The following is a 113984-nucleotide window of genomic DNA, read 5'->3' as shown; positions in this document are numbered from 1 at the left end:
CCGGGGTTCGGTGTCGTCATGCTGCTGTTGCCGTAGTCCCACACGAAGACCAGCCGCTCCTCCGGATAAATCGCCAGGTGCCAACCCGGCTCGTTTCCGGCAGCCCAGAAATTGGCCCCGTCCGCTTTGGCCTGCGCTGTGTTGGTAGCCGGCTTTGCCTGGGCATCCGAAGCGACGCGCTCCAGCATGATGGTGACATTCTGATTAGCTTCCTTCTCACCCAGTTCCACCGTATGACGCTGAGTGGTCGTCCATAGCAAGCGCCCCTCACCATCGCGGACTTCCGCACGCACGGCGTAAGCCATCGGGTGACTGTTCTGCGCAAAAGACTTGTCATAGCGTAACGCAAAAGGCACTGGGACATTCCCTGGGTTATCAATCTGCTGCTCGGCAATCAATTGCGCCGGCGCATCTGCCCGAGACACATCCGCCAAGGTCACCGTCACCGTTGCCTCAGGCGGCATAGCCATCCGCTCGCGGTACATCACCTTCCCGGCAAGCACGCGCTGCTGAGCGTTTTCCTGCTTCGCCCTCTCATCCGGTAACCGTTGCGCATCCTGTTCTGGCTGGTCACAACCGGCAAAGGACAAAGCTGCCCCCAGCAGTAATGAAGATAAAAGAGCGTTGCTATTGCGCATCATGGCAGGTCCTCGTTTTGGTCATTGTGATCAGACTCATCGGTGGAAAAGCAGTTCCACCGCGCTCCCACACCAGTAAAACGAAGACAGAGCAAAAAAGCAGCCCGCAGGCTGCTTCTTTTACGCTTTATTGAGAAGCAGCCACATGAAGGCTGGCTTGATGACCGGAAAGCTATACCGTCACCACCAATTCCACGTCGATGTTGCCGCGAGTGGCGTTGGAATACGGACAAACCTGGTGCGCCTTTTCCACCAGCGCTTGCGCTTCATCCTGCTTCAAGCCCGGAATATGCACGTTCAAGGTTGCCTGAATGCCAAAACCGCCACCTAAAGGACCAATCCCTACCTGCCCGGTAATCGCCGTTTCATCAGGTAATGCCACCTTCGTTTTGCCAGCAACCAACTTCAATGCTCCGAGAAAACATGCAGAATACCCCGCCGCGAACAGCTGTTCCGGGTTTGTACCTTCACCCCCTGAGCCGCCCAGGGCCTTTGGTGTCGCTAACTTGACGCTTAGCTGGCCATCATCACTGGCAGCCTTGCCGTCCCGGCCGCCTGTCGCCGTCGCTTTCGCTTCGTACAGTACTTTTTCCAGACTCATCATCATTCTCCTTTCCATTATGCTCACTATTAAATAGTGCGCTATTTAGAAGTGTTTAAAAAAAGAGGCCTCGCCCCTTTAATACTTCCGTTGCCGATGTTTTCAAGCCGATAAATCGCTATCCGCCAATCTGCCGCGCAGCGCATGCAGATCATCGCGCAATTGCCGCAGATGCTCCGGTTCACACTGCGTGGAACACAATATGGCTTCAGGCACCGACTGCGCGGATTCCCTCAATGCCTTGCCCTGGCTGGTCAGGCAAATTTCCACCTGTCGTTCATCCGCACGAGAACGAGCACGTTTCACCAGCTCGGCAGTTTCAAGTCGCTTCAGCAACGGCGTTAACGTGGCAGAATCCAGATACAACCGCTCACCAATTTCCGACACCGACTGCGCATCCTGCTCCCACAACACCATCATCACCAGATATTGGGGGTACGTCAGCCCGAGCGCTTTGAGCAACTTGCGGTAGACCTTGTTCATCGCCAGCTGGGCGGAGTACAGGGCAAAACAGACCTGCATATCCAGATCCAGCGATCCGTTGTTTGGTTTAATTGATTGGTTCATAGCTCAATATTAAATAGCGCACTATTAAATCTCAATACCTTTCCTTCTTCTATCAACCCTTGCGGGTTTGTGCTGCCCTCCAATATAAAAAAGCCCGCCAAAAGGCGGGCAACTGTTACTTGCGTCGAGGAAAGCTGGCTCAGGCAATCTATGTTGCCTGAGCTTTTTTATTTAGAACTTGTGTTCCATACCGATACCGAAGATGGTTTCTTCTGTGTCGGCCAGATCGAATTCAAGCTGTGTACCGTAGGCGTAGACTTTGCTGGCTTTGGCCAGTTTGTAATCTGCACCCAGGCTTACCTGAGTCGCTTCTTCGTCGGAAAGTTCACCTTCGCTCATGCCGTACTGGGCTTTCAGCTTCACGCGATCAATCTTGAAAGCACCGCTCAGGATGTAGGAGGTTTCTTCGCCGTCTGCTTCTGTTTCTTCGGCAGTCTGGAACAGTGCGCCGATTTCGAAGTTGCCCGGCTTCAGGCCAAGAGCCACACGAGTGATATCGATAGTGGGGCTGGTGGTGGTTTCGTCAGTGATCAGCTCGTCGACCATATCTGCATCGTGAGAGATAGCACCGAAGAACATGTCTTTTTCAACGACCAGCGACACGGAGATGGTATCAGCCAGGCCGGTTTCCGGATCACCGTCGCCGTTGATGTCGTTGTTTTCTGCAGGGATGAATGCAGCATTCAACGTTACGATGTCGCCCAGCTTAGGAGTGCTGTACTGGACGATGTTGGAAACACGGTTCTCACCAGACAGAACGTTCTTGATATCGCCGCCGATATCGTTGAACTGGTCGATTTTGCCTTGGGCTTTCTTGGTCGGGGTATCGAATTTACCCGCTTTCAGAGTACCAAAGCCGCCTTTCAAACCACCGTAGATGTTACGCTGAGTGAAGGTCTGACCGCTTTTGTCGCCATCATCAACACTGATTTCGAACTCAGCTTGGTAGATAGCTTTCAGGCCGGCCACGTCCAGGTCGAAATCCCCTTTAACGCCCAGACGTGACGCATTGCTGTTCAGCTCCCAAGCATCGTCGCTGGGGTTTACGCCATCGTCGAACTCAGCGTTTTCCAGGGAAACGTTTACTTTACCGTATACAGTCGGGCCATCGGCCAGGGCCAGACCAGGCATGGCTACAGCGGCCCCCACAGCGATCGCAAGCAAATTCTTCTTCATTCCAACACTCCTTCAATCAGGCAATATTTTGTATGCAACGTAACAGCGTGACTGAAACCCCAACCAAGCGAGGTAACGTTGACTGCTTGGTGGCGCAGTATGGGGAGAGTGGATGACTGAAAAGTTTCTCTTATGTGAAGTTTTTATTTCACAGGAACAAGAAGGGATTATTGGGGGTCAATCTGCAGATTTTTTCGCTTGCTGCCAAGCAGCTTCCAACGCATTTTCATCTAATGATTTCAAAGACTTGGACTGCTCCCGCTCCATGGTGCGGAAGCGCCGTTCAAACTTGTTGGTTGCGCGGCGAAGTGCCTGCTCCGGGTCGATCTTCAGATGACGGGACAGGTTTACGAGGGTAAAAAGGACGTCGCCGAACTCATCTTCGATGGCATCTTTGTGACCACTGGCCAGCGCTTCGTCCAGCTCTGCCAGCTCCCGATCAACCTGATTGCGGACGGGCGCAGGCGCAGGCCAGTCGAAACCCACCTTGCCTGCTTTCTTTTGTATCTTGCCAGCGCGCTGCAGTGCTGGCAGGCCTGCCGGCACACCATCGATGGCGCTACTATGCTCACGCCCCTTGCGAGCGCGCTCCTGCTGTTTGATCTGTTCCCAATTGGCTTTCACTGCCTGTTCGTCATCTGCTTCGGCATCACCAAAGACGTGCGGATGACGGCGGACCATCTTGTCGTTGAGGACATCGACAACGGCATCAAAATCGAACAGGCCGCGTTCACTGGCGATCTGGGAATGGAAAACCACCTGCAGCAACAGATCGCCCAGCTCCTCTTTCAGTTCCGGGTAATCGCGTTGGGCAATCGCCTCTGCCACCTCAAAAGCCTCTTCGATGGTGTACGGCGCAATGGAATCGAAATCCTGCTTTACGTCCCAGGGACAGCCGGTTTCCGGGTCACGGAGTTTGGCCATGATGGATAGCAGCAGATCGGTGTTAGACATGCTTTCCTCTATTGGTAGCGGCCGTGCTTACGAAAAGATGAGTTCAACGTTTAAAGTTGAGAAGCAAGGCTATAACCGTGACGTTCACGAAAGCTTTGCCTGCTTACTAGGGACGGTGAAACGCGAGCGATACGGAGCCGTACACGGCACGTCATCCCTCACGTTTCAACTTTGAACTCTCAACTTGCAACTATTTTTTATAACGCCGCACTTCAAGCACGCCTTTGAGTTGATCCATCTTGGCCAACACTTTGCCCAGGTTCCCCAAGGTGGCAATTTCCAGGGTGAGCAGCATGGTTGCTGTATTGTCATCCTGATCAGACTGGGTGTGCACAGCAGTTACGTTGACTTTTTCGTTGGCCAGAACGGCAATAACATCTTTGAGCAGACCCTGGCGATCCCACGCGCGCAGGAACACGTCCACCGGGTAAGTAATCCGGTTTGCCTCACCCCAGGTCACTTCAATGACACGGTTGGGCTCATCACCCTGCATGGCCAGCAGCTTCTCGCAGTCTGCACGATGAACAGTGACACCGCGCCCCTGGGTAATAAAGCCCATGACCTGATCGCCAGGCACCGGTTGGCAGCAGCCGGCCATATGGGTGAGCAAATTGCCCACGCCATGGATGGTGATATCACCACTGGTGGAGGCTTTCGGTTTGGCCGGGACAAACTCCATTTCCTGCTGGTTATGGTCCGGCTGCAGTGCCTGCACCTGATTAACCACATGCCCCGGGCGCAGATCGCCGGCACCCAGCGACGCCAATACGTCGTCACCCGTTTTCAGGTTCAGGTGCGGTGCCAAAATATCCAAATCCACTTTTTCCAGTGCCAGGCGCGACATTTCCTTTTCCAGAATGGTGCGGCCCTGGACGATATGCACATCGCGGTCCTGGCGTTTGAACCATTGCTGGATGCGCGCCCGAGCGGATGACGTGGCCACATACCCCAGTGAGGGCGTCAGCCAATCACGGCTGGGGCCACCTTCTTTGGTGGTGAGAATAGTGACCTGCTCGCCGGTATTCAGGCTGTAGTTCAACGGTACGATGTGGCCGTTGACCTTGGCACCCCGGCAGCGGTGCCCCACTTCGGTATGGATGTGGTAGGCAAAATCCACCGGCGTGGCACCGGACTCCAAGTCGACCACATGGCCTTCCGGGGTGAAGACATACACCCTGTCGCTGACCAAGCCGTGGCGCAGCTCGTCCACCATGGCATCCGGGCTGTCGTCTCCCAGCTCTTCGTGCCATTCAAGTACCTGACGCAGCCAGGTAATCCGTTGCTCGTAATCGGTAACCCCGCTTTTGCCCTTCTTGGCGCCTTCCTTGTAGCGCCAGTGAGCACAGACACCCAGCTCGGCTTCTTCGTGCATGTCGAAGGTACGAATTTGCACCTCCAGCATTTTGCGTTCCGGGCCCACCACCGCCGTATGCAGGCTTTGATAACCATTGCCCTTGGGGCTGGCGATGTAGTCGTCGAACTCTTTGGGCACGTGCTTCCAGAGCGAATGAACAACGCCCAGAGCGGCATAGCAGTCGCGCACTTGCGGCACCAGGATTCGCACCGCGCGCACGTCATACACCTCACCGAAATCCAGATGTTTTTTCTGCATCTTCCGCCAGATGCTGTAAATGTGCTTGGCCCGGCCATTCACCTCAGCACCGCTGATCTCATTTTTTTCCAGATAGCCGCGTAACTGCTCCAGCACATTGTCGATGTACTGTTCGCGGGCAAGCCGCTTTTCATCCAGCAGCTTGGCAATTTTCTTGTAGGCCCCCGGCTGCAGGTAACGGAACGACAAGTCCTCCAGTTCCCATTTCAACTGGCCAACGCCCAGGCGATGGGCCAGCGGCGCGTAGATATCGAAGATTTCCTGGGCCACCTTGCGCTGGCGCTCCGGGTCCGCTTCCTTGACCGCACGGATAATCACGGTCCGTTCGGCCAGTTTGACCAGGGCCACGCGCACGTCGTCGACCATGGCCACCAGCATCTTGCGCATGTTGTCGAGCTGGCCATCCTGCTGGCCAAGTACTGCCTTGCGAGTGGGGTTGAGCGAGGTACTGATCGCCGCCATGCGCAGCACGCCTTCGATCAGGTTGGCCACATCCGGGCCGAATTCCTTTTCCACTTCCAGCAGGGTGATCTGCCCTTCGCGCACTGCCCGGTAAAGAATAGCAGCGGGAAGAATTTCACTGTCGGCCCCCAGATCCACCAACACTTCGCCCATTTCCAGGCCGATATCCAGGCACCCTTTACCATAAGGCCATACCCGGCCCACAGCTTCACCGGCCAGCTGACATTGCTCAGCGCGTTCGCAGGCCTGCTCCAACAAGGCTCGCTCACGGACAGGCGCGCGGTTTTCCAACTGCGTTATCCACTCGCGCCAGTGAGCTATGGGACCTTCTGAGGGCTGTCGCCGTACCGTTACCATGGCATAACCTGCTACTTCTTCTTCGCTTTTTCGAATACAGCGATGGACTCAACGTGGGTGGTGTGGGGGAACATGTCCATCACACCTGCCGCTTTAAGACGGTAGCCCAGCGCCATCAGTTCCCCGGCATCACGGGCCAATGTGGCGGGGTTGCATGACACATAAACAATCTTCGATGCACCAAGCCTGGGCATTAACTTCACCATCTCCAGCGCACCGGTGCGCGGCGGGTCGATCAAGATACGATCATACGTCTGTCTGGCCCAGGCCTGGCCACTAACATCCTGGCTCAAATCCCAGGCGTGAAACTCCAGGTTTTCCAGGCCGTTACGGCGGGCATTCTCATAACCGCGCTCGACCATGGCCTGGCTGACCTCCACGCCCACCACCTTGCCGGCCCGCTTGGCGGCGGGAATGGTGAAATTTCCCAGGCCGCAGAACAGATCCAGCACCGTGTGTTCTGGTGAGAGTTCCAGCAAGTCCAATGCCAACGGCACCATCTTACGGTTAATGTCCGCATTCACCTGGGTGAAGTCGGTGGGGTGAAAGGCCAATTCCACCCCGGCAGACGGGTGCTTGTAGTACAGGCGCTGCTCGCCTTCTTCCGGCCAGATGCGGTGCACGGTGCTTTCGTTGCCCGGTTGCAGGTAACAATGCCAGCCAAGATTCTGGCAAAAGCCCAACAAAGCCTGTTGATCCGGCTCAGGCAATGGGTCCAGGTGGCGGATAATCAGGGCCACATCGTCATCGCCGGCGGCCAATTCAATCTGTGGGATGCGGCTGCGACTTTCCAGGCCGTGCATCAAGGTGCGCAGCTCATCCAGACGATGGCCCACGTCCGGAATCAGCACTTCGCAGGTGCGCAGCTGAGCGATGAAACTGTTGCGCTTTTCCCGGAAGCCCACCAGCGTTTCGCCTTTGGCTTCCACGTACTTCACCCCCAAGCGAGCCTTGCTACGGTACCCCGTCACCGGGCCGGTCAGCGGCGCCAGCCACTCCTCCGGCGCCAGGCCACCAAAATGCTGCAGTTGCTCACGCAATACCGCTTCCTTGCGTGATACCTGCACTTCCGGGCTCATATGCTGCAGGCTACAGCCGCCGCACAGATTGCTGTGTTCACAGGGCGGAGTTACCCGGTCCGGGGACGCGGTCACGATTTCCACGGCTTTGCCTTCATCAAACTTGCGGCGCATGTAGGTGAATTTGAACATCACCTCTTCACCGGGCAGCGCATTATCAATGAAGGTGGTCTTGCCATCGCGACGGGCGATGCCCCGGCCATCGTGGCTCAGGGTTTCAATGCTGGCGGGTTCCGGGGTTTCCGGTAGCGGCTTGCGACGTCGTGCCATGGAAAATCTCAGTACTCTGGGGATAGATCTGGGGTGGGCAGCCATGCTGCCGGCTGCCAATGTGGTGCGGATTGTAGCGTTTCAGGCCGCTGGCGTCAGATTTGTGACGCCCTTGCGGCATCAACTCAGCTGGCCGACGCCTTCTGCCAGGTCTCCAGAAACGCCAGGAAGTGCGGGTGCCCCTCCTCCTTCAGGTAGTCCTGCAGCAACGCCAGCTCCTGATCGTAACCGGTGGCGTCCAGCTCACCGCGCATCAACTGAAAACGCAGATAGACCAGCCAAGTGTTGAGCACGTCGGTTTCGCAGTAGTCCCGAATCCCCTTGAGATCACCATCCTGAAAGGCATCGAAGACCTTGCCACCGCTCATGCCCATCTTGCCCGGAAAACCCAACAAGGTGGCAATTTGGTCCAGCGGCGCATTGGCGCGGCCGTTATACATGGCCAGCACGTCCATCAGGTCCAGGTGGCGTTGGTGGTAACGGCTCAGGTAGTTGTTCCATTTGAAGCTGGTATCTTCGTTGCCGGTTTCCCAGTAACGATGGGCAGGCACGCCATGTTTGAGCGCGCGGTAGTGCAACACCGGCAGGTCGAAACCGCCGCCATTCCAGCTCACCAGGTTCGGGGTGAAACGGTCGATGCCGTCGTAGAAGCGCTCGATCAGCTCCTTTTCGGTGCTGTTCTCATCGCCCAGGGACCAGACCTTCACGCCTTGTGCAGAACGCAGCACCACGGAAATAGCCACAATGCGATGCAGGTGCAGGCGCAGAAACTCGGTGCCATTCTCCTGACGGCGCAGGTTCAGCAACGCGCTGGCGGTGTCCTTGTCACTCAGGCCGTCCAAATCATAAATACGGCGACCACCATCCAGATCCGGAATGGTTTCAATATCGAATACCAGTACGTTCATCCCTGAGACTCTCCTTGCTGAGCTTGCTGAAACACGCCGGTGGACAGGTAACGGTCGCCCCGGTCGCAAATAATGGCCACGATCACGGCATTGTCCAGCTCTTCGCTCAACCGTAGCGCCCCGGCCACTGCCCCGCCGGATGACACGCCGCAGCTAATGCCTTCCTCGCGGGCCAACCGGCGCATCGTGCGCTCGGCCAGGTCCTGGTCCATATCCATCACACGGTCGACCCGGGAATCATCATAAATGGTGGGCAGATATTCCTTCGGCCAGCGGCGAATACCAGGAATGGAGGCACCGTCGGTAGGCTGCAGGCCGACAATTTGAATAGCCGGGTTCTGCTCCTTCAGATACATGCTGCACCCCATGATCGTGCCGGTGGTGCCCATGGAACTGACAAAGTGGGTAACGCTGCCGTCGGTATCGTGCCAAATTTCCGGGCCGGTGCTTTCGTAGTGAGCCAGCGGATTATCCGGATTGGCAAACTGATCCAAAACCGTCCCTTCACCACGGGCCTGCATGGCCTGAGCCAAGTCGCGGGCACCTTCCATGCCCTCTTCCTTGCTAACCGAAATTAGCTCGGCGCCATAGGCAGCCATGGCATCACGGCGCTCCTGACTCTGGTTAGCCGGCATGATCAGCTTCATGCGGTAACCGCGCATGGCGGCAGCCATGGCCAGCGCGATCCCGGTATTGCCGCTGGTGGCTTCAATCAGGGTATCACCGGGCTGAATGTCCCCGCGCTGTTCAGCTTTGAGGATCATGTTTAATGCCGGGCGGTCTTTCACCGAGCCGGCGGGGTTATTGCCCTCCAGCTTGACCAGAATGGTATTGCTGGTCTTGCCTGGCATGCGCTGCAGACGCACCAAGGGGGTATTCCCCACGGTCTGTTCAATGGTTTTATGATTCATGGCGCGTATTGTACCTAAAAAGCCGCTTTATGCCGCACGCTTCACGCAACAATAGGGTTGCGTGAAGCGTGCTGTATGTTGCTATCCTTCAGGCATAATGGGGAAAAATAACAGCAATCGGGGATTCATGGTCAACCAAAGCCTTCGCTCACGCCTGATGTTCATGGCCGCCCTGCCCGCCCTGCTGGCGGCGCTGGTCATTGGTGGCTATTCCATGGTCAACCGGATCGTGGATGTCCGCGAGACCAATGCTCAGCGTCAGCAACTGGTCACCGATAGTTATGCCGCGCAACTGGAAACCCTGCCTCATAATAGCCAGCGCAAACAGCAGAACCTGTTACGCCAATTGCTCGAGGAACAGGACGTTCGCGCAGCCACCCTGGTGTTCAACGATGGCCGGCCGACCCTGCACGCAGGTCCGAGGCTGCGCCCCGCTCCTGTTGCCGCAGCAGCCAATAGCCAGGAGCGGATCACCACCGATACCAGCTGGCAGCTACAGCGAGACCTGAGCGGTGTATTGCCCGCCCAGCTCACTGTGGAGTTTTCCCAGCAGGGGCAGTATCTGTCTACGCTGGAAAACCTGCTCACCCTGTTTCTGGTCATGCTGGCGCTGATCATGATCGCCATGGTTCCCGCTCTGCGCTTTTCCCGCCAGCTGACTCTGCCCATCGGCGACATGGTCAGTGCGGTTCAGCGCATCCGCGATGGCGACCTGAGTATGGCAATCCATACTCGCGCCAAGGGGGAATTGTCCGAGCTGGAAACCGCCCTGCGGCAAATGGTCGCAGCACTGGCCGACGCCCAGACTGAGCTACAGCAAAACGTCGATCAGGCTACCCAGGATCTTCGCGAGACCCTGGAAACCATTGAGATCCAGAACATCGAACTGGACATGGCGCGCAAGGAAGCCCTGAAAGCCAGCCATATCAAATCCGAGTTCCTGGCCAATATGAGCCATGAAATTCGCACCCCGCTCAACGGTATTCTCGGCTTCACCAAACTGTTGGATCGCTCGCCCCTGAGTCCGCGTCAGGAGGACTACCTCTCCACCATTCACAAGAGCGCAGAATCCCTGCTGGCGATCATCAACGACGTACTCGATTTCTCCAAGATCGAAGCCGGCAAGCTGTCCCTGGACCACACCCCTCTTAACCTCCACGACCTGATCGAGGATGTGCAGACCCTGCTCGCCCCCATGGCGCAAGAGCGCGGGCTGGAGCAGGCGGCGATTATCTATTCCGATGTGCCGGTGGCCCTACTGGGCGACCCGCTACGTATTCGCCAGGTGCTCACCAATCTGGTCAGCAACGCCATCAAGTTTACCGACCTGGGCTCCGTGGTGGTGCGCGCCATGCTGGAGGAAGACCGGGGCGCGGAGGCAATCATCAAGATCACCGTCACCGATACCGGCCCGGGGCTAAACCCGGAAGCCCAGAAGGATCTGTTCAGCGCCTTTACCCAGGCCGACCAAAGTGCCCGCCGACAGGAAGGCGGAACCGGGCTGGGACTGGCCATCAGCAAACGCCTGGTGGAAGGCATGGGTGGCGAAATCGGCATCGACAGCAGTGAAGGCAGCGGCTCCACCTTCTGGTTTACCTTGCGCACAGAGCGCGACCCGAAACAACCGGCCCAGCAACCGCCCCATGCTCTGGTGGGCTGCACCGCCACTCTGATCGAAAACGATGAATACGGCCGGTTGGGCCTGTACCACATGCTCAGCCATTTGCAGCTTCGCATCCATAAGCAACACAGCCTCAACGATCTCATGGCCAGCCTGGATCAGGGCGCTCTGTCGCAAAGTGATTTTCTGGTAATCGGCCTACCCAGCCGGGCACCGGGCATCGACCTGCAACGTCTGCTTGATGACCTTGCTGCCCTGGGCACGCCGGTTCTGGTGCTGTGCAATAACCCGGAAAGTGTGTCCCGCTGGCTGGAGGATTACCCGCATTGCCAGGTTCAGGGCAAACCCGCCACTCGCCAGCGCCTGCACAGCGCCCTGCTCACATTAAGCGGCCAGGATTCTCCCGCGCCCCGCCGGCAATCGGTCAGCCGCCCATTTCCCCGGCCGGTTTCCGTTCTACTGGTGGATGATCACCCGGGCAACCTGAAACTGGCACGGGTCTTCCTGGAAGAATTGGGTGTCACCGTCACCGCCTGTGATAACGGTCAAAGCGCCCTTGAAGCCTTCCGCGAACAGCCATTCGATCTAGTCTTCATGGACATCCAGATGCCCGGGATGGATGGCAAGGAAACCACCCAGCGCATGCGCGACAGCGAACCGGATGGTACCCACACGCCGATTGTCGCGCTAACCGCCCACGCGCTGGAAAGCGAGCGGCGGGAACTGCTGGATCGGGGTCTGGACGACTACCTGAGTAAACCGATAACAGAAGGGCAACTGCGCCATACGCTAGAAAAGTGGGTACTGGGAAGCACCGATGATGACCTGCCGGATGCACCTGATAGCAACGATAACAGCGACCAGGTCTTCGACCCTGAGTTGGCCCGCCGTCGTGCCGGCGGGCGAGATCACCTTGCTGACGAAATGCTGAAGATGTTGCTCGATAGCCTGGAAACGGATCGACCGGCTATCTCAGCGGCCTTTGACCGGGACGATAACGACGACTTGCTGGAACGGGTGCACAAACTCCACGGCGCCACCCGCTACTGTGGCACGCCGCGACTGGAGCAGAGCGCCCGGCAGCTGGAAGAAGCCCTGAAAACGGGCAGTGACCGAGCCAGCCTGGGGCCTCTGGTCTCTGCCCTGTGTGATGAGATCTGCGCACTGGAACAACTCTGGCAAGATCAGAGTGAAGCCATGACTCTGGGCTAGCCGGGTGCTGAGTCCACGCAGCAAAGCCGGGCTAGACCTTGTCGAGCAAGGCCCGCATGCTGCGCACCGCTTCATCCAGCCCGGTGATCGCCGCCCGGGCGATAATGCTGTGCCCAATATTCAGCTCGTTGATGCCCGGAATTTCCGCAATCGGCAGGGTATTGTGGTAATGCAGGCCGTGCCCGGCGTTAACCACTAACCCCTGCTCCAGCGCAAACGCCACGCCTTCACGGATGCGAGCCAGCTCCTGCTGCTGTTCGCCCACCGTTTCTGCATCGGCGTATCCACCGGTATGAATTTCGATTGCCGGGGCGCCGCATTCGCGGGCAGCAGCAATCTGCACTTTATCCGCATCAATAAACAACGACACTTCAATACCTGCCTGCCCCAGTCGCTGGCAACATTGAGCAATCCAGGCCTTGTTGCCCGCCACATCCAGCCCACCTTCGGTGGTCAGCTCTTCACGTTTTTCCGGTACCAGGCAGCAATGCGGCGGTTGAATCCGACAGGCAATGCCCACCATTTCTTCAGTGGCCGCCATTTCCAGATTCATGCGAGTCTGCAGCGTCTGCGCCAGCAGCTCCACATCCCGGTCGTTGATATGCCGACGGTCTTCGCGCAGGTGTACGGTAATGCCATCCGCACCCGCCTGCTCCGCAACTAATGCCGCCTGTACCGGCTCGGGATAACGGGTACCACGGGCCTGACGCAAAGTGGCGATGTGATCGATGTTGACGCCCAGAAGGACGCGGGAAGAATTCGACATTTTCAAAACCCGGTTGAAAGTTCAAAGTTCAAAGTTGAAAACCCCGACAAAATGACGACCAACAGGAACCAACAGCGCCGTGTTTAATTGCCGCGGGCGATTCCCCGGTATGGCAATACCGTATCTGTCAGACTGACGCGCACTTTCAACTTTGAACTTTAAACTTGTAACTCATTTCTCCCGAAACAGCTCCCGGCTTTTCAGTGGCCGGTTGCCCAGATGCGGGGCCAGTAAATGTCGACACAGACTTAATGCTGCCTTGCGCGCGGCGGGATGCCAATCCCCCTGTGCAATCGCTAACAAATCCGCACCCGCATAGCCTGCACCGGTTTCTGTCTGCGCCAGCCCCTGTTCAGGGTTTAACTGATAGAACGCCTGCGGGGCCAGCCCGTGCCCGTGAATATCCTGATCCAGGGGAATGCCGTAACCGATTTGCTCCAACGCCGCCAATTCAAATTGACGCAGGGTAATATCGAAAGGTGTCTGCGTCTGCAAGTCAGACAACGCCTGTTCGTATAATGGCCACACCGACGGATTGGGGTCATCCCGGTGCAACAGCCGCGTAAGCAGTTCGTTCAGGTAAAAACCGCAGTACAACGCCTTGCCCGTCAGCGTGAGTCGATTACCCCGCGGCTCGCACGCGCGCAGTGAATACATCTCGCCGGAGGGCTTTAACTCTACCCACAAGGGCGTAAACGGTGCCAATAACGGATCTTTGCGACCGCCACGCACCACGGCGCCAACGCGGCCGAGCGCAGGGAGAAACAGGTCTACCGTCAGGCTGGTATTACGAAAAGGCCGCCGGTGAATCAGCCAGGCGGCTTGCAGGGACGTCTCAGCGCGGCTCATCGTAGCCGAGTGAGCGCAGCGCGCGGGCATCATCGGACCAACCCGCCTTGATCTTCACCCACAGATTGAGCATCACCTTGCGCTCGATCAGGCGTTCAATATCTTCACGGGCCTGAATGCCGATTTGCTTGATGCGCTCGCCCTTGTCACCAATAAGGATTTTCTTCTGGCCGCGGCGCTCCACCAGAATCGCCGCGGAAATTTCGGTGACACGGGGGCCATCTTCCCACATCTCCACTTCCACACTCACCTGATGGGGTACTTCCTGCCCGAGCTGGCGAACCACTTTTTCACGAATAATTTCCGCCACCATAAAACGTAGGCTGCGATCGGTAAGCTGGTCTTCCTCATACCAGAAGTCCCCTTCCGGCAAGCGCTGAACCAGTGCCTTTTCCAGCTCCACCAGATTTTGTTCGCGCAAAGCGGATACCGGAATCACCGCATCGAAGGGGTAACGCTCACTCAAGGTCTGGATATGCGGCAACAAGGCGGCCTTGTCATCCACGTTATCCACCTTGTTAATGATCAGCAGCACCGGCACCTGATCTTTTTCCGGCAACAGAGACAGCACGTGCTCGTCCGCCGGCGTCCATTTCATGGCATCGACCATCATGCAGATCACGTCCACACCGAACAGGGTGGATACCGCCGCTTCATTCATGGCGCGATTAAGAGCCTTCTCCTGGCCAGTGTGAATGCCAGGGGTATCGGCAAAGATAATCTGGTAATTATCCCGGCTGAGGATACCGTGAATACGATGACGGGTAGTCTGTGGTTTGCGCGAGGTGATGCTGACTTTCTGGCCGATCAAGTGGTTCATCAACGTGGATTTGCCCACGTTGGGGCGCCCGACGATAGACACCATGCCACAACGGGTAGCTTGGGAATTGTCCGGTTGGGACGTTGGGGTATCAGTCATACTGCTGCTCCAGCCATTCAAGCGCCAGGCTTGCGGCCTCTTGCTCAGCCTTGCGGCGGCTCGCACCCTGGGCGGTAAATATCTGCTGCACCTGATCCAGTGAGCACTGCACATCGAAGGTCTGTTTCGGGGCCAATCCTTCCACCTGGGTCACTTCGTAGGTTGGCAATTCAAATTTTCGTCCCTGCAGCCATTCCTGCAGACGGGTCTTGGCATCTTTCTGAGCGCTTTGCGGCGAGATAGCCTCAAGACGTGGCGCAAACCAGGACAACACTACCTCACGGCAACGGGGCTCGCCGCCATCCAGCAACATGGCACCAATAATCGATTCCAGCGCATCTGCGAGAATAGATTCGCGACGAAACCCCCCACTTTTCAACTCGCCGCCGCCCAGCACCAGGTACTCGCCCAGCCCCAACTCGCGTGCCACCAGTGCCAGCGTCTGACCACGCACCAAAGAAGCCCGCATCCGGGTCAACTGTCCTTCGGCCGCTTCAGGAAACTGTTCAAACAGGGCAACGGAAATAATCTGCCCAAGCTGGGCATCACCGAGGAACTCCAGTCGTTCGTAGTTACGGTGACGGCTAACGCTGCGATGTGTCAGCGCCAACTCGAGAAGAGAAATATCCTGGAACTGATAGCCCAGACGGGCCATCAGTCGGTTAAGGTCACCGTTCACTTGCGAATGTCTTTTTTGAACTCGTCTTTGAAGGTCATCACGATGCTCACGTTGTAAAACATCGGCTCGCGCACTTCATAGTCCGTGGACACGGTCAGAACACCGCCTTCTTTAGCGATAGCCAGATCATCCACACGAATCACATTGACCTGGTTAATAGTGAACCGCTTGCTGAGCCCGTCGCGAATTTCCCGCGGGGACATCAGTGCTGTTTTGCTGTCCTGCAGCAATGAACGGATGGTTGTCGCAATCGTGTTGTGCTCCATGTACGCCGGAACCATACGAAATGCGGCCGTTCCCAGAATAGCCACAACAATCAGCACGACAGCCCAGCTGATCATGGACATCCCACGTTGCTGTGAGGGCCTTGTTGTCATCATTTTAGTTTGCCTCCACCTTATCAATGGCGCCATTACGAGAAAAACTGGGCAGAGAGAAAACCGGTTTCCAGTGCATCCAGATCATGAACGCTTCCCCCACGACCAGCCCCTCAGGGACTATACCCCAGAATCGGCTGTCGTTACTGTTATCACGGTTGTCGCCCATCACAAAGTAAGCATCTTCCGGCACGGTCCATTCGCCCTGAGTGCGTGCCTGCGGCACCTGGCGACCGGTATAGGGATTGGTTTTGCCTTCCTGCCAGATCAAATGGCTGGCATCACCCAGTTGTTCCACGTATTGCTTACGCCATACTCCCGTGCCGGCCCATTCATTCACCAGATCACGATCGATAACCTCACCATTGACGGTCAGTACATTATCTTTCACCTGAACCGTATCACCGGGTAACCCCACCACGCGTTTGATGAAGTTCTGCTTCCGGTTTTCCGGGAACTTGAACACCATCACATCACCACGTGATGGCTCGTTGGTTTCGATGATTTTGGTATTGGTCACCGGCAATCGCAAACCATAGGCAAATTTGTTAACCAGAATAAAGTCATTCACCTCTAGCGTTGGCAACATGGAACCGGAGGGAATGGTAAACGGTTCCACGATAAACGACCGGATCACCAGCACCACGAAGAACACTGAAATGAGCGAGTTGGACGTCTCCACCACACTGCCCACCGGGCCGCCCTTGCTCTTCAGTTTTAGCGCTTTGTCGATTAGCCAAACAACAACCGTAATAGTCAGCGCCAAGGTCAACCAAAAGCCGATATCAATATCCAATAGAAATCTCCATTAAAGAGTCGCGACAGGCTGCACGCATCACGCAACATGCCAAAAGCGAAAAACTAAACGCAAGAATCTCAGACACAAATGAAGACCCGAAGAACAGGTCTTTCCTCGCGTGTTGCGTGAAGCGTGCGGCATGCTGCGGCTCCTTAATCATCCACCTTGAGCACGGCCAGGAACGCTTCCTGGGGGATTTCCACGTTCCCCACTTGCTTCATGCGTTTTTTGCCTTCTTTCTGCTTCTGCAGCAGTTTCTTTTTACGGGACACGTCACCGCCATAACATTTGGCGGTCACGTTCTTGCGCAGGGCCTTTACGGTCTGGCGGGCAATGATTTTGCTGCCGATGGCAGCCTGAATCGCCACATCAAACATCTGGCGCGGCACCAGCTCTTTCATTTTTTCACACAGGGCACGGCCCCGGTAGGCGGACTGATCCAGGTGACAGATCATTGCCAGCGCATCCACCTTATCGCCATTGATCAGCACATCGACCCGCACCAGCTTGGTAGCTTCGAACCGTTCGAAGGCATAATCCATGGAGGCAAAGCCCCGGCTCACGGACTTGATGCGATCGAAGAAATCCAGCACCACTTCCGCCATGGGAATGTCATAGGTCAGAGCGACCTGTTTACCCAAGTACTGCATATTGATCTGTGAACCACGGCGCTCTACGCAAAGGGTGATCACATTGCCCACGAATTCCTGCGGCACCAGGATATTCACCCTTGCGATGGGTTCGCGGAACTCCTCGATTTTGCTGCCTTCGGGCAGTTTGGAGGGGTTATCTACGTGCAGAATGTCACCGGACACCAGCGCCAGCTCATACACCACCGTGGGCGCCGTAGTGATCAGATCCAGGTCGTATTCACGCTCCAGCCGTTCCTGGATGATTTCCATGTGCAGCATGCCCAGGAAGCCTACCCGGAAACCGAACCCCAATGCGTCAGAGGTTTCCGGTTCATAGAACAGGGAGGCGTCATTCAGGGTCAGTTTGGCCAGTGCATCGCGAAAATCTTCATAGTCATCGGCGCTCACCGGGAACATGCCTGCGTAGACTTGTGGCTTCACATTTTTGAAGCCGGGTAACGCCACCACATTGGGGGTTTTCGCCAGGGTCAGGGTATCGCCCACCGGCGCACCGTGAATATCCTTGATGCTGCCGCTCACCCAGCCCACTTCGCCGGCTTCCAGCAATTTGGTCTCGGTGCGCTTGGGGGTGAAGATACCCAGGCTATCGACCACATGGGTCTGCCCGGTGGATTTCACCAGAATCTTGTCGCCCTTTTTCAGGCGGCCTTCTTTCACTCGCACCAGCGAGATCACGCCCATGTAGTTATCGAACCAAGAGTCGATAATCAGCGCCTGCAGGTCAGACTCGCGCGAACCTTCCGGGGAGGGAATGCGCTCGACCAATTGCTCCAGCAAGTCATCCACGCCAACGCCCGTCTTTGCCGACACCCGGCAGGCGTCGTGAGCATCCAGACCGATGATTTCCTCGATCTCGTTGATCACCATTTCCGGCTCGGCCTGGGGCAGGTCGATTTTGTTCAGGACCGGCAGTACTTCCAGGTCCTGTTCAATAGCGGTGTAACAGTTGGCCACGGACTGGGCTTCCACGCCCTGGGCGGCATCCACCACCAGCAGCGCCCCTTCACAGGCGGACAAGGAGCGGGACACCTCGTAGGAGAAATCCACGTGGCCGGGAGTATCAATAAAGTTCAACTGGTAGGTTTCGCCATTACGAGCCGTGTAGTGCAGGGTCACACTCTGGGCCTTGATGGTAATGCCCCTTTCCCGCTCCAGCTCCATGGAATCCAGCACCTGAGATTTAAGCTCTCGGTCGCTGAGGCCGCCGCAAACCTGAATAAAGCGGTCTGCCAACGTGGATTTACCATGGTCGATATGGGCGATAATGGAAAAGTTGCGAATATTCTTGATGTCAGTCATAAGGCCTGTTGAACAAAAAGTCGTTGTCGCACCGGCCTTCTTCGTCCCGTGGTCACAAACCGGGGATCAAAAAGAACCGTACTGCTGCCCAACCCTGCGCCGGGCAGCACACCGTGATACTCAAAACGACAAACAATGGGCCGCGATTCTAGCGGATATCGGGGGGGAGTTGCACGGCGCACCGTCCGGTGCGCCGAAAAACCCGCTGCCAGACCCTGAAAAAGGGGTTATGGCAGCTTCAAGGCCAGAAAACGGGGGGTGCCATCACGGTTGACCAGAGCCGCCACCGTGCCCTCTTCCGGCAAGGCCGCCGCCGCATCGGCCAAATCCGCCGCGCTGTTGATCGGGGTATTGTGCAGGGTCACCAGAATATCCCCCGCCTGAATACCCGCCTGGCGGGCCGGGCCGTCGCTCACCTGGGTGACTACCACCCCGGCTTTGAGGTCCAACCGGCTCAATTCCGACGCAGACGCTTCGCGAACGGACAGGCCCAGCTTCACCGCGGGCGACGCCTTATCGGATTCCTCCCCCCCTTTGAGGGCCATTTCCGGGTTATCCGGCAGCAGGCCGATGGTCACCGACAAGGTCTTTTTCTCGCCATTGCGGATCACCACCATATTCACATCCGACTCGGGCTTTACCAGGCCAACCCAACGCGGCAGCTCCGAGGAGCGATAGATGGTTTCATCGTTGAAGCGGGTAATCACATCACCCGGCTCCACCCCGGCCGCCTCGGCCGGCGAGCCCGCCAGCACCTGGGAAACCAGCGCACCGCGAGGCGAATCCAGCCCGAATGATTCCGCCAGATCCCGGTCCACTTCCTGAATCAGCACACCCAGCCAGCCACGGCTAACCTTGCCGCCATCCTTGAGCTGGCTGACCACGTCCATGGCCATATCCATGGGGATGGCAAAACTCACGCCCATATAACCGCCCGAGCGGCTGAAAATCTGCGAGTTAATCCCCACCACTTCACCACTCAGGTTGAACAACGGCCCACCGCTGTTACCCGGGTTGATCGCCACATCGGTCTGAATAAAGGGCACATAACTGTCGCTGGGCAAGCTACGCCCCTTAGCGCTAACGATCCCGGCCGTCACGCTGCTGTCGAACCCGAATGGCGCGCCAATGGCCAACACCCATTCACCGACCTTCAAATCCGCAGAGGAGCCGATATCTACCACCGGCAAATCCCCTTCATCCACTTTCAGCAGGGCCAGGTCGCTCTGCTCATCGGCGCCTATCAGCTCAGCCGGCAATTCCCGGCGATCCTGCAGGCGCACCATAATTTCGTCCGCTTCAGCCACCACATGATTGTTGGTCAGCACATAACCATCGGCGGAAATGATGAAGCCTGAACCCAATGAACGAGTATCTTCCTGCTCCGGCAACGACGGCATGTCACCTTCACCGCCGAACTGTTCAAAAAAATGCTGGAAAAACTTCGGCAACTGCTTGAGCTGATCCGCAGCGGAGGATTCATCCCGATGCGTCACCGTACTGATATTCACCACTGCCGGACCTTCTTTTTCGACCAGGCGGGTAAAATCAGGCAACCCGGTTACCAGAGGCTCACCGCGTTGGGCAGAGGGTTCAGGGGAAGGGTCGGAGCATGCCGCCAGTACGGCACTCAAGATTACAAGCCACACGGCTGCGAAACGATATCCTCGTCGCATTGAAGTCTCCTTTGTCAGGCCTTTTCGCGGCCTTTTATTGCGATGCAGGCTTAATTACCACCGCCTGACAACTATCGTCCCCGGATGCCATCAGGCGTGGCTGATAAGCCAGAGTATGCCCCGCGCGGCGACTCATGACACGGTTGATCGCAAAACCGAGAAACAGCCCCGCCATACCGAATATGGCAGACGCATCAACGGTTTCGATGGCAAGAGCCGAGCCCAGCAAGGCACCAATAAACAACAATACCAGTGGCAACCCATACACCCACAGGGCACCACGCATCAGCGCGCCCTCGGGCAGTTCCACATTCACGGTATCGCCAACTTGGTGAGAATCTTGAGAAGGAACTCGCAGGCGGGCACGCTGCCCGGACTGCTGTTCATTGATAAGGTGATGCCCGCAACCGGCTTTCGCCTTGCAGGCACCACAGGTGGACGCACGCACGGTTTCGACCCAGATAGCCCCGGGCTCTACCGCCACGACGACTCCCTGTTCTTGCAGCATCAGGGCTGGCTGTCTCGCACGCTGATGCCTTCAATCACCCGCTCTGCGGTGTTTTGCGGCACCTCACCCACCAGCGTCACCAAATAGGCTCCACTGGGAGCAGTGAGTCTGCGACTAACGGCGACCGTAGGACCAACGCGACTCACACCCTCTTCTACCGTGCTGTCAGCCACCGCTTCCACAAACACGGTAAAGGCTGCCAAGCCATCACTGTAGCCTTGTGCTGCCACCGGCTCGCGATCGGAGCCACCCTGGCGCCAGTCTTTATCCACGGAGGTAAACCCCGCGGGCATCCATTGCGCATCCACCAACAACTGTTGAGACGGGTGAGAATCCGCCAGTTGCTTCAGATCGCTTTCTTTCACGGTTTCCGGGATGGCGAAGTCCTGCTCGGTGAGCGGCGGCGCCAACGTCAGAGTAACAAACTCCACCCGCTCCAAGGCCACACCACTGCCATCAACCACTTCCGATTTCAGCAATAGATTACTGTCGTTATCCAGCCACAGGCGGTAACCGTAACGGTGGTTATCCAAGGGCGCTACGCGCATACGCGTAGCCGCACGACCGGCAACGCGGCCATCACCATCCACCAGAATGTTGTACTGCTCCGGCACATCACTGGCGATCCGGTCGCCTAGCGCCAAGGGGCCACCCTTCTCACGGTTAATACGGGTAAGGGTGCCATTCGGGTGTAGGCAGACCACCTCATCTCCCCGGCTCAGCACCTCTACCAGACGGCCATCCAGGTGGGTCAGCCGCTGGAATTCGCGACCACCGATCACTGCATGGCTCACTTCCATGGTGCTGACTTCGGCACCGAACTGATAAAGGAAACGACCAGTGTAATCGAGGGATCGATTGGCCTGTGCCATGGATTGCAGCTGGTTCTGCGCTGGCGATGTATTCGCCAGCGCCACTTCAGACAGCGCCACCATCGGCGAGCAGAGGGTCAGAGAGAAGGCAAGGGCTCGAAGCATCATCCGTTAGCGGGCCCCGTGGCGGGCATCCATGCTCACCAAGCGCGCAAAGGGCATCATTCCCTGGCCGCTATGGCGCGCTGCGAAATCGCTATGACGCAGCAGCATGTTGTTGACACGGGGCTGGGAGACTGGCACCGCAGCAGCCGGTGTCGCCGTCACGTTGCTGGTCTTGAACGCCTGGGAAACCAGGGACGTTTCACCAAACGGGCGGTTGATGCGGTTATCCGGGGCAGCAGCAGCCAAGGCCGGTGCGGCCGAACCATTTACCGCTTGGCTACCTTCCCAGGTCTGCCAGCCGACGACCGTTGCCGCTGCCACAGAGGCCGCCACGGCCAGACGCGCCATACCGCCCAGCCAAGCTGGACGACGGGCCGGCAGGGCTTCTTGCGACAAAGCGGCAGACAGGCTGGCATTAAAGCCTGCCGGTACCGCCATGGAAGCCTGACCATGCATAACATCGCTGGCCAGTTGCCAGCGCGCCAACGTATCCAGCTCGCTATCATCGATATCACGCATCACCCGGCGGGTTTCCAGCTCGCTGGTTTCACCGTCAAGGAACGCGGATAACGTTTCCAAATCCCTGTTCATACTCTCACCCTTTATCGCCGCGCTGTGAGCCCAATAGCGGGCGAACAGCTGTGTCAATTGCTTCCCTGGCCCGAAAAATCCGGGACCGAACTGTGCCCACTGGGCATTCCATGACGACCGCAATGTCTTCATAGCTGAAACCTTCGAATTCACGAAGGGTCACAGCGGTCTTCAGTTCCTGAGGCAGCTCGTTAATCGCTGCGTGGATTACCGCCTCCAGTTCCTCTGACAACACAAGGGACTCCGGGGTTCCAATCTCGTGCAGCATTTCTGCGCCAGCGTATTGCTCGGCCTCAGCAGCATCCAGATCAGAGCCCGGTGGCCGCCGGCTGGCAGACACCAGATGATTCTTGGCAGTATTGACCGCGATACGGTAAAGCCAGGTATAAAAGGCGCTGTCTCCACGGAATCGGGGCAGCGCGCGCCAGGCTTTGATAAAGGCTTCCTGGGCAACATCCTGGACCTCGTCCTGGTCACGCACATAGCGGCTAATCAACGCAAAAAGGCGCTGTTGGTACTTGTGCACCAACACCTCAAAGGCACGCTGATCGCCGGTTTTGGCTTTCTTGACCAACTCTTCGTCTGACACCGATCCCCCGGATCTATCGCGAAACGCGTGAAGTAACCATGGCCGTATTATGACGACCCGCTAAAACGCGCCATTGTAGCAGTTGCCGGCGTGGCGGCTACACCATGAGCGCGATTTCGCCACCTTTTCACATTGCTTGAACATTTCTGTGGCGGCGCTGTACCGGCGTTACAACCTGTTATAGGACAGAATCGGACACACGCAAGACCCGATGGTTCCGGAAAATATGAAAACCAGACGCATTCTCAAGACTAGAGTAAGAACTGGTGCAACAACATAGGCGCTCTCACGAGCCCAGGCAGGCCCGTGAGGCAATCGAACGCGGGGCGGATCAGAAAATAGAACAGCCCGAGCCGCCGAATTTTTTCTTCACCTGGGCCATGCAGCCTCGCATCAACAGGCCGAAAGGGTCACCGGGCATGGTTTCACAGACTTTCTTGGCCGCATACGCCTTGGAGCATTCCGTGGCCGTGGCTTCCAGGGTATTGCTTGCTACCGGTTGCGCCCCGGCCTGCCCACCCGGCGCAACACCCGCCACCAAGTTCACAGGCACGGCGTTTGGTGCCGCCTTTGGCTCACTGGCCTCTATCATGGCGGCCACCACATCGGCCGGCAGCCCTTCGCGGGTCAGCCAACTGGACTCTTCCGGCGTGAACAGCGCATAAGGCTGACCCGCCGCCTTAATGCTGGCCGACATGGCAGGAGCGGAACGCTTACGGTAGGTCTGCTTGAGCACATCCAGCACCCGCAGATCCGCCGGCCCCACAAACAACAGCCTCTCATTGCCCTGAATGTCACCAGCGAATTCCGGGTGTTTCTCGATGATAGCGGCATAGGCTTTGAGGCGTTCGTTGCGTTTCTGCCCCGCCAGCACCTCCGCCAAACGGGCAGAAACCAGGGGGCGATAGAACTTCAGTTGCGGGTTATCCAGCGCTGCCGCCAGCTTATCCGTATCTTTTGATTTCTTGAGTGAATCGTACAGTGGTTCTTCCGCAACGATATTACGTGTCAGCTTCTCTTCATGGGAAAAGAAGGTGGCATACCAGGCCGCATCCGTGATTTTCTGAGTTCCGCGCAACTTGCCTAGCGGAAACCAGCTCATGAAAACTGTTCCTCGATAATGCGCCTTCGCGCTGTAGACCAGCTCGCCTTCTGATCGCATTTCAATCGTTGTATCAAATTGCTGCGGCGCGACCATGGGGACCAGACAAAGGCTGAACGTACACCCCAGGGTTGTCACCACCACCGTTGCAATGGTGCCAACGCTACTCTTGGGTGTCTGGCGCGTCACCGTAATATCCAACGGCGGCATCCCGCCATCATGCAGCCAGTAATTCGCTGCCAACGCCATTTCGTCGTTGGCGTTCCTTTTCGGCTGCTCACTCAACCATTGCTGGTGTTTTTCACTGGCCCACGGGTAGGCGTTATAGGTAGCCTTCCCCTTGCTGTAAGGGATAATCGGGTTATTCGGATTCGTGTTAAAAAGATCAATCGTGTCCTGCGTGATCAGCGTCCCCTGCTCGGTATAGTAATTCGCCGACATGCAGCCACTAAGCCCCGCCACAAGCACCACGGCCCCAGCCAGGTGCATCAATATTCTTTTCATTGCCTTCCCCAGACAGTCGTATCAATCGCTTCGCTGGCTTACAGGCATTCCCCACCGCCTACCAACGGCTATCCGGCAGCACCAACAAAGATGAGATGAAAATCACATTGCAATCTAGCAGCAAGTCACACGGCAGACATCACCCAAATGAGGGATGCCCCGATAAAAACGTCATTAGCAGGGGCGTCAATCGTCGCTATACTGACGGCCTTTCCGAGCCATTCACTAACAGGATCGCCCATGGCCACCTACCGACACGATGTACTCATTATCGGCTCCGGCGCTGCAGGCCTTACCGCCGCATTGCGCCTGCCGGATGAGTGTCAGGTTGCCCTGCTCTCCAAAGGGGAGCTCACCAGTGCCAGCACCTACTACGCCCAAGGTGGTGTGGCCGCGGTGCTGGACCAGGAAGATTCGCTGGAAAGCCACGTGGCCGATACTCACGTAGCCGGCGCCGGGCTGTGCCATGACGATGCAGTGCGGTTCACCGTGGAAAATGGTCCGGACGCCATCCGCTGGTTGATTGATCTGGGGGTGGATTTCACCCGTTTTGACAGCGGCGATGGCAGCAAATTGCCCTACCACCTGACCCGCGAAGGCGGCCATAGCCACCGGCGCATCATTCATGCCGCCGACGCTACCGGCAAAGCCATTTCCGGCACCCTGATCGAGCAGGTCTGCCGGAAGAGCAACGTAACCCGCTTTGAACACCGGGTGGCCGTGGACCTGATCGTGCAGGAGCACGACGCCCCAAACGGGGGACAAGGCAAAGAAAAACGCTGTTGCGGCGCCTACGTACACAACATTCAAACCGGCGAAACCGACGTCATCCTGGCCCGTTCCGTGGTGCTGGCCACCGGCGGCGCGTCCAAGGTGTATCTCTATACCTCCAACCCGGACGTGGCCACTGGCGACGGCATCGCCATAGCTTGGCGCGCAGGCTGCCGGGTGGCGAACATGGAGTTTATGCAGTTCCACCCCACCTGCCTTTACCACCCCAAGGCGAAGAGCTTCCTGGTCACCGAAGCCATTCGCGGCGAAGGCGGGCACCTACTGCTTCCCAATGGCGAACGCTTCATGAACCGCTTTGATGAGCGTGGCGAGCTGGCCCCGCGCGACGTAGTGGCGCGCGCTATTGACCATGAAATGAAACGCCTCGGCGCGGACTGCCTGTATCTGGACATCAGCCACAAGCCAGCGGATTTCATCATCGAGCACTTCCCCACTGTGTACGCCAAGTGCCTGCAACTGGGGCTGGATATCACCCGCGATCCGATCCCCGTGGTGCCTGCCGCCCACTACACCTGTGGCGGCGTAATGATCAACGAACACGGACAAACCGATGTGCCCGGCCTCTACGCCATCGGCGAAACCAGCTTCACCGGCCTGCACGGCGCCAACCGCATGGCCAGCAACTCCCTGCTGGAATGCTTCGTCTACGGCAAAGCCGCCGCCGATCATATCCGCACCCATCTGGAAGGCATCCCTACACCCCGCGACGACAACGAGTGGGACGACTCCCAGGTCACCGATTCCGACGAGGACGTGGTCATCAGCCACAACTGGGATGAACTGCGCCGTTTCATGTGGGATTACGTGGGCATTGTGAGAACGGAAAAACGCCTGGAGCGCGCCCTGCACCGGGCCGAGCTGCTGAAAAGCGAAATCGCCGAGTATTACAGCAACTACCACATCAGCAACGACCTGCTGGAGCTGCGCAACCTGGTGGTGATCGCCGAGCTGATCATCCGCTCCGCCATGCAACGCAAGGAAAGCCGTGGCCTGCACTTCATGCGGGACTTCCCGGGAATCAATGAGGAAACCGGGGATACGGTGCTGGTGCCGGGGACGTTCTGATTGAAATAGCGGCAAGGCACAAGTTTCAAGCTGCAACGCGGGTTGGAGGTGCTGCCACACGTTGGCCACTCTGCCCGCGAAAGATGAGTTGAAAGTTCAAAGTGAAAAGTTGAAAAGGAAAACCGGGGGAACTTTTCTCGCTTCCCCACCCAAGCTTGTAGCTTGTAGCTTGTAGCTTGTAGCTTGTAGCTTGTAGCTTGTAGCTTGTAGCTTGTAGCTTGTAGCTACCCTCTCTTGCGCTTCACCCAGAGCCACTGATAAAACGGCTGCAACTCCGCCACCGGTGCCTGGTCCTCAAACACATGCAGCCAGCCCTTCGGCGTTTGCATTGCCAGCCAGGGGCCATGACGAATAACCCGCAGGGGCCTCTCCATCACCTGGGTGTGCTTGCCCGCTACTGTCAACGTCTGCGCGTGCAACTCCAGCGTCTCCGGCTGCGGCAGGCGCCAACCGAGAACCAGCCACGGTAGCGCCACGAGCAATAGCAAGGTAGCCGAGCCCGGCAATGGCGACAGCACAACAACCAGTGCCGCCAACCCTATCGCCAGCCAGCGCAGACGCGCCGGATAGCGGGAGGAGGCCAACTTAACCTTTCTTCGCGGAGACCAGGCCGAGGACATGGCTCACATACTCTTGCAACTTCGGGTCAGTGGGCTCACTGCGGTAGGTGAACCACTCGAACATATCCGCATCCTCGCACGCGAGCAAAGTGGCGAACTGCGCCTGGCGCTCCGCCGGCTCTACATCAAAATGGTTATCCAGATAACCGTACAGCACCACCTCCACTTCCGAGGCGCCCCGGCGGCACTGCCAGCGATATTTACGTTTCAGGTCTTCATTACTCATTTCTGCGCTATCCTGATCAGACACTCCGGCGTCTTGCGCCAATTACCAGCCATGGCTTTCAGGCTGTGCGCGCATTATCTATCATGCCTGATGATTTCTCGACTCCCCCGGGGTCGCACAGCAAGACACACCACAAGACAACAGGAGCCCCATGAGCTGGTCTCAGTTTATCGCCGCCCAACCCCTCGTCGAACATGCCGAGGCAAGCACCGCACCGGCATTAAGCCATTGCGATCATCTGGCCGTCATTCGTGCCCACGGCGAGGAAGCGGGCCATTACCTGCAAGGGCAGCTTTCCTGCGACCTGCATGACGTAGATACCGGCGGTCACCTCACCGGTATGCATCTGAGCCTGAAAGGCCGGGGCCTGGTCAGCGTGCGCACCGTCCGTGACGGCGACGATTACCTGATGCTTTGTCCCACAGGACAATCCGAGGCGGTGATTAAATCACTGATGAAATACCGCCTGCGCGCCAAAGTGGACTTTCAGGTAGACGAGCAAGCCGTCATCATCGGCCTGACCGGCCAATTGCCAACCACTCTGCCAGAGCCGGGGCAAACCGGCCGTAACGGGCAAGGCCTGTGGTTACGCTACCCCAATACGGATCATGCCCTGTTGATTAGCGACAAAGAACGGGCCGAATCCGTCTGGACCGTATTAGCCCAGGACCGTACAGCCACCAATGCCAACGGCTGGCGGCAAGCCGACATCGATGCAGGCGAAGGCATGGTCTACCCGGGTGCGGAAGACCTGTTCCTGCCCCAAGTACTCAACTATGACGTCACTGCCGGCGTGAATTTCAAGAAAGGCTGCTACACCGGCCAGGAAGTGGTCGCGCGCATGCACTTCAAGGGCAAACTCAAGCAACGCATGCAACGCATCGATTACACCGCCGACGTTGAGCTGCTACCAGGCGAGCCCCTGCGCAACAGCAACGGCAAAGCCGCCGGCGAAGTGGTCAGCAGCGCCCGCACCGCCAACGGCTACAGCGCCCTGGTAGTGCTCCGCCGGGATACCGACGGCGTACTGTTCAAGGACGACGAGCCACTAAACAGCACGCTCGGCACCCTGCCCTATACACTGCCCTGGAAGGACTGATCCCTACACAGCCCGCACGCGCCAGTAGGTCGAATTAGGCCGAAGGCCGTAATCCGACAACCTAAGGTGCCGCCACGACCACCTCCTGTGTCGGATTACGCCTTTCAGGCTAATTCGACCTACGCCAACTGCCCCCTTTCCACACAAAAAAGGCGCCGAAGCGCCTTTTTTGCATTGCCGGGATTACTGGGTCTTACCCAAATCCGCCAGTGGGTGCTTCGGTGCCGGACAGCGGAAGAAGCTGTCGATGTAATCTTTGGGCACCGACGCCACATCGCGATGCCGGAAACCGGGCTTGCCATCCTTGTCGATCAACAAGGCGCGCACCCCTTCCCGGAAGTCGCCGTGCAGTGAACATTGCACCGCCAGGCACCACTCCATGCGGAACACCTCAGCCAGATCGTAATAGGTAGAGCGGTCCAACTGCTCCCAGACCAGGTGGGCGGTTTGCGGGCAGCCCCGTTCCAGGTTGCCCAGTGCCTTGTCCAACCAGCGATCACGCTCTTTCACATTCAGCAGCTGATCGGTGACCACCTCAATACTTTCGCCATCACACAAACGATTGATCAACGGCAAGTGGTCAATCAGAGGATGAGGCAGATCCTTCATGTCTGCCGCGTGCTGCTTGAACAAGCGGTACATTACCGCGCGGTTGCCCGCTTCATCATCCACAAAGTTTTGCTCGGCCAGAGCGCTCAACAAGCTGTCTGCATCAGCGTCCACCATACGGTCTGCCATACCCACTTCTACCGCTTCGCGGCCGTTGATATGCACACCGGTCAAACCGAGAAACAAACCAACACGGCCAGGCAAACGATTCAGGAACCAGCTGCCGCCCACATCAGGAAACAGGCCGATGGTAATTTCCGGCATAGCCATGCGCGAGCGAGGCGTGACCAGACGAAAATCTGCACCCTGCAGCAGGCCCATGCCGCCGCCCATGACAATGCCATCACCGTAAACAATTACCGGAATCGCACTGGTGTGCAGCCGATAATCCAGCACATATTCCGCCGCAAAATATTCTTCGGTAAACGGGTTACGGCCTTCGCCCGCATGTTTCACCATGGACTTGTGCATCTGCACGATATCGCCGCCCGCACAGAGCGCCTTGCCACCCGCACCATCCAACCAGATCGCCACCACATCGGAACGTTGCTCCCAGGCATCCAGCTTTTCACTCAGCAACTGGATCATTTCCAGGCTAAGCGCGTTCAGGGATTTGGGGGCATTCAGGGTGGCGCGGGCGATCACACGGCCGCAGCGGGTTTCAATTTCAGAAAACAGCACGCAGTCAGACACAACAACTCCTTGGTCTCAATTCGGCAAAGATGGTACCGCGGGCTGGGGCAAGCTCCAAGCCACAAGCTGTAACACGGGGAAAGGCCATGCAGATCTTATTTCCCTTACTCCGCGCTGTCGTTGTGTCGCATGGATTTAGGCAAGCGGCGCGGCGCCATCGCTTATCGTGCGGCACCAAAGCCTGATTCGCGTCGCAGCTAGGAGCTAGCAGCTCGTAGCGGGTTCACTCCGGCACCGACCAGTCGATGGCCTGTTTTCCCTGCTGAAGCAGGTATTGATTGGCGCGGGAGAAGTGGCCACAGCCGAGGAAACCGCGATAGGCAGACAATGGAGAGGGATGTGGAGCGGTGAGCACGCAGTGTTTGTCGCGATCAATCAGCCGACCCTTCTTCTGGGCATGGCTTCCCCACAGCAGGAATACCAGGCCGTCACGCTCACGATTCAGGTGCTCGATAGCCTCGTCGGTAAACCTTTCCCAGCCCTGCTTCTGATGAGACGCGGCCTGCCCGGCTTCCACAGTAAGCACCGCATTGAGCAGCAACACACCTTGCTCAGCCCAATGGGTCAGGTTTCCATGGGAAGGAATCGCAAAACCCAGATCCCGATGAATTTCCTTGTAGATATTCACCAGAGACGGCGGCATCTTCACACCATGCTGAACAGAAAAACACAGGCCATGGGCCTGGTCGGGGCCGTGGTAAGGGTCCTGACCCAAAATCACCACCTTCACCTGCTCGAACGGCGTCAGGTTGAAAGCATTGAAAATATCCGGTCCGGGAGGAAAGACCGTTTTACCCGCACACTTTTGTTCAGCCAAAAAAGCGCGCAGTTGCGCCATGTAATCCTGCTCGAACTCGCCCGCCAGATGCCGCTTCCAACCCGGCTCTAACTGCACAGCCTTACTATCCAGGTTGTTCACGGCATCAGGACTAACCATGGGGCAACACTTTCTCCATCAAGTTGTACATCCGTTTTTCCGCATACTCCTGGGAAATTTTTTCCGGGTGCACTAACAAACGCTGCTCAATGGATAAAAAGGTCGAGAAAATCAACTCTGCGTCCAGCTTGGGCTCTTTGCAGCCAAACAGCTCGCAGGCCATTGCCAAGGTTTCCACATGCTGAGCCAGATACATATCGGCCATTTCCCGCAGGCGGGCATCCAGCACAGCTTCTTGAATAAAGGCCTGCTCAGCAACCACATGGCCACGACGGTTCTGCAACTCATCAACGATGAAAGCCCCCATCATCTGGGCAAGCAGCCTTACCAACCGGGCTCGCTCATCGGGCTGTCTCAGGCTATCGCGGGAAAACTGCGACATCAGCCCGAACGCCTGCTCCTTGAAGGGTTCGATCACTTCCTTGATTGCTCGCTCAGCGAACAATGCGAAAGTGTCAGCGATCAAATCAGAGATGTCTTTGAAATAATAGGTGGTCGCCGAAAGAGGGACTTCCGCTTCCCGCGCAACAGCACGGTGACGAACGGCACGGATGCCTTCACGCACGATAATGCTAAGCGAGGCCTCAAGAATGGCCTGTCGGCGCTGCTCGCTACCAGTGCGGCGCGCTTTTCTTCCCTGGTACTGAATTGCACTTGTCATGGACGCAGCCAGCCTTTGTTGTAAGCCCTGAATTTGTGTGTCGTTCTCCCGACCTCAAACTCGCAAGCAGCGGGCGCAACATGCGCCCGAAAAACCGCCATTACCGCCCGTGAGGCCGCATATGCGGAAAAAGAATCACGTCCCGAATGGACGGTGCATCTGTGAACAACATTACCAGACGATCGATGCCGATGCCTTCACCAGCCGTCGGCGGCAGGCCATGCTCCAGCGCAACCACATAATCTTCGTCATAGAACATGGCTTCATCGTCACCCGCCGCCTTCTCTTCCACCTGCTGCCGGAAGCGCTCGGCCTGATCTTCCGCGTCGTTCAGCTCGGAGAAGCCATTGGCGATTTCGCGGCCACCCACGAAGAACTCGAACCGCTCTGTCACGAAGGGGTTATCGTCCATGCGGCGCGCCAACGGCGACACCTCGGTAGGGTACTCGGTAATAAAGGTCGGATCTTTCAGGCGGTGTTCAACCGTCTTCTCGAAGATCTCGATCTGCACCTTGCCCAGCCCGTAACCGTCCTTGAGCGGAATGCCCAGCCCGGTGGCGATCTCGCGGGCCCCGTCCGGGTCCGCCAATTTGGCAGCATCCATATCGGGATTAAAATGCAGAATGGAATCGAAAACCGTCATGCGGGTAAAGGGTTTACCAAAATCGTATACATCACCCTGATAAGCCACATCCGTGGTACCCAGCACGGTTTCAGCCAAGGTACGCAACATTTCCTCGGTCAGGTTCATCAGGTCGTGGAAGTCCCCGTATGCCTGGTAGAACTCCAGCATGGTGAATTCCGGGTTGTGCCGGGTGGAAAGGCCTTCATTACGGAAGTTGCGGTTGATCTCGAACACCTTCTCGAAGCCGCCCACGACTAATCGTTTCAGGTACAGTTCCGGCGCAATGCGCAGGTACATGTCCATATCCAGGCTGTTGTGATGGGTAATAAAGGGCCGCGCCGTGGCGCCACCAGGAATCACCTGCAACATAGGCGTTTCCGCTTCCACGAAATCTTTCTGCACCAGGAAATTGCGAATCCCGGCAACGATTTTGGCGCGGATCTGGAACGCCTTGCGGGTGTCCTCGTTGACGATCAAGTCCACATAGCGCTGGCGGTATTTGGCTTCGGTGTCAGTCAGCCCCTTGTGCTTCTCAGGTAGCGGACGCAGAGACTTGGTGAGCAGCAGATACTCATCCATCATCACGTAAAGGTCGCCCTTGCCGGATTTGCACAGCGTGCCGCGCACCCCAATGATGTCGCCCAGATCCCAGCTCTTGGTCTCTTTGCGCACATCGCGGGTTTCATCCTTGGGCGCAAAAATCTGGATGCGCCCGGACATGTCCTGCAGCACCTTGAAGGCTTTGCGGTCCAGCATCATGCGGCCAGCCACTGCCACCTGAATGTTTTTCTCTTCCAGCTCTTCCTTGGTGAACTCGCCGTACTGCGCTTGCAGATCGGCGGCCAGCGAATCCCGACGGAAATGGTTCGGGAACGGATTACCGTGTTCGCGCAGTTCGGTCAGCTTGGCACGGCGCTCGGCAATCAGGCGGTTCTCGGTGGCCGCCTGTTGAGAGGCGTCAGCATTCTGTGTGGTTTCGTCTTGGCTCATAACTCAGTGCTTCCGGTAAAGCGCCAAACGCAGGATGCCTAACACCAGACGCTTTGGGATTAGCGTCAGGCGTTAGGCCTCAAGCCTCAGGCGTATCAATCACAATCCCGCTTTCAGGGAGGCTTCGATAAACTGATCCAGCGCGCCGTCCAATACCTGCTGGGTATTGTGGCTCTCTACGCCTGTGCGCAGATCCTTAATGCGGCCATCATCCAGTACATAAGAGCGAATCTGGCTGCCCCAGCCAATATCCGACTTGTTGCTTTCCTGGACCTGCTTTTCGGCGTTGCGGCGCTGCATCTCCACTTCGTAGACCTTGGCCTGCATCATCTTCAGTGCCTGATCCTTGTTCTGGTGCTGACTACGTCCGCTCTGACACTGAGTCACCAAGGTGTGCTTCTCGCCACCATCATCGGTGTATTCATAGGTCAGCCGCACCGCCGAATCGGTCCGGTTAACGTGCTGACCACCTGCACCGGAGGCACGATAGGTATCGACCCGCATGCTGCCCACGTCGATGTCCACATCGATATCGTCGTCCACTTCCGGGGACACGAATACCGAACTGAACGAGGTATGGCGGCGGCCGCCGGAATCGAACGGGCTCTTGCGCACCAGCCGGTGCACCCCGGTTTCGGTACGCAACCAGCCGTAGGCGTACTCGCCTTCGAAACGCACAGTGGCAGACTTGATGCCAGCCACATCACCGGCGGAGGCTTCCACCAGCTCGGTCTTGAAGCCGTGGGCTTCACCCCAACGCAGGTACATGCGCAGCATCATCTCGCCCCAGTCCTGGGCCTCGGTGCCACCGGAACCGGCCTGGATATCCAGATAGGCACTGCTGGCATCCATCTGCCCGGAGAACATGCGCCGGAATTCCAGATCCGCCACCATTTTTTCCAGATCACGCAGGTCGCTTTCCACTTCCGAGAGGGTGTTTTCGTCTCCCTCCTCCACCACCAGATCCAACAGGGCAGAGGTGTCTTCCGCTCCCTGGGAGGCGACGTTGATGGTGTTCACGACCATTTCCAGCTGGGCCCGCTCCTTGCCCAGAGCCCGGGCGTAATCCGGATCGCTCCAGACATCCGGGTTTTCGAGCTCGCGCTCGACTTCGGTCAGACGTTCGCTCTTGTGAGCGTAGTCAAAGATACCCCCTAAGCGCTTCGACGCGCCCGGCGAGGTCGGAAAGGTGGGTTCGCAGCGGATTGACTTCCATTACGTCTCTCTGAAATGACTGAAATTGGTGCCTGGCTAAATGGCCGCTCGGCAAGCGGCGCAGTTTACCGGTTTGCAGGTTAACTGACGAGGGGGCGACGCTGCTCCGCCCGGCAGAAGCGTCACCGGCGGCGCGATAGAGCCCGTCATGAGTTTCGAGTCACGAGAAGCGATCATCAAGCTTGCCCGCATTCCAGGGTTTGCCTTTCGAAACTCGCTTCTCGCAACTCAAGACTGTGGTGAGCGCGCCGCCAGCGACGCTCCTACGGTAGCGCCGATCAGTCTTTCAGCTCGTAGACGTGATAGGCCGCGGCTTTCATATTATCGATGGTGGTGCCGATGTAGCTCGCATTATTGGGAATGCCGGAACCGGTGTTGAACACCTTGAAGCGACGCACTTCCTTGGGGGTGTCGATCACCGTATCCGCGTCCACTTCCACCCACATAAAAATCACCGCTTCCTGCAGAACGTAATCTACCCGCAGCACCTTGCCTTCTGCCGGCAGCCGGATGTCCTGCACGTCACTGTTGGTATTGAGCCGATGTTTATGAATCGTCTTCATTTGAGTCCCCTCCGTTAAGGACACACCACGGCGGTGGCGATAGCCACGCCGCAAAGTCATTGCAGGTACGGCCTTTTGGGCCGTACACCAAAGAAATAAAGGCGCCCGGTGGCGAGCGCGATGGGCAATGCTAGCAAAAACCACGCCCCCCGACAGCCATTGTCGACAATTTTGCAGGAGTCGATGGGGGTGGGAACATAAAGCGGTTTCGATTCGAGGCCCAATGTTGGATTACGCCTTTCAGGCTAATTCAACCTACATAGTCACGGGGGCTGGCGGGTTATGTAGGTCGGATTAGGCGTAGCCGTAATCCGACACCCCACCGGATCCAACCCACTAAACCGGAATCAAATGCTCGAACAACAGCTGGGGATTGCGCTGGCCACGGAATTCGTTGACCTCCAGACGGTACACCCCGCGCACCTTGCTGATGCGGCTGGGCAACGCCTCCACGGCCACGTTGAAATGGATGGCATCAATCACCCCGCTGATCCCGGGCAGGCCCAGGGTCAGCTTTAGGTGCCGCTCGCCAACGATGCGATGCTTCAGCACCTCGAACTCGCCATCGAAACTCGGTGCCGGGAAGCCCTGACCCCAGGGGAAGCGGTGGCTGAGTAATTCCGCATTGGTCAGAGACAATTCCTGATCGGTTAGCTCACCGTCGGTTTCGACGATACGCTCCAGCGCTTTCTGTGGCAGCAACTCACCCACCGCTTTTTCAAAGGCCACCTTGAACGTGTCCAGCTTATCCAGTTCCAGCGACAGACCCGCCGCCATGGCATGGCCGCCGAACTTGTTCAGTAGCCCGGGGTTGGCCGTGGCCACTGCATCCAGGGCATCGCGCAGATGCAAACCGGGAATGGACCGGCCAGAGCCTTTCAACTGTCCACGCTGCTGGGCAGGCGCAAAGGCAATCACCGGGCGGTGAATGGCTTCTTTCACCCGTGAAGCAAGAATCCCCACCACCCCTTCGTGCCACTCCTTGCCGTACAGGCACAGTCCGGCGGGCAGGTTGTCCGCATCCAGCCGAGCCACCTCTTCCATGGCCGCATCGCGCATGCCGTGTTCGATAGAGCGACGCTCGCGGTTAATGGTGTCCAGGTCCTGTGCCATCTCGGTGGCCTCGGCGTCGGTTTCCGCCAGCAGGCAAGCGATACCCTGGGTCATATCGGTAAGGCGCCCCGCCGCATTCAGCCGTGGCCCCACCGCAAAGCCCATGTCCGCCGCCAGCACGCGGTTGGGATCACGCCCGGCGACTTGTAACAACGCGCGAATGCCTGGGCAGCCTTTACCGGCGCGAATCCGCCGCAGGCCCTGTTCCACCAAGACCCGGTTGGCATCATCCAGCACCACCACATCGGCCACCGTGCCCAGCGCCACCAAATCCAGCAAATCCGTAATCGGCGCGCTGGCGGCGACACCCTGCTCACGCAGTGCACGCTGCAGGTCCATCAACAGATAAAACGCCACCCCGACCCCGGCCAGATTGGTGGCCGGAAAATCTTCGCAACCGGGCAAGCGCGGGTTCACCAGCGCATCCGCTTCCGGCAGGGTATCGCCGGGCAGGTGATGGTCAGTAATCAGCACCCGCATGCCCTGTGCCCGAGCAGCAGCCACGCCATCCACACTGGCAATGCCGTTATCCACGGTGATGATCAGGTCCGGGTTGTACAGCTCTTTGGCCAGGTCCACGATGGCGGGCGACAGGCCATAGCCGTATTCAAAGCGGTCCGGCACCAGAAAGTCCGGGCGTGGATACCCCAGCCGCTCCAGGCCTCGCACCATCAAAGTGGTGGCGGTGGCGCCGTCCGCATCGTAGTCACCCACAATACAAATGCGCCAATGGTCAGCCCGCCCTTGTAAAAGCAGCTCCACAGCCCCACGCAAACCAGTGAACTGCTCGGGATGGGGCAGGCGTTTCAAGCCCAGGTTCAGCTGGGCCGGATCGGTGACCCCTCGCCCGGCCAAAATCCGCGCCAGCATGGGCGGCACATCCGGCCAGTCCGGCGTGTGCTGCGGCCGGCGGGTGATCTTGGGCAAGCTGGGTTTGTCGATGGGCATGGCAGTGCTCGGTGACCTAGGGGCGCGACTTTTTTGTAGGAGCGCCACTGGAGGTGCGAACCGCGATAACGCGGAATCGTTCAAAGAACGATCCCGATCCTCGCTGCGCTCGGTTCGCGGCTCAAGCGCCGCTCCTACAGTGGAAGCTCAAGCCCGGCAGTCTGCCACGGCGTCGCTCGAACAGCACGAACACAAGGAGTAAGTGATGAAATTTTCACCATACGGCGCCCCACAATCACCACTACGACCAGATAGTCACAAATTAGGGCTAAAAAAGTCATCCCGCTTCCCTATACTTGCGGGCCTACGAGTTTCGTTGTTTATGTAAGCAAACACTCACATGAATGCTATATAAACGGCGCGCCCACCCCGGAATTCGGGGCCTGGGGCACACCAAAGCGGTCATTAAAGCCGCGTACTTTGGGACTGGAGAGCAGAAGCTATGATCTATCAAGGCAACGCCGTAAGCGTACAACTGCTTGACGACGGCATCGCCGAACTGAAGTTTGACCTTCAGGGCGAGTCCGTTAACAAGTTCAATCAGGAAACCGTGGAAGACCTCGGTAAGGCTGTGGAAGCTGTTAAAGGTAACAGCGACATCAAAGGCCTGATCGTGACTTCCGGCAAAGGGGTTTTCATTGTTGGCGCCGACATCACCGAATTCACAGACATGTTCAAGCTGCCGGAAGATGAAATCGCCGGCTGGTGTCTGAAATCCAACGAAGTCTTCAACGCTTTTGAAGACCTCGACATTCCCAAAGTGGCGGCCGTTAACGGCATCGCTCTGGGTGGCGGCCTGGAAATGTGCCTGGCCGCAGATTTCCGCGTACTGAGCGAAAAAGCCCAGGTCGGTCTGCCGGAAGTGAAGCTGGGCCTGTACCCGGGCTTCGGCGGCACCGTGCGTCTGCCCCGCCTGATCGGTGTGGACAACGCTGTTGAATGGATCGCCGCTGCTGGCCAACACAAGGCCGACAAAGCGCTGAAAGACGGCGTCGCTGACGCAGTCGTCGCCCCTGACGAACTGCAGAACGCTGCCATCGACCTGGTGAAGCAGTGTCTGGCCGGCAAAATCGACTTCCGCGCCAAGCGCGCCGAGAAGCTCGAGCCGCTGAAACTGCCGCCCATGGAAAACATGATGGCCTTCCAGACCTGCACCGCCATGGTGATGGGTCAGGCCGGCAAGAACTACCCGGCACCGGTTGCAGCCGTGAACACCATGCAAAAGCACGGTGGCATGAACCGCGACAAGGCCCTGGAAGTGGAAGCCAAAGGCTTCGCCAAAGTGGCCAAGTCTTCACAGGCGACCTGCCTGGTCGGCCTGTTCCTGGCAGACCAGCAAGTGAAAAAAGTTAACGGCAAAACCGCCAAGGCCTCCAAAGACATCAACCAGGCTGCGGTACTGGGCGCGGGCATCATGGGCGGCGGCATCGCCTTCCAGTCTGCCTCCAAAGGCACCCCGATCATCATGAAGGACATTGCCGACAAGGCGCTGGACCTGGGCATGAGCGAAGCCAGCAAACTGCTGACCAAGCGCGTTGATCGCAAGAAAATGAAGCCGGCCAAAATGGCCGAAGTGCTGTCCTCCATCCGTCCGACCCTGAACTACGGCGACTTCGCCAATGTGAACGTGGTGGTTGAAGCGGTTGTTGAGAACCAAAAAGTGAAGCAGTCCGTGCTGGCTGAAGTGGAAGGCGAAGTGACCGAGGGCACCGTGCTAGCCTCCAACACCTCCACCATCTCCATCACCAAACTGGCTGAAGCCCTGAAGCGTCCGGAAGACTTCGCCGGCATGCACTTCTTCAACCCGGTACACATGATGCCGCTGGTGGAAGTGATCCGTGGCGAGAAGACCTCCGACGAAACCGTTGGCACCCTGGTGGCCTACGCTCAGAAAATGGGCAAAACCCCCATCGTGGTTAACGACTGCCCCGGCTTCCTGGTTAACCGTGTACTGTTCCCCTACTTCGGCGGCTTCGGCATGCTGATGCGTGACGGTGCCGATTTCCAGGCGGTCGATAAAGTCATGCAGAAGTTCGGCTGGCCCATGGGCCCGGCGTACCTGATGGACGTGGTTGGCATCGACACCGGTGTTCACGCGGCCCAGGTTATGGCTGAAGGCTTCCCCGAGCGCATGCAGTACGACTTCAAAGATGTGTCTACCGTCATGTTCGAAAACGATCGTTACGGTCAGAAGAACGGCATCGGCTTCTACAAGTACGAGCTGGACAAGAAAGGCAAAACCAAAAAGGTTGTCGACGAGTCCACCTACGAACTGATCAAGCCGCACGTTGCGGACACCCAGGAATTTGATGCGGAAGAAATCATCGCCCGCATGATGATCCCCATGTGCACCGAAACCGTTCGCTGCCTGGAAGACAACATCGTTGGTTCCGCTGCCGAGGCCGACATGGCCATGATCTACGGCATCGGCTTCCCTCCCTTCCGTGGCGGTCCGCTGCGTTACATCGACAGTGTTGGCGTTAAAGAATTCGTCGCACTGTGTGACAAGTACGCGCACCTGGGTGGCATCTACGAAGCACCGCAGATGCTCAAAGACATGGCCGCCAAGGGCGAGTCTTTCTTCGCCTAAGCCACGGACAAGCAGGAGTAAGAGATATGAGTTTGAATCCTAAAGACGTCGTCATCGTCGATGCGGTCCGTACCCCCATGGGCAAGAGCCGTAATGGCCAGTTCCGTCACGTGCGTGCCGAGAAACTGTCAGCCCAGCTGATCCAGGCACTGATGGCCCGTAACCCGAACTGGGACACCCAGCTCACTGAAGATGTAATTTGGGGCTGTGTAAACCAGACCAAAGAACAGGGCATGAACATCGCCCGTAACATCTCCATGCTGGCCGGCCTGCCGCGCACCAGCGCTGCACAAACCGTGAACCGTCTGTGTGGTTCTTCCATGCAGGCACTGCACTCCGCCTCACAAAGCATCATGACCGGCAACGGCGATGTGTTTGTTATCGGTGGTGTAGAGCACATGGGCCACGTGGCCATGGATCACGGCATCGACCTGAACCCGGAAATGTCCAAAGTGGCCGCCAAGGCGTCCAACATGATGGGCCTGACCGCAGAAATGCTGGGCAAGATGCATGGCATCACCCGTGAACAGCAAGACGCCTTCGGCGTTCGTTCACACCGCCTGGCTTGGGAAGCAACCCAGCAAGGTCGTTGGGACAACGAAATCGTTCCCATCGAAGGTCACGACCAGAATGGCCACAAAGTGCTGTGCGAAATCGACGAAGTGATCCGTCCTGGCGCCAGCATCGAAGACATGCAGAAACTGCGTCCGGTATTCGATCCGGCCAATGGTACCGTCACTGCCGGTACCTCCTCTGCCCTGTCTGACGGCGCCTCCGCCATGCTGGTAATGAGCGCCGAGCGTGCCCAGGCCATGGGCCTGAGGCCTCGCGCCAAGATCCGCTCCATGGCCGTTGCCGGTTGTGACGCTGCCATCATGGGTTACGGTCCCGTACCAGCGACCCAGAAAGCACTGGCCCGTGCAGGCCTGACCATCGACGACATCGACTATGTAGAACTGAACGAAGCGTTCGCTGCACAGTCCCTGCCGGTGGCCAAGGACCTGAAGCTGATCGACAAGATGGAAGAGAAAGTGAACCTGAACGGCGGCGCCATCGCCCTGGGTCACCCTCTCGGATGTTCTGGTGCACGTATTACCGGCACCCTGCTGAACGTCATGGAATGGAAAGACGGCCAAATCGGTCTTGCCACCATGTGTATCGGCCTGGGTCAGGGTATCGCTACCGTGATCGAGCGTGTATAAGTTGGGCATCGAAAACGCCTGATGCCCGAGACCTGACGTCGGATGCGATCCGGTGTCAGGCTCGGCACCCCATTTCCGGCCTGCCTCACAAGGGCAGGACTGGAAACAAAAAACCCCGGCTTACCCGCCGGGGTTTTTCTTTATTTAACAAAGCAACGCCCATTCTTGGACACAGCGCAAACCCCCTCCCTCGAACTCCCACCACCGTCTCCGGTACAGTAGTCAATTCGCCATCAACAAAGGCTGGAATGCGTCCGGCAAACGGAAACCATTCAGCTTGGGCTTTCTGGTTGCGAGCAGAGACACCGTTTTCTCTGCACAAAAGCGCAACACGGCCACGCGTTATCGACCGACATCATGGAGGATGGATGCATGCTTGACTGGATTGCACAACACGAAAAAAGCCTCTCCGTTATCGCGAGCTTCAGCTCTGTGCTTATCTGGCTGGTCTACGCGCAACTGCTCTACCTGGGTTTTCGCCGGCAACGCAGCTCTCGGTTAATCATTAACCGTGGCCGCAACAAAGACATCAGTGCGCTTTGCCTCATCAGTAACATGAGCGCCGAATCCGTTTTCGTCCAATACATCATTGCCGAGCTGCACACCTCACAAGGTGTCATCACCATGGATGTGACGGACTTCGAGCAGGAGTACAACAAGGGCGATGAAGACGAGGAACAACGCAATAACGACACGTCAGGCGTTATCGATGTCACCGAAAACACCCGCCAGGGGCCCATCAGACCGGGGGGCTTCTCGCACATCGGCACCTTCAGGGAATTGGTGGAACGCATCGCCCGCTGTGAAGACATCAACATGGATGGGCACGTGCCACAGGGTGATATTGAGTTCACCCACATTAAAATTCGCCTAATCGGTATCTATGGGCCAGAGAATAAGCCCATTGGCGCGGAGCGCGGCTTCGACCTCACCTACAACGAAGACCAGTTCTCGCTGCGACCCTCTTCCTGGGATACCAAGCAATTGTCCTCAATGCGTCAGCGGCGCAACCTGCACAAGATCGTGGACAGCCTGAATGCCACGAACTTTTCGTCGTCTTCGTCGTTTAGTCGAGAAGAAGGTGAGCAAGCCAGCTGAAGATTTTTTCCGAGACTTGTTTAGAGAACCCGATTGGCTGAACAGAATTGTTCAGCCCTGGGTCTAGCCTCTGTGGCGAAACGCACGGGGCAAGACCTGACCCCGGATCCCGTTCTTTGTGTTTATTGAACTAGTGCAGCCTGGTTGGTTAGTGCTTTTTGACGGGGGCATACGCTCTTATCGTACCCTGCACCCCAAGCATTAGATCGATATGACTTTCCAGCCATTTTTGCAGTCCACCCTGCAGCCCCTTCGCTAGCTCCATCATGAATCATGCCATCGTAATTGATGTTATACATTACCTTAAAAACGTCCACAGACCCTGATTCCGTCATTGCTCCCCTTGCCAGGCTGAAGGTGTCATACCCCTCAGGAGGCGGATGACCATTAACTCGGGTATAAAAATCCACCAATCCGGGTTTTGAAAAAATCTCTTCGGTACTCAGCGACGTATCAACTCGATATCCACACTCATCGGAAATTTTCTGTGTCGAAGCACACCCCGACAGAAACAAAACCATAATCACTATCCACTTCTTCATTTTTCCCCCTTGTTGTTTTGAATAACTACGGCCAGCAGCGGAAAGCGGCCTTTGAACAATGCGACTGAAATCGCAACCAGTTTAGATATGCTGGATCTTGAAACCAAAATGTACATTCTTATCTTAGACCAAGTGCGCACGGATCAAGGCATTGGAGCCAAGTCTTGCATCGTGCACCAAGAAAAGTTCAAAACACTATGCACGATGAAAGACCTGACCCTAGCTTCACGCTTGCTAATCTATGACCCCAACATACTGACTATACGAACATGACTCTATCGGACAACACCCACCCGGTCTGTGAGAGATCTAACAATTGATGGGTGTCCTGTTGTTTTTCCGCATTGCAATTTTTGGGGGCCGCTTCTTGTGTGCCTGAATAAAACGCACGGGACAAGACCTGCCCCCCGATCCCGCGCGACTGTTCGGCATGGCGGGCAAGGGCCGAATTGCCGTGGGATACGATGCAGACCTGACCCTCGTAGACATGCAACGCAAACAAGCGGTAGATGATCGCAAACTGGCTTCGCCGTCTGGCTGGAGCGCCTACGACGGCATGATGCTCCAGGGCTGGCCTTCGGCAACGATCATCGGTGGAAACATTGTTATGACTGACGGAGAAGTCCTTGGGAACCCCTCCGGAAAACCGATTCAGTTTCTATAAATTGTTCAGGCGGCAAAACCGAAACCCCGGTGCCTGATAGCCTCTAGCATATCCAGTCACGGATAATCCTGTGATGGGCGGCGGCAGTGGCCGTGTTGACTACTGCCCCAGAGCATAAAAACAACAAGACCAACCCGCCCGCTAGGCCCGCGCCTCGATCTGCCAGCAGGCGGCGTTGAATTTCACAGTATCGCCGAACACAAAGGGCTCAAAGGCGTCTCTGACTACAGTAATGATCTGGGCTTGAGTCTTTTCATCCAGGTCGGGGAGAATGCGCCCGAGAGGGCCCAGGCGCGTGAAATAGCTAACCAGCTCTGACTCCGGGAAAGTGCATTCGAAGTCCAAGGGTTCGATGTGAATGCTGTGCCAGCCCGCAGCGTCAAGAATGCCCTCTACCCGCTTGGCACCCGCAAAGGCGAACTGACCGGGTGCGTCCGGATCTTGAGCTGGCAAGCTGACGAGGGTCTTGGCTGCCCGGCCAGCGGTGGTCATGAACGGGTTTTCTTGTGGCGACCGCCAGGTAAAGAACAGCCCCTTGGCGTCTTTCGAGGCGACACGCCTGAGGTTTTGGAAAGCCTGGACGGAATCCTCGAAGAACATGATGCCGAAACGCGAGACCAGCATGTCAAACACGTCGCCCTCGAAATCATGGTGGGCGGCATCCGCGCAGAGGAACTCTGCAGCCGATTCGCCCTGCCCCGCACTATCTTGCTCAACACCCTGCTGGGCCGCCTCAATCATTACCTCGGACACGTCCACCCCGGTAGCATAGCCGCCGCTCTGGGTATGGCGATGGATAGCTCGGGTGGTGCCGCCCGTGCCGCAGCCAATATCGAGCACACGGCGCGGCGATTGCACTTTCACCGCCTCGGCCAGCAACACTTCAATAGGTTTAAACAAATGATCAATCAGCTGCTGCGATGCCACCCAGTTGCGACCTCCCACGGTTTTCCACAACGTTGACGGGTGTTCGCGGGGGATGTCAGGTGTACTCATGCTCAGTCTCCGGGGCTTTGCCTTGGGGTGTATTGGCCAGTATTCCACTTCAAGTCGTCTTTAGGTCAAGCAGAGCTTTGAACTAACCGTTTAGGTGCTCGCCCCTCAAGTGAGGCTCCCACAGAAAGAGGAGCCAGGTATCGCTTGCAGCAAGTTGGCATGGTTCCCGCAGTAACTTGCTCAGTGGCCGGTGTAAGCGCTGGCCTATCCCTTTGTGGTCCCTGACTAGAGCAAGAGGTAAGCCCCATGGATTCAGCATGCCTTAAAGACCTGATGTGCACCCGCTTTGCGGCTATTCACCCGGATATGCCGGTGGTGGAAGCCTCCAGCCACCTGATCAAGCTGGAAATGCTGGGCAGCCCGGTTGTCGATGATACCGGCACCCTGGTGGGCTGGATCAGTGAGCGCGAATGCCTGCAGGCCGCGCTACAGGTGGTGTATCACAACCAGCGCGTTGCCACGGTTAAAGACTTGATGCAGAGCGAGGTGCTGACGGTATCGCTGGAGGACGATGTGTTGAGCTTGGCCCAGCAGATGCTGGCCGCCAAGCCCAAGATCTACCCGGTGGTGGATGCGTCAAACAAGGTGCTGGGGGTAATCAGCCGCCGCCATATTCTGCACATGCTGGACCAGAAGCTGGCTGAGCTGTGCCAAAAAGCAGGCTAGATTAGTGGTCATGGGGGTGCGGCATGCACTCTTTGGGGGCAAAACAACCACTTAAACGTGCACTATTGAGAAGCCAAAATCTATTTTCCAGGATCAAGACAGGTTCGTGTCTCGAGAGGCGCTCGAACAAAACAGGGGCCCGGCGAATCTTTAAACGCTGCCAGCCCTCCCCTGTTTTCTTGCCTTCTTGGACGCAAAGATCTTACTGATTGCCCTTGCTCTGTTGAGCGGCTTCCAGGGCGACGATTTTTTCGTGCATGTTGCGCATGAGATCGAGCATTTCCTGGCGCTCATCGTGGGCCACCAGGTTGTTGGCTTCCCGCTCGGCGCGCTGTTCACTTTCATGCACTTCCTGTGTCGCGCTGACGATGATAGCGATGAACAGGTTAAGCACCATAAAGCTGGAAATGAGGATAAATGGCACAAAGAAGATCCACGCCATGGGATAGACTTCCATCACTGGCCGGGCAATCCCCATGGACCAGCTTTCCAGGGTCATAATCTGGAACAGGCTATAGATGCTGGCGCCCAAAGTGCCAAACCACTGCGGAAACGCTTCACCGAACAGCTCGGTGCCCATGACGGCAAAGATGTAGAACATCATCAGCAACAGCGCCGCCGTCCAGCCAATGCCGGGCAACGCCTGCATCAACGACTCCACCAACATGCGCAGCCGTTTCACTGACGACAGCAGGCGCAGCACCCGCAGGATGCGTAGACTCCGCAAAATAGCCAGTGGGCCGGAGGCCGGGGTTAAGGAAATGGCGACGATCAGGAAATCAAACACATTCCAGCCGGAGCGGAAAAAGCGCGGGCCGAAGGCCACCAGCTTGAGGACAATTTCCAGCGTAAAGGCGAACAGAATCACTTGGTTGACCAGCGTCAGCCATTGCCCTGCCCGCTCCTGCGCTACGGCGGAGGTTTCCACCCCAAGAATGATGGCGTTGAGGAGAATCAGCGCGGTAATGCTGTTACCGAATAACGAGGAGTTCAGCCAAACGGTCAGGCGCTGGCGCCAGCCATTCGCGGGGACGGAAGAAGACGTGGCCTGCATGAAACATCACCCAATGAGACAAAAGCCGCGAGTATACCTGATCCCCCCATGGGTATTGATAACCCAGGGGCGAGAAAGCAGGCCGATTAATGGGTGGCCTGCTCTTTTCAACGCACGCGCTATTGCGCTAACGGCAACGTAACCACCTGGGTGATCTTGGCGACAGCAGCTCTCTGTCCGGGAGCGCCCTCGGTTTCCCAGTTATCCACGGCCACAGCCACCCCTCGTACCGGGCGGGTGGATTGCGGGTTTTGTGGGTTTTGTGGGTTTTGTGGAGAGTGCAGCAGAGTCATACAAACCCACAGGGAGGCAGTCTGACCGCCTGCCTGGCGAATCTGTTGCAGCTCGTCCGGGGTGCAAGCCTGTAGATCACGAAGCCTGCTGTTGCGAAGCAGCGGAAGAAGCGCAGGGGTATCAGGATGGGCGATCAGCGAGTCGCTCATCACCTCTTGCAGGCATTGCGTCCGCACGTTGGGCTCTCGCCCGGCACAATTTTGCGCCACATTAACCCGGAAGGCCGCCGGGTACAGCAGATTGCTGTCCTGGGGCCAATCGCCGCAGGCCAGCGCCAGCACGGGCAGACTACACAGTATCCACGCACCCCATCGGTTGATCATGCAGTTCTCCTTGTGGGCACCGGCCCGCGGGTGTCTGCCGCCCTCTCCTGCCAAGAGAGAGCGGCAAGCAAGCAGTTAACGCCGACGCACCAAACCATCTTCTAACACCTGCTCGAAATGATCCTTCAAGGTATCGTCCACTGACCGATAGTTCACGCCAAGATTTTTACTGCGGCTGTTATCGAAGCGCAATGGATAGCCCACGTTGCGGCTAATGAACTTGCGGGTGATCGGGCCCATAAACGGGCCGACTGCCCATACCACGGGCTTGGGCACTTTCATCATTGGGAAGGGATATTTGCGACCGAACTGTTTGCGCAGGATGCCCGCGATATCCAGCATGGAAACGGAATCGCTGACCAGGATATAGCGGCCTTCAGCTTCCTGAGTAAACGCACCCAGCAAATGCGCTTCAGCCACTTCGCGCACGTCCACCATGCCGTATTCAAGCGCTGGCACACCGGTTTTCAGCTTGCCACGGCCCATGTCCAACAGGGTGCCAATGCTGGCAGAGTTGCTGGCGTTGGTCAGTGACGGGCCATACACCATTCCCGGGTTGATCGTGACCAGATCCCAGCGGTTTTCGGCATTGGTCTCCTGGTTATCATGGATTCTCCAGGCTTCCCGCTCGGCGGCCACCTTGGAGTACTGGTACGGATTGTGATTAACGCTGCTGGTGGTATTCCAGTCCGCTTCGGTGAACGCCTTTTTGCCTTTCATGTCGGTCGCGTCACCGTAGACTGAGGCCACGCTGCTGGTCAGCACCACACGCTTGAGCGTGTCGCAGCGCAGTGCGGCATTCAGCACATTGCGGGTGCCTTCCACCGCCGGGCGCACCAGCGCTTCGTTGGCATCGGTAAAGCCATCCAACACAAACGGCGAAGCGGTGTGCATGAGGATGTCGCAGCCCTGCATGGCGGCGTCAAAGCTGTCGGCGTCGAGCAAATCGGCCTTGAATAGTTTCAAGGTACCGGGGGCTTTCTCGGCAATGGCATTCAAGTGCGCCACGCTGGCGGCTTTGTTCGGGTCCCTGACCGTAGCATGCACGGTGTGGCCCGCTTCCAGCAGGAGTTTGACGATCCACCCGGCAATGTAGCCTGACGCGCCGGTGATCATCACGGTATGGGTATTACTGGGCATGCTTGGCTCCCGCCGTTTTTAAAGAGCGCTAACGCTACCACGATGGGGTGGCGGATTGGCTAGGGCTGTTCGAGCCATTTATTCACCACCACGGGACAACGACTTCACCCGACGGTGGTGGCAGCCAGGTGTCAGCTCAGCCCTCGTTCAACGCGATCCGCTATTCCACCGCGACCGGTTGAGTTGCATCCAGATGGCCAACCCCAAACCCCAGGCCGCGTTAACGATCAGCCCGCCGACGACCTTGGTTGCATTCACGTCCAATCCTTTCATGGGAAAGACCAGCAACATGGCCACCAGGGTGGGACCGATGGCGCCCAACACCACGGCCCCGACCCAATAACGGGCGCCCTGCCAACGGCGAATCAACCACCAAATCGGCAGCCCCCAAACGCCGCCCCAGAACGCCAGCGACAACACCTGAGGAATGGCAAGCGGTGGTGCCGGCGTCATGTTCCAGGGCGCCGCCGGAACCAGGCCTGCCAGCCAAAACAACGCCAATACACCTTGATGAAACAGCAAGGTGGCGATGAATCCGCCCGTGAACGCTTGCAGCCATTGTTGTTTGGTGTGGGTCATGGGGTCTTCCTGTGGTTGAGGTGTCGAACGAGAGTCCACGAAATCTAGCAAAAAAAGCGGGCTTCGACATGCTTGGCGCAATATGGGTATTGCAGAAAACGAGGACATACTTGCAACCTGCACTTTACAGCAGGCAAGAAAAAACCCCGGCAGGACCGGGGCAAACGAGGAACCAGCAGCAGCATTGGATTTCACGGTGTTGCGTTTCAGGCAAGGAGCAAATGCGCCCTTTGATTACTTTCGGTGAACACCTGCCGGGACAGATCAGAATCAATGCCTAGCAGTTAGATCGGTAATTCTGCGTAGCAGATGATCAAATTATCACCAGATCAACACCCTGAGTCTGTAAGCATTCTCTTACTTTTGTATAGGAAGTTAGCTCTTTCGTCCCCCATCCAGCGCACTCAGCCCGGAGCTGTCTGGCACTAGCTCAACGAAATTCAACCTCTCTCATCAGAAGCAACCGGCGCAGCACGGCCCTGCCTGGCCCGGTGCGCCCAACTGTCTGCACCGGACCTGTGCTTTTCCGGTATGCTCCTCCATGACGCAGCCGGATACCCCTTACATGACAACGACCCAAGCGACCCTCAACGACATCGCCCACATGTTCAGCCGGGCCTTTTTCCGCGACCCGCTGTTTGTCCACTTCTTCCCGAACCCGTCGCAGCGTGAAGCGCGGGCGTACTACACTTTCCGTTTTCTGGTTGCCCATGCCGGCAAGAAGGGCCAGATACACACCACCGCGCAACCGCAGGATGGTGCCGCTGTCTGGCTGCCATCGTCAGCCCTGCGGCACAGTGTGGCCGATATGCTGCGCTTCGGCGCGGTGCACGCCATGCTCAAACAAGGCCCCGGCGCGATAAGGCGCCAGATGCAGGCGGGCGATGCCATGCAGGCGGTACACCACCGTGTCCTCAGCGCGCCTCATGCATACCTGCTTCTGCTCGGCATCGATCCGTCGCAACAGGGCCGCGGGCTATCGACGCCGTTGCTGCAACCTTCACTGGATCGGCTGGATGAGCAAGGCCTGCCCTGCTACCTGGATACCCATAACCCGAACAATGTGTCCTTGTATCAACGGTTCGGCTTTGAGATCGCGCATGAAGATGAGATCCCCGGAACCTCGGTACGACATTGGGCCATGTTACGGCAGTGCAAATAGCCTCACTACTTGGCGTAAAGAGCCTGATACACATTAAAAAACCACCGCCCCCTTTCAGGAACGGTGGTTTTCTTTAGGGCGCCTCTGAGAAACGCCCTTGGTCAATCTATGGGTCTTTATTCCATTTCGGCAACAGGCCGCCAGATACCATCCTGAACCTGAGACAGAATAATCCCGCTACCCGCGCGGTGATTGCTCTCGCTCATTTCCGTCTCCACGCCGGTTACCTTGTCACTGAATTTCAGTGATTCCAAGGCATCCAGGAAAGATTCCGTGGTCAGGTCCGGGCCGGCTTCGCGCAGAGCATTGATGGTGAGCATAGCACCAACACGCCCGAGCACGGCGCCACCACTGGGCAGTTCACCGTATTGCTCCTTGTAGGCTTTACCCCACTCCTCAGCTTCCGGCACATGGGTCATGCGGCTGACGATGTCTTCCCAGGAAGCAACACCGTACAACCCTTCGGTAACCCCACCCGGAGCCGCCGCAACGGCAGAATGGAAGCCCGCCTGGGATACGATGAACTTGGCATCATCCCAACCCATCTGTTTGGCTGTCGCGACGACGGTGATAATGGGGCGCACAGGCAGGGCTACCGCCACCAGCTCGCAGTTGGCATCGCGAAGGCGCGCCAGCGTACCGCTGAAATCACTTTCATCCGGACGATGAGAAGAGCTCTCAGCCAGAGTGAGTGCATCGTTGGCGTCGGCTGCATCGTTAACCGCCTGATTCACCTCTTCACCAAAGTCAGAGGGAATATACATCACACAAATTTTCTCAATGCCCTCGTCTTCGACCAACCGGTTCACGCCCTGTAATACGCCATCGTAATAGCTGGGGCCGAGCACGTAGCGGTAGCGAAAGTCCCCTTCTTCTTCCATCTGCCGGGAAAGCGATAACGGCAGAATGCTGGGAACATTGTTGCGGTCCATGATCGGAAACGCCGCCAGGTTATGGGGAGTCCCCAGACTCATCAGCATGGCAAAGACTTCATCCCGGCTAACCAGTTTGTTCACCGCTTGCGTTGCCTTGGGAACCTGATAGGCATGGTCTTCGACGATATAACGAATCTTGCGGCCATGAATGCCGCCCTGCTCGTTCACTTCTTCGAACATGTCGTTGGCCACTTGTACGGCCGGAGAAGAGAACGCTGCGAATACCCCGGACAGGTCGTGCATGCCGCCAATTCTGATTTCAGTGTCGGTCACGCCACGCACCGATTCGGCTGCGGCTTTGTCGTCTTCCTTATTATTGTTGTCACTACAGCCCACCAGGGCCACGGCGGTTACAGCCGCCAGACAGAGCTTCTTCATGATGCACTCTCCTCTCGTACCATTAATACATGGAATCAATCAGGTGCTTGTGTTTTTTCTCCACAAAGGAACGCTTCAGCTTCATGGTTGCGGTCAACTCCTCATCCTCAGCGGTGAGCAGCACATCGATCAGGCGGAAATACTTGATCTGTTCCACCTGGGCGAATTGTTTATTCACGTCCTGAATAACACTGTCGATGAGGTCCAGCACTTCTTTGGCCCGACACAGTGACGCAAAATTGGAGAACGGTACCTGGCGATCCTGGGCGTATTTTTCCACGTTTTCCTGATCAATCATGATCAAACAAGTGAGGTACTTACGCTTGTCGCCAATTACCACGGCATCAGAAATATAAGGCGAGAATTTCATCCGGCTTTCAATTTCTGCCGGCGTAATGTTCTTGCCCCCTGCGGTGATAATGATGTCCTTGAGGCGGCCGGTAATGGTGAGCATGCCGTCTTCCAGGCGCCCCACATCGCCGGTATGCAACCAGCCATCGCGGATGTCTTCAGCGGTTTTTTCCGGTTTCCGCCAGTAACCGGCAAAGACATGATCACCGCGCACCAGTACTTCGCCGTTGTCGGCAATCCGTACATCGGTTCCGGGGAGCGCTTCACCCACGGTGCCCACCTTCTCGCGTTTGGCACTGTTAAGCGAAGCCACACCGGTGGTCTCGGTCATGCCGTAGCCTTCAAACAACGGCACGCCCAGTGACTGGAACCAGCGAATCTGCTCCGGCGCAATGGGAGCCGCGCCCGTGGTGCCACGACGCAAGCGGTTCATGCCGATCAAGTCACGAACATTGCGTAACACCAGCAGGTTCCAGAACTGGTATTGCAGGGCCGACAACGGATTACGTTTACGATCACAATGCCAAGCCTCGCCGGCGGCCACCGCCCGATCGAAACACCAGCGGCCGAACCCGGTGGCTTCGTCACGCAGGGTCATCATGGAGCTATAGATTTTTTCCCACAGACGCGGCACGGCGGCAAAAGTATGGGGAGACACTTCGCGCAGGTTTTCAAATACGGTTTCCGGGCTTTCTGCAAAATTCACCGTGCAGCCTTTGTAGATAGGCAGCTCCACGGACACCAGCCGTTCCAGAATATGGCACAGGGGCAGGAAGCACAGCTGATCATCGTCCTCATGGGCATCAAGTACCTGCTCGCCAGCGGCCAGCTGGAACAGCACATTGCGATGACTGATCATGGCCCCTTTAGGCGCTCCGGTGGTACCAGAAGTGTAGATCAGCATCCGGATGTCATCGGGCTGGCTTTGGGCAATGCAGGTGCTGAATTGCTCTTCTGCATCCGGGATCTGTTCCCCCAGCGCGTAAAGCTCGTCCAGGAACATGATCATGGGATCGTCAAAATCTCGCAGCCCCTTGCGGTCATAAACAATAACTTTTTTCAGGGACGGCACCTGATCGCGCACGGTCAGATATTTATCCAGCTGTTCATCGTTTTCCACAAACAGGAAGACCGATTCGCTGTCGTTGATCAGATAGGCCAGCTGCTCGGGGCTGTCGGTGGTGTACACGCCGTTACTGATACCGCCCGCGCCGGCAATACCCAGATCGCAGTACAGCCATTCCTTGTTATCTTCGCTGAGAATCGATACCGGCTGGCCACGTTCCAGCCCCAGAGACAAGAGCCCAACGCCAATGGCGCGAGCCTTTTCGTAATAATCCAGCCAACTATGGCTTTGCCAGATGCCCAGATCCTTTTCACGGTGAGCAATATTATTGCCCCGCTCCAGGCATTGCTTTCGCCAGAGTTTGACCACGGTATCGCAACCGTGGAGCTGAGTCGGTGTGGTGTTATTTTTAGTCATCATCAGCGCCAGGTCTTCTTTCGTTTCCAGCGTTTTTCCGGTCGGTCATCCCCCGCCGACTGGCCCAGATAAAATTCGCGAATATCATCGCTAGCGAGTAAATCGTCGGCACTGCCATCCATGACAATGCGCCCGGTTTCCAGTACGTAGCCGTGATCAGCCGTATTCAGTGCTACCTGGGCATTCTGCTCTACCAGCAATAACGTTACGCCCTGCTCTTTGTTGAGCCGGCGGATAATCTCGAAGATTTCCTGCACCAACAGTGGCGACAGACCCAGCGAAGGCTCATCCAGCAGCATCAATGAAGGGCGCGACATCAGCCCACGGCCAATGGCCAGCATTTGCTGCTGGCCGCCGGACAAGGTGCCTGCCGCCTGGCTACGGCGCTCCTTGAGGATAGGGAAATAGTCATAAACCATTTCGATATCCTGGCGGACTGCAGCCTTGTCACGGCGAATATAGGCGCCCATGACCAGGTTTTCTTCCACGCTCAGGAAAGGGAATACCTCTCGCCCTTCGGGTACATGGGCAATGCCTTTGCGTACCAGTTTGTCCGGTTCGCTGCCGGCAATGATCTCCCCGGCCAGAGTCACGCTGCCTTTACGCGGTGCCAACGCACCGGAAATGGTTTTCATCAGGGTAGTTTTGCCGGCACCGTTGGCACCCAGGATGGTGACCACCGAGCCTTCATGAACATCGATGGAGACCCCGCGCAGGGCCATCACCGGGCCATAAAATGCTTCCAGGTTTTTCACCTGCAACAGGGGCTGGGCGCTCAGGGCTTTCTCTGCCGCGTCACTCATGATGTGGCCTCCGTGCCCAGATAAGCTTCAATGACTTTCGGATTCGCCTGCACTTCGGCAGCGGTTCCCATGGCCAACGGGTGGCCTTCTGCCACCGCCAGCACCCGGTCGGAGACACGTGACACCAGACTCATATCGTGCTCCACCATCAGTACGGTAAGCCCCAGGTCTTTCTGCATGTCCTCGATCCACCAGGCCATGTTCTGGGTTTCTTCCACACTGAGGCCGGAAGCCGGCTCATCTAACAGAATCAATTTCGGCTCACTGGCTAGTGCGCGGGCAATCTCCACCACCTTGCGTACCCCGTAAGGCAAGCCTGCGATTAATTTGTCCCGATACGGCGCCAGATCGAGAAAGTCGATGACTTCCTCCACCAGCAAGCGCTGTTCACGTTCGCTGCGCCGCACCTTGGGTAAGAACAACAGCTCCTCGAACCAGCGTGTTTTACGACGGCAATGCCGGCCGATCAACAGGTTCTGCAAGACGGAGGAGTGATCGAACAACTCAATATTCTGGAAGGTACGGGCGATACCCAGGCCTGCCACATCGTGAGCGGGCAAGCGGGTAATATCCTGACCATCGAATATGATCTGCCCCGTACTCGGTTCATAAAGGCGGCTAATCAGATTGAAGATGGTGGATTTACCGGCCCCGTTGGGGCCCACCAAGGTAAAGACTTCGCCGGCTTCCACATCGAAGCTGACCCCGTCCACCGCTTTAACACCCCCGAAGGAGATGGAAAGGTCCTTAACCTGTAACAGACTCATCGTTGGCGCTCCGTTTTCAGGTAAGTTCGGGTACGTCGGAACATGCCCTTGCGATACAGAGGAAACAGCTGCAGCCAGGTACGTACTTTGAACCAGACGCCGTACAACCCTCGGGGTTCATAAATCACCATGAGCAGGATTAACAGCGCGAACAGGGCAGTATCGAGGCCAGGATAAGCGGCGATCTGGATACCGGCAGTGTTATCCAGGTAATCGCTGGTAATGGCAATAATTTGCGGCAACAGCACCACCACGATGGCACCGAAGAAAGCGCCGTGCACCGAGCCGAGCCCACCGATCACCACTTGCAACAACAATGTGATGGAAATCAACACCAGGAAACTTTCGTAGTTCACGGCCTGAGCCAGGTGGGCATAAAGCGCACCGGCCAGACCGGTAATGGCACAGGACAAGCTGAATGCCAGGGTTTTAGCACGGGCCACATTAACGCCGAGCGCACGGGCAGAAACCTCACTGTCACGCACCGCCAGAAAGGATCGTCCCGACGCACTGCGCAGCAGATTCAGGTAGCCCAGCGTCACCAGCACCAGCACTCCCAGGCAGAGATAATAGAAAGCCTCTGGCGTGGCGTAACGGTCGATCTCCATGCCAAACAAATTAATTGGCGGCGCAAACACACCGGCGACCCCGCCGGTAACAGGCTCCGCGATGATCGACACATCTTCCACAATGATGCTCAGTGCCAGGGTGGCGATGCCCAGATAGATGCCGCTCATGCGCAGTATCGGCCGGGCAATGACGGCGCCGGCCACCCCGGAGGTCACCGCACTGGCCAGCAGCGCGGGCAGGAAATGCCAGCCACGCTGCATCAGTGCCAGATTGGTAAAGGCACCGATAGCCATAAACGCTGCATGGCCAAGGCTAACCTGCCCGGTGTGGCCACTGATCAGCATCAGCCCCAACCCCGCCAGCGACCAAACTAATACAGCGGTCAGTTCTCCCAAATAATAATTACCGAGCACCCAGGGCGCCGCCAGCAACAGCGCTGCCAGCAATACGTATTGGGCCAGGTGCCAGCGGCCTTCAAACAAATTGATATCGTCGTCGTAACGGCTTTTAAAACGGTTGCTCATGGCCTACACCTTCTTCTGGCTGATCTGTGCAAACAGGCCGCCGGGGCGCAGAATTAGCACCAGCAACATAAGCACATAAGGAGCGATCTGACCGACGCCAGAAGGCAGGTAACGGCCCGCGAATGGCTCCACGATGCCCACCAACAACCCCCCCAGCAACGCACCGGGCAAGGACCCCAGCCCACCGATTACCGCAGCGGCAAAAGCCTTGATGCCAAACAGCAGCCCCACCGATGGTTCCACCGCCCCCTTCGCGGCAAACATGACCCCGGCAATAGCAGCCACCACCCCGGACAGGGCCCAGACAATCGCGTTGATCCGTTTCACCGGAATGCCCATGTAGTAGGCCGCCATCTGATTTTGGCTGCTGGCCTGCATGGCCACGCCCAGGCGTGTGCGGGCAAAGAAGAAATAGAGGATCGAGGTAAGGGCCACAGTGGTAATGATGATAACGGCATCCACTACCGGGATAATTAACTCACCGAATTCCCAGACTCGCCCGACAAAAGGTGTTTGCAACGACGCAGGATCATGCCCCCAGATCACCCCTGCGGCGAAGCGCAAAAGGAAACCCAATGCAATGGTGAGAATAACCATGGCGAACTGCGGCTGGCCAAAAATGGCGCGTAGAACAAAACGATCCAGCAGGTAGCCAAAGACCCCTAAAGTAATAGCTGCGAAGGTAATGCCTATTAAGAATGGCAGGTCAGCATACTCGGCATTGATGAAGGTAATGCCTAAAAAGGCCCCCAGCATCATCATGTCACCCTGAGCAAAGTTAACGGCTTCTGATGCTTTGTAGATTAGTACGAAGCCCAGCGCCAGCAACCCGTAGATGCAGCCGTTTGCGACCCCGCTGACCAGCAGCTGGAGTATATCCATGGTCCCTCTCTCCCGGGGGGTTTATTGTTCTGGTGTATATTTATTCAGCTTCTTCGAGCCTATCTGAAGCTTTACATTCTCTCCAGTATGTAAAATGTAACAGGGTTGAACAAAGGGTCAAAAACGTCACATCCGAGGCTGGAAAGGCATTTTTTTCAGCTGGAGCCCAACAAAAAAAAGAAACCGTTACCATGGGTAACCCATAAAGGTTTCGCACAAGGGGAAGTCAGACCCTGCCCGTGTCAGGCAAGCAACTCATCAAAATGATGAATCACCCTATCCGCCAGATGATTATGCAGGCCGGTGTGATTTGGGTCGTAGTAGATGCCGCACATGCCCGCGTTCCGTGCGGCCAGCAGGTCGTATTTAAAGTCGCCCACGTAAGCGAGGCGCGCGGGCGCCAATTGCCAGGTTTGCGCGATCATCAACAACCCATCCGGGGCCGGTTTGGGCGGCGCATCTTCCCGGGCCAGCAGGCAGCCGATGGCACCTTGCAAACGATCCAGGGTGAGGCGGGCAACCTGGCGCGCATTACGGGTCAGAATAGCGGCAGGAATGCCGCCATTCTCCAGCCTGGCCAGGCACTGCTGAGCCCCCGGCATCCACACGGCGCGCTCTGCACCGGCCCGCTCATACTCCAGCACCACACCATGAGCCGCCGCCTGTTCGTTGGCTGGCAAGGTGTCGATAAATTCCAGCACCCCCACATCAGGAGGGCAGTTCAGGTGCGCGCGGATGGCCGCAAAATCCAGGCGGGAATCCACCAGGGTGCCATCCAGATCAAAGATGATACCGTCAAAGCTTGGCGGGCTATTGGCAGCTGGCATGTGCACCCCGCGCCTCAACGGCGAACAAAGACACTAACGGCACGGCCATTCCTCCGTCAGCGACTCACCGCCTGCGGCCATCGCGGTGAGCTGCAAGTTGCTGTCGAAAAAGAACTGCAACCCTTTCTCACCGCGGACCTGCCAGTACACCGCCTTTACAGGCAATGAACCGGGCCCGGCTTCCAGAGTTTCCTCCAGCTCGTCCTCATAAAGTTCATATAACGGCGGCGATTCGCCCAGGGCAACTCCGGTATCGGTACGGATAAACGAAGGCGGCTTAACCTGCAGCCGGGCAATGCGACTGTCCCTGAATTGGGCGGAAAGCCCGACGGGCCACTGATCACTACGCACCCGGCCACAGACGCCTTTTCCCGAAATAATCTCCAACGGCACCTTGGTCGTCGCCTGCACACTGGACAAGGTATCGCCCGTACAGACCGATCCGTAACAGTCAGAAGACAATCGATGCAGCGGCTGTTCGCTGTCCAGTGTCAGTGTCAGCGTCAGCGCTACGGTCTCCGGGTCCGCCCCGCTTTCAGGTTCGCCAACCCGGGCGCGGTAATGGCTGGCCAGATCCGGCGCTACACCCGCTCCGGCTGCCGGGTAGGAAAAGCCCCCGCGAAAAGTAATGCAAAGCTGGTTGGCACCGGCCTGCTCAGCGGTTAGCAGCGAACGGGAGGCCGGCGTGGTTCCAGCACAAACCACCGGTTCCGCCGAGCGCCCCCAGGTATCCAGATGTCCGCGGTCGTCACAATAATCGTGGGAAAAATCAAGCATACAGCGATGGGGAACGGTCTTGTGGGTAAGGAGGGTCAAATCAACCGTCTGCCCAGCCTGCATCAGCAACGCCTCACTAAAATCTTGGCCCATATAACGAAAGTGGTCAGTTTCCCAGCCCACATCCGTACGCAAGTCCAGCTGCACATTGCCAGAGGGCCGCACCGATGCCGACTCAGCAAATACATTCACGGCCATCACTAGCCAAACACTCGCCAGCAACACCCACCGATATCGACGCCCCTGCTGCGCCCTTCGCTTCATGCGTTCCCCCACTGCCCCGTCTACCGGGACCCGCTCCCTGTTATTGACATCAAGGAAAGCAAATTCAGCCCCCCGATACTAGCCCCTCCTGTCAGCTACCGACCCGCATCGATGGCAATGTGATCGTCCCCATACACAGCGCGTCTATTCTGAGTAATACTGGAGACACTTTTTCAGGGAGTGATGCTTATGAAACGCCTAACGCAAGTGCTGGCAGGTGCCGCAATCCTTTCACTGGCGCCGCTGGCCAGTGCCGGTTTCTATGTGGGTGCGGGGATTTATAATTCCGGCACCGACGAAGAAATCGATAACATCAAATTTGATGACGACGACACGTCCGGCGGTCTGTTCCTGGGCTGGCGGCCGATAGAGCTGGTTGGTGCGGAAGTGGGCTATTACGACTTCGGCGAACTGGAAGGTGAAAACGGCAGCAAAATTGAAGGCGGCGCGGTTACCTTTGCAGGCCTGCTCACCTTCGAACTGGGTCCCGTGGGGCTTTACGGCAAAGGCGGCGTGGCCAACACCGACTTTGATGTAAAGCACCCGTCCTTCAAGGATGATGAATCCTCCACCGATGCCTTTGGCGGTGTGGGCGCCACCATCGATCTGCTGGACAAGCTGTATGTGTATGGCGAGTTTATGCACTTTGACAATGATGCGGGCATCGACATGTTCGGCGCAGGGCTACGCTTTCAGTTCTGATCTTGCCCTGGCAAAATATGAAAAGCCGCACTGGTAACAGCGCGGCTTTTTACTGTAACGCAAATCGAAACCGGTTTAACGGGCTTGAATTCGGTCGAGCGCCTCGACACGGCCCAGCTCTTGATTACTGAAGCTTTGCTGCCGCAAACGCGCCAGCGCGGTTTCCTGATCCAGGTGGGACAGGCCACTGTCGATAATCACCTGACGCTGCGCGCGGTAGCTCTGATAACGGGCCTCCCATTGCCCCCTCTGCTGGTCCAGCAATTCCAGCCGCTCCGCGGCTTTCGCTCCAAACTGTTGCTCCCGCAGCCGGCGAATCTCGGCCTCGCTGGCCCCTTGCTCTCGTAGTGCCTGTGTGTCTGCGGCCAACTGCGCAGGAGCGTGGGTTTCCTCAAGCATGTTCTGCATCGCGGCTGGCAGTGTTTGCGTCAGCCCTTGTAGTTGCTGCTGTCGCTGGGCATCGTTCAGCGATGGGTGATCCAGTATGTCTTGCCGATCGGCCATATAACGGTCGTAGGCAATATCCATCCCATAGAATGCTTCGGCCGCTTCCTGGCCCAGATATGCCACCTGCAAATCATGGCGTTGCGTTACCGCGCTACGAATACTGGCTGGCGAACCATCATGCGGGGGCAAGGCCGACATCGCCTCGCCCAACGTCATGTACTGCTGAAAAAACTGCCAGGCACGCGCAGCAGCTTGCGCAGGCAGGTTTTCATTAAGGTACGCAGCCAGCCGGGTCTGGCAATCCGCCAGAGATTCCTCCCCCTGCGCCGCCAGAAAGTAATCAAACACGCGACGCAGATCCGGTGTCACTAGCAACTCCCCGTCAGATGTCGCTTGCAGGTGCCCGTCCACATCGGTGCCACGAAGTGATGCGGGCATGGCTCCCAACGCTTCTACGCGGCGCAATGCGGCCTGAAAACTGTCAGGAGAAACGCCGGAATGCGGATGATTCGATAAAGCCGGTTTCGTTGTGCTTTCCGTCAGGCCAACGGCAGCGGAATCCGTGCCGGCAGGCGCCACAAACACGACAACCAGAACAGCCACAAGTAATCCGACAAACAAGATCAGAGTCCACTGAATACGTGACATGATTTTCTCCTTTTTATGTCATGTCCTTACATCTATGGGATGCCCGTTTGCGCTATGCCTCCAGTGCCATAAGGCGGCTGAAAAAGGGTGAGGCCAGCATGGCGTCCCAGTCTTCGCGCTTGCCAAGCATGCTCACGCACAGCCGGGCCATAACGGTGATATAGCGCGGCATGTCGGTGTGCTCCGCTTCTGCACAAAACTGGTAACCCAGGTGCTCGATCCCCTGCACCAGCGTTTCCAGTGCCAAGCCATCCGGTGGCGTGCGGCCATGCGCCTGCATGGCGTCGTGAAGTATGGTGACAATACGCTGGTTATGCGCATCACGGTAACGCGATACCGGTGAGGACAAATCGTGCAGCTCACGAAAGCGTGCGGTCATTAATGGCCCCAGTGAGCGCCCCCAGTTCAAATAGCCGCTCAGCGCCATGGGCAAGTAGTCATAAAAGGCTTTCTGGGGCTGGGCGAATACCTTCAAAAAAAGCCCTTCCACTTCTGCATTGCAGCTTTGCACAATGTCATCGATCACTTCCGCGGAAGAAGCGAAGTACTTGTAAAAGGTCGGCCGGGAAATACCCGCCTCCTTGAGTATTCGCTGCACCGTGGTGCCGTGGATACCTTGCTCGCCATACACGCTACGCCCCGCAGCGAGAATGCGTGCCCGGGTTGCTTCCGCCTTGCCATTCTTGCCCGCAGGGCTCCCCCGACGCTGCGCTGCCCTTTCATTCATTACCACCCACCCTTATTAACACCAATGTTACCTTACAGAACTCCTAGCACATGGCCAGAAGAAAACCATCAAGCCACTGTTTTTAATCACTATTAATGGAAACAAAAAGACGGAAACAGTTCACTTCCTCTATCAACCCCCTTATAACTTATAAATATTAACACCAGTGTTAACTTTTTATTTCATCTACCTTAAGGTGTTCACACCCCCTTACCAGGGAACGCTCGGCGCAGAAACGGCAGTACCGCCGATAACAACAACGAGCCAGGTAATCACTATGACAACCTTATTCCGTGCCCCCATGCGGGCGCTCAGCCTTGCCCTTTTTCTACTAAGCCTTTCAATCAGCATGCCCGCGCAAGCCGGCTGGTTTGACTGGCTATACAAGGATACCTACACCGAAACCCGTTATCCCATTGTGCTCAGTCATGGTTTATTCGGTTTCGACGACATCGTCGGCTACAACTACTGGTACCGCATCCCGGAAGAATTGCGCCGCAGCGGCGCCGAGGTCTATGTGACCCAGGTTGCCGCAGCCAACAGCACCGAGGTGCGCGGCGAACAACTGGCCCGACAGGTGGAAGACATTCTTGCCACCACCGGGGCCGAGAAAGTAAACCTGATCGGGCACAGCCACGGCGGCCCAACGGTACGCTATGTGGCATCGGTTTACCCACAGTATGTCGCGTCTGCCACGTCTGTCGCCGGCCCACATACCGGCGCACGCATGGCCGATGTGCTGCTTGGCGTACAGGAAAATTTGCCGCTGACCACCGAACTATTGGGTGACATCGTCAACGCTGCGGTAGGTTTTCTCGATCTAATTTCCAGCGGCGGTTATGACCAGGATTCCCTGGCGGCACTGTATTCCCTGTCCACGTCAGGCAGCGCCGAGTTCAACAGCCACTACCCTGAAGGCCTACCTCAACAAGCCTGCGGCGAAGGCCCAGAGCAAGCCAGCAACGGGGTAAACTACTACTCCTGGTCCGGCGCCAAACCACTGACCAACGTGCTGGACATCAGCGATGCCGGCATGAGCCTGCTTGCCCTTCTCTATTTAGGTGAAAAAAACGACGGCCTGGTCTCCAGCTGCTCCAGCCACCTCGGCTTGGTAATTCGTGACGATTACCGCATGAACCACCTTGATGAGGTCAATCAGGTTGCCGGCCTGGCCAGCCCATTCGAAACCAACCCGGCCAGCGTGTTCCGGCAGCATGCCAACCGGTTGAAAAATCGCGGACTGTAGTCCCACACAACACAATCACATTAAAAGGGCGCCAGTTGGCGCCCTTTTAATGTGATTGACGACCTGCCATTGCAACCCTTTCAGCCCATCCTGGTCGTAGAATAGTCTCGGGCTCTCGACCGCCCACCAACCACATACGGTCATTTATCTTGACCTCAAGTCAGGTTGAAACTTTAGCCTTTGCGAATGTTGCGTTCTCATCGCTTGCGCATCGATTTTGGTGTCGAAAAGGATTCACCGGAAACGACTACCCCATAAGCCCTGTTGCAAGGAACAGATCATGTCCACCCCTCAACCTGCCACCCGCCGCGAGTGGCTGGGACTGGCCGTCCTGATGCTACCGACCGTGCTGCTTGCACTGGATATGACGGTACTGCATCTGGCCGCCCCCCATCTCAGCGCCGATCTGCAGCCCACCAGTGCTGAGCTGCTGTGGATACTGGACATCTACGGTTTCATGATCGCAGGCTTTCTGGTGACCATGGGTACGCTGGGCGACCGTATCGGCCGGCGTCGCCTGCTGCTCACCGGCGCCACGGCATTTGGTATTGCCTCCGCCATGGCCGCCTTCGCCACCAGCGCAGAAATGCTGATTGCCACCCGTGCCCTGCTCGGCATTGCGGGGGCCACCCTGATGCCGTCCACCCTGTCGCTGCTGCGCAACATGTTCCAGCTCGAACAGGAACGCACCCTGGCGATTACCGTCTGGATGACCGGCTTTATTGTTGGCAGCGCCATCGGCCCCTTGGTGGGCGGCGCCTTGCTGGAGTTTTTCTGGTGGGGCTCGGTGTTTCTGCTGGGGGTGCCGGTGATGGTGCTATTGCTGGTCTGCGGCCCCGTGCTATTACCGGAATTCCGTGACGAACAAGCCGGCAGCCAGGACTGGACCAGCGCCCTGTTATCCGTGGCTATGGTCTTGGCGGTAATCTATGGTCTCAAAGACATGGCGCGTAACGGCATTGCACTGGCACCACTGCTCACCATGGCAGCTGGGCTAATCATCGGGGGGATCTTTGTGCGGCGCCAACGCCGCCTGGCCGACCCCATGTTTGACTTGACCCTGTTCGCCAACCGCACATTCAGCACCTCGGTGGCCGCCATGATGCTGACCATTCTGGCCTTGTCCGGCGCCTGGTTGATGGTGTTTCAGTACCTTCAAGGGGTGCTGGATCTATCGCCACTGGAATCCGGGTTGGTGATGCTGCCACCTGCCGTGGTGCAGACCGCAACCTCGCTGTTGATTCCCCGGCTGGCCGGCCGACTGCCACACTGGAAGCTGGTCAGCGGAGGGCTGATGCTGGCCTCTGTTGGCCTGTTGCTGATGTTACCTGTGCAAAACCCAACGCATATCCCCTTGCTGATCGCCGGCATGACCATCATGGGGATTGGCGTGATGCCGATGATGATTCTCGGCACCGACATGGTGGTCAGCGCAGCCCCCGCCCGCAAAGCCGGCGCCGCCTCCGCCACATCAGAAACGGCCACGGAACTGGGCATGGCACTGGGCATTGCCGTGATTGGCAGTATTGGCGCGGCGTTGTACCGCAACCACATGCTGACGTCCATGCCGGACGGGCTAAGCGACACGCTCGCCCTGGCGGCAGGCGACACCCTGGGTGGCGCGATTGGTGCTGCGGCTCAGCTGCCTGCGGACATAGCACAGCCATTGATGGACGCGGCCAAGGCAGGCTTTAACCTGGCACTGCATGCCAATGCTGCCATTGGCGCCGTGATATTGGCGATAACGGCCGTGGGCGTCGTGGTTATGCTGCGACGCACACCGGACGATGATAGCGACGACGCACAGGGCGCGACGCCAGCGACTATTTCACCCGATCAACAATGATGCGCGTTTCACCGCCATCAGCGGCCTGGCCGAATGCCGCCACTAATGTGGGGCCTTCCGCCAAGCGGACTTGCTGGCGCACCCGGTGACGGCCCTGTGAGGCCGTCCTGTAGCCAATATCCAGCACGAAGCCGTTCTCGCCCCGGCGCTCAATATCAATGCGATAATCCTCACCAATCGCTCGCCAGTGCTGCCGTTCCGCTTCTACTCCCACACTGCCATACAATCGTATTATCCAATCCCGGCCCCCATCCTCGGTGCCAGTCTCAGTGACGCGCAGCCCAGTATCAGGCACGCCTATGCGATCCAGAAGAAAAACATGAAAGGCACAGGCGATCGCCACCGCACACACCACTGCACTGAGCCAAAGCCGCCACCGCATTCGCATCGTTGTTTCAGTCCTCGCCATTACTCTCTCGTTGTCGGCGTCTCACCGTTTATCCCGTCATTGTTTCAATTACGTATCTGACTGTCACAGTGCAATTGTAATTCTTCGGCAACAGGCGTTTAGTAGAAGTCAGGACCATGGATAAAGGTGACATAACAATGAAAATGCACATCATGCCCGTCCGCCGCAACCTGAAATTTCACGTGCCGGACGACACCGTTCTAAACTGGCACGAAAAGGGCCCGGGCATTTCCCAGTTCTTCAATACCCTTTCTCTATTTTTCCCGGAAGGGGAACGTTTCTTTATCAACAGCGTGCGCAAGTACCGCGACCAGATCGATGACCCGGAATTGCAGGAAGCCGTACGTAATTTCATCGGCCAGGAAGCCATGCACGGCCGCGAACACGAGGACTATAACCAGAAGATGGTTGCCGCCGGTTTACCGGTGGATAAACAGGAAGCCATTGTCACCCGGCTGCTAAGCCTGATTTCCCGTTTCATGCCCAATGCCATGCAGCTTTCCGCCACCGTGGCACTGGAGCATCTCACCGCCATTCTGGCCGATGTTCTGCTGCGTGAACCGGAGCTGATTGATGGGTCCGATCCGCAATACCAGAAGCTCTGGCATTGGCATGCCCTGGAGGAAACGGAACACAAGGCAGTGGCCTTTGATGTCTTTATCACCGCCTTCGGAAGAGGCTTCAAATCCTGGTTGCTGCGCGCCAGCGGACTGGTGCTGGCCACGGTGATTTTCTTCTCGCTGTTTTATCCATTCTATGTGATCAACATGTACAAGACAGGCAAGCTTTTCAGCCTGAAAGACTGGTGGGCCTCATTCAAATTCCAGTGGCTCAAACCCGGCGGATTACGGCGGGTAATTCTTCCCTGGCTGGACTGGTTCAAACCCGGCTTCCACCCCTGGGATCACGACAACCGAGAGTTTCTGGCAGAAATGGACAGCCTGATCGGCGATGTGGATGGCTATAACAAGGACTCTGCCGCGTAACAACGGGGCATCCAGCTGATGCTTAACGCCTGACGATAAAAAGCCCCGCAATTGCGGGGCTTTTTCGTCGTTCAGTACCAGTCGAACACCGTTACATATGAATGCCGCACTCGGTTTTCTGGTTGCCTTTCCACCGCCCTTCGCGGCCTTCGCCCTTGAAGGTACAGTGGCTGCAACCAATGGAGTCATACCCTTGCGTCACCAGCGGGTGAAACGGCAGGTCGTGCTCCTTGATATAGGCGTCACGCTGTTCTTTGGTGACATCAATCATTGGGTTGAACTTAATCATGCCACGGCGCTCTTCAAACACTTCCAGGCCAGCGCGGTGTTCGGTTTGCCACCCCATCAGGCTGGAAATCCACAGATCGTAGTTTTCCTTGGCTTCTTCCAACGGGTTGACCTTGTTCACCTGGCAGCACAGGTCCGGGTCGGTTTCCCACATGCGATTTTCCTGAGACACCTGATGGTGATCCGGGTCCGGGGTCACATCGACCACGTTCAGGCCAAATTTTTCAACCAGGTAATCCCGGTACTTCAGGGTATCCGCAAAGTGATAGCCCGTATCGATAAAGTGCACCGGCTGTTCAGGGCGAATCGTCGAAATGATGTGCAGAAAATACGCGGAGGTGGCCGCAAACGACGAGGTCACCATGACGCGGTCCGGCGGAAAATCCTCGTAGACACGACGAATGCGCTCCGCAAAGCTCAGCGGGCGATAAACACGGTTCAGCTCCTCCAGCGTCTCCTTGGACAGGCCGGCGGCATTGTCACCAAAACGTGTAATCAGCTGTGCACTACCCATGATCTACAGCACCTCAAACGGGAATGTCGAGGGGCCATGATAGGAACTCGAGGAAGAATATAAAGGAATATATAGTGATACTTTTATAACGAAACGGGATATGGGTGATGCAGTACGACGCCAGGTCGCTGCCATCGCCCCACCCCGTCGCACGCTATCAGAACGAGTAATTCACGCCCAAACCAATCAGCTCCTGCTTGCCGAAATCGTTGTCGACCAGCCGCAGGTACTCCAGATTCAGGGTTGAGTGCTGCCCCACGCCCAGGTCGAAGCCGCCCCCGTAAGAGCTGCCATCATCACGCTGGGTGGTGCCGTTGATATCGTTTTCCACATACCCGTACCCGCCAATCAGATACGGCTGAACCGGACCTTCCAGAGGCGGTGTCAAGCGCGCATAGGCGCCGTAGAAAAAGTCGTTCTCCACATCGATATTGCGATAGGAATCATCGCTCAGCCCGGTGCCCAAACGCAGCTCCGCACTGACCAGTTCGTGCAATACCATGCCACCGCGCAACGTCAGTGCACTGAGTTGCGCATCGCTGACCGCGCCACGGTCAATTTTCATCAGATTGACCTGGGCTCCGGCGTACATTTCCGCCTGCACCGCCACGGTCCCCACCAGCAACCCGGCCGATACGGCGCCACGCGCGATGTTGCGGGCAGACAAAGGGAATGAATTCAGCATCCTGCTCTCCTCATTATGATTGTTATAGACCGCCATCCTTTATTAGCAGCGTTCCTGTCTTTCATTGAAACGATTAACCGCCTGAATTGAAAGCGCTGTCTGGCACCAGGAACAAGCTTTATACACACCGCATACGCGAACTACTTCACTGTGAATCACGATTTAACATTTCAGGTCGAACTTACACGCTGACGGCGGTCGGAGTTTCCAGTGCCGCCGTATTTTGGTTTCGGCCACTTTTCGGTAACACAGTAATCCCCGGCAATTTCGGGGCGATTGACAAGGAGATAAAGCATGAGCAAACGGATGATGGCGCTCGGCGCCCTGATGATTTCCGCGACTTTCACTGGCACGGTAGCCGCACAGCAGCCCGGTGCGCCCGCGTCACAAACGCCGCAGAGCCAACAGCAGCAACAGATGCAACAACAGCAAATGCAGCAGCTGCCCAAGGCATCTGAGTTCAGTGACAAACAGCTTGATGCGTTCGCCGATGCACAGAAGGACATGTCCGGCATCCAGCAGAAATACTCCAAGGAGCTGCAGGCCAAGAAAGACAAGCCTGAAGAAGCCATGAAAGTGCAGAAGGAAGCACAAGAGAAAATGGTTGAAGCCGTGAAGGACAGTGGCCTGGAATTGAGCACCTATAACCAGATTGCCCAATTGGCCCAGTATGATGCGGACTTCCGCACGCGCATTCAGGAAAAAATGTAATCCTGAGCGCAGCAAAACGCACAACGCCGGCTTATGCCGGCGTTGCTTTTTCTGAGACGTTTTTCCACGTCAGGCTGACAATCAGAAATTGGTTACCACACCCAACCAGTAACGTCGGCCATCTTCCACATAGCCGTATTCCTCATAGAAGATTTCTTTATCGGCCAGGTTATAGATGCCTGTGTTGAGCTTGGTTTGCGGTGTCAGCTGAAAACCAATCCCCGCATCCACCAATGTATTGGATGGCGCAATGATGGCGCTGTTTGACGGCCCGGTGGTCGGCTGGCTCTCCTCACCGCGATAACGCACAGTCGCCCAGGGTGAAACCGTATCCGTGGCCTGCCAGTTCACGTTGAGGCTGGCCAGATGTTCGGGCAGCTGAGTCAGTGGCTCACCTTTATATTCACCGGATTTCTGTTCAGAGTCGGTGTAGGTGTAACTCAGATTGATAGACAACACTCTCGCCAGCGTGGTGGACAGCGCAGCTTCCACACCCTGAGTTTCCGCTTCATCCACATTCACCCGGTAGGTGGGGTCAGAACCGAACTGGTTAGGACCATCCGGGCAGATACTGATCGGACAGGTAATGCGGGTAATCTTGTCCTTGAAGTCGTTATGGAACACGGTCACGTTAGCCATCAGTGCCCGGCCGGCGTTGAAGTACAGGCCCAGCTCCTGGTTAACGGAGGTTTCCGGCTCCAGGTCCGGGTTACCATAGATGTTACCGCCACGGCTGACCTGCCCCCAATCCGGGGTGATTTCACGCAAAGACGGAGAGCGGAAACCGGTGGACACGCCGCCTTTGAGCGTCCAGCGCGGGCTAAAGCCCCACACACCATAAAGGCGCGGACTCACATGCGTCCCATAGTCCCTGTCGTCATCCATCCGCGCACCTGCGGTCACCGAAAAGGTGTCCGTCAGCATCCACTCGTCTTCTGCGAACAAGGCGTATTTGGACGTATCGACTTTAGTGCGATTCGAGATCCGGTTGGTGGTCTTGTCTTTCAGCTCCTCTTCAATGAAGTCGGCCCCCACAGTCACCATATGGTTACCCATGGGCATGACCAGCGCGGTCTTGGCATTGGTATTGGTAATGGTGATTTCACGGCCTTCATTTTCCGCTTCTTCGCGTTGAATGTAGGTGTCCGAGGTACCGATGGCCCAGCGGCCAGTGTGGGTCAGCGCGAAGGATTGACGGTTATGATCGCTGAAGCTGTCCGTACAGCCACCACGGCAACCAGTAGAAGCGGCACTGCGTCCCATCAAACCTTGACGGCTGTCTTTAGTGCGGGTGGTTTCCACGGAAAAGTCATGATTATCGGTAGGGGTCAGGCTTAATTTCGCAGTCAGGTTCTGCAGATCTTTCTGTTCATAACCATCCACGAATAAATCTTCCTGGCGGTTATAAAAGCCGCCATACACCTGCAGGCCGAGCAGGTCCTCTTTCAGCGGCCCACTTAGGCTGAAGTTGCCCTGCTGGCTGTCTCCGGAGCGGGAATCGTCCTGAATGATGGTGTCCAGCTGAAGGGAACCACCCCACTCCTTTTCCACTTTACGAGTAATAATGTTCACCACGCCGCCCATGGCATCGGAGCCATACAGGGTCGACATGGGGCCACGGACCACTTCGATACGTTCAATGCTCTGCAACGGCGGCAGCCAGCTCTGCTCAAACCCGGCGCTGCCGTTGGGCCGGCTTTCGCGAGTGGAGACCGGCTTACCATCAACCATGATCAGCGTGTACGAGGATGGCATGCCACGGATAACGATATCGGTACCGCGATCACCGGAGCCCCCCCCGGTGACAATCACGCCAGGCACATCACGCAGGGCGTCCGTGGTGTCTTGGTAGAAGCGTTCTTCAATTTGCTCCCGGTTGATCACACTGATCGACGCCGGCGCATCTTCCACCTGCTGTACATAGCCACCCGCCGTGACAGACACTTGCCCCAGCTCATGCACCTCATCGTCTGCCCAGACGGCGCCACTGGCGGTAGCCAGTACCAACCCCAACGTCCCCAAACGCATTCCCATGGTCTTTACTCCTTAAAGGTAAGCAACAACATCAAACCGGAGTGCAAACCGCTCCCCCCTTTCACCACGTGGTCTGAGGCGAGCGATAAAAATCAATGCAGATCCCCCGGAAACAGGCCATACAAGGCCCCAGGAAGCAGTAATGAATCCACTTCAAGAAACGGAATGATATTGATTCTTATTTGTAACGAAAGGGGATTTACAATTTATACACGTGGCGGCGCGGGCAAGCGCAAATGCACACACAAGCCCGGCTCGCGATTATGGGCCCACAGTTCTCCACCCAGGCGCTCCACCCCACGCCGGGCGATACTCAAGCCCAGCCCAAAACCGGTATGGCCGGCCCGGGCGACGTCCAGACGGACAAAGGGGGCAAAAATGGCATACAGCTTGTCGTCCGGCACACCTGGCCCCTGATCCACCACCTGAAGGTGCCAGGCGCCCCCTTCCCGCTGCCCAAGCAGTTGAACAGCCCCCTGCTCCGGGGAATAGCGAATGGCATTACGGACCAGATTCTCAAACACCTGGGCGAGCACATTCAGGTTGCCGTACACCAACGCATTGTCCGGCAGCGCGCAGGGGAAACGGCGCTTGTCCCAGCCGCTTTCGAACGCCGCATTTTCAACAATCATGTCCCACAGCGCAGGCAACGACAGGGACTCCAGGTCGGTGGTTCCGGTCTCGGTGTCCTGCCATCCCAGCGCCAGGGTGTCATCGACCAACGTGCGCATGTGGTGCAGCTCCTGCTCCACCCGCTGACGCAATTCGGCTTCGCTCATCTGGCTTTCCAGTGCCACGGACAAACGGCTCAATGGGGTACGCAACTCGTGGGACATGTCATTGAGCAGTTGCCTCTGGGTATCCAGCATCCCGCAAACCTGTTCCGCCATGTGATTAAAACTGCGGGCCAGCTCCCCAAATTCATCCGAGCGTGTTGCCAACGGCCCGGTCACACGCGCCTGAGTATCATCCTTGAAGCCCAGCACCTGCGCCTGCAGGGCTGTCAGGGGAACCCGAGCGCGCCAGAACAACAGCCCCCCCAACAGCAATGCGGACAGCGTGGGCATACCAACCAGCAGTAAATTTTCGATCAATGGCCAGTAAGTTCCCGGGCGCAAACGGGGGGGTAACTGCATCAGCAGGCTGCCCTGGTCCGGCACTGCGGGGAACGGTACGCCCAGATACGGCATCTTCTTGCCGTAGCGGAAACTCATGCGGCTATGCACTCCACGCTGAAAGTGCAGACCAGCCCGTTGCTGCTGGGTCAGCGGGGCACTGCTAAGAGACTGGTCCGTGGCACTGATGACCGCAATGTCCCCCGTTTCACGGTTCTCCATGTCCGCCAGCCACTGATCCACCCCCGCCTGGCCCCCTGTCCGCCAAGCTTGCTCGGCCGCCGCGGCATAACCTTGCATGACGGCAACCGCATGCTGGTTGAGCCGCTGGGCATCATTGCGCAGGGCACCGGTAATGCGCGTGCCCACGACCATGGTGGTAACGGCGACCACCACGAGAACCAGCGCCAGGCGCCAAAGAAGGGAATAGCGTTTCAGCATCAGAGGCTGTCGGTGATCAGCGTATAGCCCTGCCCCCAGACTGTCCGCACAGCGGACTCCGGAGCGCCAGCATCGCGCAGCTTTCGCCGCAGATGACTGATGTGCAGATCCAGGCTGCGATCATGGCGACCGCAACCGCGGTGCAATACTGCCTGGTAGAGGAACGGCTTGCTGAGCACCGTATCACGATGTTCCAGCAATACTTGAAGCAAACGGAATTCAGTGTTGGTAAGGCCCAGATCCATGTGCCGATAAAGCCCCACCATGTCATGGTCACGCAGCACCAGCTTACCCACTGACTCTGACTGCACCTGCAATGCTTCCGGTCGCCAGCGCTCCAGCGCCACCCGGCGCAGCACCGCATCCACCCGCACAGCCAATTCAGCCATGCTGAAGGGTTTCGGGAGATAATCGTCCGCGCCGTTGATCAGGCCCTGAATCCGCGCCTGCTCATCACCCAGCGCAGACACCACGATCACCGGCACCGGACTTTGCTTGCGCAGGGCGTTGAGCAACTCGAGCCCATTGAGCCCTGGCAACAGGATATCCAGCAGCACCAGGTCATAATCGCCGGAAGCCGCTGCCTCCAACCCCGCAGGCCCTTCCGGACACTGCGATACCCGATAGTGACGCTCAGAAAAGTAGTCGTGCAGATGGCCACTGAGTACCGAATCATCTTCGATAACCAGCAAACGGGCGGGGATTTGAACAATGGCATTCATTCACGAATGATAAAGATTATCATTTAACTGGACCAGCTTTTTTTGAACAAAATTCAGGTAACTCGCCTGTCATTACATTCTTTACGAAGATAACGGTATTTAAACATAACCATTCTCATTAACATCTTCTCCCCTCTGCCGCGAACGACCGAACGCCACCGTGAATAAAAAACGCAAAGCCTTCTGGCTGAAACAACTCCATCAGTGGCACTGGGTGACCTCTGCGCTCTGCCTGATCAGCCTGCTGCTGTTCAGCCTGACCGGCATCACCCTCAACCACGCCAGCCAGATCAGCGCCGACCCGATCATCCGCGAGCACCAGGGCCAACTGCCGGCGGCACTACTGAAGCCACTGACAGATCAGCAAAGCGGCCAGCTGCCCACCGCCGTCCAGCAATGGCTCGCGCAGAAAATGGATTTACAGAACACCGGCGACGAACCGGAATGGGCTGCGGATGAGCTCTACCTGGCCATGCCCCGCCCCGGCGGTGATGCCTGGCTGGCCATTGATATGAATGACGGTTCGGTACTCGCGGAAACCACCGACCGCGGCTGGATCGCCTTTTTCAATGACCTGCACAAAGGACGCCACACCGGCACCGTGTGGATCTGGTTTATCGATATTTTTGCCGTGGCCAGCCTGCTGTTCGCCTTCACCGGGCTGGGCCTGATGATGCTTCACGCCAAACGACGCCCGGCCACCTGGCCGGTCACCCTGGCCGGGCTGGTACTGCCTTGGCTGTTGATCGTGTTTTTCATGCATTAACTCCAGAGACATGAAGAGAAAGGACACCCCCATGCGCTTGCGTTACCTCGCTCTGCTCCCCCTGCTAACCAGCCAGGCCCTCGCTGATACTTTTTCGGTGGACGTGGAAATCCCGCGCAAACGCGTGGCCGAGTACCACGCCCCCTATGTGGCCTTCTGGGTTGAAAACGCCGATCGCAGCACCCTGGAACCTCTGGGCCTGTGGTACGACGATCAGGAAAAGTGGCTCAAGGATATCCGCCAGTGGTGGCGCCGCACCGGTCGCAGCCAGTCAGCGCCCTATGACGGCCTCACCGGCGCCACCCGCTCACCGGGCACGCACACAGTGAACTTCAGCGAACTGGACGTCCTGCAATCCCTGCCCGCCGGTGAGTACACCCTGGTGGTGGAAGCCGCCCGGGAAGTGGGGGGCCGCGAAGTGCTGAAGCTACCGTTCCACTGGCCAGCCGAAAAAACACCACAGCAACAACAGGTTAAAGGCACTGACGAACTAGGCACCGTGACCCTGACCGTTTCTCAATAACACTGACAACGCAACCGACTACGCAAGGAGCTCCACCATGATCCGAGTCCGTTTCCATCAAGCCGCGTTGGCCGCACTGGTGCTGGCCACCGCTCTGCCCGCCCAGGCCCACAAACTATGGCTGCTACCCAGCCACACCACCGTGTCCGAGCCCCAGTGGATTACCGTGGACGCCAGCATTTCCAATGAAATCTTCGGTTTCGAGCGGGCCTACCCTGTCGATGGCCTGGAAGTCACCGGCCCGGATGGCAACCCCGCCACCGTGGAGAACGCTGCCAAAATGCATACCCGCAGTGTGTTTGACGTGCAGCTGGAACAGCAAGGCAGCTACCGAATCAGCGTGGCCCAGCCCAGCTATTTCGTCTCTTATCAAGTAGATGGCGAACGTCAACGCAGCCGTGGCAGAGACGCGGACAAGATGTTGGCCGAGGTTCCCAAAGGCGCCAGCGAAGTAAAATTGCTGGAAGTACTCAACCGCCTGGAAACCTATGTAACCCTGGGCGCGCCCAACAAAACCGGCCTGAAACCCACGGGCAAAGGTCTGGAGCTGGACCTGCTAACCCACCCGAATGATCTGTACGCCGGTGAAACCGCCCAGTGGAAACTGCTGGTGGACGGCAAACCGGCTCCAGGCATCAAGGTGGAACTGGTCCCCGGCGGCACCCGCTACCGTGACAGCCAGGAAAACTGGTCCGTCACCAGCGATGACAAAGGCATCGTCAACATCCAGTGGCCCTCCGCTGGCCGTTACTTCCTGGAAGCGGGCACCGGCGACAAGAACGTCAGCCACCCGAAAGCCGCCGAGCGTTACATGCAGTATCTGGGTACTGTTGAAGTACTACCCATGTAAACGCACCTCATGAAGCCGCCCCGCCCAGCCTGGCGGGGCAATCCCTTGTCCGCCATCCCTTTAATTCCGCGCGGTTGAGTCCTACACCAAGCCCGCGTTCCTGCACTTCCACCTCCTGCAGCACCTCGCCTGCCCGCTTTCCTCTCCATCGGGGAATTGGCGAAAAAACGTGCAATTTGCGTGAAGTCTGCGTATACTCCGCGCCCTCGCCGACCCCTACTCGTCGGCCCCTCCCCCTAATCCATAGGTACTACATGTCAGATTCCCGTTCCGGGTTCGCCTCTTTAGGCCTGCCCGAGGTTCTGCTCTCTGCGATCGCCCGTCAGGGCTTCGAGCAGCCTTCGCCGATTCAGGCGCAAGCCATCCCGCTGTTGCTGGATGGACACGATCTTCTGGGCCAGGCACAAACCGGCACAGGTAAAACGGCTGCGTTTGCATTGCCCCTTCTGGCCCGCCTCGATCCCACTCTGCGTGAACCGCAGATGCTGATCCTGGCCCCAACCCGCGAGCTGGCTATCCAGGTCGCCACTGCGTGTGAAGAATTTGCCAAAGACATCAAAGGGTTGCAGGTTCTGCCCATTTACGGCGGCGGAGAATACCGCACCCAGCTGAAAGGCCTGCGCGGTGGCGCTCAGGTTATTGTCGGCACCCCCGGTCGCGTCATGGATCACATGGAACGCGGCTCCATGAAACTGAACAATCTGAAAGCCCTGGTGCTGGACGAAGCCGATGAAATGCTCCGTATGGGCTTCATCGACGATGTGAAATGGGTACTCGAGCGTACTCCGGATGACTGCCAGCTGGCGCTGTTTTCCGCCACCATGCCCCCGGTCATTCGCAAGGTTGCCGACCAACACCTCAAGCAACCCAAACTGGTTCGCATCGATAACGGCGGCGCCACCACCGGCACCACCATCCGCCAGCGTTACTGGCCGGTGGCCGGACTGAACAAGCTGGACGCTGTGTGCCGGATCCTGGAAGCGGAAGAGCACGATGCCGTGCTGGTTTTCGTGCGCACCAAGCAGGCGACCCTGGAGCTGGCCGAGCAACTGAACCGTCGCGGCCTGCGTGCGGAAGCCTTGAACGGCGACATCCCCCAGCAACAACGGGAAAAAACCGTACAGCGCTTAAAAGACAAACGTTTCGACCTGCTGATCGCCACCGACGTGGTCGCTCGTGGTCTGGACGTGCCCCGTATCACCCACGTGGTGAACTACGACATGCCCGGCGACCCGGAAGCCTACGTACACCGCATTGGCCGTACTGGCCGTGCCGGTCGTCAGGGTGACGCCATCCTGTTTGTGGCCCGTCGCGAGCAACACGTGCTGCGTCAAATCGAGCGTATTACCCGCCAGACCATCGAGAAAATGGCGTTGCCATCCGTTGACGACCTGAATGCCAAGCGCATTGCCCGCTTCCAGGAGCAACTGGCCGGCTTCACCTCTGGAACAAACGTGGATGAAGCGCGCGCGCTGGTTAATCAGCTGCGTGACGCCATGGACATCAGCGACAACGACATGGCTGCCGCCCTGGCCACCATGATGTTCAAGCGTGAGCCGCTAATCCTGAAAGAACCCAAAATGGTGAAAGAGCCGCGCCGTCGCGAATCTGCTCACGTAGGGGGCCGTCGCGAAGACCGCAACCCGCGCAACCGCGGCGACAAAGGTCGCACTGACAAAACCATGCGTCGCTACCGGATCAAGGTCGGCCACGACCACGGTGTAAAACCGGGCAACATCGTTGGCGCCATTGCCAACGAAGCCAAACTGCCCAGCCGCCTGATCGGCCCGATCAAGATCCATCAGGACCACAGCACCGTGGAACTGCCGGAAGATCTGTCGCCGAAACAGCTGCACGTGATCCGCACTGCGCGGGTCTGCCAGCAGGCACTGGATCTGGAAATGGTATAAAAGTAGCAACAAGCTTCATGCTTCACGCTGCAACACGAAGATGATTAATTCGTGACTGAGAGGCCGAGCACCGCGCTGGGTTCTCTACAAAAAAACCGCGCCCGAAAGGGTGCGGTTTTTTTGTGACTTCTAGCTTCTAGCTTTGATCGTCCTGCGGACGATGTCCTCGCTTCGCTCGGTTCGCACCCTAAACGGTGCTCCTGCAGCGGCTTCGTAGAGAAGCAGATGCTGAGGACCTTTTCCGCCTTTCTTTATCGAAGCGAACGTAGCTCGTAGCTACTGCTTCACGATCCGGAAAGTCTGAAGCCCACTTTTAACGTCACCTGATAATGCCCCACCTTGCCACTCTCAATATGGCCGCGGGTTTCCACCACTTCGAACCAGTCCATTAAATCCAGACTTTCATTAGCCGTGACCAGTGCGTTTTCGATGGCATCTTCAATGGTAGTACGCGAAGACCCAACTAATTCAACCTTCTTGTATACATGATGGTCAGACATGGCTGCTCTCCTTTTCGATACGTGTTCCATTGTGTCTGAGCGGCAGCGTCTCTCATTGGAGCATCCTCTGCCCTCATCCATCTCTTTTCATCTGTGACACCGAAGCCCGCCGATTACAAGGGGCGCTTTTGCCCAGTCGATCAAAAATTCGCCATTCGTTCTAGAGTCGAGGCATTGAAAGCCGCCCCCCTTTCCCTCATAACAAGAGATGAAGCACACGGTCATTGTCCAACCGTTTTTCCAACCCCCCTCAGGAGGACGCGCGATGGATATGCATAAAATGACACCCTGGAATTGGCTTCGTCAGGAGGGCAGCCGTGAACGGCCGCTCCCCCAAAGACAACCCGGCCATCCCCTGCTGCGCTGGGAGCGCGAGTTCGATAACTGGTTCGAACAGATGCTCGGCGACATGGCCTGGACCACCCCGGCCCCCCGCGCCGCACCCAGTATTCCGTTCCGTCCCAATCTGGATATTCTGGAGCGTGACGACCATTACCTGATTACCGCTGAGTTGCCCGGTGTAGAAAAAAGTGCACTGGATGTCAGGCTCGACAAGGACACACTGTTAATCAGCGGCAGCAAACAGGACATTCAGGAAAACGACCGCGACGGCTACCACTACAGCGAGCGCCGTTTCGGCCGCTTTCAACGCATGCTCACCCTGCCCGCCGATGCGGATGCCGAGCAAATGAATGCTGTGTTCCACAACGGTGTACTGTCACTCACCATTCCTCGTCATGAGCATCACAGCCACAGCAGTCGGCGTATCGAGATTCATTGATTGAGGAGACGCAACAGGCTGCACGCTTCAAGCAACAACGCGAAGAACCGGTGTTTCGCTATTGACGTCACGGCCCGCGCTCCATACCTGCTCGCGGGGCCGTGACCGGAGTAATCCGTCGACAATGTTGAAGGTCGCCCGGCACGCACCGGAACCATACTCAGCCCGTGGATTCAGCCTCATTGCCGGGGTTTCACGGCATCATCACCAAACAACACGGGTAATCAGGAACTCTACTGGCCAGCCACGGAGAACCCGGCGATGCGTCTGCGCTTACTCACCCCCAGAAGCGGGGGCCACAAAGCCGCCAACACGCGGCAACGTCACCACCTTCTGGCCGGCGCTGTCTGCGCCATGGCGCTGGGCTTTACGGCGCCACTCCACGCGGAGAACAGCGCCGTTCTGCGTTTTGATACGCCACTGGCGATTACCGACAATGCCGACTTTGATCGGGATAACCCGCTTGAACCAGACAGCAGCAGCTTTATCCTGCTGGACGCCAGTAGCCTGAGCAGTGACAGCGGAGAACGATGGGCACTGGTGTCCTTGCAAAACGATGCCGGTGGCCAGCGTATTTTGCGCGACGACTATCTAGTGGCGGAATTCGCCAACGGCGACCGTCGCCATGCCAGCAACCTGGAAGGCTCCTTCGCCGCCGGCGAACAACAGCGCAAGATGGCTTTTTTCGGCTACCACCGCTTCCCCATCCTGCGCGTTTTTACACAACAGTAGGTCGGTTTAGGCTCAGCAGTAAACCGACAGAGATATCGGCTTACGGCCTTCGGCCTCTCTGTGCCCTTGGCTAAAGCAAAGTCGACCGACAAGATCTATGGCGAAGAGCCAGACGCCAAAGGCCTGATGCCCGACAAACCAAAAGCAGCCACCACGGCTCGGCTGTCTAACCAAAACGTTTTCAGGAAGTGGCCGCCGCTTTTATCCTTGGATTTTAAGCGTCACCCGTCAGGCTTATGGCGTCATGCGTCATTTATCAGGCGTTCTATGCTATTTTTCAGGAATCAGTAAACGATCCAACGGCTGGCGGTCCGGGCGGAACTGGTTGATGGTTTCCTGGGCTTCATAGCCCAGCGACAACCCGCACAGCAGCTTGTAGTGCCCGGGTAACTGGAAATGTTTCTCCAGTGGCGAACGCCATAATGCCAACGCCCCCTGGGCACAGGTTCCCAGCCCCTCATCCGTGGCGGCAAGCATCAGGCTCTGCAAAAAAATCCCCGCATCCAGTGCACTGTAAACACCCAGGCCTTCGTGCACGAAGATGAAAAGTGCCACCGGCGCATCAAAAAAACGGAAGTTCGCCGCCATCTGCTGGTGGCGGGCCTGCTTATCTTCCCGACCGATGCCTAACAATTTATACAGCCCATGCCCGGTGGCCACACGTCGGGGTTGCAAGTCATCCGGGTACTTCACCACCGGGCGATAATCACCATCCGGCATGCCTTTTTTAGTCAGCAACGCCGTGAGTTTCTTCACCATCGGGGCCCGCTGCAAGGTCATAAGTTGATCAAACCGTTCAGGTAATTCACGGCGCAAGCTTTCCAAAACCTCACCACGGGCCACCGCGATTTGGTACGGCTGAGTGTTAGACCAGCTAGGCGCGCTACTGGCACGCTCAAGCAACTGCGTTAACAGCGCATCATTCACTGGCTGATCGGTAAACGCCCGCACACTATGCCGCTGCGCCATTACATCCTGAAATTCCATGCCTTAAACCTGTTGTTTTCGCTTAGCGTTCACTGTGCCAGAAACTTACAATGCAGAGCCATGACCAAGACCACCGATACCTTGCAACGTCGCGCCAACTTTTCCCGCTGCCGGCAATACCGCTACGCCCTCTGGCGCCAATGGGGGGACGGTGACGACTTCATGCTGCTCATTGGACTCAACCCGTCCACTGGCGATCATCGCCAAGATAATCCCACCATTCGCCGCTGCATGGGCTTTGCCCACGACTGGGGCTACTCCGGTCTGTGCGTGGCCAATCTCTTCGCCTACCGAGCCACCTACCCGAAAGACCTGTTTGCGGCGACCGACCCTGTGGGGCCGAAAAACGACCAATGGTTACGCCGACTAGCGCGGCAGGCAGATCTTGTCGTCGCCGCCTGGGGCAACCACGGCCGGTTCAACGAACGCGCCTTGCAGGTAGCCTCGCAGTTACCGGCAATGCACTGCATCCGCATGAACGGCTCAGGGGAACCGGCGCACCCACTGTATCTTCCCAAGAATCTCAGACCCCAGCCCTGGGAGGGCTATCCCGCCTTGTCCTGACCTTCACCCTTAACCCACGATAATACGAGCAAAGTACCCGCCAGGATTAAGAATGTGAGCACACGTCTGGGAAAGAACATCCGTCGTGCCAAAGGGCTGTCCTATGCAGGCCTGATCCCCTTCTATGGGCTGGCCGGCCTGGCCTGGATTGCCGAGACTGGCAACTGGGCCCTGCATACCCTCGCCACCTACGCGGCCATCGTCATTACCTTCCTCGGCGCCATTCACTGGGGCCGCGCCCTGGACAAAATGGCCGACAGCAATCAGTACCCCACCCTGCTGTTTGGTTTAATGCCTGCCCTGCTCGGCTGGTTTGCCCTGTTGCTTCCACTGGAACTGGCCCTGCCCATGCTCGCGGCCGGGCTCATGTATGTGTGGGGCACCGAACAGATGGTATTCAACGACACCCTGCCCACCTGGTATCGGCATCTTCGCCACCAGCTTACCGCCGCTGCCGTTATCGCCGTATTGATTGGCTGGGCCGCAACCATGTTCTGGATGCTGTGAACTGTGGATATCCAGAGAATTACATCACCTGCCCCGCAAACTTTCCCTTTTTTTACAAAACAACAGCCCCTGCAGGCGGGGCAACCGTGGTCGCTTTAGCCATCCCCCGCTACACTACGGGCTCGTTACTGGGAGATTCGGGTCTATGAAACAGCACGGGTTACGGCGCATTACCTTTGCACTTGGGTTATTATTTGCCTCTTTTTCGGCCTTGGCCGCACCCGCTTTATCCCCAGCGACTGCCTCAAATGAATCGCCCAATTACCACGCCGACATTCGTCCCATTTTCGAGAACAAGTGCCTGGCCTGCCACGGCTGCTACGACGCCCCTTGCCAACTGAAAATGGAAGCCGTGGAAGGCCTGGATCGCGGTGCCAGCAAGCAGAACGTGTACAACGGTGGCCGCAAACACACCGTGGATCCCACTCGCCTTTTCCAGGATGCCCAAACCACCGCACAATGGCGCGACAAGGAGTTCTATTCTGTCATCGACAGCACGTCAGGCATGCAAGGGTCTTTGCTGTATCAAATGCTCAACCTGGGCAAGCAACACACCTTCAACCCCAATGAAAAGCTGCCCGAGGAGATCGCCCTGGGCCTGAGCCGGCAGAACGAATGCCCCGCCCCGGATGAATTCGAAGATTACGCTGACGATCATCCCATGGAAGGCATGCCACTGGCCGTCGCCGGCCTGACAGACGATGAGTTTTCCACCATCAGCCGTTGGCTGGAGCAGGGGGCCAACTTCAAGCCGGAAACCATTACGCCCACCCCACAAGAACAGCAACTGATCAACGACTGGGAAACCTTCCTCAATCAGAGTGATCCCAAGCATCAACTAGTGGCTCGCTGGTTGTACGAGCATCTTTTCCTTGCCCACCTGTATCTGGATCAAGGGAATAACAACAAACCGGCCCATTTCTTCAAACTCACACGTTCCAGCACCCCGCCCGGAAAGCCCGTAAAACCCGTCGCCACGGACCGCCCCAACGGTATGCCGCCAGAAACGTTCTGGTATCGCTTTGCCCCGGTCCGCGGCACCATAGTCCACAAAACACACATCACCTTTGCTCTGAGTCAGGAAAAGCTGGCGCGCACCAAAGAGCAATTTTTCAGCACCGACTGGAGTGTTAAAACTCTTCCAGGGTACAGCGATAAACAGCGGGCCAACCCCTTTGTCACCTTTGCGGATATTCCCTCTCGAGCCCGTTATCAGTTCATGCTCGATGAAGCTGAATTTTTCATCCGCACTTTTATTCGTGGCCCGGTCTGCCGCGGACAAATCGCCACCGATGTAATTCGCGACCATTTCTGGGCGGTATTCCAAAGCCCGGACCACGACCTTTACATCACCGATGAAAACTACCGCGCCCAGGTCAACGACCTGCTTGCCCTGCCCGGCCAAGATGATGATCTGCTGGCGCTCGGCCCGGAATGGCTCAAATACAGCGACAAACGCAACGACTACCTGAAAGCCCGCAAACAGGCTTATGGCAGCCATGAACCCCAGGGGCCAGGCTGGGAGTCTCTCTGGCATGGCGACGGCAACAACCGTAATGCGCTGCTGACCATCTTCCGTCATCACGACAACGCCTCCGTACGTAAGGGCTTGATCGGTGATTTGCCCCTAACCACCTGGGTCATGGACTACCCTCTACTTGAGCGCAGTTATTACAACCTGGTAGTCAATTTCAATGTATTCGGTTCCGTGTCCCATCAAGCGCAAACCCGTCTCTATTTTGACCTGATCCGCAACGGCGCCGAGCAAAATACCCTCCGCTACCTCCCGGCCGAGCTGCGTAAAACCGTGTTGGCCAACTGGTACCAGAATACCGGCAAGCTGCGCCTGGCGATCAGCTACGCTTCCGTGGATACCGAACTGCCCACCCATATTGACTATGACACCAGCAGCCCGATGAACGAGTTCAATGACAACCTGCTGGTGCGCTTGGCGGACTTGAACGCCCGCCCGGACCCGATCAACCGCTGTGATGGAGACGAGTGTCAGCGCCGTGATGTGTCGACCTGGAAGCAGCATGCAGACCACACCCTAAGTGTCATTTCTTCACGGCGTGCGGCCAATCTGCCCGCGGTGAACTTTATGCCGGAAGTCAGCATGGTGCATGTACAGGGAAGCGAGGGAGAGCAGGAAATTTACTCCCTTTTCCGCAACCGGGCCCATAGCAATGTAGCCTTCATGATGGGCGAATCACTGCGCTACCAGCCCCCGCTGGATACCCTCACCTTGTATCCCGGCGTCATGGCCAGCTACCCCAACTTCATGTTCCTGGTGCAGGATGACCAGTTGCAGGCGTTCGTCACCCAGATGGAAGCGGTGAAAACGGAAGAGGACTTCACCAAAGTCGTCGACGCCTACGGCATCCGCCGCACCCACCCGGAGTTCTGGCACTACTTCCACGCCCTGACTCAATATCAGGAAGAACATGAACCGACTCAGGCCGGCATTCTCGATATGAACCGGTATAAGAATCTGTGAAGGATTAGCGGTACGCTTCCACGCGGGTAGGGTTTAGTGCCATACGGCGACGGCCCTGTCCGCGAGATTTAGTTGAAAGTTCAAAGTGAAAAGTTGAAAAGGAACATCCAAAAGCTCCCCCCGCCCTTTTTCCGTAGAAGCGTCGCTGGCGACGCGATAAACAACCTCCCATACTCTTTCCGCCCACCAATGACTAGGCCCATAGCGCCAGGTCGGTTGCTACTATGCCCGACCTACCAGTCACACTGGTCAATGTGACTCTCTCTCACCTCTCCATAATCAATTGCAATGCATAGACATAACAATGAGGTTACACCATGGCGAAAGATGCAGTGGGTTATGCGCTGACCGCGCTTAACCGCCTGGCCAGTTCGGAAATGCTCGACAAGATGGGCATGCGCAAAAGCGTCGAGCGACTTGCCTACACCCTGACCAAAAGCGGTTTTCAGGTTCTTACCACCACTGCCCGTGCGTTTAAATCGGGTAACTCAGGAAACAAACCCCAGCGCCTGACTGCACCCGGCCACACCCGTGATCTGTTCGACCTTGGCGTTACCGACGAACAACAAATGATCCGCGACAGTGTTCAGGGTTTTGCCACGAACGTATTGCGTGAACAGGCCGAGCACGCAGACGCCGCACAACAGACCAGCGATGAGGTCATTGCTCAAGCGCAAGAACTCGGCCTGAACTTCTTTGCGGTACCAGAGGCTCTTGGTGGCGCCGCTACTGAAAAATCCACTGTTACCAGCATGCTGCTGGCAGAAGACCTGGCTCGTGGTGACATGGGCCAAGCGGTAGCGATTCTCGCGCCCATGGGCGTGGCTAATGCGCTGACTCAATGGGGCACCGCGCAACAGCAAGACAAGTACCTGAGCAGCTTCGCTGAAGAAAACCCGCCCAAGGCCGCCATTGCCGTGTGCGAACCGCGCCCGCTATTCGACCCCATGACATTGGCCACTACCGCCCGCAAGGACGGTAACGACTATATTCTCAACGGTGAAAAATCCCTGGTGCCGTTAGCGGCCGACGCCGAAATTTTTCTGGTTGCCGCACAAACCGATAACGGCCCGGCCGTGTTTATCGTGGAAGGAGGCACCGGCGGCCTCACCGCCGGTGAAGATCCCGCTATGGGCATCCGTGCCAGCGGTCAGCGCCCGTTGAAACTGGATAACGTACGTATCCCGGCGGACAACCGCCTGGGTGACGGCGATTTTGATTACCGCGCTTTCGTGGACCTGGGTACCCTCGCCTGGTGCGCCATGGCCATTGGCACCAGCCAGGCCGTGCTCGACTACGTTGGCCCCTACTGCAACGAGCGCACCGCTTTTGGTGAACCCATCAGCCATCGCCAGTCCGTGGCCTTCATGATTGCCGATATGGCCATCGAGCTGGATGCCATGCGCATGCTCACCTACCGCGCCGCCAGCCGTGCTGAACAGGGTAAAAGCTTCCAGCGTGAAGCTCACCTGGCTCGCACCCTGGTGAAAGACAAAGCCATGAAGATCGGCACCGACGGCGTTCAGCTACTCGGCGGTCATGGCTTTACCAAAGAGTACCCGGTGGAACGCTGGTATCGGGATCTGCGTGCTGTGGGGGTCGCCTTCGGCGGCCTGCACCTGTAAGGAGGGAGACTGTCATGAATATTGAAATTCCCAAGAAGTTTAAACCCCTGATCAACAATGCTTATCAGGTAGCACAAAGCACCCTCCGCCCACTGTCGCGTAAATACGACCGCGGTGAGCACGAGTATCCGAAAGAGCTGGATATGCTCGCCTCGGTGCTGGATGGTTTCAACGAAGGGGACCCGGCCAACTCTGCTGGCGCAGCCACTACCGGCAGCGGCAAGGTAAAGGATGATGGTAGCGTCAAAAATGGCGCCAACATGGGCGTCTGCCTTGGGGCCATGGAAATGTGCTACGGCGATACCGGCTTCCTGTTGGCAATGCCCCGACAAGGCCTGGGTAACGCCGCCATTGCCGCCGTCGCCAACGATGAACAACTGGAACGCTTCAAAGGTAAATGGGCTGCCATGGCCATTACCGAGCCGGGCTGCGGCTCCGACTCTGCCGCCATCCGCACCACCGCAAAAGAAGACGGCGATCACTACATTCTCAATGGCGAGAAAATTTTCGTAACCTCCGGTGAGCGCGCTGACTGCGTGGTGGTATGGGCCTCACTGGATCCGAAACTGGGTCGCGCTGCCATCAAGTCGTTCGTGGTGGACTGGGGCACTCCGGGCATGGAACTGGCCCGTCTGGAGAAAAAGCTTGGTATCCGCGCCTCCGACACTGCCGCCATCAACTTCGTGGACTGCCGGGTACCGGCAGAAAACCTGTTAGGTTCACCGGAGATCGACACCAAGAAAGGCTTCGCCGGTGTCATGGAGACTTTCGACAACACCCGCCCACTGGTGGCGGCCATGGCCATCGGTTGTGCCAAGGCCTCGCTGGAGCGCATCAAAGAGCTGCTGAAAGACAGCATCACCTATGACTACGGTAAGCCCGTGGACAACTGCTCCGCAGTGGAAGCGGAACTCTACAAGATGGAAGCCGACTGGGAAGCCGCCTACTGGCTGGCCGTAAAAGCCGCCTGGATGGCCGACAACAAGAAAGCCAATACCCTGGAGGCCTCCATCTCCAAAGCCAAGGCCGGACGGGTCGGCAACGCCATCACCCTGCGCTGCGTGGAACTGGCTGGCAGCCTGGGCTACACCGAAGACGAGTTACTGGAAAAATGGGCCCGTGATTCAAAGATCCTGGATATCTTTGAAGGCACCCAACAAATCCAGCAACTGGTTATCGCCCGCCGTGTGCTGGGGCTCAGCTCCAAAGAACTGAAGTAGCAATAACGGGATAATACTCCCAGGTAAAAAAAGCCGCCTCTGCTCTCAGAGGCGGTTTTTTCTTGTCTGATGAAAAAAACGATCAGTCACAGATACACCCACCACCTGATTTACGAAAAAAGCGAGCCCTTTCCATTACTAATGCACCAGTCACCCATCCTTATTCCCTACTGCACAAAGAGACATAACAATGATGTTGCCTTGCCATCATGTGTGCCAGTATCGAAACCCGATGGACCGCAATAAAAACACTACACCGGGTTACAGCTTTACCGCGATACCACAACAGGTTCTCCCGCGGTGGCGCAGTAAGGTGAAGTGGGACAATAAAAAAGGAAGGGAGCCACATGTCAGCATTCAAACACACCATCATGGGTGTTGGGCTGGCTGGATGCATGATGTTGGGTAACACCGCGCATGCCAACCAGCAAGCGACCGTGATTATCAGCCAAAGCTGCGACTATATGCTGCTGAATTCCAGTAAAGGCATGGTGTTGGTCAAACAGCTTGACGGCATCACCCCCCAGGAAGGGGACACACTGCTCGGCGAATTCACTCCCGGCGACTTCAGCAACCTGCAAAACAACCGCAATAAGGATTCCATGCAGGTCTGGGTCGATACCGTGGACCCGCACAGCAGCAAGGCGCTAAGCCAGTACGGGCGTTATTGCACTTGATAAGAGACGCAACACCCGACGCGCTTCAAGCTGCAACGCGGGTTAGGCCGGTGCTACACGGCAGCCGCTCTGCCCGCGAAACATCAGTTGAACGTTCAAAGTGAAAAGGTGAAAAGGAAAACCGAGGAACTTTTCCTCCCCCTATCCAAGCTCGTAGCGCGCCATCATCTCATCACAAAGCCCGCGAACAACACGGCAAAGCCGCCGACCTCCGCCACAATTAGCGCCACCATAAAAACGGTCATGGCCGCTTCCGGCAGTGTGGCCGTGCCCATGCTGTGGGGTTTTTGCAGTTGGTTGCGAGTGTCCTTGAGCATGCCGTGCAGAATATAGCTGCCGATGGCCAGGGCGAAGAAAATCAGGCACGCCAGCACCGCCAGGGTATTGACCCAATCCTCCCAGACGCTGAGCAAGGCAAAGCGCTCCAGTACTAGGCACGCAAAGGCGTACATCAAGCTGGCCCGGTGGGCGATATCCACATAATAGTGCGCCCGAGCTTTTTCACTGTTGGCCACCTGTGCATATTTCCAAGCCCCGGTCAGCAACCCGGTAAGAAAAAAAAGCCCGCAGCCCCAAAGCGCCCATTGATCCGCTGTCATTCCCTGCCCCTGTGTTCAATTTCATTACATTTCAAAAAAGTGCGCCAACCGTTCCTGCATCACCGGCTCCGCATGACAGAACCGACGACGGCCTTCGCGCTCCACACGGATCAACCCTGCCTCAGACAGCTCCCGAACATGATGGGACACCGTCGGCGCGCCAATATTAAGCCGCTGCATAAAATCCCCGAACGCACAGCCCGCAGGCACTTTCGCCAGATCAGCCGGACCATGCTGGCGACAATGATCCACAATCACCTGATAAATGCGCAATCGATTGGGATTGGACAGCGCACGAAAGGCTGCGGCAAGCTGCTCCGACGTTACCGTGTCTTTCTGTGCCAAAACCGACACCTCCCAAGGAAATAGTTTGACGGTTATAAAACTAACTTATAGTTTGATTATCATCAAACTATATTGTTGCGACATGCCTTGTCGCCACTGTTCGTCGCCATCGGAGGAGACACTGTGAACCACGCTGATATTCTCGGCCAGACCCTGACATTGCCCTGCGGCGTCACCCTGCCCAACCGTTTCGGCAAATCCGCCATGAGCGAAGCGCTCGGCACAATCGATAACCATGTGACCCCAAAACTGGAACTCCTGTATGACCGCTGGGCCCAAGGTGGCACCGGCCTGGTGATTACCGGGAACATCATGATCGACCGTCGCCACACCGGCGAGCCGAACAATGTGGTGGTAGACGATGAACGCGATATGCCGCTGCTGAAACGCTGGGCTGACGCGGGCAAATCCCGGGGCGGTGCCATCTGGGTTCAGCTGAATCATCCTGGCAAACAAATTCCCCGCATGCTGGCCAGCGGCGACACGCTATCGCCCTCTGCCGTGCCCTTTGGCAAGGAACTCAAAAGCGCGTTCAAAACGCCTCGGGCGCTGACCGAAGAAGAAATTCAGGAGATCATCCAGCGGTTTGCCACCAGCGCAAAAATTTGTCAGAAAGCCGGTTTTAGCGGTGTGCAAATTCACGGCGCCCACGGTTACCTGGTCAGTCAGTTTCTCTCCGGACACCATAACCGCCGTACCGACCAATGGGGCGGGTCGCTGGAAAATCGCATGCGTTTCCCGATGGAAATTTACCGGGCCATTCGTCAGGCAGTGGGTAAGAACTACCCCGTCAGCATCAAACTGAATTCCGCGGATTTCCAGCGTGGCGGTTTCACCGAAGAAGAATCCATGACCGTGGCCGAAACGCTGGCGAATGAAGGCCTGGACCTGCTTGAAATTTCCGGGGGCAACTACGAAAACCCGGCCATGGCCGGTGCCAAAGGGGTTCGAGAGAGCACCGTAAATCGCGAAGCCTACTTCCTGGATTACGCCAACGAGATCCGCAAACGCGTCTCCGTTCCTCTGATGGTCACCGGCGGCTTCCGTTCGGCCAAAGTCATGGCTGAAGCGGTGGATAGCGGCGCTACCGATATCATCGGTATTGCGCGCCCACTGGCAGTGGAACCGGATCTGCCCAACGCCATCCTTGCGGGCCAAAGCGGCGTTGTCAGCCGTGTGACCCCGCGAAAAACCGGCATCAAGACCATTGATAACATGGCCATGATGGAAGTGTCCTGGTTCTCCCGCCAGTTGCACCGCATGGGCACAGGCAAAGACCCGAAACCTGACGAAAGCGTCTTACTCGCCTTATTCAAGGTTATCGCAACCATGGGTATTGGCAGCTTCAAGACCCGTCGACTGCGGGCAAATAATTAGTTGAAGGTTTAAAGTTGAAACGCGAGACAGGTGTTGCCTGTCCCTAGAACGTAAGAGGCCGCGCTTAACGATAAGCGCGGCCTCTTACGTTTCAGATCCAACCCACCGATGGCGCGTTGCAACTTTCAACTTTTAACTTTCAACCACCTTTACAACTTCGCAGCCACTTCCGCACCTTGCTTAATCGCCCTCTTGGCATCCAACTCCGCCGCCAGGTCCGCACCGCCAATCAGGTGGAAGTTCTTGCCGTCTTCCTTGTACAACTCACGCAGAGATTCCTGGCCAGCGCACAGAATGACGTTATCCACGTCAAGCACCCGACTTTCCTCGCCGATCTTGATGTGCAGCCCCGCATCATCAATTTTTTCGTAGCTGCAGTTCTTCAGCATTTCCACATTACGGGATTTCAGTGTCGCCCGGTGTACCCAGCCTGAGGTCTTACCCAGATCTTTACCCAGCGATGTTGGCTTGCGCTGCAGCAAGGTGATCTGGCGAGCCGGTTTTTCCGGTGCCGCTTTCACCAGGCCACCGGGGGTATCACCCGCCATATCCACGCCCCACTCTTTCATCCATTCCGGTAATGGCTGCTCGCCTTCACGGGGATGTTCGGCCAGGAATTCGGACACATCAAAACCGATACCACCGGCACCAATCACAGCCACTTTTTCACCGACTTCAGCTTTACCGCGCAGCACATCCACGTAGGACAGCACTTTTGGATGATCCACACCAGGAATGCCCGGCGTGCGAGGAAGAACACCCGTAGCGATGACAATTTCATCAAAGCCGGCTGCTTCCAGATCGGCAATTTCAACCCGGGTATTGAGCTTCATGGTGACACCGGTGCTTTCCAGTTTTTTGCTGAAATAACGAATGGTGTTATGAAACTCTTCCTTGCCTGGCACCACTTTCGCCATATTGAACTGACCGCCGATTTCACCGGCCTGATCAAACAACGTTACTGCATGACCGCGTTCTGCCGCCACGGTGGCGCAGGACAATCCTGCCGGGCCGGCACCCACCACCGCCACTTTTTTGGGCTTGGCGGTTTTTAGATAAAGCAATTCCGTCTCGTGACAAGCACGGGGATTCACCAGACAGGAAGCCCGTTTGAGCTGGAAGGTATGATCCAGGCACGCCTGGTTACAGGCGATACAGGTATTGATCTCATCAGCCTTACCTTGCTCCGTTTTCTTTACGAAATCCGGGTCCGCAAGCAACGGGCGCGCCATGGAGACGGCATCCGCCTGACCGTTGACCAGAATGGCTTCCGCCACGTCAGGGTCATTGATACGATTAGACGCCACCACCGGGATGGACACCACGTCTTTTACCTGCCGAGTAGCTTCCACAAAGGCGGCTCTGGGCACAGAAGTCACGATGGTGGGCACGCGCGCTTCGTGCCAACCAATTCCGGAATTGAGCAGGCTCGCGCCCGCTGCTTCCACTTCTTTAGCCAGTGCCAAAACCTCTTCACGGGTGGCCCCGTCCGGCACCAAGTCGATCACGGAAATGCGGAACATGACGATAAAGTCATCGCCACACTGCTTGCGCACTTCTCGGACGATCTCCACCGGAAAACGACGACGGTTTTCGGGGTTACCACCGTACTTGTCAGTACGCTTGTTAGTGCACGACGCGGTAAACTGATTAATCAGGTAACCCTCGGACGCCATAATTTCCACACCATCGTAACCGGCTTTCTTGGCCAACAATGCGGTGTGGGCAAAATCCTTGACCGTCTGCTCCACTTCCTTGGTGGACATGGCCTTGGGCTTGAAAGGGTTGATCGGACTTTTAATGGCAGACGCCGAACGGGAGAACGGGTGATAGCTGTAACGCCCGGCATGCAGAATCTGCAGCGCTATCTTGCCGCCTTCCTGATGCACAGCATCCGTCACCTTGCGGTGGTTGCGCACATCAAAACGACTATTGAACAGCCCGGCAAAGGGATAAAACCAGGCTTTCTTGTTGGGGTTGAACCCCCCGGTCACAATCAAGCCAACACCGCCACGGGCCCGCTCGGCAAAATAAGCCGCCAGCTTGGGGAATTGCCAGAAGCGATCTTCAAGACCGGTGTGCATGGACCCCATGATCACCCGATTCTTGATCTGGGTATGCCCCAGATCCAGCGGGGAAAGCAGGTTGGAATAGCGGTTGGCTGTCATGGTGTTGTCTCCAAGGGCATCTGCACCACAGATGGCTACGTGTTGATTGATCTGGACAGCGTCAAGTTAAGGGGTTATTTTGACAGTGTCAAGATCGAGAGAGACACAACAGGCTTCACACGACACGCCACCACGCAAAAGGCAGGACACTCATGACACAGACCGGCCGCTATCACCACGGCGACCTGCACGATACCTTGCTGCAGGAAGCCAATACTCTGCTCAGCAAGCAAGGCGTAGAAGGCTTATCGTTGCGCAAGCTGGCTGAGCGGGCTGGCGTCTCGCGTACCGCACCCTATCACCACTTTCGGGACAAGAATGCGCTGCTCTGCGCCCTGGCCACCCAGGCATTCAGGCAATTAGACGATATGATCAACCGCCAGCTGCACCAGGCAGGGTCCCAAGAGGGGATTCAGGATTTTGTGCGGGAATATCTGCGTTTTGCCACCGAAAACCCGGAACAGTACGAGCTCATGTTCGGTCGCACCATCTGGAAAAGTGGCGATCCCACCGATGAATTAAAAAACATTGCTTATCGCAGTTTCCGGCACTACGCCGAGCGGCTGGCCACACTGCTGGAAGGTCGCCTGCCGGCCAAAACCGATTCCCTGCGCGTGGCGCAAGCTAGCTGGGCCACGGTTCACGGTCTCTGTCGCCTGCTGATCGATGGCATTTACGTCAACCGCGAAGACATCGAGACCGTGAGTGAACAGTCCATTGCCCTGATCATGGCAGCGCTTTCAAGGCCAGCGCCCTGATTCACTCACCGGAGAACGGAACTACTGAGTATTATTCTTCATAGCCGGTAAATAACTCGGCACTTTCCCCTTTCAGCACATAGCCAGCCGTGCCGTATTCAGTATCTTCACTGGATACCGTGAGAGTGCCTTCCAGCCACATGGCGTCAACAGCCAGATCCAACGGAACGCCCTGACCTTTCATTTTCACCAGCACAATCTGATTCCGTGGCGGGGGCGGCGTGTGGATACAAGCACCAAAGTAAGGCACCAGTAAAAACTCGCGTACATAGTTTTCATCACCTTCCAGCGGCACGCCGTAGCCAGCCAGGCGAACCCGGGTATTATCCAACGACGCTTTCAGTGGTGCCTCCCGCCAGGCCTTGTCGATGGCATCCAGCATCTGCACACCACGGGAATCGCCATCGGCGATGTCTTCAGGCTCCTTGTCAGTATAAATTTCATCAAACAAGCGGCTATAAATTTTCCCAGGATCGTACCCCGCAGGCACCAGGTCGTCCCAATCCAGGGAATCAGCCGCGTGTAACGGCAAACTTAACACCATGCCAAGCAGTAAAACCCTAAAACGCATCATCAACTCCTCGGCGTCAAGCCGTCCGCAAGGCTGTTCCTGAACGCTTTTTCAGCCGGTAACAGGCCGATCAAAGATCCCACAAGCACGAGGGCGCCGAGGGCAGGTAACTCTCGCCAACGCAAAAATGACTCCGGTAATCGCAGGGACCATTCCGACAACGCCAGCGGCGCCAATGCCCACTGGGCAAGGAAAAGCACTGCCAAGCCCAGCAAGCCACCAATGAAAATTAGACAGACACCTTCACCGACAATCACGCGATAGATCGCCAAGCGGCCCGCTCCGGCAGCACGCAATATGGCCAGCTCGTGGCGCCGCCCTTCCAGCGCAGCAAGAATCGTGGACACTAACACCAACAAGGCCACCAGCAGCACCGCCAGCGACGTGGCCCGCAAGGCATATTCACCGGCGGCCGTCATTCGCCACAGCTTCTGTAGCTGCACTCCCGGCATGATCGCGCTCAAAGGCTCTCGGTCATAACGCGAAAGCTCCCGTTGTACACTGAGCACCGCGGTTCGACGCTTAAGCCCCAACATCACCGCATTCACAGAATCCGGTTTATCCGCCTGCTGACCGGGCAAGGGAGGCATCCCCGACAGGAAAGCACCACCACGATGGATGGCCGCCATTCCCGCAAGGGAAATATGCACGCTCTGATCCACCGGTGTGCCTGTGGGAGCCAGTACTCCCACTACGCTAAAGGGATGCTCATCGTGCGTGACAATTGCCGGGCCACTGGCCCCATGCGCAAGGACGATGGGATCCCCGATCTGGTAACCCAGCCGATCCGCGACAACGCTCCCTAAAACGGCATGATCCTGGCCGACAAACCATTGTCCCTCAGCCAGAGACAGGGAATGACCCTGCCCGTAACGGTAATGCTCCAAGTAGCTCTGATTTGTCGCCACCACCGGAAATCCCCGGTGCGAATCCCCCAACGCAATGGGAATCCACCATTTCACGTCCGGGTGCCCGTCCAGGTGCTCTACCGTATCCCAGCGAATACCGGCAGTGGGATCGCTCAATCGAAAGACGCTGTAGAGCAGGATATTCATCGGGCTACCCCGTGCACTGACAATCAGATCGATGCCGGACACTGTGCTGGAAAAGTTCGCACGCACCTGGTGACGCAACCGCTCAATACCGATGATCATCACCACACTGAGGGCAATCGCGACCACAATAAGCACAGCGGATGTTCTCCGTGTGCGAAGCGAAGCCAACATGACCTTAAGCAGCATCATCTCGCTCCTGATTCAGAGTGGCAAAATCCATACTGCCATGGAAATGCCCGGCAACCTGCCGGTCATGGCTAACCATCAACAAGGCACTGCCGGCCTGCTCAGATAACTCACACAACAGCGTTAACAAGGCATCGCGACTAGCATTATCCAGAGCCGACGTCGGCTCATCGGCAATGATCAGGTCCGGCTTGCCAAACAGCGCTCGTGCCGCCGCCACTCGCTGTTGTTGCCCGAAAGAGAGCTGCCAGGCGGGTAGCGCCCAAGAAGAAGACTCCAACCCAAGGCGCGTAAGAAGGCGTTCGGCGGCGGCGATTTGCTGTGTCTTGTTGCTAGCCCCTTCACGATGGCACCGGCGGCGGGAGAAACTCGCACCCAGGCAAATATTATCCACTGCATTTAAGTAAGGAAGCAGATTGAAGGCCTGAAAAATGACACCGATATGGTCCGCGCGAAACCGATCACGTCGCCGCTGAGGCAAGGCTGAAAACGGCTGACCTGCTACGCGAATTGTGCCTGCTTGCACGGGCCGAATACCGGTAATCAACGACAACAGAGTGCTCTTGCCACAGCCACTGGGACCGTGCAGGAGCACACGTTCACCCGCCGATAACGAAAAAGACGGTATTTCCAGAAAAGGGTGTACCTGACCCGGGTGGCAGTAACGTAGCGCGTCCAGTTTCAGTGCCACGGTCACTCCCATTCAATCCGGTTTTCCCCAGGCGCCAGGCGCAGTGAGCTTTGTCCAGTGGGCAACAACAAAATTACGTCTGTGCTAAGGCTGGGAAAGGTAGCCAGGAACGGCAAGGTCACGTCCTTGATTTTGTTTGGGTTCTGGCACACAAACGTCCATTCGTTTTCCACGTCCGCGTGCTCAGAGTGATGGTCGTGCCCGTCGTGGCCCTGCGCTTTGCCATGAGAGAACAACGCATCCACATCATGGCGAGTCGACTGCTCAAGCTCACAGTGCGCTGACATGGATGGCTCCGGTTGCGTCACCCGGGCCAACGCCTTGGCATAACGCACACGTTCAGCCGCATCGGCAGGCGGTTGCTCGGTGCCGATGATATCCATCAGCGGCGCCTGAAAACGCACCGTTAATGTCTTTCCTTCCAGCACCACCGCTGCCTCAGCCAGCCCATGCTGATGGACGCCTGCTGCGTTAACCAACACACTAAGCAAAAGCGATAACGCACACAGACCGCTACGCAGGGCTGGATTCTTCATTCGACACCTCACCATGAGAAACATCACAATCCTTACACGTACGAATGTTGGCCACATGCGTGATTACCAGGCAGATCCCGACCAAACTTGTCAGCAACGGCTCCCATAAAGAACCATGCAACCGTTCCTCAAACACGGTTAACAGAGACAATGCCACCAATGCCAACCCCCCCGGCACCAACACCAGAAGGCGGCGATGACGCCGGTAGCCCGCCACAATAGCCACGACACTCACAGGCACGATAATCGCCAGCATCGTCATGTGAAACGCTTCTTCCATACGCCCAAATGCAGACAACAGCCCAATAGCAAAAAGCCCCACCACACTGGCAATACAGTGAATCATGCACAAACTGGACAGGATGATAGCCATCTGATCCAGACGAAAGCGTTGCATTGTTATCTCCAGGAATTCAGCGATAAATTAGGAAGCTACGCATTGGGCGCAGCGACCATGAACTTCCAGCAACGGTTCCTGCTGGATATGAAAGCCCAGCGTATCCAGTGTCTGCTCCAGCTCACTGACAACCGCATCGGCCAACGGTGTTTCCTGCACGCCACCGCAGTCGCCACAGAGTAAAAAAACCGTGCCCTTGTGCCCGTGATGGCAAGTAATGTGGCCGCACGCCAAGTACTGGTTGGTCGAACTCAGTCGATGAGCGAGCCCTTGCTGGATCAAAAAATCCAGGGCTCGATAAATAGTTGGCGGCTGAGCATTGCTCTGATAGCGAGACTTGAACTGATCCAGTAGCTGATAAGCACTTTGCGGACCGGGCTGCGCCAATAACAAACTCATTACCTGCTTTCGTTGCGGCGTCATGCGCACACCCTGTTCACGGCAAAATTGCTCGGCGCTGGCGAGGATGCGATCGGTACGAGTCATGGCGGAACCCTTGGTGTTAAATATCCAGAGTGACCAGCAAGCGCTGCTGCCCGGGAGACATGGGCGGAGACCGGTGGACCACGCCCGAACCCGAATTATCTCGCCATGTGTCCCCTTTGAACAGAGCGACCTGCCCCGCCTGTAATTGCTGCACGTGATCTGCGCGATATGCCCCGTTCTGCTCCACGCCTGGCAGTAGCAAATTCGCCGCAACGGCATCCGCAGGTAGCCACTGGCTCCCCGGGCCCCCGTAGGTACAAAGCAATCGCACAGGAATTCGGTCTACATGGAAGCGCGGGCACATGGGCTTGCTCAACGCGGTCACACGCAACCCCAGCTCGGTGACCCCAAACAGGCAGGCGCTCATGTCCGCCAATAGCGCCAAATCCTCACGCAGGGACCCGTAATCGTCGTGCGGCAGCGCGCGCTGCAGCGAGGATTCCAGTGACGACATCGACAACCAGCACTTCGCTGCCAGGCCAGCCTGGTATGCTCGGCTAACCGCGTTGCCCGTTACCGCATCCGGACGGTCCCAAACAGCCACTTGCACGTCACTCTGGTAGATATCGGCCAGCACTGCTGGATCAGACTGAATCGACAGCCCTGGCGCATGATCCGTGTTTTCAGCAAACGATCTCGCAGCGCTCATCCTTCCATCTCCCATACGGGAAACGGATCCTGCAACTGCTCCCACAGCTGCTTACCCGCTAGCATTTCTTCCTCGCTCAGCAAGCAGTCATCCAGAGCCCGCCGCGTGGCGTCCGGTTCCAGATTATGGCCAATAAACACCAGCTCCTGTCGCATGTCTCCAAACGGCTCCTGCCACTTCTCCATAATCAACGCGTGGTACTCCGGATCAGTGGGCCAGTGCTGTTCCGGCACGGTTTTCCAGAACATTCCGGCCGGACCGTGGTGAACAATGTCTCCCGCCTGGCTCCAATTACCCGCGAATGCAGGGCGACTGGCCAACCAGAAAAACCCTTTGGAACGCAGCAAAGTGCCGTGGGGCCAGGGCTGCTGGAGGTAATCCCAAAACCGTTGCGGGTGGAACGGGCGCCGAGCTTCGTAGGTAAAACTGCTAATGCCGTATTCCTCCGTTTCCGGCAAATGCTCACCTCGCATTTCCTTCAGCCAACCTGGTGCCTGCCGCGCTTTTTCAAAGTCGAACAAGTCGGTATCGAGTACCGATTCCAGGGGAACCATACCGTGCCGAATCGGCAAGATGCGGGCGTCACGATTCAATAACCGCAACGTCGCTGTGAGCACCTGCAAATCCTGATCAGTCACCAAATCAGTTTTACTGATCAGGATCACATCACAAAATTCCACCTGTTCAACCAGCAGATCCACCACATTGCGATGATCTTCTGTGCCCAGATTTTCGTCCTCTTGTTGCAACGTACGGGTGCTTCGGTAATCACGCAGAAAATTCACGGCATCTACCACGGTGACCATGGTGTCCAGCCGCGCCACCGTCGACAGCCCCTCCCCGTTTTCATCTTCAAAGGTGAACGTCTCTGCTACCGGTAAGGGCTCGGAAATCCCCGTGGATTCGATGACTAAATAATCGAAACGCCCTTCCCGGGCCAGTCGATTCACTTCCACCAATAAATCTTCGCGTAAGGTGCAGCAGATGCAGCCATTGCTCATCTCTACCAGTTTTTCTTCCGCCCGATTTAGAGACACGTTCTGATTAACCAGAGCGGCATCAATATTGACCTCGCTCATGTCATTCACAATAACGGCAACGCGCAGACCGCTCCGGTTGTTGAGAATGTGGTTAAGCACCGTGGTTTTGCCGGCCCCCAGAAACCCTGACAAGACGGTGACGGGTAACTGGCGAACAACGCTGGCTGGTGGGGTTGTCATGACTTTATCCGATTCATTATTGGAGGACAGAGACCGTACGGTTGCCGGGAAAATGCCATCGAGCTGTCCCTGCCGCTCGAAAGGGTGTCGTTAGACATGACTGCTGGGTGATTGCATAACCTGGACGTTTACGACAAAGGATACGTTATAACATAACACTCAAGGGAGCAAGCCATGCCATGACAAACAAGCGGGAAAGGAAACGAATATGGATCTTGCTCGATGCCTAATACTTGATACGACAAACACGCATTCGAAAGGCATTTTGACTATTGCCTCAGACTCCAAGCCTCAGGCATCCGGCACTCTCAATTGTGCGGCGGGATAAGTGTCAGATCGTTGCACGATCCGCTGGCGCCACCAGCGGCTCATTGAGGATTTTGCGAAACCGGCCCCCTCTTAGGGGCCGATGTCGGCAAAACGTCAGCGCTTCGGCGCCGCCAGAAAGTCCAGCAAGGCCCCGCGGTAGGCATTAAAGGCTTCGTACTGGGGTACATGACCAATACCCTCCAGCTCCACCAAGGTAGCGTCGGGAATACGCTCGGCCGCTTTCTTGCCGAGCTGATCGTAGCGTCCCAGTTGAGCACGCTCCGGCTCCGGCGCCCGGTTACGGCCCAGGGCCGTACGGTCACGGGTGCCGATAATCAGCAAGGTGGGTACCGCCAGGCGCGGGAAGTCCTGTACCACCGGCTGGCTATAAATCATGTCGTAGGCCAGCGCCGAGTTCCAGGCAATACGCTGATAGTCAGGCCCGCGAATCCAGCCCTGCTGCAACGTCAGCAACGGCGCGTAGTCATCCTTCCACTCGCCATCAAAATAGCTGGCCGTCATATAGGCTTTCACCTTTTCCGGCGTTTTCTTCAACTCGCCCTGATACCAGGCATCCACCGATTGCCAGGGCACCACCGGGCGCCAGTCTTCCAGACCGATGGGGTTCACCAGCACGAGGGAGTCGCTGCGTTGCGGAAACATCAGTGCAAACCGGGTGGCAAGCATGCCGCCCATGGAGTGACCAACCACCGTGGCGCTGTCCACCTTGAGGGTATCCAGCAGGCGACGGGTCTGATCCGCCAGCACCTGGAAGCTGTACTGAAAATGGGCGGGCTTGGACGATTTGCCGAAACCAATTTGATCCGGCACCACCACGCGATAGCCCTGTTCCAGCAAGGCATCCATGGTGGTCTTCCAATAGGCCCCGGAGAAGTTCTTGCCGTGGAGCAACAACACTGTCTCGCCATTGGCCTGCTTCGGCTTCACGTCCATATAGGCCATTTCCAGGCTTTGCTGCTGATCCTTCACCGTCAGCGTCTTCACCGGGTAGGGATACGCGAAGTCAGTGAGCCGGGCATCCAGCGCCACCGGCTCGGCCAATGCCGCGCGGGACAACAGCAGGCAGCACAATGCAGCAAGCCAGCGTCTCCATTGTAGTGACTGGGACAATCGCAGGGACTTTCCCCTCATAAAACCTCCTTCCAGATAGATAAACAGTGTCGACGGTATCTTTCTTCTTTCTGTGAGTCCTGTTCGCCCCAAGCGGTTCCCACGCACACCTTGCGGCGTTATGACGGATAGGGAAAAGACAACAATACTCGCAGCCCTCCCCAGGAGCTCGCCTCCAGCACCAGCGTACCCTCGTAAGCGACAACCGTATCGCTAACAATCGACAATCCCAGCCCGTGGCCGGCTGCACGTTCATCCAGCCGCTGCCCGCGCTGCACCACCTGTGCGTAGCGATCCGCCTGAATACCCGGTCCATCATCGTCCACACACACAGTGAGTCGCCGGCGATCATTGCCGGTTTCCACATCCACGGTGAGGGCAATGCGCGAGTCTGCCCACTTGAAGGCGTTATCCAGCACATTACCCAACACCTCCAGCATGTCATCCCGGTCAAACGGCTGCGCTGACAGCTCAGGCATCACCAACTGAACCGCCAAATCCCGTTGATGGGCCTGCTCCAGGGTCTTTAGCAATAATGGGATATCCACCAGCGGACGCAATGGATTGCTGGCGGTAACCCCCGCCGCCACCCGTGCCCGCCCCAGCGCGCGGCGAATATTGCCTTCCATGTGTGCAAGCTGCTCGGACAGCATGGCATACAAGGCCGGATCAGAGTCCTGAAGTTCCTGGGTACAGCGGTTCTTGAGAATCGCCAACGGCGTTTTCAATGCATGACCCAAGTCACCCAGTGCATGGCGGGAACGCTGCAACTGCTGCTCGGTGTGGCGTTGCAGTCGATTGATTTCCACCACCAACGGATGCAGTTCCTGCGCCACCGCTTCGTTCAGTTCATGGCGCTTTCCTCCGCGCAATTGTTCAATTTCCTTACGCGCCTGCCGTAACGGTGCCAACCCTCGGCGCAGCAACCATTGCTGCACCGCGGCCAATAACAACAGCACCCCCACCCAGACCAGCAACACGACCGTGCGCGTCTGGTTATAGGTGGTCAAAATCGGAGTGTAATCCTGGGCCACCACCACGGTAACCGCCTGGTCCTCTTTCTCGTATTCGCCACGGAAACGCAGCAACTGCTGATCCGATGCCCCGGCTTGCAACACCGGGTGCACGCCCGGCGCGACGGGAAGCGTCAACTGCTGATCCCACAGAGAGCGCGAACGCCAGCGTTGATCGCCCAGCAACACCACAAAATAGCGCCCGGACAACGGGCGCCGGTAGGCCGGATGCAAACGTGACGTATCCAGCATCAAACGCCCTTGCGGGCCAGTCACGAGGGCTGCCAGCACACCAGCCGCATCATCACGCAACTGCAGACTCAGTGCCTGGCGTTGATCCCGCTCCAGCCACCACAGCGCGCCCTGGCTGATCAGCACACCAGCCAGTAGCAAGCTGACAAACAGGCTGAGCCCCAACCGGCGCCCCATGGACGTCATCGTGCTTCTCCGGTGAAGACGTAGCCTTGACCACGGCGGGTTTCAATCACGGCTTTTCCCAACTTGCGGCGCAGGCGGTTCACGTGGACTTCCAGCACGTTGGAGTCGCGGTCACTTTCGTTATCGTAAAGATGGGAGGCCAACTGTCCTTTGGAGAGCAACCGATCCGGGTTGTGCATGAAGTAGCGGAGCATGCGAAATTCCGCACCGGTAAGGGTGATTTCCGTTTCCCCAGACCAGACACTCTGACGGCTTTCGTCCAGCTTGAAGGTGCCCGCTGTTAGCTGGGAGGTGTTCGCGCGGCCATGGGTACGGCGCAACAAGGCCTGCACCCGCAGCAGCAATTCGTCAGGATGAAACGGTTTGGCGAGATAATCATCCGCCCCGCTTTGCAGGCCTTCAATGCGTTCGGCCCAGCTGTCGCGGGCGGTCAGAATCAGCACAGGAACCTGCTGCCCCTCCGCCCGCCACCGCTGCAAGACTTGCAGACCATCCAGACCGGGCAACCCCAAGTCCAGCACCACCAAATCAAAAGGATCATCGTTGAGCGCGGGCAAGGCATCGCGACCATCCGCCAGCCAATCAACCGCATAGCCGTGCTCGCGCAGCAGCGGCATAAGTTGATCCGCCAGCGCAATACTGTCTTCGACCAACAATATCCGCATCAGTCGTCACGCTCATCATCAAGCACCTGGCCGGTGCGAGCATCCATTTCAATCTCGCGTACCACTTGATCCCGGGTCAGCAGCTCGATTTCGTAGACCAGCAAGCCATCGTCACGCTCCAGTTCCACCTCCAGCACACGCCCCTGGGGGTAGCGTTGATCAAGGGTCGCCAGCAGTGAGGCAAACGACAGGATTTCACCCTGCTGACGTAACCGCAGAGCCTCATCCTGGCTGATATCATCGGCCATGCTGGACAACGAACACACGCACAGCAGGGCGATAAAGATCGCCCTGCTCTTGCGTGACCATTGGCCCAGCAATGTGTGGGGAAGCAAGGACTTAGTCCCTCTCTTCGCCCAACAGCTCACCGTTACTGGCATCAATGTCCAGATCCCACTCCACGCCCTGCGGGTCGCGCAGCTCAACCTGGTAGATGTAGCGGCCATACTCGTTTTCCAGTTCCGTGTCGGTAATGTTCGCATCAGGATGTTTATCCAATGCTACCTTATCGAGCTTGTCCAGGGACTGGATAGTGCCGTCTTTCACCAGCGTGTCCACTTGGCTGTGTGGCACATCATCAGCCTGTACCGCACTGACAGAAACGACACCCAGTACAGCAGCGATCAGCGTTGTTTTCGTCAAAGTCATGCTTGTCTCCTTTTCGTTGAAGTCGGGAGAACCATAACGCGCCAAGCTGAATGGAACCTGAATCCGGACTGACGCCAGCCTTAACCTCGCCAATAAGGACGTCTACAGACAGCAGAACAGATTTGCCCCCTGTTATCCGGGGCCTTGCGGTTGCTATAGCAAAAGGGGAATAACAATCAGAGCGGTATGATGCATGCTGCGCAAACCGTGTACCGGCGGTAAAGCGGCATAAAAAAACCGGCCAATTGGCCGGTTTTTTTATTACCAGGAGGGAGCGATTACTTCTCGAGGATCGCTACCACACCCTGGCCGCCCGCGGCACACACAGAGATCAGTGCGCGGCCGGAGCCTTTTTCATTCAACAGCTTGGCAGCGTTGGCGATAATGCGGCCACCGGTAGCAGCGAACGGGTGGCCGGCTGCCAGCGAGGAGCCTTTCACGTTCAGTTTGCTGCGGTCGATGCTGCCCAGTGCCTTCTTACGGCCCAGACGCTCTTTACAGAAGCTTTCGTCTTCCCAGGACTTCAGGGTAGACAGCACCTGGGACGCAAAGGCTTCGTGAATTTCATAGAAATCGAAGTCCTGCAGGCTCAGGTCCAGCTTGTCCAGCATGCTCGGTACCGCATACGCCGGCGCCATCAGCAGGCCTTCTTTCTTACCAATGAAATCGACTGCCGCCGCTTCACCGATAGTCAGGTAAGCCAGTACCGGCAGGCCGCGCTTTTTAGCCCACTCTTCGCTGGCCAGCAATACCGTGGAGGCACCGTCAGTCAGCGGCGTGGAGTTGGCCGGGGTCATGGTGCCGTTCGGGCCACCGAAGCATGGCTTCAGGGTCGCCAGCTTTTCCAGGGTGGAGTCGCCGCGCATGTTGTTGTCGCGCTCCAAACCATTGAACGGGCTAACCAGGTCATCCTGCCAGCCATCTTCATAGGACTTGGCCAGGTTCTGGTGGGAGCGCCATGCCAGCTCATCCTGCGCTTCACGGGGAATGCCCCACTCTGCAGCAGTAATCGCCTGGTGCTCACCCATGGACAGGCCGGTACGCGGCTCGCCATTTTTCGGGATGTCGGGCATCAGGGATTTCGGGTTCAGCAGCTTCAGGCCCAGCTTGGCACGCTCGCCATTGGTCTTGGCACGGTTCAGGGCCATGAACACCTTGCGGGCATCTTCGTTCACACCCAACGGCGCATCAGAGGTGGTGTCCACACCACCGGCAATCGCGCAATCGATCTGACCCAGGGCGATCTTGTTGGCCACCAGAATGGCCGCTTCCAGGCCTGTGCCGCAGGCTTGCTGCAGGTCGTAGGCCGGGGTTTCTGGCGCCAGCTTGGAACCCAGTACGGCTTCACGAACCAGGTTGAAGTCACGCGCGTGCTTCATCACTGCGCCTGCAGCCACTTCATCAATCTTCTCACCGTGAAGCTTGAAGCGATCCACCAGGCCATCCAGAGCTGCGGTCAGCATGTCCTGGTTGCTGGTGTCGATGTAGGCGCTGTTGGAACGGGCAAACGGGATACGGTTACCACCAATAATGGCGACCTTACGAACGGCTTTACCTGCCAGCATAATCATTTCCTCTAGAGATGGACGGTCATCAACGATGACGACGGTGGCGAATTTGGCCACGGTATTCACTCGACAGGGCGCAGTCTACCCCCAACCGTGCCCGCCTCATTGGCTCAAACGACTGTTTGACGACCGGGGCCGGTCAATACACCCGTCACACTGCAGTGATTCAATACGCGCCAGTGTGCGACAGGGCCAGAGTTACTGCCCTACGAAGGACGGCGTATTTTATCCCTTCTTTACGCGGCACCCCTTTAAACCCGTTCCGATTACCCTAAGGTAAAACGGACACATTCATCATTCGATGGAAAAGGACAGAACCATGAGCGATACCTATCAGACGATTGCCAACTCTCCCATGGGCAAGGCGCTATTCGGCGCAATCAACTTGCCGATTCCAGTCATTCTGGAGCGCTGGCAGCCGGGCCAGGCGTCCTTTATTAAAGGCCGTGTTCTGGTAGGTGCCGCCAACGGTTCCACTGGCATTGATAGCGTCCTGAACACACTGAAAGGCTCTCCGGACGCCCAGGTAGCGGTTCTTGCTAACACAGCCAACGCCACCGACCTGCAGAAGCAAGCCGGCAAACTCGGTGTTGATGCAGACAATTACACCGCCAACCGCGATGACGACGCCAAGTTCAAAGGTTTGGTGTTCGACGCCACCGGCATTCAGAGCCCGGACGAACTGAAAGCCCTGTGGGACTTCTTCCACCCGGTTATCCGCAAGCTGGATAAATGCGCCCGGGTTGTCGTCATCGGCCGCACACCGGAAAAACAGGCTGGCGCCGTGCGCGTCGCCCAACGCGCCCTGGAAGGTTTCACCCGCTCAGTAGGTAAGGAAATCAAGAAAGGCGCCACTGCCCAGCTGGTGTATGTGGATGAAGGCGCAGAAGCCCAGCTGGCTTCGCCGTTGCACTTTTTCCTGTCACCCAAATCAGCCTATGTGTCCGGCCAGATCGTGCGCGTAACCGAAGCCGGCTTTAAAGCCGCCAAGTTCGATTGGGACAAGCCCCTGGCCGGCAAGAAAGCCCTGGTGACCGGCGGCTCCCGCGGTATCGGTGCAGCCATTGCCGAAGTACTGGCCCGCGACGGCGCTACCGTCACCGTGCTGGATATTCCGCCCATGGCCGATGACTTGAATGCCGTTGCTGCACAGATTGGTGGCGATACTCTGGAAATGGACATCACCGCTGACGAAGCACCGACAGCCATTGCTGCGAAAGCCAAAGCCATCGGCGGCTATGACGTGGTCGTCCACAACGCCGGTGTAACCCGCGACAAAATGCTGGGCAACATGCCGGAAAAATTCTGGGACATGGTGCTGAACATCAACATCGCCAGCCAGCTGCGCATTAACGACGCCCTGCTCGCCGGAGGCGGCCTGGGTAAAGGTGGCCGCATCATCTCCATCAGCTCCATCGCCGGGATCGCCGGGAACCTGGGCCAGTCCAACTACGGTTGCTCCAAAGCCGCAGTAATCGGCATGGTCGATGCGTTCAAGGACGAGTACGCGGAGAAAGGCATTACCATTAACGCCGTGGCGCCGGGCTTCATCGAAACCCAGATGACCGCTGCCATTCCCTTCACCATCCGTGAAGCGGGCCGCCGCATGAACGCTATGAACCAGGGCGGTCAACCGGTGGACGTGGCCGAAACCATCGCCTTCTTTGCCAGCCCGGCGTCTCAGGGCCTGACCGGCAACGTGGTGCGCGTGTGTGGCCAAATGCTGTTGGGGGCTTAAACCCGCAGCAGGCATCACGCAACACGCAAGACACCACTGAAAGCCGCACCGCAAGGTGCGGCTTTTTTGTTGTTGGCTACAAAGCCGCTGTAGGAGCACCGCTTGAGGTGCGAACCGTGCGCAGCACGGAATCGACCGAAGGGCGATAGGCATTACAGGGCTCTGTGTTTAATAAAGACTAGTCGCCGTTCTCCCTCGCCAAGGCTCGGATTCGCACCTCAAGCGGTGCTCCTACAGCGGTATTTTAGCAAGGTTGGCCATAAACGTGTTGCAGCCGCAGTGCGGCAAAAAAAACCCCGCCGGTTTCCCGGCGGGGCCTTTTCGTATTCCACACTCTCCCGAGCGTGGATAGCTCAGAAACGTCTTCCCCTCAGGCGGCCTCGGCCGCTTTGCTTTCATCCTGTTTGGCCGCCTTTCTGGCTAGCTTCGCTTCAGCACGGGCCTTGGCTTTTGCCGCCCCACCGGGCATGAAGTTGCGAACATCCCAATAGAAGTAACGCTTTAGCACACTATTGGCTTCTTCATCATTCTGGCGCCAGCCGTACATCTTCGGTTTCTCTTTCTCGATGGCCAAGGTACCGAAAACCAACCAGTCGTAGATTGCCAGAGTGGCGGTCACGTTCTTGGCCGAATTGGGGCCACGGGAATGGTGATGATGATGCTGGGTCGGGAATGTCAGGATATGCGACAACCCCCACATGGTTTTACGCACCCAGGCCCACTGATGATTGTGAAAATACAGATCCCAATTCCAGTTCACGTGGGTCTGTGCCGCCCAGATACCCTTGAACGCTGTGGCGATAAGAAACACCTCCACCAGCCCCAGGTACAGGCACACCAGCTGGAAAGCATAGTTTGGCATGATCATCCACCAGGCCCAGCCATTCACAAAGGTCTGAGTCACAGACAGCTGGCCCTTGTTGTCCTGGCCACCAGCCAGGTGATGGGGTCGATGGCTCATTTTATAAAACGCCTGTACCCACTGCAGCGCCTTGTTCTTGGGGCGACGGCTGTGGGCAAACAGATGGAACGAGCCATGGATAAATTCTTCAATGCAGAAGAATGCAATCAGGGTCGGCCAGAAATACTGCTCTCCCAGCCAGGCTAGCGAACCGGCGCTACCCGGAAACAGGTTGGTCAGTGCCAGGGTGATAAGCAGCAGCATCAACGGACGCTGCACAGCGATCATGACAAAAGACGCAAGAAAGGCGACTTTCCAGTCCTGCTTGGTTTTGTGGCCATTGCGTGTCCGGCCACTGACGATTTCCCAGATGGCGCTGATGACGATAAACGCCGTCACAAATAAAGTGAGTTGCTGGTCCATTGTTATTCTCCGAGGTCATTCGTGTTATTGCGCACAAACTGACCATAAACAGCCTGTTCTCCCCTTCCTAATTAATATTTGGTATAAGTAATATCCATGAAGCTGAATTTACGAAGTATCGACCTGAATCTGCTCCCCGTTTTCGATGCCATCATGGACGCAGGGCAGCTGTCCCGTGCCGCGGAGCAATTGGGTATGAGCCAGCCCGCCATCAGTGCGGCCCTGCAGCGTTTACGGCACACCCTGGATGACGAGCTGTTTGTCCGCACACGCCAGGGCATGGAGCCCACCCCACGAGCCCGCGAGCTCCATGAGCAGCTCAGCACTCACCTGACCGGCCTGCGCGACACGCTGAACCCGGAAAACCGTTTCGACCCGGCCACCAGCCAGCGCCACTTTCGCATTCTCAGCGTGGATTATTTTGAAATGGTGGTGCTTGCACCGCTGCTGGCAAAGCTCCGGCAACAGGCCCCCCATGTGGTGCTCGAAATCATTTCTGCCAACGATGACATGCCCGACGAGCTCCACAAGGGCCGGGCGGATCTCTCCGTGGATGCCTTTGTGGCCGACGATGATCGCTTGCAGCGCAGCGTTTTGCTCGAAGAAAACCTGGCGGTTATTGCCCGGCGGGAGCACCCTCATATCAAGGGGCAATGCGACAAACAACAGTTTCTGGATGCCGAGCATGTGGTGCTCCCGGATCGTAACCGGCAACTGCCCCTGGATCAGATTCTCAATGCCCCGGGCTGGCAACGTCGCACCGGGGCCCGAGTCACCCAGTTCGCCAGCATGCTGGCGGTATGTAGCGGCTCAGACCTGATCGCCACCGTGCCCGAGAGACTGGCACGCCAATATGCCGACACCATGCAGCTGCAGGTGCTGCCCTTCCCCGTTGATCTGCCGCCGGTTCCCATCTACATGATCTGGTCCCCGACCCAGCATCGAGACCCGGCCCACCGCTGGCTGCGCCAGCAACTGGAGCAAACCATCGCGCAGGAACCTGCCCCTTGAATTCAGGTCCAATCATGACCATATACTGACTATTGACGGCAAACAGGACACCCCATGGGTTTTGGTCGCGTTTTCTTCTTCATTTTCGGTTTTGCCCTGCTGGAAGTGCTTGTGTTGGCACAGGTTGCCGGCGCCATCGGCTGGCCCATCACCATTATCGCCACCGTGGTTACCGCGTTGCTGGGTAGCTACCTGTTCCGCCGCCAGGGACTGGATACTTGGGTGCGCCTGAATCAGCGTATGCAGCAAGGTGAAATGCCCGGCCAGGAAATGGTGGAAGGCATGATGCTGCTGCTTGGGGGTGCCTTGCTGATCACTCCCGGCTTTATTACCGACACCGTGGGCTTCGCATTGCTGCTCCCTGGCTCCCGGCGCTGGATGGCCAGCAAGGTGATTAAGAAAGGATCACTGCAGGGATTCACCACCGTTCAAGGGGCCGGGTTTGCCTACACGCGTAGCCACTACACCGGCGCTGGCACCAACCCGTTCCAGCAACAGCCGGGCAGCAATGATGATCGAGCTAGCCTCGACGGTGACACCATTGACGGTGAGTCGCACCGCACGGATGATCGCTAGCCACTTTCACACCTGATCATCAGCTCGACCGCTGCCCTACCAGCTGAAAATCACCCCCACCCACCTTGGTCCAGGCGTATTTTGTTCACAGGATGCCACGGATAATTACGCCGCCGGCGAGCCAAAAGCGCCCGGCTCCGGGTTAGGCAGTGCTTGCCGCCCCTGCTAGACTGCGCTCCCTCGCGGTAGATTCAGCGCCCGCCCGGTGGAGGCACCATGAATCCGTTATTCAATCCCATTGTCTGGTCCGTATTGATCCTGATGGGTCTCAGTATTGCCCGCATGAACGTAGTGCTGGCGTTACTCTGTGCCGCACTGGTGGCAGGGTTGGGCAGCGGACTGGAATTGCAAAGCACGCTATCTGCTTTTACTGAGGGATTGGGCGACGGTGCCAATATCGCCCTCAGCTACGCCCTGCTGGGGGCATTTGCCGTGGCCATCGCCCGTTCCGGTATCACCGAATGGCTGGCCGGGCGCATTATCGCAAAGCTTGGCCGCTCACCGGATCCCACCCAGCTGCGTCGCATCCGCACCCTGCTACTCACCGTGCTGCTGGCAGCCGCAATCATGAGCCAAAACCTGGTGCCCATTCATATCGCTTTCATTCCGATTCTGGTTCCGCCGTTACTGGAAGTGATGCACCAACTGCGGCTGGATCGACGGCTAGCCGCTTGTATTCTGACCTTCGGGTTGATTACCCCTTATATGGTATTGCCCGTGGGGTTTGGCAGCATTTTCCTGCATACCCAGCTGGGCCCCAGCCTCGACAAAGCCGGGCTGACGTTACCCAACGACACCCTGCCCTTGGCCATGCTGCTACCCGCTGCCGGCATGGTTGTCGGCCTGCTGCTCGCCATATTCCGTTACCGCAAACCTCGTGATTACCGCCCTGTACAGCTCCCCGGCGAAGAACAACATGCACCACTTTCCACGCGCAACGTGGTGGTGGCCGCCCTGGCGCTGGCGTCAGCGCTGGCTCTGCAGCTCTACAGTGATTCCATTATTCTCGGCGCCTTGGTGGGCTTTCTGGTGTTTACGGCGGGGGGCGTCGTGCCCTGGCGGGAGTCTCAGGATGCCTTCACCCAAGGGGTAAAAATGATGTCCCTGATCGGGTTTATCATGATCGCAGCCAACGGCTATGCGTCCGTGGTGAACGCCAGCGGCCAGGTTCCCCTGCTGGTGGAAGCGGTCACCAGTGGCCTGCAAAGCCCACCCATTGCAGCGGCTCTGCTTCTGCTGCTCGGATTGTTTGTGACTCTGGGGATTGGCTCGTCTTTTTCTACCATTCCCATCATCACCACCCTGTATGTGCCACTGTGCCTGGCGCTGGGCTTTTCTCCGCTGGCCACGGCCGCACTGGTTGGCAGTGCCGCAGCCCTTGGCGACGCAGGCTCACCGGCCTCTGATTCCACCCTCGGCCCCACCGCTGGCCTCAATGCCGACGGCCAGCACGACCACATCCGCGACACCGTTATCCCCACTTTTCTGCACTACAACCTGCCCCTGATTGCTGCCGGCTGGCTGGCCGCCATGGTGCTTTAACCCGCAAGTGACACATAAAAAAGGCGCCATTGGCGCCTTTTTCAGTTCTGTACACCGCTCACAAGGGTGCTAACCCATTGCGTCTTCTTCCGCCTTCAACTTGCGGTATTCAATCGGGGTCATGCCGACCCAGCGTTTGAATGCCCGATAAAAGGTAGAGGGTTCGGAAAACCCGGTGAGGTAGACAATTTCGTCGATGGATTCATCGGTGCCAGCCAGCAGGCGTTTCGCCAAGCGACAACGGTAGTCTGCCACCAGCTGGTTGAAGTTAGTGCCGGCATCCGCCAACCGTGTGCGCAGCTGGCGCGCCTTGATGCCCAACCGCTCCGCGACTTCTTCCAGGTTGGCATGGCCGGATTCCAGCAGCTCACCGATAAGACGGTTTACCTGGGCCACCAGGTCCTGTTTTTCCAGCCGGGCCACCTGCTCACTGGCCAGCTGTTCATGCAAATGCAGCAGTTCCGGTTCGTGATGCGCAGAAGGCAGGTTCATGACCTTCGCATCGAAATACATACCGACACTGGGCATATCGAATTTCACCGGGCAATCGAACAAACGCTCGTATTCCTGTGCATCCGCGTGGCGAGCATGGCCAAAATGCACTTCAACGGGCTCGAAGGCATCGTCGGTGACAAAGCGGAAAAACTTGATAATGCCCATCATCATGCATTCATTAAGATGGCTAAGGCGGTTACTCCAGATCATCTGCTTGAGGAAAACCCGATCGCCTTCCTCGAACAATTCCCCTTGGGCGGCATCGGACAGCAAGCGCTGGTAATCCAGGGCGCGCTTCAAGCCTTCACCAAAGGTAGGACTGGAGAGGAACAGGTACTCGAGCACCTGCCCTTTATAGACGGGAATATGTTCGCCCAGGTGCAAACCAATGTGTTCATCGCCGGCCACTTTTTCCAGCGCCTGCCAGAACCACTCCTGGGCATCATGAGGGGTGCGCAGGTCAGGAACCTGCAAAATGGACTTGTCGAGCCCGACCTCCGCCAACACGGCATCGGCATCAATACCGGCTTTTACCATGGCCTTATAGGCCATCCGTAACAGCACACCGGAATCCGTCATTTCTGCCATGCGTTTGCCTTGTCCCCGATACAAAAAAAGCTACTCTCAGAAGAACTGAGAGTAGCATAAGGATAGCAGGGCCGGAACAGCGCGCCGGCCCTGCCCAGGAGATCGGAAAGGATCAGGCAGCCTTACGGGTTTCGACTTCTGTCGTTGAAGTCAGTGACACGACCTTGGCGCGCAGGCCTTTCAGTGGCCCATTGCCTTTCTTGTTGCCTTTACCCGGCAGGCTCAACTTCATAATCCGCTTCCAGGTGCTCACGGATTGACCAATAAAGGAACCGGTGTGGTACGGCAGGCCATGCTTTTCACAGATGGCGCGCACTTCCGGGGAAAGTCGGGCATACCGATGCGCCGGCAGGTCCGGGAACAGGTGATGCTCAATCTGAAAGCTCAGGTTGCCGCTCATCAGGTGCATCAGGCGGCCGCCTTCAAAATTGGCCGACCCCAGCATCTGGCGCACATACCATTGCCCACGTGTTTCGTTTTCCACCACAGACTCGGGGAACTGCTCCACGTCTTCCGGGAAGTGACCGTTAAAAATCACCACACAGGACCACAGGTTACGCACCACGTTGGCACTCATGTTGCCGGCAAACACCAGCGGGGCAAACGGGCCGGCCAGGGCGGGGAACAACAGATAGTCTTTCGCCAGCTGTTTGCGCATTTTTTTCCAGACCGGCTTGAACTCTTCCTTAAGCTCTTCCTTTGTCTTGGTCTTGTAGATCAGGTAGTCCTCAAGCTTGAGGTTCTGAACGGCAACAAAGTGCTGGAAAAACGTCGCCAGCAGAACGGACAGCACCGGGTTCAACAGAAAGCGCGGCTCCCACTCCTGGTCTTCTGACATGCGCAGCAAGCCGTAACCAATATCGTGGTCCATATCGAGCACATTGGTATAAGTGTGATGCTCAAAGTTATGGGTAAGCTTCCAGTTCTTGTTGGTACAGGTGTTGTCCCAGTCGAACTTTTTGGAGTTCAGGGTCGAGTCACCCATCCAGTCGTACTGGCCATGCATCACGTTATGGCCGATTTCCATGTTATCAATGATCTTGGACGCGGACAGACACGCCACCCCGGCCAACCATGCCGGCGGCAAGAAGCCCAGCATCAACAGACCACGTCCGGCCACTTCCAGCTGACGCTGGCGCTTGACCACAGTGCGGATGTACTTCTCGTCTTTTTCGCCCAAGTCAGCCAATTCACGGTTACGAATAGCGTCCAGTTCCTGGCCGATAGTTTCGAATTGCTCGGCGGTAAGAGTACTGAAAATGCTCATGATAATACCTCGCCTTCCTTGATCAATTTAGATATCCAGCGTCACGGTGCCTACCGGCACGGTCACGCAGATTTGAATGGTTTCTTCACCGGCATCGCTGATTTCGCCGGTACGAATGTCACGGACCTTGCCCGCCGTCTTGCGGCAGGAACAGGTATGGCAGATACCCATGCGGCAACCGGATTCCGGGGTCAGCCCAGCCGCTTCCGCCTGCTCCAGCAACGTGGCACCGCTGTTCATTTCCACCCGCTCACTCTGAACGAAGCGCACTTCGCCTTCAGCGCTGTCGCTCGACAAGTCCGGCGTAGCCAGGGTGAATTGCTCTTTATGCAGGCGCTCGCTCAGGCCATCTTCGTCCCAGACTTTCTCCACCGCAGCCATCATCGGCGGCGGGCCACACAGAAAGGCGGTGGCGTCAGCATAGTCCGGCACAGCGCTGAACAAGTGTTCACGATTAAACAAGCCAGTTAGCTCTCCGTGTTCACTTTCATCATTGAAACAGCGTACCAATGTCACGTTGTCGTGACGCTCGGCGATGGCGTCCAACTCGCTGGCGTAGATCATGTCAGCCGCACTATTGGCGTAATGCAAGAAGGTCACCGGACCGGCAAATCCTTCGTCGCACAGGGTGCGCAGCATGGACATGACCGGGGTAATTCCGCTGCCACCACTGATCAGCAATACCCGTTCTGGACGCTCCTCGGGCAACGCAAATTCGCCATCCGCCTGGGACAGGGTAACCACCTCGCCCACGGTCAGTTGCTCACGCAAATAGCGGGAGACAAAACCGTTGGGGTGGGCCTTGGCAGTCAGCTCAATGCGGCCATCTGCGCGGTGCAGGGAGCTTGCCGGGGAGTAGCAACGGGTCTGTTGCTTGCCGTCAATAGTGACGGTCAGCTGCACAAACTGGCCCGGGATAAAGCCCTGCCAGTTACTGTTAGGGCGCAACGTCAGGGTGGTGCTGTCGTCGGTCAAATAGCGCACGTCTTCCACTTCAGCACGCACATCATTCACCGACCACATCGGATTCAGGACTTCCAGATAACGATCCACGCCGTGCGGCGTCGCCAGGATGGTAGCTACACGGGATTGCAGCAGACGATTCATGCCTTGCTGAAAACGGTTGGATGTCTGTGTCATCGAGTTCATGGGATTAGACCCTATTTGTGAACAGTTGTACGCATTATTCACAACACACCCAGACTCGTCAACACTTGTTCACTAAAAAAATAAAGGCCTGAGTTATCATGGCGTTACAATGGCTTTAAGGGAATTAGTTGCATCACGGGCCTGCAGAGAAGAGAATTGGCAGCTGATTTTGGAGGCAGAAACCGATGACCAAGGAAACCACCAGCCGATCGCGCAAGCCAAAACGGGGGCAAACCCGGGAAGCCCTGATGGCAGCAGCGCTGGATCTCGTGGTGAAAAAGGCCCCTTTTTCTGCACTCAGCCTGCGCGAAGTCACCAAGAAAGCCGGCGTGGTGCCCACCGCCTTCTATCGGCATTTCCCTGACATGAGCGCCTTAGGCCTTACCCTGCTGGATGAGTCTTTCCGCACCCTGCGCCAGATGATGCGCCAGGTACGCCAACAAGAACTCCCCAACGAGCGCATGTTGCGCGGGTCCATGGAGACCTACTTCAACTATGTGCGCGACAACCGCGCCCACTTCCTGTTCGTGGCCAAGGAGCTGGCAGGCGGCACGCCCACCATGCGCAACGCCATCCGCCGGGAAATTCGCATGTTCACCAATGAACTGGCCATGGATATGGCCCGCTTCCCCTTCCTGAATCACGTTAATGCAGAAGATTTGCAAATGATGGCGGGGCTCGTCGTCAACAATGTCACTGCGCTAACTCAGGAAATGCTGGAACTGGAAGAAATTGATGAAACCGGCCAGCAAGAAGTCCTGATCACCGCAGAAAAACAACTGCGTCTAATCTACTTCGGCGTGGGCATGTGGCGCTCAGACAAGAGCAATGCCTAAACCTGTTTCACACTCTGCCCCTCTGCTCCCGCCGGCCTGTGCTTAACTCACCAGACTCCCTGTCTATACGGCCAATAGCGCCTCGCTTGCCCTGCTCTATACTCCTTGCACTGCCACCGTTGCCCACGTTGCAACGCAATCAACGGGAAAGGATTGAGTAATGAGTGAGGTAAAATTCCGCGAGCTGCGTAATTCACCGCCCATGGTGATCAACTTCGCCAAGGCCGTATTGCGCGCCACTGTTAAGCCGGGCAGCAACCCCACCCTGCCAGACGTGGGCCTACGCCTGAATGATCTCTCCCTCGATGAAAAGCATCTGACCGCCTACCGCAAGGTGTGCGGGTTTGCCGCCGACGGCAAACTGCCGGTGACCTACCCCCACATGCACGCTTTCCCGCTGCATATGGCCCTGATTCTTTCCGACGGGTTTCCGTTCCCGGCCATGGGGCTGGTGCATGTGCGCAACAGCATCACCCAGTACCGCCCGATTGCGGAACGCGAACAACTGAACGTGAAGTGCTTCCTGGGCAACCTGCAGAAAGTCGACAAGGGCTACGAGTTTTCCATCTTCACCAGCGTCAGCACGGGTGGTGAGCGGGTCTGGGAAAGTGAATCGGTGAACTTCTTCCGCAGCGGCGGCGGTAGCAGCAGCAAAAAGAAAGACGCGCCCAAACCACAACCGGCCACGGACACGGTGGAATGGAAAGTCCCGGGTGACATTGGCCGCCGTTACGGTGCCGTCTCCGGTGACCGCAATCCGATTCACCTGTACCCGCTGTCAGCCAAATTGTTCGGCTTCAAGCGCCAGATTGCCCACGGCATGTGGTCCAAGGCCCGCTGCCTGGCGGAACTGCAGAACCAGCTGCCGGAAGAAGCCTTCACCGTGGACGTGCAGTTCAAACTGCCCATGTTCATCCCCGCCACCGTGAAGTTCGAGAACAAGCCGGCAACCGATGGCAGCGACTTCCGCCTGCTCGCCAAAGACGGCATCAAGCCGCACCTGGCCGGGCAGATTCGTTTGGCGGAATAAAAGCAGCGACAAGCTCCAAGCCACAAGCTGCAACGCGGGTTGGCGGCACGGCCACACGGCAACCGCCCTGCCCGCGATAGGTCAGTTGAAAGTTCAAAGTGAAAAGTTGAAAAGGAAAACCGAGGAACTTTACCGGTTTTCCTATCCAAGCTTGTAGCTTGTAGCTTGTAGCTTGTAGCTTGTAGCTTGTAGCTTGTAGCTTGTAGCTTGTAGCTTGTAGCTTGTAGCTTGTAGCTTGTAGCTTGTAGCTTGTAGCTTGTAGCTTGTAGCTTGTA

General features: G+C 57.2%; 111 protein-coding genes (1 of these 111 running past the window's edge). 34 read left to right on the top strand and 77 right to left on the bottom strand.

Annotation, left to right across the window (positions count from 1 at the left end; translation table 11 throughout):
- The 9 genes from ABNH18_RS04510 to cysM form a co-directional block, all read right to left on the bottom strand.
- Positions 1 to 641 carry the 5' portion of a YbaY family lipoprotein gene (locus ABNH18_RS04510; protein WP_349381659.1) on the bottom strand. 175 nt of this gene lie to the left of the window's left edge, so the window shows 641 of its 816 coding nt (coding positions 1-641); it begins with the start codon at positions 639 to 641; the stop codon falls past the left edge of the window.
- Between the two features lie 169 nt (positions 642 to 810).
- Entirely contained in the window at positions 811 to 1239 is a 429-nt protein-coding gene (locus ABNH18_RS04505) for an organic hydroperoxide resistance protein (RefSeq protein ID WP_349381658.1), read from the bottom strand.
- A 102-nt stretch (positions 1240 to 1341) separates the two neighbouring features.
- A complete protein-coding gene (locus tag ABNH18_RS04500) occupies positions 1342 to 1806 on the bottom strand; it encodes a MarR family winged helix-turn-helix transcriptional regulator (RefSeq protein ID WP_349381657.1) in 465 nt (154 codons plus the stop codon).
- Between the two features lie 171 nt (positions 1807 to 1977).
- The gene (locus ABNH18_RS04495) at positions 1978 to 2982 is read right to left on the bottom strand and encodes a porin (protein WP_349381656.1); all 1005 of its coding nucleotides are present in this window, start codon (positions 2980 to 2982) and stop codon (positions 1978 to 1980) included.
- A gap of 177 nt (positions 2983 to 3159) precedes the next feature.
- A complete protein-coding gene (gene mazG, locus ABNH18_RS04490; RefSeq protein WP_349381655.1) occupies positions 3160 to 3936 on the bottom strand; it encodes a nucleoside triphosphate pyrophosphohydrolase in 777 nt (258 codons plus the stop codon).
- A 190-nt stretch (positions 3937 to 4126) separates the two neighbouring features.
- Positions 4127 to 6367 carry a GTP diphosphokinase gene (relA, locus tag ABNH18_RS04485; protein ID WP_349381654.1) on the bottom strand — a complete coding sequence of 747 codons (2241 nt, stop codon included), beginning with the start codon at positions 6365 to 6367 and terminating at the stop codon, positions 4127 to 4129.
- Positions 6368 to 6378: 11 nt separating this feature from the next.
- On the bottom strand, positions 6379 to 7716 hold the full coding sequence (gene rlmD, locus ABNH18_RS04480) for a 23S rRNA (uracil(1939)-C(5))-methyltransferase RlmD (RefSeq protein ID WP_349381653.1): 1338 nt from the start codon (positions 7714 to 7716) through the stop codon (positions 6379 to 6381).
- Between the two features lie 125 nt (positions 7717 to 7841).
- Positions 7842 to 8624: a 3'-5' exonuclease gene (locus ABNH18_RS04475; RefSeq protein WP_349381652.1), complete on the bottom strand. Its 783-nt coding sequence runs from the start codon at positions 8622 to 8624 to the stop codon at positions 7842 to 7844.
- A complete protein-coding gene (gene cysM / locus ABNH18_RS04470; protein ID WP_349381651.1) occupies positions 8621 to 9535 on the bottom strand; it encodes a cysteine synthase CysM in 915 nt (304 codons plus the stop codon). The genes ABNH18_RS04475 and cysM overlap by 4 nt, the downstream gene beginning before the upstream one ends.
- Before the next feature lie 127 nt (positions 9536 to 9662).
- On the opposite strand from cysM, the gene ABNH18_RS04465 reads away from it, so the two are divergent.
- Positions 9663 to 12368, top strand: coding sequence for a response regulator (locus ABNH18_RS04465; protein WP_349381650.1), 2706 nt, complete (start codon positions 9663 to 9665; stop codon positions 12366 to 12368).
- A gap of 31 nt (positions 12369 to 12399) precedes the next feature.
- Here the strand turns inward: ABNH18_RS04465 and pdxJ are convergent, their stop codons facing one another.
- The 13 genes from pdxJ to ABNH18_RS04400 all read right to left on the bottom strand — a co-directional run bounded on the left by pdxJ (position 12400) and on the right by ABNH18_RS04400 (position 24656).
- Positions 12400 to 13134 (bottom strand): pyridoxine 5'-phosphate synthase, encoded by a 735-nt coding sequence (gene pdxJ / locus ABNH18_RS04460; protein WP_349381649.1) that lies wholly within the window; start codon positions 13132 to 13134, stop codon positions 12400 to 12402.
- A gap of 171 nt (positions 13135 to 13305) precedes the next feature.
- Entirely contained in the window at positions 13306 to 13983 is a 678-nt protein-coding gene (gene recO, locus ABNH18_RS04455; RefSeq protein ID WP_349381648.1) for a DNA repair protein RecO, read from the bottom strand.
- Positions 13970 to 14902, bottom strand: a complete 933-nt coding sequence (gene era, locus ABNH18_RS04450; RefSeq protein WP_349381647.1) for a GTPase Era — start codon at positions 14900 to 14902, stop codon at positions 13970 to 13972. The genes recO and era overlap by 14 nt, the downstream gene beginning before the upstream one ends.
- The gene (rnc, locus tag ABNH18_RS04445) at positions 14895 to 15581 is read right to left on the bottom strand and encodes a ribonuclease III (RefSeq protein WP_349381646.1); all 687 of its coding nucleotides are present in this window, start codon (positions 15579 to 15581) and stop codon (positions 14895 to 14897) included. The genes era and rnc overlap by 8 nt, the downstream gene beginning before the upstream one ends.
- Entirely contained in the window at positions 15578 to 15922 is a 345-nt protein-coding gene (locus ABNH18_RS04440) for a DUF4845 domain-containing protein (RefSeq protein ID WP_349381645.1), read from the bottom strand. Before ABNH18_RS04440 ends, rnc begins: the two co-directional genes overlap by 4 nt.
- Positions 15923 to 15962: 40 nt before the next feature.
- Positions 15963 to 16754 (bottom strand): signal peptidase I, encoded by a 792-nt coding sequence (lepB, locus tag ABNH18_RS04435; RefSeq protein ID WP_349381644.1) that lies wholly within the window; start codon positions 16752 to 16754, stop codon positions 15963 to 15965.
- A 155-nt stretch (positions 16755 to 16909) separates the two neighbouring features.
- A complete protein-coding gene (gene lepA / locus ABNH18_RS04430; protein ID WP_349381643.1) occupies positions 16910 to 18709 on the bottom strand; it encodes a translation elongation factor 4 in 1800 nt (599 codons plus the stop codon).
- A gap of 227 nt (positions 18710 to 18936) precedes the next feature.
- Positions 18937 to 20385 (bottom strand): DegQ family serine endoprotease, encoded by a 1449-nt coding sequence (locus ABNH18_RS04425; protein WP_349381642.1) that lies wholly within the window; start codon positions 20383 to 20385, stop codon positions 18937 to 18939.
- Between the two features lie 34 nt (positions 20386 to 20419).
- Positions 20420 to 20893 carry a SoxR reducing system RseC family protein gene (locus ABNH18_RS04420; RefSeq protein ID WP_349381641.1) on the bottom strand — a complete coding sequence of 158 codons (474 nt, stop codon included), beginning with the start codon at positions 20891 to 20893 and terminating at the stop codon, positions 20420 to 20422.
- Positions 20893 to 21873 carry a MucB/RseB C-terminal domain-containing protein gene (locus tag ABNH18_RS04415; protein ID WP_349381640.1) on the bottom strand — a complete coding sequence of 327 codons (981 nt, stop codon included), beginning with the start codon at positions 21871 to 21873 and terminating at the stop codon, positions 20893 to 20895. Before ABNH18_RS04415 ends, ABNH18_RS04420 begins: the two co-directional genes overlap by 1 nt.
- A gap of 3 nt (positions 21874 to 21876) precedes the next feature.
- Positions 21877 to 22461: a sigma-E factor negative regulatory protein gene (locus ABNH18_RS04410; protein ID WP_349381639.1), complete on the bottom strand. Its 585-nt coding sequence runs from the start codon at positions 22459 to 22461 to the stop codon at positions 21877 to 21879.
- A gap of 4 nt (positions 22462 to 22465) precedes the next feature.
- Complete coding sequence (gene rpoE, locus ABNH18_RS04405; RefSeq protein ID WP_349381638.1) at positions 22466 to 23050, bottom strand: RNA polymerase sigma factor RpoE; 585 nt, start codon at positions 23048 to 23050, stop codon at positions 22466 to 22468.
- A 331-nt stretch (positions 23051 to 23381) separates the two neighbouring features.
- Positions 23382 to 24656 (bottom strand): hypothetical protein, encoded by a 1275-nt coding sequence (locus ABNH18_RS04400; RefSeq protein WP_349381637.1) that lies wholly within the window; start codon positions 24654 to 24656, stop codon positions 23382 to 23384.
- 240 nt (positions 24657 to 24896) lie between these two features.
- On the opposite strand from ABNH18_RS04400, the gene nadB reads away from it, so the two are divergent.
- Positions 24897 to 26513 (top strand): L-aspartate oxidase, encoded by a 1617-nt coding sequence (gene nadB / locus ABNH18_RS04395; protein WP_349381636.1) that lies wholly within the window; start codon positions 24897 to 24899, stop codon positions 26511 to 26513.
- 224 nt (positions 26514 to 26737) lie between these two features.
- Here nadB and ABNH18_RS04390 read toward each other — a convergent pair whose 3' ends face one another.
- Both ABNH18_RS04390 and ABNH18_RS04385 read right to left on the bottom strand, forming a co-directional pair.
- Positions 26738 to 27133, bottom strand: coding sequence for a hypothetical protein (locus ABNH18_RS04390; RefSeq protein WP_349381635.1), 396 nt, complete (start codon positions 27131 to 27133; stop codon positions 26738 to 26740).
- Positions 27099 to 27383, bottom strand: coding sequence for an FAD assembly factor SdhE (locus ABNH18_RS04385; protein WP_349381634.1), 285 nt, complete (start codon positions 27381 to 27383; stop codon positions 27099 to 27101). The genes ABNH18_RS04390 and ABNH18_RS04385 overlap by 35 nt, the downstream gene beginning before the upstream one ends.
- Before the next feature lie 127 nt (positions 27384 to 27510).
- Here ABNH18_RS04385 and ygfZ point away from each other — a divergent pair, with 127 nt between their 5' ends.
- Positions 27511 to 28458 (top strand): CAF17-like 4Fe-4S cluster assembly/insertion protein YgfZ, encoded by a 948-nt coding sequence (gene ygfZ, locus ABNH18_RS04380; protein WP_349381633.1) that lies wholly within the window; start codon positions 27511 to 27513, stop codon positions 28456 to 28458.
- 183 nt (positions 28459 to 28641) lie between these two features.
- On the opposite strand, the gene ABNH18_RS04375 is transcribed toward ygfZ, so the two are convergent.
- From ABNH18_RS04375 to recJ, 7 genes are all read right to left on the bottom strand, one after another.
- Complete coding sequence (locus ABNH18_RS04375; RefSeq protein WP_349381632.1) at positions 28642 to 29760, bottom strand: enoyl-CoA hydratase/isomerase family protein; 1119 nt, start codon at positions 29758 to 29760, stop codon at positions 28642 to 28644.
- A 223-nt stretch (positions 29761 to 29983) separates the two neighbouring features.
- Complete coding sequence (gene ung, locus ABNH18_RS04370; RefSeq protein ID WP_349381631.1) at positions 29984 to 30697, bottom strand: uracil-DNA glycosylase; 714 nt, start codon at positions 30695 to 30697, stop codon at positions 29984 to 29986.
- Positions 30690 to 31358, bottom strand: a complete 669-nt coding sequence (locus ABNH18_RS04365) for a TetR/AcrR family transcriptional regulator (RefSeq protein WP_349381630.1) — start codon at positions 31356 to 31358, stop codon at positions 30690 to 30692. The genes ung and ABNH18_RS04365 overlap by 8 nt, the downstream gene beginning before the upstream one ends.
- A gap of 100 nt (positions 31359 to 31458) precedes the next feature.
- Positions 31459 to 32973 carry a lysine--tRNA ligase gene (lysS, locus tag ABNH18_RS04360; protein ID WP_349381629.1) on the bottom strand — a complete coding sequence of 505 codons (1515 nt, stop codon included), beginning with the start codon at positions 32971 to 32973 and terminating at the stop codon, positions 31459 to 31461.
- 99 nt (positions 32974 to 33072) lie between these two features.
- A protein-coding gene (gene prfB, locus ABNH18_RS04355) for a peptide chain release factor 2 (RefSeq protein WP_349381628.1) occupies positions 33073 to 34189 on the bottom strand; the annotation gives its coding sequence in 2 pieces (ribosomal slippage) (positions 33073 to 34116 and positions 34118 to 34189; 1116 coding nt in all).
- Between the two features lie 277 nt (positions 34190 to 34466).
- Positions 34467 to 34751: a DUF7352 domain-containing protein gene (locus ABNH18_RS04350; RefSeq protein ID WP_349381627.1), complete on the bottom strand. Its 285-nt coding sequence runs from the start codon at positions 34749 to 34751 to the stop codon at positions 34467 to 34469.
- Positions 34752 to 35087: 336 nt separating this feature from the next.
- A complete protein-coding gene (recJ, locus tag ABNH18_RS04345) occupies positions 35088 to 36812 on the bottom strand; it encodes a single-stranded-DNA-specific exonuclease RecJ (protein ID WP_349381626.1) in 1725 nt (574 codons plus the stop codon).
- A gap of 442 nt (positions 36813 to 37254) precedes the next feature.
- Between recJ and fadB the strand changes: the two genes are divergently transcribed.
- The 3 genes from fadB (at position 37255) to ABNH18_RS04330 (ending at position 41702) form a co-directional block, all read left to right on the top strand.
- On the top strand, positions 37255 to 39402 hold the full coding sequence (gene fadB, locus ABNH18_RS04340) for a fatty acid oxidation complex subunit alpha FadB (RefSeq protein WP_349381625.1): 2148 nt from the start codon (positions 37255 to 37257) through the stop codon (positions 39400 to 39402).
- Positions 39403 to 39428: 26 nt separating this feature from the next.
- Positions 39429 to 40604 (top strand): acetyl-CoA C-acyltransferase FadA, encoded by a 1176-nt coding sequence (fadA, locus tag ABNH18_RS04335; RefSeq protein ID WP_349381624.1) that lies wholly within the window; start codon positions 39429 to 39431, stop codon positions 40602 to 40604.
- A gap of 372 nt (positions 40605 to 40976) precedes the next feature.
- On the top strand, positions 40977 to 41702 hold the full coding sequence (locus tag ABNH18_RS04330) for a hypothetical protein (RefSeq protein WP_349381623.1): 726 nt from the start codon (positions 40977 to 40979) through the stop codon (positions 41700 to 41702).
- Positions 41703 to 41824: 122 nt separating this feature from the next.
- On the opposite strand, the gene ABNH18_RS04325 is transcribed toward ABNH18_RS04330, so the two are convergent.
- The gene (locus ABNH18_RS04325) at positions 41825 to 42244 is read right to left on the bottom strand and encodes a hypothetical protein (RefSeq protein ID WP_349381622.1); all 420 of its coding nucleotides are present in this window, start codon (positions 42242 to 42244) and stop codon (positions 41825 to 41827) included.
- Positions 42245 to 42623: 379 nt separating this feature from the next.
- On the opposite strand from ABNH18_RS04325, the gene ABNH18_RS04320 reads away from it, so the two are divergent.
- Positions 42624 to 42908 carry an amidohydrolase family protein gene (locus ABNH18_RS04320; protein ID WP_349382028.1) on the top strand — a complete coding sequence of 95 codons (285 nt, stop codon included), beginning with the start codon at positions 42624 to 42626 and terminating at the stop codon, positions 42906 to 42908.
- 141 nt (positions 42909 to 43049) lie between these two features.
- Here the strand turns inward: ABNH18_RS04320 and ABNH18_RS04315 are convergent, their stop codons facing one another.
- Positions 43050 to 43904: a class I SAM-dependent methyltransferase gene (locus ABNH18_RS04315; RefSeq protein ID WP_349381621.1), complete on the bottom strand. Its 855-nt coding sequence runs from the start codon at positions 43902 to 43904 to the stop codon at positions 43050 to 43052.
- 246 nt (positions 43905 to 44150) lie between these two features.
- Here ABNH18_RS04315 and ABNH18_RS04310 point away from each other — a divergent pair, with 246 nt between their 5' ends.
- A complete protein-coding gene (locus ABNH18_RS04310; protein WP_349381620.1) occupies positions 44151 to 44570 on the top strand; it encodes a CBS domain-containing protein in 420 nt (139 codons plus the stop codon).
- 202 nt (positions 44571 to 44772) lie between these two features.
- On the opposite strand, the gene ABNH18_RS04305 is transcribed toward ABNH18_RS04310, so the two are convergent.
- The 4 genes from ABNH18_RS04305 to ABNH18_RS04290 all read right to left on the bottom strand — a co-directional run bounded on the left by ABNH18_RS04305 (position 44773) and on the right by ABNH18_RS04290 (position 47960).
- Positions 44773 to 45624, bottom strand: a complete 852-nt coding sequence (locus ABNH18_RS04305) for an ion transporter (protein ID WP_349381619.1) — start codon at positions 45622 to 45624, stop codon at positions 44773 to 44775.
- 119 nt (positions 45625 to 45743) lie between these two features.
- The gene (locus tag ABNH18_RS04300; RefSeq protein WP_349381618.1) at positions 45744 to 46241 is read right to left on the bottom strand and encodes a hypothetical protein; all 498 of its coding nucleotides are present in this window, start codon (positions 46239 to 46241) and stop codon (positions 45744 to 45746) included.
- Between the two features lie 75 nt (positions 46242 to 46316).
- Positions 46317 to 47381, bottom strand: coding sequence for an NAD-dependent epimerase/dehydratase family protein (locus ABNH18_RS04295; RefSeq protein ID WP_349381617.1), 1065 nt, complete (start codon positions 47379 to 47381; stop codon positions 46317 to 46319).
- Positions 47382 to 47528: 147 nt separating this feature from the next.
- A complete protein-coding gene (locus ABNH18_RS04290) occupies positions 47529 to 47960 on the bottom strand; it encodes a hypothetical protein (RefSeq protein WP_349381616.1) in 432 nt (143 codons plus the stop codon).
- A gap of 565 nt (positions 47961 to 48525) precedes the next feature.
- On the opposite strand from ABNH18_RS04290, the gene ABNH18_RS04285 reads away from it, so the two are divergent.
- Entirely contained in the window at positions 48526 to 49122 is a 597-nt protein-coding gene (locus ABNH18_RS04285; RefSeq protein WP_349381615.1) for a GNAT family N-acetyltransferase, read from the top strand.
- Between the two features lie 116 nt (positions 49123 to 49238).
- On the opposite strand, the gene ABNH18_RS04280 is transcribed toward ABNH18_RS04285, so the two are convergent.
- The 8 genes from ABNH18_RS04280 to ABNH18_RS04245 all read right to left on the bottom strand — a co-directional run bounded on the left by ABNH18_RS04280 (position 49239) and on the right by ABNH18_RS04245 (position 57683).
- The gene (locus tag ABNH18_RS04280; RefSeq protein WP_349381614.1) at positions 49239 to 50435 is read right to left on the bottom strand and encodes an ABC transporter substrate-binding protein; all 1197 of its coding nucleotides are present in this window, start codon (positions 50433 to 50435) and stop codon (positions 49239 to 49241) included.
- Between the two features lie 22 nt (positions 50436 to 50457).
- The gene (locus tag ABNH18_RS04275) at positions 50458 to 52272 is read right to left on the bottom strand and encodes an AMP-dependent synthetase/ligase (protein ID WP_349381613.1); all 1815 of its coding nucleotides are present in this window, start codon (positions 52270 to 52272) and stop codon (positions 50458 to 50460) included.
- Positions 52272 to 53072 carry an ABC transporter ATP-binding protein gene (locus ABNH18_RS04270; protein WP_349381612.1) on the bottom strand — a complete coding sequence of 267 codons (801 nt, stop codon included), beginning with the start codon at positions 53070 to 53072 and terminating at the stop codon, positions 52272 to 52274. The genes ABNH18_RS04275 and ABNH18_RS04270 overlap by 1 nt, the downstream gene beginning before the upstream one ends.
- Positions 53069 to 53839, bottom strand: a complete 771-nt coding sequence (locus ABNH18_RS04265) for an ABC transporter ATP-binding protein (protein ID WP_349381611.1) — start codon at positions 53837 to 53839, stop codon at positions 53069 to 53071. The genes ABNH18_RS04270 and ABNH18_RS04265 overlap by 4 nt, the downstream gene beginning before the upstream one ends.
- Positions 53836 to 54933: a branched-chain amino acid ABC transporter permease gene (locus ABNH18_RS04260; RefSeq protein ID WP_349381610.1), complete on the bottom strand. Its 1098-nt coding sequence runs from the start codon at positions 54931 to 54933 to the stop codon at positions 53836 to 53838. Before ABNH18_RS04260 ends, ABNH18_RS04265 begins: the two co-directional genes overlap by 4 nt.
- A 3-nt stretch (positions 54934 to 54936) precedes the next feature.
- Positions 54937 to 55815: a branched-chain amino acid ABC transporter permease gene (locus ABNH18_RS04255; RefSeq protein WP_290518161.1), complete on the bottom strand. Its 879-nt coding sequence runs from the start codon at positions 55813 to 55815 to the stop codon at positions 54937 to 54939.
- Positions 55816 to 56057: 242 nt separating this feature from the next.
- A complete protein-coding gene (locus ABNH18_RS04250) occupies positions 56058 to 56642 on the bottom strand; it encodes an HAD family hydrolase (RefSeq protein ID WP_349381609.1) in 585 nt (194 codons plus the stop codon).
- Positions 56643 to 56675: 33 nt separating this feature from the next.
- A complete protein-coding gene (locus ABNH18_RS04245; protein ID WP_349381608.1) occupies positions 56676 to 57683 on the bottom strand; it encodes a hypothetical protein in 1008 nt (335 codons plus the stop codon).
- Positions 57684 to 57872: 189 nt separating this feature from the next.
- On the opposite strand from ABNH18_RS04245, the gene ABNH18_RS04240 reads away from it, so the two are divergent.
- Positions 57873 to 58385, top strand: coding sequence for an outer membrane beta-barrel protein (locus ABNH18_RS04240; protein ID WP_349381607.1), 513 nt, complete (start codon positions 57873 to 57875; stop codon positions 58383 to 58385).
- 75 nt (positions 58386 to 58460) lie between these two features.
- On the opposite strand, the gene ABNH18_RS04235 is transcribed toward ABNH18_RS04240, so the two are convergent.
- Together ABNH18_RS04235 and ABNH18_RS04230 are read right to left on the bottom strand one after the other, a co-directional pair.
- A complete protein-coding gene (locus tag ABNH18_RS04235; protein WP_349381606.1) occupies positions 58461 to 59480 on the bottom strand; it encodes a lipase secretion chaperone in 1020 nt (339 codons plus the stop codon).
- Positions 59481 to 59532: 52 nt separating this feature from the next.
- Positions 59533 to 60207, bottom strand: coding sequence for a TetR/AcrR family transcriptional regulator (locus tag ABNH18_RS04230; protein WP_349381605.1), 675 nt, complete (start codon positions 60205 to 60207; stop codon positions 59533 to 59535).
- 277 nt (positions 60208 to 60484) lie between these two features.
- Between ABNH18_RS04230 and ABNH18_RS04225 the strand changes: the two genes are divergently transcribed.
- Positions 60485 to 61453, top strand: a complete 969-nt coding sequence (locus tag ABNH18_RS04225) for a lipase family alpha/beta hydrolase (RefSeq protein ID WP_349381604.1) — start codon at positions 60485 to 60487, stop codon at positions 61451 to 61453.
- Positions 61454 to 61733: 280 nt separating this feature from the next.
- On the top strand, positions 61734 to 63299 hold the full coding sequence (locus ABNH18_RS04220; protein ID WP_349381603.1) for an MFS transporter: 1566 nt from the start codon (positions 61734 to 61736) through the stop codon (positions 63297 to 63299).
- On the opposite strand, the gene ABNH18_RS04215 is transcribed toward ABNH18_RS04220, so the two are convergent.
- Positions 63277 to 63687, bottom strand: a complete 411-nt coding sequence (locus ABNH18_RS04215) for a hypothetical protein (RefSeq protein ID WP_349381602.1) — start codon at positions 63685 to 63687, stop codon at positions 63277 to 63279. The two genes, ABNH18_RS04220 and ABNH18_RS04215, sit on opposite strands and share 23 nt — an antisense overlap.
- A 158-nt stretch (positions 63688 to 63845) precedes the next feature.
- Between ABNH18_RS04215 and ABNH18_RS04210 the strand changes: the two genes are divergently transcribed.
- Positions 63846 to 64694 carry a metal-dependent hydrolase gene (locus ABNH18_RS04210; protein WP_349381601.1) on the top strand — a complete coding sequence of 283 codons (849 nt, stop codon included), beginning with the start codon at positions 63846 to 63848 and terminating at the stop codon, positions 64692 to 64694.
- A gap of 91 nt (positions 64695 to 64785) precedes the next feature.
- Here ABNH18_RS04210 and ABNH18_RS04205 read toward each other — a convergent pair whose 3' ends face one another.
- Positions 64786 to 65496: a phosphoadenylyl-sulfate reductase gene (locus ABNH18_RS04205; protein ID WP_349381600.1), complete on the bottom strand. Its 711-nt coding sequence runs from the start codon at positions 65494 to 65496 to the stop codon at positions 64786 to 64788.
- Positions 65497 to 65653: 157 nt separating this feature from the next.
- On the bottom strand, positions 65654 to 66181 hold the full coding sequence (locus tag ABNH18_RS04200) for an outer membrane beta-barrel protein (RefSeq protein ID WP_349381599.1): 528 nt from the start codon (positions 66179 to 66181) through the stop codon (positions 65654 to 65656).
- 294 nt (positions 66182 to 66475) lie between these two features.
- Here ABNH18_RS04200 and ABNH18_RS04195 point away from each other — a divergent pair, with 294 nt between their 5' ends.
- Positions 66476 to 66892: a DUF4168 domain-containing protein gene (locus ABNH18_RS04195; protein WP_349381598.1), complete on the top strand. Its 417-nt coding sequence runs from the start codon at positions 66476 to 66478 to the stop codon at positions 66890 to 66892.
- An 81-nt stretch (positions 66893 to 66973) separates the two neighbouring features.
- On the opposite strand, the gene ABNH18_RS04190 is transcribed toward ABNH18_RS04195, so the two are convergent.
- From ABNH18_RS04190 to ABNH18_RS04180, 3 genes are all read right to left on the bottom strand, one after another.
- Complete coding sequence (locus ABNH18_RS04190) at positions 66974 to 68920, bottom strand: ligand-gated channel protein (RefSeq protein WP_349382027.1); 1947 nt, start codon at positions 68918 to 68920, stop codon at positions 66974 to 66976.
- A 212-nt stretch (positions 68921 to 69132) separates the two neighbouring features.
- Positions 69133 to 70482 (bottom strand): histidine kinase sensor domain-containing protein, encoded by a 1350-nt coding sequence (locus ABNH18_RS04185; protein ID WP_349381597.1) that lies wholly within the window; start codon positions 70480 to 70482, stop codon positions 69133 to 69135.
- Positions 70482 to 71204: a response regulator transcription factor gene (locus tag ABNH18_RS04180; protein ID WP_349381596.1), complete on the bottom strand. Its 723-nt coding sequence runs from the start codon at positions 71202 to 71204 to the stop codon at positions 70482 to 70484. The genes ABNH18_RS04185 and ABNH18_RS04180 overlap by 1 nt, the downstream gene beginning before the upstream one ends.
- 160 nt (positions 71205 to 71364) lie before the next feature.
- On the opposite strand from ABNH18_RS04180, the gene ABNH18_RS04175 reads away from it, so the two are divergent.
- From ABNH18_RS04175 to ABNH18_RS04160, 4 genes are all read left to right on the top strand, one after another.
- Positions 71365 to 71970 (top strand): PepSY-associated TM helix domain-containing protein, encoded by a 606-nt coding sequence (locus ABNH18_RS04175; protein ID WP_349381595.1) that lies wholly within the window; start codon positions 71365 to 71367, stop codon positions 71968 to 71970.
- A gap of 31 nt (positions 71971 to 72001) precedes the next feature.
- Positions 72002 to 72493 carry a DUF2271 domain-containing protein gene (locus tag ABNH18_RS04170; protein WP_349381594.1) on the top strand — a complete coding sequence of 164 codons (492 nt, stop codon included), beginning with the start codon at positions 72002 to 72004 and terminating at the stop codon, positions 72491 to 72493.
- Between the two features lie 37 nt (positions 72494 to 72530).
- Positions 72531 to 73343 carry a DUF4198 domain-containing protein gene (locus ABNH18_RS04165; RefSeq protein WP_349381593.1) on the top strand — a complete coding sequence of 271 codons (813 nt, stop codon included), beginning with the start codon at positions 72531 to 72533 and terminating at the stop codon, positions 73341 to 73343.
- Between the two features lie 254 nt (positions 73344 to 73597).
- Positions 73598 to 75253: a DEAD/DEAH box helicase gene (locus ABNH18_RS04160; protein ID WP_349381592.1), complete on the top strand. Its 1656-nt coding sequence runs from the start codon at positions 73598 to 73600 to the stop codon at positions 75251 to 75253.
- A 284-nt stretch (positions 75254 to 75537) separates the two neighbouring features.
- Here the strand turns inward: ABNH18_RS04160 and ABNH18_RS04155 are convergent, their stop codons facing one another.
- Entirely contained in the window at positions 75538 to 75753 is a 216-nt protein-coding gene (locus tag ABNH18_RS04155) for a dodecin (protein WP_349381591.1), read from the bottom strand.
- A 265-nt stretch (positions 75754 to 76018) separates the two neighbouring features.
- Between ABNH18_RS04155 and ABNH18_RS04150 the strand changes: the two genes are divergently transcribed.
- Entirely contained in the window at positions 76019 to 76534 is a 516-nt protein-coding gene (locus ABNH18_RS04150; RefSeq protein WP_349381590.1) for an Hsp20/alpha crystallin family protein, read from the top strand.
- A 261-nt stretch (positions 76535 to 76795) separates the two neighbouring features.
- A complete protein-coding gene (locus ABNH18_RS04145; RefSeq protein WP_349381589.1) occupies positions 76796 to 77266 on the top strand; it encodes a hypothetical protein in 471 nt (156 codons plus the stop codon).
- 270 nt (positions 77267 to 77536) lie between these two features.
- On the opposite strand, the gene ABNH18_RS04140 is transcribed toward ABNH18_RS04145, so the two are convergent.
- Complete coding sequence (locus tag ABNH18_RS04140) at positions 77537 to 78253, bottom strand: nitroreductase (protein WP_349381588.1); 717 nt, start codon at positions 78251 to 78253, stop codon at positions 77537 to 77539.
- Positions 78254 to 78313: 60 nt separating this feature from the next.
- Here ABNH18_RS04140 and ABNH18_RS04135 point away from each other — a divergent pair, with 60 nt between their 5' ends.
- The 6 genes from ABNH18_RS04135 (at position 78314) to ABNH18_RS04110 (ending at position 85343) form a co-directional block, all read left to right on the top strand.
- The gene (locus ABNH18_RS04135) at positions 78314 to 78817 is read left to right on the top strand and encodes a DUF1643 domain-containing protein (protein ID WP_349381587.1); all 504 of its coding nucleotides are present in this window, start codon (positions 78314 to 78316) and stop codon (positions 78815 to 78817) included.
- A gap of 54 nt (positions 78818 to 78871) precedes the next feature.
- The gene (locus ABNH18_RS04130; protein ID WP_349381586.1) at positions 78872 to 79324 is read left to right on the top strand and encodes a DUF3429 domain-containing protein; all 453 of its coding nucleotides are present in this window, start codon (positions 78872 to 78874) and stop codon (positions 79322 to 79324) included.
- Between the two features lie 145 nt (positions 79325 to 79469).
- Complete coding sequence (locus ABNH18_RS04125; RefSeq protein WP_349381585.1) at positions 79470 to 81821, top strand: fatty acid cis/trans isomerase; 2352 nt, start codon at positions 79470 to 79472, stop codon at positions 81819 to 81821.
- Between the two features lie 317 nt (positions 81822 to 82138).
- The gene (locus ABNH18_RS04120; RefSeq protein WP_349381584.1) at positions 82139 to 83446 is read left to right on the top strand and encodes an acyl-CoA dehydrogenase family protein; all 1308 of its coding nucleotides are present in this window, start codon (positions 82139 to 82141) and stop codon (positions 83444 to 83446) included.
- Positions 83447 to 83460: 14 nt separating this feature from the next.
- The gene (locus ABNH18_RS04115) at positions 83461 to 84666 is read left to right on the top strand and encodes an acyl-CoA dehydrogenase family protein (RefSeq protein WP_349381583.1); all 1206 of its coding nucleotides are present in this window, start codon (positions 83461 to 83463) and stop codon (positions 84664 to 84666) included.
- Between the two features lie 347 nt (positions 84667 to 85013).
- Positions 85014 to 85343, top strand: coding sequence for a hypothetical protein (locus tag ABNH18_RS04110; RefSeq protein ID WP_349381582.1), 330 nt, complete (start codon positions 85014 to 85016; stop codon positions 85341 to 85343).
- Positions 85344 to 85507: 164 nt separating this feature from the next.
- On the opposite strand, the gene ABNH18_RS04105 is transcribed toward ABNH18_RS04110, so the two are convergent.
- Positions 85508 to 85942 carry a hypothetical protein gene (locus tag ABNH18_RS04105; protein ID WP_349381581.1) on the bottom strand — a complete coding sequence of 145 codons (435 nt, stop codon included), beginning with the start codon at positions 85940 to 85942 and terminating at the stop codon, positions 85508 to 85510.
- A gap of 24 nt (positions 85943 to 85966) precedes the next feature.
- Positions 85967 to 86296, bottom strand: a complete 330-nt coding sequence (locus ABNH18_RS04100; RefSeq protein WP_349381580.1) for an ArsR/SmtB family transcription factor — start codon at positions 86294 to 86296, stop codon at positions 85967 to 85969.
- A 114-nt stretch (positions 86297 to 86410) separates the two neighbouring features.
- Here ABNH18_RS04100 and ABNH18_RS04095 point away from each other — a divergent pair, with 114 nt between their 5' ends.
- On the top strand, positions 86411 to 87664 hold the full coding sequence (locus ABNH18_RS04095) for an NADH:flavin oxidoreductase/NADH oxidase family protein (RefSeq protein ID WP_349381579.1): 1254 nt from the start codon (positions 86411 to 86413) through the stop codon (positions 87662 to 87664).
- 149 nt (positions 87665 to 87813) lie between these two features.
- Here ABNH18_RS04095 and ABNH18_RS04090 read toward each other — a convergent pair whose 3' ends face one another.
- A complete protein-coding gene (locus ABNH18_RS04090) occupies positions 87814 to 89832 on the bottom strand; it encodes an oxidoreductase (protein WP_349381578.1) in 2019 nt (672 codons plus the stop codon).
- Positions 89833 to 89984: 152 nt separating this feature from the next.
- Here ABNH18_RS04090 and ABNH18_RS04085 point away from each other — a divergent pair, with 152 nt between their 5' ends.
- Entirely contained in the window at positions 89985 to 90590 is a 606-nt protein-coding gene (locus tag ABNH18_RS04085; RefSeq protein ID WP_349381577.1) for a TetR/AcrR family transcriptional regulator, read from the top strand.
- Between the two features lie 31 nt (positions 90591 to 90621).
- On the opposite strand, the gene ABNH18_RS04080 is transcribed toward ABNH18_RS04085, so the two are convergent.
- The 14 genes from ABNH18_RS04080 to ABNH18_RS04015 form a co-directional block, all read right to left on the bottom strand.
- The gene (locus ABNH18_RS04080; protein ID WP_349381576.1) at positions 90622 to 91161 is read right to left on the bottom strand and encodes a DUF3299 domain-containing protein; all 540 of its coding nucleotides are present in this window, start codon (positions 91159 to 91161) and stop codon (positions 90622 to 90624) included.
- A gap of 2 nt (positions 91162 to 91163) precedes the next feature.
- Positions 91164 to 92351 carry an ABC transporter permease gene (locus ABNH18_RS04075; protein WP_349381575.1) on the bottom strand — a complete coding sequence of 396 codons (1188 nt, stop codon included), beginning with the start codon at positions 92349 to 92351 and terminating at the stop codon, positions 91164 to 91166.
- A gap of 40 nt (positions 92352 to 92391) precedes the next feature.
- Positions 92392 to 93093: an ABC transporter ATP-binding protein gene (locus ABNH18_RS04070; RefSeq protein ID WP_349381574.1), complete on the bottom strand. Its 702-nt coding sequence runs from the start codon at positions 93091 to 93093 to the stop codon at positions 92392 to 92394.
- A gap of 2 nt (positions 93094 to 93095) precedes the next feature.
- The gene (locus ABNH18_RS04065; RefSeq protein ID WP_349381573.1) at positions 93096 to 93629 is read right to left on the bottom strand and encodes a ZrgA family zinc uptake protein; all 534 of its coding nucleotides are present in this window, start codon (positions 93627 to 93629) and stop codon (positions 93096 to 93098) included.
- Complete coding sequence (locus ABNH18_RS04060; protein WP_349381572.1) at positions 93607 to 94026, bottom strand: MerC domain-containing protein; 420 nt, start codon at positions 94024 to 94026, stop codon at positions 93607 to 93609. Before ABNH18_RS04060 ends, ABNH18_RS04065 begins: the two co-directional genes overlap by 23 nt.
- A 27-nt stretch (positions 94027 to 94053) precedes the next feature.
- Positions 94054 to 94512, bottom strand: coding sequence for a transcriptional repressor (locus tag ABNH18_RS04055; protein WP_349381571.1), 459 nt, complete (start codon positions 94510 to 94512; stop codon positions 94054 to 94056).
- 16 nt (positions 94513 to 94528) lie between these two features.
- The gene (locus ABNH18_RS04050; RefSeq protein ID WP_349381570.1) at positions 94529 to 95161 is read right to left on the bottom strand and encodes a DUF1826 domain-containing protein; all 633 of its coding nucleotides are present in this window, start codon (positions 95159 to 95161) and stop codon (positions 94529 to 94531) included.
- Positions 95158 to 96381 carry a zinc metallochaperone GTPase ZigA gene (zigA, locus tag ABNH18_RS04045; RefSeq protein WP_349381569.1) on the bottom strand — a complete coding sequence of 408 codons (1224 nt, stop codon included), beginning with the start codon at positions 96379 to 96381 and terminating at the stop codon, positions 95158 to 95160. Before zigA ends, ABNH18_RS04050 begins: the two co-directional genes overlap by 4 nt.
- A 423-nt stretch (positions 96382 to 96804) precedes the next feature.
- The gene (locus tag ABNH18_RS04040; RefSeq protein WP_349381568.1) at positions 96805 to 97842 is read right to left on the bottom strand and encodes an alpha/beta fold hydrolase; all 1038 of its coding nucleotides are present in this window, start codon (positions 97840 to 97842) and stop codon (positions 96805 to 96807) included.
- Between the two features lie 98 nt (positions 97843 to 97940).
- Positions 97941 to 99272, bottom strand: a complete 1332-nt coding sequence (locus ABNH18_RS04035) for an ATP-binding protein (RefSeq protein WP_349381567.1) — start codon at positions 99270 to 99272, stop codon at positions 97941 to 97943.
- On the bottom strand, positions 99269 to 99937 hold the full coding sequence (locus ABNH18_RS04030; RefSeq protein WP_349381566.1) for a response regulator transcription factor: 669 nt from the start codon (positions 99935 to 99937) through the stop codon (positions 99269 to 99271). Before ABNH18_RS04030 ends, ABNH18_RS04035 begins: the two co-directional genes overlap by 4 nt.
- The gene (locus tag ABNH18_RS04025; RefSeq protein WP_349381565.1) at positions 99937 to 100272 is read right to left on the bottom strand and encodes a PepSY domain-containing protein; all 336 of its coding nucleotides are present in this window, start codon (positions 100270 to 100272) and stop codon (positions 99937 to 99939) included. The genes ABNH18_RS04030 and ABNH18_RS04025 overlap by 1 nt, the downstream gene beginning before the upstream one ends.
- A gap of 4 nt (positions 100273 to 100276) precedes the next feature.
- Positions 100277 to 100585: a PepSY domain-containing protein gene (locus ABNH18_RS04020; protein ID WP_349381564.1), complete on the bottom strand. Its 309-nt coding sequence runs from the start codon at positions 100583 to 100585 to the stop codon at positions 100277 to 100279.
- A 278-nt stretch (positions 100586 to 100863) separates the two neighbouring features.
- Entirely contained in the window at positions 100864 to 102150 is a 1287-nt protein-coding gene (locus ABNH18_RS04015; RefSeq protein ID WP_349382026.1) for an acetyl-CoA C-acetyltransferase, read from the bottom strand.
- 322 nt (positions 102151 to 102472) lie between these two features.
- Here ABNH18_RS04015 and ABNH18_RS04010 point away from each other — a divergent pair, with 322 nt between their 5' ends.
- Positions 102473 to 103891 carry a 3-oxoacyl-ACP reductase gene (locus ABNH18_RS04010; RefSeq protein ID WP_349381563.1) on the top strand — a complete coding sequence of 473 codons (1419 nt, stop codon included), beginning with the start codon at positions 102473 to 102475 and terminating at the stop codon, positions 103889 to 103891.
- A 370-nt stretch (positions 103892 to 104261) separates the two neighbouring features.
- Here ABNH18_RS04010 and ABNH18_RS04005 read toward each other — a convergent pair whose 3' ends face one another.
- Positions 104262 to 105215: a sterol desaturase family protein gene (locus tag ABNH18_RS04005; protein ID WP_349381562.1), complete on the bottom strand. Its 954-nt coding sequence runs from the start codon at positions 105213 to 105215 to the stop codon at positions 104262 to 104264.
- 96 nt (positions 105216 to 105311) lie between these two features.
- Between ABNH18_RS04005 and ABNH18_RS04000 the strand changes: the two genes are divergently transcribed.
- From ABNH18_RS04000 to ABNH18_RS03990, 3 genes are all read left to right on the top strand, one after another.
- Entirely contained in the window at positions 105312 to 106226 is a 915-nt protein-coding gene (locus tag ABNH18_RS04000; RefSeq protein WP_349381561.1) for a LysR family transcriptional regulator, read from the top strand.
- A 54-nt stretch (positions 106227 to 106280) separates the two neighbouring features.
- Entirely contained in the window at positions 106281 to 106802 is a 522-nt protein-coding gene (locus ABNH18_RS03995) for an FxsA family protein (RefSeq protein ID WP_349381560.1), read from the top strand.
- Positions 106803 to 107018: 216 nt separating this feature from the next.
- The gene (locus tag ABNH18_RS03990; protein ID WP_349381559.1) at positions 107019 to 108344 is read left to right on the top strand and encodes a Na+/H+ antiporter family protein; all 1326 of its coding nucleotides are present in this window, start codon (positions 107019 to 107021) and stop codon (positions 108342 to 108344) included.
- Between the two features lie 69 nt (positions 108345 to 108413).
- On the opposite strand, the gene ABNH18_RS03985 is transcribed toward ABNH18_RS03990, so the two are convergent.
- From ABNH18_RS03985 to ABNH18_RS03975, 3 genes are all read right to left on the bottom strand, one after another.
- A complete protein-coding gene (locus ABNH18_RS03985) occupies positions 108414 to 109427 on the bottom strand; it encodes an AraC family transcriptional regulator (RefSeq protein WP_349381558.1) in 1014 nt (337 codons plus the stop codon).
- Between the two features lie 112 nt (positions 109428 to 109539).
- Complete coding sequence (locus tag ABNH18_RS03980) at positions 109540 to 110694, bottom strand: fatty acid desaturase family protein (RefSeq protein ID WP_349381557.1); 1155 nt, start codon at positions 110692 to 110694, stop codon at positions 109540 to 109542.
- A gap of 27 nt (positions 110695 to 110721) precedes the next feature.
- Complete coding sequence (locus ABNH18_RS03975; RefSeq protein WP_349381556.1) at positions 110722 to 111834, bottom strand: ferredoxin reductase; 1113 nt, start codon at positions 111832 to 111834, stop codon at positions 110722 to 110724.
- A gap of 194 nt (positions 111835 to 112028) precedes the next feature.
- On the opposite strand from ABNH18_RS03975, the gene ABNH18_RS03970 reads away from it, so the two are divergent.
- Positions 112029 to 112679 carry a TetR family transcriptional regulator gene (locus ABNH18_RS03970; protein WP_349381555.1) on the top strand — a complete coding sequence of 217 codons (651 nt, stop codon included), beginning with the start codon at positions 112029 to 112031 and terminating at the stop codon, positions 112677 to 112679.
- 160 nt (positions 112680 to 112839) lie between these two features.
- Positions 112840 to 113709, top strand: coding sequence for a MaoC family dehydratase (locus tag ABNH18_RS03965; RefSeq protein ID WP_349381554.1), 870 nt, complete (start codon positions 112840 to 112842; stop codon positions 113707 to 113709).
- On the opposite strand, the gene ABNH18_RS03960 is transcribed toward ABNH18_RS03965, so the two are convergent.
- Positions 113669 to 113984, bottom strand: a 316-nt coding sequence (locus ABNH18_RS03960; RefSeq protein ID WP_349381553.1) for a hypothetical protein, incomplete at its 5' end; no start/stop codon positions are given. The two genes, ABNH18_RS03965 and ABNH18_RS03960, sit on opposite strands and share 41 nt — an antisense overlap.

Source organism: Alcanivorax sp. (assembly GCF_040118815.1).
In the GTDB taxonomy this organism is placed as follows: Bacteria; Pseudomonadota; Gammaproteobacteria; order Pseudomonadales; family Alcanivoracaceae; genus Alcanivorax.
Note: the sequence above shows the minus strand (reverse complement) of the source record. Positions and strands in the feature narration are given on the sequence as shown.

What these genes read in the sequence shown, in the direction of transcription:
- ABNH18_RS04505 (WP_349381658.1), bottom strand. Translation starts at nt 1,239, where the DNA reads ATGAGTCTGGAAAAAGTACTGTACGAAGCGAAAGCGACGGCGACAGGC.
- ABNH18_RS04500 (WP_349381657.1), bottom strand. Translation starts at nt 1,806, where the DNA reads ATGAACCAATCAATTAAACCAAACAACGGATCGCTGGATCTGGATATG.
- ABNH18_RS04495 (WP_349381656.1), bottom strand. Translation starts at nt 2,982, where the DNA reads ATGAAGAAGAATTTGCTTGCGATCGCTGTGGGGGCCGCTGTAGCCATG.
- mazG (WP_349381655.1), bottom strand. Translation starts at nt 3,936, where the DNA reads ATGTCTAACACCGATCTGCTGCTATCCATCATGGCCAAACTCCGTGAC.
- relA (WP_349381654.1), bottom strand. Translation starts at nt 6,367, where the DNA reads ATGGTAACGGTACGGCGACAGCCCTCAGAAGGTCCCATAGCTCACTGG.
- rlmD (WP_349381653.1), bottom strand. Translation starts at nt 7,716, where the DNA reads ATGGCACGACGTCGCAAGCCGCTACCGGAAACCCCGGAACCCGCCAGC.
- ABNH18_RS04475 (WP_349381652.1), bottom strand. Translation starts at nt 8,624, where the DNA reads ATGAACGTACTGGTATTCGATATTGAAACCATTCCGGATCTGGATGGT.
- cysM (WP_349381651.1), bottom strand. Translation starts at nt 9,535, where the DNA reads ATGAATCATAAAACCATTGAACAGACCGTGGGGAATACCCCCTTGGTG.
- ABNH18_RS04465 (WP_349381650.1), top strand. Translation starts at nt 9,663, where the DNA reads ATGGTCAACCAAAGCCTTCGCTCACGCCTGATGTTCATGGCCGCCCTG.
- pdxJ (WP_349381649.1), bottom strand. Translation starts at nt 13,134, where the DNA reads ATGTCGAATTCTTCCCGCGTCCTTCTGGGCGTCAACATCGATCACATC.
- recO (WP_349381648.1), bottom strand. Translation starts at nt 13,983, where the DNA reads ATGAGCCGCGCTGAGACGTCCCTGCAAGCCGCCTGGCTGATTCACCGG.
- era (WP_349381647.1), bottom strand. Translation starts at nt 14,902, where the DNA reads ATGACTGATACCCCAACGTCCCAACCGGACAATTCCCAAGCTACCCGT.
- ABNH18_RS04440 (WP_349381645.1), bottom strand. Translation starts at nt 15,922, where the DNA reads ATGATCAGCTGGGCTGTCGTGCTGATTGTTGTGGCTATTCTGGGAACG.
- lepA (WP_349381643.1), bottom strand. Translation starts at nt 18,709, where the DNA reads ATGACTGACATCAAGAATATTCGCAACTTTTCCATTATCGCCCATATC.
- ABNH18_RS04425 (WP_349381642.1), bottom strand. Translation starts at nt 20,385, where the DNA reads ATGCGACGAGGATATCGTTTCGCAGCCGTGTGGCTTGTAATCTTGAGT.
- ABNH18_RS04420 (WP_349381641.1), bottom strand. Translation starts at nt 20,893, where the DNA reads ATGCTGCAAGAACAGGGAGTCGTCGTGGCGGTAGAGCCCGGGGCTATC.
- ABNH18_RS04415 (WP_349381640.1), bottom strand. Translation starts at nt 21,873, where the DNA reads ATGATGCTTCGAGCCCTTGCCTTCTCTCTGACCCTCTGCTCGCCGATG.
- ABNH18_RS04410 (WP_349381639.1), bottom strand. Translation starts at nt 22,461, where the DNA reads ATGAACAGGGATTTGGAAACGTTATCCGCGTTCCTTGACGGTGAAACC.
- ABNH18_RS04400 (WP_349381637.1), bottom strand. Translation starts at nt 24,656, where the DNA reads ATGAAAAGAATATTGATGCACCTGGCTGGGGCCGTGGTGCTTGTGGCG.
- nadB (WP_349381636.1), top strand. Translation starts at nt 24,897, where the DNA reads ATGGCCACCTACCGACACGATGTACTCATTATCGGCTCCGGCGCTGCA.
- ABNH18_RS04390 (WP_349381635.1), bottom strand. Translation starts at nt 27,133, where the DNA reads ATGTCCTCGGCCTGGTCTCCGCGAAGAAAGGTTAAGTTGGCCTCCTCC.
- ygfZ (WP_349381633.1), top strand. Translation starts at nt 27,511, where the DNA reads ATGAGCTGGTCTCAGTTTATCGCCGCCCAACCCCTCGTCGAACATGCC.
- ung (WP_349381631.1), bottom strand. Translation starts at nt 30,697, where the DNA reads ATGGTTAGTCCTGATGCCGTGAACAACCTGGATAGTAAGGCTGTGCAG.
- ABNH18_RS04365 (WP_349381630.1), bottom strand. Translation starts at nt 31,358, where the DNA reads ATGACAAGTGCAATTCAGTACCAGGGAAGAAAAGCGCGCCGCACTGGT.
- lysS (WP_349381629.1), bottom strand. Translation starts at nt 32,973, where the DNA reads ATGAGCCAAGACGAAACCACACAGAATGCTGACGCCTCTCAACAGGCG.
- ABNH18_RS04350 (WP_349381627.1), bottom strand. Translation starts at nt 34,751, where the DNA reads ATGAAGACGATTCATAAACATCGGCTCAATACCAACAGTGACGTGCAG.
- recJ (WP_349381626.1), bottom strand. Translation starts at nt 36,812, where the DNA reads ATGCCCATCGACAAACCCAGCTTGCCCAAGATCACCCGCCGGCCGCAG.
- fadB (WP_349381625.1), top strand. Translation starts at nt 37,255, where the DNA reads ATGATCTATCAAGGCAACGCCGTAAGCGTACAACTGCTTGACGACGGC.
- fadA (WP_349381624.1), top strand. Translation starts at nt 39,429, where the DNA reads ATGAGTTTGAATCCTAAAGACGTCGTCATCGTCGATGCGGTCCGTACC.
- ABNH18_RS04330 (WP_349381623.1), top strand. Translation starts at nt 40,977, where the DNA reads ATGCTTGACTGGATTGCACAACACGAAAAAAGCCTCTCCGTTATCGCG.
- ABNH18_RS04325 (WP_349381622.1), bottom strand. Translation starts at nt 42,244, where the DNA reads ATGAAGAAGTGGATAGTGATTATGGTTTTGTTTCTGTCGGGGTGTGCT.
- ABNH18_RS04315 (WP_349381621.1), bottom strand. Translation starts at nt 43,904, where the DNA reads ATGAGTACACCTGACATCCCCCGCGAACACCCGTCAACGTTGTGGAAA.
- ABNH18_RS04310 (WP_349381620.1), top strand. Translation starts at nt 44,151, where the DNA reads ATGGATTCAGCATGCCTTAAAGACCTGATGTGCACCCGCTTTGCGGCT.
- ABNH18_RS04305 (WP_349381619.1), bottom strand. Translation starts at nt 45,624, where the DNA reads ATGCAGGCCACGTCTTCTTCCGTCCCCGCGAATGGCTGGCGCCAGCGC.
- ABNH18_RS04300 (WP_349381618.1), bottom strand. Translation starts at nt 46,241, where the DNA reads ATGATCAACCGATGGGGTGCGTGGATACTGTGTAGTCTGCCCGTGCTG.
- ABNH18_RS04295 (WP_349381617.1), bottom strand. Translation starts at nt 47,381, where the DNA reads ATGCCCAGTAATACCCATACCGTGATGATCACCGGCGCGTCAGGCTAC.
- ABNH18_RS04290 (WP_349381616.1), bottom strand. Translation starts at nt 47,960, where the DNA reads ATGACCCACACCAAACAACAATGGCTGCAAGCGTTCACGGGCGGATTC.
- ABNH18_RS04285 (WP_349381615.1), top strand. Translation starts at nt 48,526, where the DNA reads ATGACAACGACCCAAGCGACCCTCAACGACATCGCCCACATGTTCAGC.
- ABNH18_RS04280 (WP_349381614.1), bottom strand. Translation starts at nt 50,435, where the DNA reads ATGAAGAAGCTCTGTCTGGCGGCTGTAACCGCCGTGGCCCTGGTGGGC.
- ABNH18_RS04275 (WP_349381613.1), bottom strand. Translation starts at nt 52,272, where the DNA reads ATGATGACTAAAAATAACACCACACCGACTCAGCTCCACGGTTGCGAT.
- ABNH18_RS04270 (WP_349381612.1), bottom strand. Translation starts at nt 53,072, where the DNA reads ATGAGTGACGCGGCAGAGAAAGCCCTGAGCGCCCAGCCCCTGTTGCAG.
- ABNH18_RS04265 (WP_349381611.1), bottom strand. Translation starts at nt 53,839, where the DNA reads ATGAGTCTGTTACAGGTTAAGGACCTTTCCATCTCCTTCGGGGGTGTT.
- ABNH18_RS04260 (WP_349381610.1), bottom strand. Translation starts at nt 54,933, where the DNA reads ATGAGCAACCGTTTTAAAAGCCGTTACGACGACGATATCAATTTGTTT.
- ABNH18_RS04255 (WP_290518161.1), bottom strand. Translation starts at nt 55,815, where the DNA reads ATGGATATACTCCAGCTGCTGGTCAGCGGGGTCGCAAACGGCTGCATC.
- ABNH18_RS04250 (WP_349381609.1), bottom strand. Translation starts at nt 56,642, where the DNA reads ATGCCAGCTGCCAATAGCCCGCCAAGCTTTGACGGTATCATCTTTGAT.
- ABNH18_RS04245 (WP_349381608.1), bottom strand. Translation starts at nt 57,683, where the DNA reads ATGAAGCGAAGGGCGCAGCAGGGGCGTCGATATCGGTGGGTGTTGCTG.
- ABNH18_RS04240 (WP_349381607.1), top strand. Translation starts at nt 57,873, where the DNA reads ATGAAACGCCTAACGCAAGTGCTGGCAGGTGCCGCAATCCTTTCACTG.
- ABNH18_RS04235 (WP_349381606.1), bottom strand. Translation starts at nt 59,480, where the DNA reads ATGTCACGTATTCAGTGGACTCTGATCTTGTTTGTCGGATTACTTGTG.
- ABNH18_RS04230 (WP_349381605.1), bottom strand. Translation starts at nt 60,207, where the DNA reads ATGAATGAAAGGGCAGCGCAGCGTCGGGGGAGCCCTGCGGGCAAGAAT.
- ABNH18_RS04225 (WP_349381604.1), top strand. Translation starts at nt 60,485, where the DNA reads ATGACAACCTTATTCCGTGCCCCCATGCGGGCGCTCAGCCTTGCCCTT.
- ABNH18_RS04220 (WP_349381603.1), top strand. Translation starts at nt 61,734, where the DNA reads ATGTCCACCCCTCAACCTGCCACCCGCCGCGAGTGGCTGGGACTGGCC.
- ABNH18_RS04215 (WP_349381602.1), bottom strand. Translation starts at nt 63,687, where the DNA reads ATGCGAATGCGGTGGCGGCTTTGGCTCAGTGCAGTGGTGTGTGCGGTG.
- ABNH18_RS04210 (WP_349381601.1), top strand. Translation starts at nt 63,846, where the DNA reads ATGAAAATGCACATCATGCCCGTCCGCCGCAACCTGAAATTTCACGTG.
- ABNH18_RS04205 (WP_349381600.1), bottom strand. Translation starts at nt 65,496, where the DNA reads ATGGGTAGTGCACAGCTGATTACACGTTTTGGTGACAATGCCGCCGGC.
- ABNH18_RS04200 (WP_349381599.1), bottom strand. Translation starts at nt 66,181, where the DNA reads ATGCTGAATTCATTCCCTTTGTCTGCCCGCAACATCGCGCGTGGCGCC.
- ABNH18_RS04195 (WP_349381598.1), top strand. Translation starts at nt 66,476, where the DNA reads ATGAGCAAACGGATGATGGCGCTCGGCGCCCTGATGATTTCCGCGACT.
- ABNH18_RS04190 (WP_349382027.1), bottom strand. Translation starts at nt 68,920, where the DNA reads ATGCGTTTGGGGACGTTGGGGTTGGTACTGGCTACCGCCAGTGGCGCC.
- ABNH18_RS04185 (WP_349381597.1), bottom strand. Translation starts at nt 70,482, where the DNA reads ATGCTGAAACGCTATTCCCTTCTTTGGCGCCTGGCGCTGGTTCTCGTG.
- ABNH18_RS04180 (WP_349381596.1), bottom strand. Translation starts at nt 71,204, where the DNA reads ATGAATGCCATTGTTCAAATCCCCGCCCGTTTGCTGGTTATCGAAGAT.
- ABNH18_RS04170 (WP_349381594.1), top strand. Translation starts at nt 72,002, where the DNA reads ATGCGCTTGCGTTACCTCGCTCTGCTCCCCCTGCTAACCAGCCAGGCC.
- ABNH18_RS04165 (WP_349381593.1), top strand. Translation starts at nt 72,531, where the DNA reads ATGATCCGAGTCCGTTTCCATCAAGCCGCGTTGGCCGCACTGGTGCTG.
- ABNH18_RS04160 (WP_349381592.1), top strand. Translation starts at nt 73,598, where the DNA reads ATGTCAGATTCCCGTTCCGGGTTCGCCTCTTTAGGCCTGCCCGAGGTT.
- ABNH18_RS04155 (WP_349381591.1), bottom strand. Translation starts at nt 75,753, where the DNA reads ATGTCTGACCATCATGTATACAAGAAGGTTGAATTAGTTGGGTCTTCG.
- ABNH18_RS04150 (WP_349381590.1), top strand. Translation starts at nt 76,019, where the DNA reads ATGGATATGCATAAAATGACACCCTGGAATTGGCTTCGTCAGGAGGGC.
- ABNH18_RS04145 (WP_349381589.1), top strand. Translation starts at nt 76,796, where the DNA reads ATGCGTCTGCGCTTACTCACCCCCAGAAGCGGGGGCCACAAAGCCGCC.
- ABNH18_RS04140 (WP_349381588.1), bottom strand. Translation starts at nt 78,253, where the DNA reads ATGGAATTTCAGGATGTAATGGCGCAGCGGCATAGTGTGCGGGCGTTT.
- ABNH18_RS04135 (WP_349381587.1), top strand. Translation starts at nt 78,314, where the DNA reads ATGACCAAGACCACCGATACCTTGCAACGTCGCGCCAACTTTTCCCGC.
- ABNH18_RS04125 (WP_349381585.1), top strand. Translation starts at nt 79,470, where the DNA reads ATGAAACAGCACGGGTTACGGCGCATTACCTTTGCACTTGGGTTATTA.
- ABNH18_RS04120 (WP_349381584.1), top strand. Translation starts at nt 82,139, where the DNA reads ATGGCGAAAGATGCAGTGGGTTATGCGCTGACCGCGCTTAACCGCCTG.
- ABNH18_RS04115 (WP_349381583.1), top strand. Translation starts at nt 83,461, where the DNA reads ATGAATATTGAAATTCCCAAGAAGTTTAAACCCCTGATCAACAATGCT.
- ABNH18_RS04110 (WP_349381582.1), top strand. Translation starts at nt 85,014, where the DNA reads ATGTCAGCATTCAAACACACCATCATGGGTGTTGGGCTGGCTGGATGC.
- ABNH18_RS04105 (WP_349381581.1), bottom strand. Translation starts at nt 85,942, where the DNA reads ATGACAGCGGATCAATGGGCGCTTTGGGGCTGCGGGCTTTTTTTTCTT.
- ABNH18_RS04090 (WP_349381578.1), bottom strand. Translation starts at nt 89,832, where the DNA reads ATGACAGCCAACCGCTATTCCAACCTGCTTTCCCCGCTGGATCTGGGG.
- ABNH18_RS04085 (WP_349381577.1), top strand. Translation starts at nt 89,985, where the DNA reads ATGACACAGACCGGCCGCTATCACCACGGCGACCTGCACGATACCTTG.
- ABNH18_RS04080 (WP_349381576.1), bottom strand. Translation starts at nt 91,161, where the DNA reads ATGCGTTTTAGGGTTTTACTGCTTGGCATGGTGTTAAGTTTGCCGTTA.
- ABNH18_RS04065 (WP_349381573.1), bottom strand. Translation starts at nt 93,629, where the DNA reads ATGAAGAATCCAGCCCTGCGTAGCGGTCTGTGTGCGTTATCGCTTTTG.
- ABNH18_RS04060 (WP_349381572.1), bottom strand. Translation starts at nt 94,026, where the DNA reads ATGCAACGCTTTCGTCTGGATCAGATGGCTATCATCCTGTCCAGTTTG.
- ABNH18_RS04055 (WP_349381571.1), bottom strand. Translation starts at nt 94,512, where the DNA reads ATGACTCGTACCGATCGCATCCTCGCCAGCGCCGAGCAATTTTGCCGT.
- ABNH18_RS04050 (WP_349381570.1), bottom strand. Translation starts at nt 95,161, where the DNA reads ATGAGCGCTGCGAGATCGTTTGCTGAAAACACGGATCATGCGCCAGGG.
- zigA (WP_349381569.1), bottom strand. Translation starts at nt 96,381, where the DNA reads ATGACAACCCCACCAGCCAGCGTTGTTCGCCAGTTACCCGTCACCGTC.
- ABNH18_RS04040 (WP_349381568.1), bottom strand. Translation starts at nt 97,842, where the DNA reads ATGAGGGGAAAGTCCCTGCGATTGTCCCAGTCACTACAATGGAGACGC.
- ABNH18_RS04035 (WP_349381567.1), bottom strand. Translation starts at nt 99,272, where the DNA reads ATGACGTCCATGGGGCGCCGGTTGGGGCTCAGCCTGTTTGTCAGCTTG.
- ABNH18_RS04030 (WP_349381566.1), bottom strand. Translation starts at nt 99,937, where the DNA reads ATGCGGATATTGTTGGTCGAAGACAGTATTGCGCTGGCGGATCAACTT.
- ABNH18_RS04020 (WP_349381564.1), bottom strand. Translation starts at nt 100,585, where the DNA reads ATGACTTTGACGAAAACAACGCTGATCGCTGCTGTACTGGGTGTCGTT.
- ABNH18_RS04015 (WP_349382026.1), bottom strand. Translation starts at nt 102,150, where the DNA reads ATGCTGGCAGGTAAAGCCGTTCGTAAGGTCGCCATTATTGGTGGTAAC.
- ABNH18_RS04010 (WP_349381563.1), top strand. Translation starts at nt 102,473, where the DNA reads ATGAGCGATACCTATCAGACGATTGCCAACTCTCCCATGGGCAAGGCG.
- ABNH18_RS04005 (WP_349381562.1), bottom strand. Translation starts at nt 105,215, where the DNA reads ATGGACCAGCAACTCACTTTATTTGTGACGGCGTTTATCGTCATCAGC.
- ABNH18_RS04000 (WP_349381561.1), top strand. Translation starts at nt 105,312, where the DNA reads ATGAAGCTGAATTTACGAAGTATCGACCTGAATCTGCTCCCCGTTTTC.
- ABNH18_RS03995 (WP_349381560.1), top strand. Translation starts at nt 106,281, where the DNA reads ATGGGTTTTGGTCGCGTTTTCTTCTTCATTTTCGGTTTTGCCCTGCTG.
- ABNH18_RS03990 (WP_349381559.1), top strand. Translation starts at nt 107,019, where the DNA reads ATGAATCCGTTATTCAATCCCATTGTCTGGTCCGTATTGATCCTGATG.
- ABNH18_RS03985 (WP_349381558.1), bottom strand. Translation starts at nt 109,427, where the DNA reads ATGGCAGAAATGACGGATTCCGGTGTGCTGTTACGGATGGCCTATAAG.
- ABNH18_RS03980 (WP_349381557.1), bottom strand. Translation starts at nt 110,694, where the DNA reads ATGAGCATTTTCAGTACTCTTACCGCCGAGCAATTCGAAACTATCGGC.
- ABNH18_RS03975 (WP_349381556.1), bottom strand. Translation starts at nt 111,834, where the DNA reads ATGACACAGACATCCAACCGTTTTCAGCAAGGCATGAATCGTCTGCTG.
- ABNH18_RS03970 (WP_349381555.1), top strand. Translation starts at nt 112,029, where the DNA reads ATGACCAAGGAAACCACCAGCCGATCGCGCAAGCCAAAACGGGGGCAA.
- ABNH18_RS03965 (WP_349381554.1), top strand. Translation starts at nt 112,840, where the DNA reads ATGAGTGAGGTAAAATTCCGCGAGCTGCGTAATTCACCGCCCATGGTG.